Origin of the sequence: Mesorhizobium sp. C432A, from assembly GCF_030323145.1 — a bacterium.
In the GTDB taxonomy this organism is placed as follows: domain Bacteria; phylum Pseudomonadota; class Alphaproteobacteria; order Rhizobiales; family Rhizobiaceae; genus Mesorhizobium.
In genome coordinates, this window is sequence record NZ_CP100470.1 from 2251344 (window position 1) to 2364633 (window position 113290).

General features: G+C 63.2%; 109 protein-coding genes, 1 tRNA gene and 4 pseudogenes (2 of these 114 only partly in view). 63 read left to right on the forward strand and 51 right to left on the reverse strand.

Annotated elements, in window-relative coordinates; all coding sequences use genetic code 11:
* The 4 genes from NLY33_RS10810 to NLY33_RS10825 all read left to right on the forward strand — a co-directional run.
* A protein-coding gene (locus tag NLY33_RS10810) for a sugar ABC transporter substrate-binding protein (protein ID WP_023683136.1) crosses the window boundary here: on the forward strand, positions 1-173 show its end. It extends 898 nt beyond the left edge of the window; 173 of the gene's 1071 nt are visible here — the last part of the coding sequence; its start codon lies beyond the left edge, outside the window; its stop codon occupies positions 171-173.
* A gap of 102 nt (positions 174-275) precedes the next feature.
* Complete coding sequence (locus NLY33_RS10815) at positions 276-1316, forward strand: ABC transporter permease (RefSeq protein WP_245260942.1); 1041 nt, start codon at positions 276-278, stop codon at positions 1314-1316.
* Positions 1317-1321: 5 nt separating this feature from the next.
* Positions 1322-2824 carry a sugar ABC transporter ATP-binding protein gene (locus NLY33_RS10820; RefSeq protein WP_023704159.1) on the forward strand — a complete coding sequence of 501 codons (1503 nt, stop codon included), beginning with the start codon at positions 1322-1324 and terminating at the stop codon, positions 2822-2824.
* 4 nt (positions 2825-2828) lie between these two features.
* Positions 2829-3797 (forward strand): ABC transporter permease, encoded by a 969-nt coding sequence (locus NLY33_RS10825; RefSeq protein WP_023704158.1) that lies wholly within the window; start codon positions 2829-2831, stop codon positions 3795-3797.
* A 74-nt stretch (positions 3798-3871) separates the two neighbouring features.
* On the opposite strand, the gene gloA is transcribed toward NLY33_RS10825, so the two are convergent.
* The gene (gloA, locus tag NLY33_RS10830; protein WP_023704157.1) at positions 3872-4255 is read right to left on the reverse strand and encodes a lactoylglutathione lyase; all 384 of its coding nucleotides are present in this window, start codon (positions 4253-4255) and stop codon (positions 3872-3874) included.
* 182 nt (positions 4256-4437) lie between these two features.
* Here gloA and NLY33_RS10835 point away from each other — a divergent pair, with 182 nt between their 5' ends.
* Both NLY33_RS10835 and NLY33_RS10840 read left to right on the forward strand, forming a co-directional pair.
* Positions 4438-5880 (forward strand): FAD-binding oxidoreductase, encoded by a 1443-nt coding sequence (locus NLY33_RS10835; protein WP_023704156.1) that lies wholly within the window; start codon positions 4438-4440, stop codon positions 5878-5880.
* Positions 5881-5883: 3 nt separating this feature from the next.
* On the forward strand, positions 5884-6678 hold the full coding sequence (locus NLY33_RS10840; RefSeq protein WP_023683141.1) for a FadR/GntR family transcriptional regulator: 795 nt from the start codon (positions 5884-5886) through the stop codon (positions 6676-6678).
* A gap of 320 nt (positions 6679-6998) precedes the next feature.
* Here NLY33_RS10840 and NLY33_RS10845 read toward each other — a convergent pair.
* Positions 6999-7884: pseudogene (locus tag NLY33_RS10845) on the reverse strand (AraC family transcriptional regulator).
* A gap of 221 nt (positions 7885-8105) precedes the next feature.
* On the opposite strand from NLY33_RS10845, the gene NLY33_RS10850 reads away from it, so the two are divergent.
* Together NLY33_RS10850 and NLY33_RS10855 are read left to right on the forward strand one after the other, a co-directional pair.
* Positions 8106-8690, forward strand: coding sequence for a hypothetical protein (locus tag NLY33_RS10850; protein ID WP_023704155.1), 585 nt, complete (start codon positions 8106-8108; stop codon positions 8688-8690).
* A gap of 103 nt (positions 8691-8793) precedes the next feature.
* Positions 8794-9477, forward strand: a complete 684-nt coding sequence (locus NLY33_RS10855; RefSeq protein WP_286439851.1) for a DUF1828 domain-containing protein — start codon at positions 8794-8796, stop codon at positions 9475-9477.
* A 77-nt stretch (positions 9478-9554) separates the two neighbouring features.
* Here NLY33_RS10855 and NLY33_RS10860 read toward each other — a convergent pair whose 3' ends face one another.
* The gene (locus tag NLY33_RS10860) at positions 9555-10457 is read right to left on the reverse strand and encodes an NAD(P)-dependent oxidoreductase (RefSeq protein ID WP_023704153.1); all 903 of its coding nucleotides are present in this window, start codon (positions 10455-10457) and stop codon (positions 9555-9557) included.
* Between the two features lie 122 nt (positions 10458-10579).
* On the opposite strand from NLY33_RS10860, the gene NLY33_RS10865 reads away from it, so the two are divergent.
* The 3 genes from NLY33_RS10865 (at position 10580) to NLY33_RS10875 (ending at position 13890) form a co-directional block, all read left to right on the forward strand.
* On the forward strand, positions 10580-11320 hold the full coding sequence (locus tag NLY33_RS10865) for a FadR/GntR family transcriptional regulator (protein WP_023704152.1): 741 nt from the start codon (positions 10580-10582) through the stop codon (positions 11318-11320).
* 227 nt (positions 11321-11547) lie between these two features.
* A complete protein-coding gene (locus NLY33_RS10870; protein ID WP_023704151.1) occupies positions 11548-12534 on the forward strand; it encodes an aldo/keto reductase in 987 nt (328 codons plus the stop codon).
* A 207-nt stretch (positions 12535-12741) separates the two neighbouring features.
* Positions 12742-13890 carry an extracellular catalytic domain type 1 short-chain-length polyhydroxyalkanoate depolymerase gene (locus tag NLY33_RS10875; RefSeq protein WP_023704150.1) on the forward strand — a complete coding sequence of 383 codons (1149 nt, stop codon included), beginning with the start codon at positions 12742-12744 and terminating at the stop codon, positions 13888-13890.
* Positions 13891-13937: 47 nt separating this feature from the next.
* Here NLY33_RS10875 and NLY33_RS10880 read toward each other — a convergent pair whose 3' ends face one another.
* From NLY33_RS10880 to NLY33_RS10895, 4 genes are all read right to left on the reverse strand, one after another.
* The gene (locus NLY33_RS10880; protein WP_031195989.1) at positions 13938-14558 is read right to left on the reverse strand and encodes a hypothetical protein; all 621 of its coding nucleotides are present in this window, start codon (positions 14556-14558) and stop codon (positions 13938-13940) included.
* Between the two features lie 181 nt (positions 14559-14739).
* Positions 14740-15345, reverse strand: coding sequence for a general stress protein (locus tag NLY33_RS10885; protein WP_023704148.1), 606 nt, complete (start codon positions 15343-15345; stop codon positions 14740-14742).
* Between the two features lie 31 nt (positions 15346-15376).
* Positions 15377-16129, reverse strand: a complete 753-nt coding sequence (locus NLY33_RS10890) for a DUF4142 domain-containing protein (protein WP_023704147.1) — start codon at positions 16127-16129, stop codon at positions 15377-15379.
* Positions 16130-16384: 255 nt separating this feature from the next.
* Entirely contained in the window at positions 16385-16573 is a 189-nt protein-coding gene (locus NLY33_RS10895) for a hypothetical protein (RefSeq protein ID WP_023671089.1), read from the reverse strand.
* A 129-nt stretch (positions 16574-16702) separates the two neighbouring features.
* Here NLY33_RS10895 and NLY33_RS10900 point away from each other — a divergent pair, with 129 nt between their 5' ends.
* From NLY33_RS10900 to NLY33_RS10930, 7 genes are all read left to right on the forward strand, one after another.
* Entirely contained in the window at positions 16703-17077 is a 375-nt protein-coding gene (locus NLY33_RS10900) for a hypothetical protein (protein ID WP_023704146.1), read from the forward strand.
* Between the two features lie 147 nt (positions 17078-17224).
* Entirely contained in the window at positions 17225-17812 is a 588-nt protein-coding gene (locus NLY33_RS10905; RefSeq protein ID WP_023704145.1) for a TetR/AcrR family transcriptional regulator, read from the forward strand.
* A gap of 106 nt (positions 17813-17918) precedes the next feature.
* Positions 17919-18494, forward strand: a complete 576-nt coding sequence (locus NLY33_RS10910) for a DUF308 domain-containing protein (RefSeq protein WP_023707588.1) — start codon at positions 17919-17921, stop codon at positions 18492-18494.
* Between the two features lie 117 nt (positions 18495-18611).
* Positions 18612-18821, forward strand: coding sequence for a hypothetical protein (locus tag NLY33_RS10915; protein WP_023671091.1), 210 nt, complete (start codon positions 18612-18614; stop codon positions 18819-18821).
* 59 nt (positions 18822-18880) lie between these two features.
* Entirely contained in the window at positions 18881-19150 is a 270-nt protein-coding gene (locus tag NLY33_RS10920) for a PilZ domain-containing protein (RefSeq protein WP_081725353.1), read from the forward strand.
* A 185-nt stretch (positions 19151-19335) separates the two neighbouring features.
* Positions 19336-19884 carry a dihydrofolate reductase family protein gene (locus NLY33_RS10925; protein ID WP_023704142.1) on the forward strand — a complete coding sequence of 183 codons (549 nt, stop codon included), beginning with the start codon at positions 19336-19338 and terminating at the stop codon, positions 19882-19884.
* 692 nt (positions 19885-20576) lie between these two features.
* Positions 20577-21011 (forward strand): hypothetical protein, encoded by a 435-nt coding sequence (locus NLY33_RS10930; RefSeq protein ID WP_023671095.1) that lies wholly within the window; start codon positions 20577-20579, stop codon positions 21009-21011.
* A gap of 409 nt (positions 21012-21420) precedes the next feature.
* Here the strand turns inward: NLY33_RS10930 and NLY33_RS10935 are convergent, their stop codons facing one another.
* The 7 genes from NLY33_RS10935 to NLY33_RS10965 form a co-directional block, all read right to left on the reverse strand.
* Entirely contained in the window at positions 21421-22233 is an 813-nt protein-coding gene (locus NLY33_RS10935; protein WP_023704072.1) for an SDR family NAD(P)-dependent oxidoreductase, read from the reverse strand.
* Positions 22233-23225 carry a sugar phosphate isomerase/epimerase family protein gene (locus NLY33_RS10940; RefSeq protein WP_023704071.1) on the reverse strand — a complete coding sequence of 331 codons (993 nt, stop codon included), beginning with the start codon at positions 23223-23225 and terminating at the stop codon, positions 22233-22235. Before NLY33_RS10940 ends, NLY33_RS10935 begins: the two co-directional genes overlap by 1 nt.
* Before the next feature lie 26 nt (positions 23226-23251).
* A complete protein-coding gene (locus tag NLY33_RS10945; protein WP_023700956.1) occupies positions 23252-24019 on the reverse strand; it encodes an SDR family NAD(P)-dependent oxidoreductase in 768 nt (255 codons plus the stop codon).
* Positions 24020-24048: 29 nt separating this feature from the next.
* Entirely contained in the window at positions 24049-25155 is a 1107-nt protein-coding gene (locus NLY33_RS10950) for an ABC transporter ATP-binding protein (RefSeq protein WP_023704070.1), read from the reverse strand.
* An 82-nt stretch (positions 25156-25237) separates the two neighbouring features.
* Positions 25238-26143 (reverse strand): carbohydrate ABC transporter permease, encoded by a 906-nt coding sequence (locus NLY33_RS10955; protein WP_023704069.1) that lies wholly within the window; start codon positions 26141-26143, stop codon positions 25238-25240.
* A complete protein-coding gene (locus NLY33_RS10960; RefSeq protein WP_023704068.1) occupies positions 26136-27071 on the reverse strand; it encodes a carbohydrate ABC transporter permease in 936 nt (311 codons plus the stop codon). The genes NLY33_RS10955 and NLY33_RS10960 overlap by 8 nt, the downstream gene beginning before the upstream one ends.
* Before the next feature lie 80 nt (positions 27072-27151).
* Complete coding sequence (locus tag NLY33_RS10965) at positions 27152-28417, reverse strand: ABC transporter substrate-binding protein (protein WP_023700959.1); 1266 nt, start codon at positions 28415-28417, stop codon at positions 27152-27154.
* Between the two features lie 145 nt (positions 28418-28562).
* Here NLY33_RS10965 and NLY33_RS10970 point away from each other — a divergent pair, with 145 nt between their 5' ends.
* Positions 28563-29768 carry an ROK family transcriptional regulator gene (locus tag NLY33_RS10970; protein ID WP_023707591.1) on the forward strand — a complete coding sequence of 402 codons (1206 nt, stop codon included), beginning with the start codon at positions 28563-28565 and terminating at the stop codon, positions 29766-29768.
* A gap of 29 nt (positions 29769-29797) precedes the next feature.
* Here the strand turns inward: NLY33_RS10970 and NLY33_RS29470 are convergent.
* Both NLY33_RS29470 and NLY33_RS10985 read right to left on the reverse strand, forming a co-directional pair.
* Positions 29798-30984 (reverse strand): annotated as a pseudogene (locus NLY33_RS29470) (aminopeptidase).
* 91 nt (positions 30985-31075) lie between these two features.
* Positions 31076-31309, reverse strand: coding sequence for a hypothetical protein (locus NLY33_RS10985; protein ID WP_023671105.1), 234 nt, complete (start codon positions 31307-31309; stop codon positions 31076-31078).
* A 185-nt stretch (positions 31310-31494) separates the two neighbouring features.
* On the opposite strand from NLY33_RS10985, the gene NLY33_RS10990 reads away from it, so the two are divergent.
* The gene (locus tag NLY33_RS10990) at positions 31495-33495 is read left to right on the forward strand and encodes an AI-2E family transporter (RefSeq protein WP_023691875.1); all 2001 of its coding nucleotides are present in this window, start codon (positions 31495-31497) and stop codon (positions 33493-33495) included.
* Between the two features lie 129 nt (positions 33496-33624).
* Positions 33625-33783: a hypothetical protein gene (locus NLY33_RS10995; RefSeq protein ID WP_023704065.1), complete on the forward strand. Its 159-nt coding sequence runs from the start codon at positions 33625-33627 to the stop codon at positions 33781-33783.
* 427 nt (positions 33784-34210) lie between these two features.
* On the opposite strand, the gene NLY33_RS11000 is transcribed toward NLY33_RS10995, so the two are convergent.
* Complete coding sequence (locus NLY33_RS11000; protein WP_023671108.1) at positions 34211-34579, reverse strand: response regulator; 369 nt, start codon at positions 34577-34579, stop codon at positions 34211-34213.
* Positions 34580-34734: 155 nt separating this feature from the next.
* Between NLY33_RS11000 and NLY33_RS11005 the strand changes: the two genes are divergently transcribed.
* The 4 genes from NLY33_RS11005 to NLY33_RS11020 all read left to right on the forward strand — a co-directional run bounded on the left by NLY33_RS11005 (position 34735) and on the right by NLY33_RS11020 (position 42381).
* Positions 34735-36528 carry a PAS domain S-box protein gene (locus NLY33_RS11005; RefSeq protein WP_023683170.1) on the forward strand — a complete coding sequence of 598 codons (1794 nt, stop codon included), beginning with the start codon at positions 34735-34737 and terminating at the stop codon, positions 36526-36528.
* A 192-nt stretch (positions 36529-36720) separates the two neighbouring features.
* Positions 36721-37014, forward strand: a complete 294-nt coding sequence (locus NLY33_RS11010; RefSeq protein WP_023704064.1) for a hypothetical protein — start codon at positions 36721-36723, stop codon at positions 37012-37014.
* Between the two features lie 460 nt (positions 37015-37474).
* Positions 37475-37639, forward strand: coding sequence for a hypothetical protein (locus NLY33_RS11015; protein ID WP_156932558.1), 165 nt, complete (start codon positions 37475-37477; stop codon positions 37637-37639).
* Between the two features lie 215 nt (positions 37640-37854).
* Positions 37855-42381 (forward strand): autotransporter outer membrane beta-barrel domain-containing protein, encoded by a 4527-nt coding sequence (locus tag NLY33_RS11020; protein ID WP_156932557.1) that lies wholly within the window; start codon positions 37855-37857, stop codon positions 42379-42381.
* Positions 42382-42542: 161 nt separating this feature from the next.
* Here NLY33_RS11020 and NLY33_RS11025 read toward each other — a convergent pair whose 3' ends face one another.
* The 3 genes and pseudogenes from NLY33_RS11025 to NLY33_RS11035 form a co-directional block, all read right to left on the reverse strand.
* Positions 42543-43775, reverse strand: a complete 1233-nt coding sequence (locus NLY33_RS11025; protein WP_050587650.1) for a MalY/PatB family protein — start codon at positions 43773-43775, stop codon at positions 42543-42545.
* 49 nt (positions 43776-43824) lie between these two features.
* Positions 43825-44277 (reverse strand): annotated as a pseudogene (locus NLY33_RS11030) (amino acid ABC transporter permease); the annotation flags it as partial.
* Positions 44278-44347: 70 nt separating this feature from the next.
* Positions 44348-44437, reverse strand: a tRNA-Ser gene (locus NLY33_RS11035).
* Positions 44438-44797: 360 nt separating this feature from the next.
* On the opposite strand from NLY33_RS11035, the gene NLY33_RS11040 reads away from it, so the two are divergent.
* The 4 genes from NLY33_RS11040 (at position 44798) to NLY33_RS11055 (ending at position 47776) form a co-directional block, all read left to right on the forward strand.
* Complete coding sequence (locus tag NLY33_RS11040; protein ID WP_023707593.1) at positions 44798-45544, forward strand: hypothetical protein; 747 nt, start codon at positions 44798-44800, stop codon at positions 45542-45544.
* A 116-nt stretch (positions 45545-45660) separates the two neighbouring features.
* Positions 45661-45984: a hypothetical protein gene (locus NLY33_RS11045; protein WP_023683176.1), complete on the forward strand. Its 324-nt coding sequence runs from the start codon at positions 45661-45663 to the stop codon at positions 45982-45984.
* A 252-nt stretch (positions 45985-46236) separates the two neighbouring features.
* On the forward strand, positions 46237-47226 hold the full coding sequence (locus NLY33_RS11050) for a BMP family lipoprotein (protein WP_023704059.1): 990 nt from the start codon (positions 46237-46239) through the stop codon (positions 47224-47226).
* Between the two features lie 88 nt (positions 47227-47314).
* Positions 47315-47776 carry a GNAT family N-acetyltransferase gene (locus tag NLY33_RS11055; protein WP_023704058.1) on the forward strand — a complete coding sequence of 154 codons (462 nt, stop codon included), beginning with the start codon at positions 47315-47317 and terminating at the stop codon, positions 47774-47776.
* Here NLY33_RS11055 and NLY33_RS11060 read toward each other — a convergent pair.
* Both NLY33_RS11060 and NLY33_RS11065 read right to left on the reverse strand, forming a co-directional pair.
* Positions 47771-48160, reverse strand: a complete 390-nt coding sequence (locus NLY33_RS11060; RefSeq protein WP_023704057.1) for a hypothetical protein — start codon at positions 48158-48160, stop codon at positions 47771-47773. The two genes, NLY33_RS11055 and NLY33_RS11060, sit on opposite strands and share 6 nt — an antisense overlap.
* Before the next feature lie 13 nt (positions 48161-48173).
* Positions 48174-48380 carry a SlyX family protein gene (locus NLY33_RS11065; RefSeq protein WP_196813821.1) on the reverse strand — a complete coding sequence of 69 codons (207 nt, stop codon included), beginning with the start codon at positions 48378-48380 and terminating at the stop codon, positions 48174-48176.
* Between the two features lie 218 nt (positions 48381-48598).
* Here NLY33_RS11065 and NLY33_RS11070 point away from each other — a divergent pair, with 218 nt between their 5' ends.
* The 6 genes from NLY33_RS11070 to deoA all read left to right on the forward strand — a co-directional run bounded on the left by NLY33_RS11070 (position 48599) and on the right by deoA (position 54890).
* Complete coding sequence (locus NLY33_RS11070) at positions 48599-50131, forward strand: ABC transporter ATP-binding protein (protein ID WP_023704056.1); 1533 nt, start codon at positions 48599-48601, stop codon at positions 50129-50131.
* Positions 50128-51267, forward strand: a complete 1140-nt coding sequence (locus NLY33_RS11075; protein WP_023686470.1) for an ABC transporter permease — start codon at positions 50128-50130, stop codon at positions 51265-51267. The genes NLY33_RS11070 and NLY33_RS11075 overlap by 4 nt, the downstream gene beginning before the upstream one ends.
* 1 nt (position 51268) lies before the next feature.
* Positions 51269-52240: an ABC transporter permease gene (locus tag NLY33_RS11080; RefSeq protein WP_023683182.1), complete on the forward strand. Its 972-nt coding sequence runs from the start codon at positions 51269-51271 to the stop codon at positions 52238-52240.
* A 107-nt stretch (positions 52241-52347) separates the two neighbouring features.
* Complete coding sequence (gene cdd, locus NLY33_RS11085) at positions 52348-52740, forward strand: cytidine deaminase (protein WP_023683183.1); 393 nt, start codon at positions 52348-52350, stop codon at positions 52738-52740.
* A gap of 12 nt (positions 52741-52752) precedes the next feature.
* Positions 52753-53571, forward strand: coding sequence for a purine-nucleoside phosphorylase (locus tag NLY33_RS11090; RefSeq protein ID WP_023707594.1), 819 nt, complete (start codon positions 52753-52755; stop codon positions 53569-53571).
* A complete protein-coding gene (gene deoA, locus NLY33_RS11095) occupies positions 53571-54890 on the forward strand; it encodes a thymidine phosphorylase (RefSeq protein ID WP_023704053.1) in 1320 nt (439 codons plus the stop codon). Before NLY33_RS11090 ends, deoA begins: the two co-directional genes overlap by 1 nt.
* Positions 54891-54899: 9 nt before the next feature.
* Here deoA and NLY33_RS11100 read toward each other — a convergent pair whose 3' ends face one another.
* The 3 genes from NLY33_RS11100 to NLY33_RS11110 all read right to left on the reverse strand — a co-directional run bounded on the left by NLY33_RS11100 (position 54900) and on the right by NLY33_RS11110 (position 57321).
* Positions 54900-55463, reverse strand: coding sequence for a TIGR02281 family clan AA aspartic protease (locus tag NLY33_RS11100; protein ID WP_023695614.1), 564 nt, complete (start codon positions 55461-55463; stop codon positions 54900-54902).
* 128 nt (positions 55464-55591) lie between these two features.
* A complete protein-coding gene (upp, locus tag NLY33_RS11105; protein WP_023671129.1) occupies positions 55592-56221 on the reverse strand; it encodes a uracil phosphoribosyltransferase in 630 nt (209 codons plus the stop codon).
* 128 nt (positions 56222-56349) lie between these two features.
* Positions 56350-57321 carry an adenosine deaminase gene (locus tag NLY33_RS11110; RefSeq protein WP_023704052.1) on the reverse strand — a complete coding sequence of 324 codons (972 nt, stop codon included), beginning with the start codon at positions 57319-57321 and terminating at the stop codon, positions 56350-56352.
* Positions 57322-57455: 134 nt separating this feature from the next.
* Between NLY33_RS11110 and ubiE the strand changes: the two genes are divergently transcribed.
* The 3 genes from ubiE to coaBC all read left to right on the forward strand — a co-directional run bounded on the left by ubiE (position 57456) and on the right by coaBC (position 61372).
* A complete protein-coding gene (ubiE, locus tag NLY33_RS11115; RefSeq protein ID WP_023683188.1) occupies positions 57456-58232 on the forward strand; it encodes a bifunctional demethylmenaquinone methyltransferase/2-methoxy-6-polyprenyl-1,4-benzoquinol methylase UbiE in 777 nt (258 codons plus the stop codon).
* A gap of 31 nt (positions 58233-58263) precedes the next feature.
* On the forward strand, positions 58264-59838 hold the full coding sequence (ubiB, locus tag NLY33_RS11120) for a 2-polyprenylphenol 6-hydroxylase (protein WP_023671132.1): 1575 nt from the start codon (positions 58264-58266) through the stop codon (positions 59836-59838).
* A 67-nt stretch (positions 59839-59905) separates the two neighbouring features.
* Entirely contained in the window at positions 59906-61372 is a 1467-nt protein-coding gene (gene coaBC / locus NLY33_RS11125) for a bifunctional phosphopantothenoylcysteine decarboxylase/phosphopantothenate--cysteine ligase CoaBC (RefSeq protein ID WP_023704051.1), read from the forward strand.
* A 120-nt stretch (positions 61373-61492) separates the two neighbouring features.
* Here coaBC and NLY33_RS11130 read toward each other — a convergent pair whose 3' ends face one another.
* The 8 genes from NLY33_RS11130 to NLY33_RS11165 all read right to left on the reverse strand — a co-directional run bounded on the left by NLY33_RS11130 (position 61493) and on the right by NLY33_RS11165 (position 67691).
* On the reverse strand, positions 61493-62929 hold the full coding sequence (locus NLY33_RS11130; protein WP_023704050.1) for an MFS transporter: 1437 nt from the start codon (positions 62927-62929) through the stop codon (positions 61493-61495).
* 193 nt (positions 62930-63122) lie between these two features.
* A complete protein-coding gene (locus tag NLY33_RS11135; protein ID WP_023683192.1) occupies positions 63123-63602 on the reverse strand; it encodes a DUF992 domain-containing protein in 480 nt (159 codons plus the stop codon).
* 89 nt (positions 63603-63691) lie between these two features.
* The gene (locus NLY33_RS11140) at positions 63692-64165 is read right to left on the reverse strand and encodes a DUF992 domain-containing protein (protein ID WP_023671136.1); all 474 of its coding nucleotides are present in this window, start codon (positions 64163-64165) and stop codon (positions 63692-63694) included.
* A 259-nt stretch (positions 64166-64424) separates the two neighbouring features.
* On the reverse strand, positions 64425-65279 hold the full coding sequence (locus NLY33_RS11145; RefSeq protein ID WP_023704049.1) for a tetratricopeptide repeat protein: 855 nt from the start codon (positions 65277-65279) through the stop codon (positions 64425-64427).
* Between the two features lie 203 nt (positions 65280-65482).
* The gene (rpsU, locus tag NLY33_RS11150) at positions 65483-65761 is read right to left on the reverse strand and encodes a 30S ribosomal protein S21 (RefSeq protein ID WP_023671138.1); all 279 of its coding nucleotides are present in this window, start codon (positions 65759-65761) and stop codon (positions 65483-65485) included.
* 176 nt (positions 65762-65937) lie between these two features.
* A complete protein-coding gene (locus NLY33_RS11155; RefSeq protein ID WP_023671139.1) occupies positions 65938-66324 on the reverse strand; it encodes an SET domain-containing protein in 387 nt (128 codons plus the stop codon).
* Between the two features lie 105 nt (positions 66325-66429).
* Positions 66430-67188: an SDR family oxidoreductase gene (locus NLY33_RS11160; RefSeq protein WP_023704048.1), complete on the reverse strand. Its 759-nt coding sequence runs from the start codon at positions 67186-67188 to the stop codon at positions 66430-66432.
* Positions 67189-67322: 134 nt separating this feature from the next.
* Complete coding sequence (locus NLY33_RS11165; RefSeq protein WP_023683195.1) at positions 67323-67691, reverse strand: YrdB family protein; 369 nt, start codon at positions 67689-67691, stop codon at positions 67323-67325.
* A 202-nt stretch (positions 67692-67893) separates the two neighbouring features.
* Between NLY33_RS11165 and NLY33_RS11170 the strand changes: the two genes are divergently transcribed.
* The 6 genes from NLY33_RS11170 to NLY33_RS11195 are packed head-to-tail and all read left to right on the forward strand — an operon-like array spanning position 67894 to position 73740.
* A complete protein-coding gene (locus NLY33_RS11170) occupies positions 67894-69147 on the forward strand; it encodes a sarcosine oxidase subunit beta (protein WP_023704047.1) in 1254 nt (417 codons plus the stop codon).
* Positions 69147-69569 (forward strand): hypothetical protein, encoded by a 423-nt coding sequence (locus tag NLY33_RS11175; RefSeq protein ID WP_023686459.1) that lies wholly within the window; start codon positions 69147-69149, stop codon positions 69567-69569. The genes NLY33_RS11170 and NLY33_RS11175 overlap by 1 nt, the downstream gene beginning before the upstream one ends.
* A gap of 12 nt (positions 69570-69581) precedes the next feature.
* Positions 69582-69893 (forward strand): sarcosine oxidase subunit delta, encoded by a 312-nt coding sequence (locus NLY33_RS11180; RefSeq protein WP_023683197.1) that lies wholly within the window; start codon positions 69582-69584, stop codon positions 69891-69893.
* A complete protein-coding gene (locus NLY33_RS11185) occupies positions 69890-72883 on the forward strand; it encodes a sarcosine oxidase subunit alpha (RefSeq protein ID WP_023707595.1) in 2994 nt (997 codons plus the stop codon). The genes NLY33_RS11180 and NLY33_RS11185 overlap by 4 nt, the downstream gene beginning before the upstream one ends.
* On the forward strand, positions 72876-73460 hold the full coding sequence (locus NLY33_RS11190; RefSeq protein WP_023686457.1) for a sarcosine oxidase subunit gamma: 585 nt from the start codon (positions 72876-72878) through the stop codon (positions 73458-73460). The genes NLY33_RS11185 and NLY33_RS11190 overlap by 8 nt, the downstream gene beginning before the upstream one ends.
* A 52-nt stretch (positions 73461-73512) precedes the next feature.
* Entirely contained in the window at positions 73513-73740 is a 228-nt protein-coding gene (locus NLY33_RS11195; RefSeq protein ID WP_023671147.1) for a hypothetical protein, read from the forward strand.
* A 144-nt stretch (positions 73741-73884) separates the two neighbouring features.
* Here NLY33_RS11195 and NLY33_RS11200 read toward each other — a convergent pair whose 3' ends face one another.
* A complete protein-coding gene (locus NLY33_RS11200; protein ID WP_023686456.1) occupies positions 73885-74112 on the reverse strand; it encodes a hypothetical protein in 228 nt (75 codons plus the stop codon).
* Positions 74113-74298: 186 nt separating this feature from the next.
* A complete protein-coding gene (locus tag NLY33_RS11205) occupies positions 74299-74943 on the reverse strand; it encodes a TetR/AcrR family transcriptional regulator (RefSeq protein WP_023671149.1) in 645 nt (214 codons plus the stop codon).
* Between NLY33_RS11205 and NLY33_RS11210 the strand changes: the two genes are divergently transcribed.
* The gene (locus NLY33_RS11210) at positions 74937-75893 is read left to right on the forward strand and encodes a hypothetical protein (RefSeq protein WP_156932556.1); all 957 of its coding nucleotides are present in this window, start codon (positions 74937-74939) and stop codon (positions 75891-75893) included. The genes NLY33_RS11205 and NLY33_RS11210 overlap by 7 nt on opposite strands.
* A gap of 250 nt (positions 75894-76143) precedes the next feature.
* On the opposite strand, the gene NLY33_RS11215 is transcribed toward NLY33_RS11210, so the two are convergent.
* From NLY33_RS11215 to NLY33_RS11225, 3 genes are read right to left on the reverse strand one after another with little or no spacing between them, the layout of a single operon-like run.
* Positions 76144-77178, reverse strand: a complete 1035-nt coding sequence (locus tag NLY33_RS11215; protein WP_023700999.1) for a phosphotransferase family protein — start codon at positions 77176-77178, stop codon at positions 76144-76146.
* On the reverse strand, positions 77175-77690 hold the full coding sequence (locus NLY33_RS11220) for a MaoC family dehydratase (protein WP_280790648.1): 516 nt from the start codon (positions 77688-77690) through the stop codon (positions 77175-77177). The genes NLY33_RS11215 and NLY33_RS11220 overlap by 4 nt, the downstream gene beginning before the upstream one ends.
* Positions 77687-78502, reverse strand: a complete 816-nt coding sequence (locus tag NLY33_RS11225; RefSeq protein ID WP_023701001.1) for an SDR family oxidoreductase — start codon at positions 78500-78502, stop codon at positions 77687-77689. Before NLY33_RS11225 ends, NLY33_RS11220 begins: the two co-directional genes overlap by 4 nt.
* Positions 78503-78617: 115 nt before the next feature.
* Here NLY33_RS11225 and NLY33_RS11230 point away from each other — a divergent pair, with 115 nt between their 5' ends.
* From NLY33_RS11230 to NLY33_RS11240, 3 genes are read left to right on the forward strand one after another with little or no spacing between them, the layout of a single operon-like run.
* Entirely contained in the window at positions 78618-79856 is a 1239-nt protein-coding gene (locus NLY33_RS11230; protein WP_023704045.1) for an acyl-CoA dehydrogenase family protein, read from the forward strand.
* Positions 79777-80061 carry a zinc-binding dehydrogenase gene (locus NLY33_RS11235; protein WP_198020322.1) on the forward strand — a complete coding sequence of 95 codons (285 nt, stop codon included), beginning with the start codon at positions 79777-79779 and terminating at the stop codon, positions 80059-80061. The genes NLY33_RS11230 and NLY33_RS11235 overlap by 80 nt, the downstream gene beginning before the upstream one ends.
* A gap of 11 nt (positions 80062-80072) precedes the next feature.
* Positions 80073-81110 (forward strand): zinc-binding dehydrogenase, encoded by a 1038-nt coding sequence (locus NLY33_RS11240; protein WP_023704043.1) that lies wholly within the window; start codon positions 80073-80075, stop codon positions 81108-81110.
* Positions 81111-81291: 181 nt separating this feature from the next.
* Here the strand turns inward: NLY33_RS11240 and NLY33_RS11245 are convergent, their stop codons facing one another.
* The 3 genes from NLY33_RS11245 to NLY33_RS11255 all read right to left on the reverse strand — a co-directional run bounded on the left by NLY33_RS11245 (position 81292) and on the right by NLY33_RS11255 (position 86579).
* On the reverse strand, positions 81292-84423 hold the full coding sequence (locus NLY33_RS11245; RefSeq protein WP_023704042.1) for an efflux RND transporter permease subunit: 3132 nt from the start codon (positions 84421-84423) through the stop codon (positions 81292-81294).
* Positions 84420-85583 (reverse strand): efflux RND transporter periplasmic adaptor subunit, encoded by a 1164-nt coding sequence (locus tag NLY33_RS11250; RefSeq protein ID WP_023691844.1) that lies wholly within the window; start codon positions 85581-85583, stop codon positions 84420-84422. Before NLY33_RS11250 ends, NLY33_RS11245 begins: the two co-directional genes overlap by 4 nt.
* A 171-nt stretch (positions 85584-85754) precedes the next feature.
* Positions 85755-86579: a MurR/RpiR family transcriptional regulator gene (locus NLY33_RS11255; RefSeq protein ID WP_023671160.1), complete on the reverse strand. Its 825-nt coding sequence runs from the start codon at positions 86577-86579 to the stop codon at positions 85755-85757.
* Positions 86580-86726: 147 nt separating this feature from the next.
* On the opposite strand from NLY33_RS11255, the gene NLY33_RS11260 reads away from it, so the two are divergent.
* The 15 genes from NLY33_RS11260 (at position 86727) to NLY33_RS11330 (ending at position 103507) form a co-directional block, all read left to right on the forward strand.
* Positions 86727-87545, forward strand: a complete 819-nt coding sequence (locus NLY33_RS11260; RefSeq protein ID WP_023691843.1) for an N-formylglutamate amidohydrolase — start codon at positions 86727-86729, stop codon at positions 87543-87545.
* A gap of 17 nt (positions 87546-87562) precedes the next feature.
* The gene (locus NLY33_RS11265) at positions 87563-89107 is read left to right on the forward strand and encodes an amino acid permease (protein WP_023691842.1); all 1545 of its coding nucleotides are present in this window, start codon (positions 87563-87565) and stop codon (positions 89105-89107) included.
* 78 nt (positions 89108-89185) lie between these two features.
* Positions 89186-90742 carry an amino acid permease gene (locus NLY33_RS11270; RefSeq protein WP_023691841.1) on the forward strand — a complete coding sequence of 519 codons (1557 nt, stop codon included), beginning with the start codon at positions 89186-89188 and terminating at the stop codon, positions 90740-90742.
* Positions 90743-90822: 80 nt separating this feature from the next.
* Entirely contained in the window at positions 90823-92193 is a 1371-nt protein-coding gene (locus NLY33_RS11275; RefSeq protein ID WP_023707596.1) for a glutamine synthetase family protein, read from the forward strand.
* Between the two features lie 90 nt (positions 92194-92283).
* Complete coding sequence (locus NLY33_RS11280) at positions 92284-92739, forward strand: DUF7662 domain-containing protein (protein WP_023671165.1); 456 nt, start codon at positions 92284-92286, stop codon at positions 92737-92739.
* The gene (locus NLY33_RS11285) at positions 92736-93155 is read left to right on the forward strand and encodes a type II toxin-antitoxin system VapC family toxin (protein WP_027049802.1); all 420 of its coding nucleotides are present in this window, start codon (positions 92736-92738) and stop codon (positions 93153-93155) included. Before NLY33_RS11280 ends, NLY33_RS11285 begins: the two co-directional genes overlap by 4 nt.
* A gap of 13 nt (positions 93156-93168) precedes the next feature.
* Positions 93169-94554 carry an aldehyde dehydrogenase family protein gene (locus NLY33_RS11290; protein WP_023704040.1) on the forward strand — a complete coding sequence of 462 codons (1386 nt, stop codon included), beginning with the start codon at positions 93169-93171 and terminating at the stop codon, positions 94552-94554.
* 18 nt (positions 94555-94572) lie between these two features.
* Positions 94573-95745 (forward strand): iron-containing alcohol dehydrogenase, encoded by a 1173-nt coding sequence (locus NLY33_RS11295; RefSeq protein WP_023683212.1) that lies wholly within the window; start codon positions 94573-94575, stop codon positions 95743-95745.
* Positions 95746-95983: 238 nt separating this feature from the next.
* Positions 95984-97090 carry an ABC transporter substrate-binding protein gene (locus tag NLY33_RS11300; protein WP_023671169.1) on the forward strand — a complete coding sequence of 369 codons (1107 nt, stop codon included), beginning with the start codon at positions 95984-95986 and terminating at the stop codon, positions 97088-97090.
* Positions 97091-97153: 63 nt separating this feature from the next.
* A complete protein-coding gene (locus NLY33_RS11305) occupies positions 97154-98068 on the forward strand; it encodes an ABC transporter permease (protein WP_023671170.1) in 915 nt (304 codons plus the stop codon).
* Positions 98065-98856: an ABC transporter permease gene (locus NLY33_RS11310; RefSeq protein WP_023704039.1), complete on the forward strand. Its 792-nt coding sequence runs from the start codon at positions 98065-98067 to the stop codon at positions 98854-98856. Before NLY33_RS11305 ends, NLY33_RS11310 begins: the two co-directional genes overlap by 4 nt.
* A gap of 30 nt (positions 98857-98886) precedes the next feature.
* Entirely contained in the window at positions 98887-99951 is a 1065-nt protein-coding gene (locus NLY33_RS11315; RefSeq protein WP_023691836.1) for an ABC transporter ATP-binding protein, read from the forward strand.
* Between the two features lie 152 nt (positions 99952-100103).
* Positions 100104-101657, forward strand: coding sequence for a cation:proton antiporter (locus NLY33_RS11320; protein WP_023704038.1), 1554 nt, complete (start codon positions 100104-100106; stop codon positions 101655-101657).
* 88 nt (positions 101658-101745) lie between these two features.
* On the forward strand, positions 101746-102654 hold the full coding sequence (locus tag NLY33_RS11325; RefSeq protein WP_023691835.1) for an endonuclease/exonuclease/phosphatase family protein: 909 nt from the start codon (positions 101746-101748) through the stop codon (positions 102652-102654).
* Between the two features lie 7 nt (positions 102655-102661).
* A complete protein-coding gene (locus NLY33_RS11330; protein ID WP_023683217.1) occupies positions 102662-103507 on the forward strand; it encodes an EamA family transporter in 846 nt (281 codons plus the stop codon).
* 29 nt (positions 103508-103536) lie between these two features.
* Here the strand turns inward: NLY33_RS11330 and NLY33_RS11335 are convergent.
* From NLY33_RS11335 to NLY33_RS11380, 10 genes and pseudogenes are all read right to left on the reverse strand, one after another.
* Positions 103537-103860 (reverse strand): annotated as a pseudogene (locus NLY33_RS11335) (MFS transporter); the annotation flags it as partial.
* 145 nt (positions 103861-104005) lie between these two features.
* Positions 104006-104323 (reverse strand): Dabb family protein, encoded by a 318-nt coding sequence (locus NLY33_RS11340; RefSeq protein ID WP_023683219.1) that lies wholly within the window; start codon positions 104321-104323, stop codon positions 104006-104008.
* 20 nt (positions 104324-104343) lie between these two features.
* Positions 104344-105972: a GMC family oxidoreductase gene (locus NLY33_RS11345; protein ID WP_023704037.1), complete on the reverse strand. Its 1629-nt coding sequence runs from the start codon at positions 105970-105972 to the stop codon at positions 104344-104346.
* A 12-nt stretch (positions 105973-105984) separates the two neighbouring features.
* Positions 105985-106746, reverse strand: a complete 762-nt coding sequence (locus NLY33_RS11350; RefSeq protein ID WP_023704036.1) for a 3-ketoacyl-ACP reductase — start codon at positions 106744-106746, stop codon at positions 105985-105987.
* Complete coding sequence (locus tag NLY33_RS11355) at positions 106743-108245, reverse strand: GMC oxidoreductase (RefSeq protein ID WP_023704035.1); 1503 nt, start codon at positions 108243-108245, stop codon at positions 106743-106745. The genes NLY33_RS11350 and NLY33_RS11355 overlap by 4 nt, the downstream gene beginning before the upstream one ends.
* A 5-nt stretch (positions 108246-108250) precedes the next feature.
* A complete protein-coding gene (locus NLY33_RS11360; protein WP_023671180.1) occupies positions 108251-109366 on the reverse strand; it encodes an ABC transporter ATP-binding protein in 1116 nt (371 codons plus the stop codon).
* A gap of 4 nt (positions 109367-109370) precedes the next feature.
* Complete coding sequence (locus tag NLY33_RS11365) at positions 109371-110315, reverse strand: carbohydrate ABC transporter permease (RefSeq protein WP_023707597.1); 945 nt, start codon at positions 110313-110315, stop codon at positions 109371-109373.
* On the reverse strand, positions 110312-111262 hold the full coding sequence (locus NLY33_RS11370) for a carbohydrate ABC transporter permease (RefSeq protein ID WP_023704033.1): 951 nt from the start codon (positions 111260-111262) through the stop codon (positions 110312-110314). Before NLY33_RS11370 ends, NLY33_RS11365 begins: the two co-directional genes overlap by 4 nt.
* A gap of 256 nt (positions 111263-111518) precedes the next feature.
* Positions 111519-112772, reverse strand: a complete 1254-nt coding sequence (locus NLY33_RS11375; protein WP_027049809.1) for an ABC transporter substrate-binding protein — start codon at positions 112770-112772, stop codon at positions 111519-111521.
* Between the two features lie 58 nt (positions 112773-112830).
* Positions 112831-113290, reverse strand: partial view of an aldehyde dehydrogenase family protein gene (locus NLY33_RS11380; RefSeq protein ID WP_023704032.1) — the final stretch only. It continues 1052 nt past the right edge of the window; the window shows 460 of its 1512 coding nt (coding positions 1053-1512); the start codon falls outside the window, past its right edge — the gene reads right to left on this strand; its stop codon occupies positions 112831-112833.

Sequence of the window (113290 nt, forward strand, 5' to 3'; positions counted from 1 at the left end):
TCGGCAAGTTCGACCCGACCAAGGAGCCCCCGGAGCACCGCGAGTTCTACGGCAAGGCGGTGCTGATCTCGCACGACAATGTCGAGGAATATTACAAGACCAATGTCGATGCGAAGCCCGAGATCGACTGGAACGATCTGTGGGGCCGGGTCACCGGAGCAATCCGCACCTGATCCATCGGAGTGGGCTGCAACTCCCTGGCGGCCCGCTTCCTCCCGCAGCCGTCGCGATCCCCTTGTCGCGACGGCTGTCACCAGCAGACGGGAAGCGGTTTCTTGACAATCCATACAGAACCCCTGAAGTCCGTTTCGGACATCGAGCGGACGACGCCCATGACACCGTTCCCCGGCCGCATCGCGACATTCCTGGGCGGCAGGCGCTGGCGCAGCCTGGCGCCGCTGGCGGTGCTGATTGTACTCTGCGTACTCATCGCCATTGCCAACCCCAATTTCATCGAGCTGCGCAATCTGGTGCGGCTTGCGAATTCCGCCGCCGTGCCGCTGACGCTGGCGATGGGGCTGACCTTCATCATCCTGATGGGCAGCATCGACCTCGCAGTCGAAGGCACGCTTTCGGTGGCGGCGATGGTGCTTGTGCTGCTCGCCGCCAATGACGGCAACGGCAACGACTATGGCTGGTGGGCGGTGCTCGCTGCCATCGCCGCCGGCACCGCCATGGGCTTCGTCAGCGGTCTCATCCAGACCATGCTGCGCATCCCGTCCTTCATGGGCACGCTCGGCATGTGGTTCATCGGCCTCGGCCTGTCGGTCTATATGCTGGGCGGCACGGCCATCAAGCTGAACGACGCCTCGATCCGCGACCTGGCCTTGCACCGTTTCCTCGGCCTGCCGGTGGCGGTCTGGGTCGCGTTCGGCGCCTTCCTGCTCGCCACTGTCATCCAGTATCACACCAAGCTCGGCCGCCACATATTGGCGATCGGCGGTGATGAGGATGTCGCCAAGCTCTCCGGCGTCAATGTCGTGCGCGTGCGCATCACCGCTTTTGCGCTGGCCGGGTTCTTCTTCGGCATTGCCGGCGTGCTGGCCGCGGCACAGCTCGGCCAGTCGCACGCCGTCATCGGCGACGGCAGGCTGTTTGCAGCGGTCACCGCAGTGGTCGTCGGCGGCACCGCTTTGACCGGCGGCGAGGGCGGCGTCGTCAACACGCTGATCGGTGTGCTGATCGTCACCGTGCTTGCCAATGGCATGATCCTGCTCGGCATCTCGCCCTACATCCAGCAGACGGTGCAGGGTCTGATGATCATCGCCGCGGTGGCGCTGTCGCTCGACCGTGTCCGCCTGAAAATCGTCAAGTGAACGCCATGCTGCAGGCGTCCAGCATCATCAAGAATTTCCCCGGCGTCCAGGCGCTGCGCGACGTCTCAATCGAGGTGCGGCCCAATGAAGTTGTCGGGCTGATCGGCGAGAACGGCGCCGGCAAGTCGACGCTGATGCGGGTGCTGGCCGGCGGCTACCGGCCGGATAGCGGCTCGCTGACGCTGGATGGCGAACAGCTGCGCATGCGCAACGCCCGTGATGCGGCCAGGCATGGCATCGGCATGGTGTTCCAGGAGCAGTCGCTGGTGCTGAACCTGACGGTTGCCGAAAACATCTATCTCGGCGAAGAGGACCGCTTCACCCGCTTCGGCCTCGTCAATTGGCGCGCCATGAACGCGGCGGCGCGGCGGCAACTGGCCAAGATCGGCATCGACATCGACGTCACCGCGCGCACCTCCGAACTCACCTTCGCCGCACGCCAGATGGTCGAGCTCGCCAAGGCGCTGACCTTGGAGGAAGTGGTCGAGCGGCAGTTGCTGATCCTGCTCGACGAGCCGACCTCGGTGCTCAACGCCGCCGACATCGAGGTGCTGTTCGCGCGGGTGCGGTCGCTCAAATCCCGCGCCAGCTTCGTCTTCGTCTCGCACCGCCTCGAAGAGGTGCTCAATATCTCCGACCGCGTCTACACGATGAAGGATGGCGCCGTCGTTGCCGAACATCGTGCAGCCGAAGTCACCGCGCCTGAGCTGCACGAGATCATGGTCGGGCGCGGCCTGCAGGCCGAATATTACCGCGAGGCCCGCCAGCTCGCGCCGCGCGATATCGTGATGGTCGAGGCCAAGGGGCTTGGCGCCAACGGTTTCTATCACGGCGTCGATCTCTCGATCCGGGCCGGCGAGATTGTCGGCATTGCCGGCGTCGTCGGCTCCGGCCGCGAGGAGGTGACGCGCACCGTTGGCGGCTTCGTCCAGCATGATGCCGGCGAGATGAAAATCGCCGGCGATGCCGTGCGCTTCTCCTCGCCGGAGCCGGCTGTGCGCAAGGGCATCGGCTATGTCCCGCGCGAGCGCCGGCTCGAAGGGCTGGTGATGTTCCTGTCGATCGCGGAGAACATTTCGCTGGCCGATCTCTCCAGCGTCATGCGCCATGGCGCCATCGACTATGGCAAGGAGCGCCGGCTTGCCGCCGACTGGATCAAGCGGCTGCGCATCAAGGCGCCCGGTCCCGATGCCGCCTGCCGCAAGCTCAGCGGCGGCAACCAGCAGAAGGTGGTGCTGGCGCGCTGGATGACGGCGGGCTCGCGCATCCTGGTGCTCGACCATCCCACACGCGGGCTCGATGTCGGCGCCAAGGAAGAGGTCTACGAATTGGTGCGCGACCTCTCCGCGCAAGGCGTGGCGATCCTTTTGATTTCCGACACGCTGGAGGAAACGATCGGTCTGTCGCACCAGGTGCTGGTGATGCGCGACGGTGCAATCACCGCGCGCTTCGATGCCAGTCCGGGCAACAAGCCGAACCAGGTCGATCTTCTCAGGGCAATGGTGTGAACCGATGAATGAGGCGTTCTCCATCAGGCAGGTTTTCGAGGGCAAGTGGACGCAAGGCGCCATTCCGCTGATCCTGCTTGTGGGCCTGCTTTTGATCATTGAGATCGCCGCGCCCGGCTTCCTCACCGGCGAAACCGTGGCGCTTTTGTTTGCCAACACTGCCGTGCTGTTCATCCTGGCGACCGGCGTCACCTTCGCCATCCTGCTTGGCGGCATCGATTTGTCGATCCAGGCGGTGGCATCGCTGGCCAGCGTCATCCTGGCGCAATTGCTGCCTTCGCTCGGCCTTGCCGCCTTTCCGGTGGCGATCCTGTCGGGGCTCGCCTTCGGCGTGTTGAGCGGTGTCGTCCATGTCAAGCTGCGCGTGCCGTCCTTCGTCGCGACACTCGCCACCGGCGGCGTGGTCACCGGCCTGGCGCTCTGGGTCTCCAATGGCCGCGCCATCACCATCGAGGAAGGTGGCCGAGAAAACACGGCGTGGATCAACGCCACCATCATCGGCATTCCGGTGGTGGTGCTGATTTCGGCGGTCATCGGCATCGCCGCCTTTCTGGCGCTGCGCTACACACGCTTCGGCCGGCAAGCGATCGCGGTCGGCGCCGGCGAACCGGCGGCGTGGGCCGCGGGCATCAATGTCGACCGCACCAAGATCATCGCCTTTGCCGCGTCGGGTATGCTCGCGGCCATCGCCGGCATCGTGCTGGCAGCCAGGCTGTCGAGCGGTTCGCCGGTGCTGGCCAACCAGCTGCTGCTGCCGGCCATCGCCGCCGTCATCGTCGGCGGCACGGCGATCACCGGCGGGCTCGGCGGCGTTGCCCGCACGGCGGTCGGCGCGCTGATCATCTCGATCGTGCGCATCGGCATGACCTTCGTCGGCGTCAATATTTTCCTGGAAAACATGGTGTTCGGCGCGGTGCTCATTGCCGCCGTCGCCATTACCATCGACCGCAGCAAGATCGCGGTCATCAAGTGATCCCGCCTCCCAGGCAAGCGCGGACAGGACGGGACCGCATCGGCGCGAGGCCGATGCGGTCCGGCCCGATCGGATTACATCGTGTCGAGGCCGATCAGCTCGATCTTGTAGCCATCGGGGTCTTCGACGAAAGCGATGTGGGTGGTGCCGTGCTGCATCGGGCCGGGCTTGCGCGGGATCTTGGCGCCGCGCTTTTCCAGTTCGGCGCAGACCGCGTAGATGTCATTGACGCCGAGCGCCAGGTGGCCGAAGCCGGTGCCGATCTCATAGGGTTCCTCGCGGCCCCAGTTCAGCGTCAGCTCGACGACGGCTTCCTTGTCCTCGGGGCCGTAGCCGACAAAGGCGTTGGTGAACTTGCCGCCGGGGTAGTCGTCGCGGCGCAGCAGGGTCATGCCGAGCACCTCGGTGTAGAAGGCGATCGACTTGTCGAGGTCGAGCACCCTGATCATGGTGTGCATAGCGAAAGCCCGGGGCGTCGCTCATTGGGGAAGTCCTCCGAATTCTGTGATTTGCGGGTCCGATCATCCACATCGAACGCTTGGCGGCAAGCCTCGCTTGATGTTCTCAATCAGGGTTGTATGATAACACGACAACACCGGTATTTGTCCAGCCGTTTTGCCGAGGGGCCCAGAGCCAATCCATGAATGCCGTGCCGCCACCCTCCGGATCGCAGATCGCAGCCCTGGCCGGCCTGCTGCCGAATGGCGGGCTGCTGACCGAGGAAGCGGATCTGGCGCGCTACAGCCGCGATTGGTCGGGCGATCATTTCGGCCGGCCGCTGGCCGTGGCGCGGCCCTCTTCGGTGGAGGAGATGTCGGCGCTGATGCGGTTCTGCCATGCCGAGCGCATTCCGGTGGTGCCGCAAGGCGGCCTGACCGGGCTCGTGGGCGCCGCAGTGGCGGCGGATGGCGGCGAGGTCGTCATCTCGCTGGAGCGGATGACCAGGATTCGCTCGATCAGCCCGATCGATTTCGCCATGGTGGTCGAGGCCGGCTGCATCCTCGAGGACGCCAAGCGCGCCGCCGAAGCGAGCGACTGCCTGCTGCCGATCACCTTCGGCGCGCAAGGCAGCTGCCGCATCGGCGGCAATGTCGCCACCAATGCCGGCGGCTTCAACGTGCTGCGCTACGGCATGACGCGCGACCTGGTGCTTGGCCTCGAAGTGGTGCTGGCCGACGGCCGCATCTGGAACGGGCTGAAAGTGCTGCGCAAGGACAACCGCGGCTATGATCTGAAGCAGATCTTCATCGGCTCGGAGGGCACGCTAGGCGTCGTCACCGCGGCGGCGCTGAAGCTGTTCCCCAAGCCGACGCAGATCGAAACCGCGCTGGTCGGCTTGCGCTCCGTCGAGGATGCGATGGCACTCTATGCCCGCGCCCGGCGCGATTGTAGCGACCTGCTCACCGCCTTCGAACTGATCCTGCGCGTCGGCATCCAGATCACCATGCGCGAGGGCAAGGATTTTCCCGATCCGCTCAGCCAGCCTTACCCGGCCTATGTGCTGATCGAGGTGTCCTCCGGCGGGCTGATCGACCTCTCCAACATGCTGCTGGGGTTTCTCGGCAGCGTCGAGGACATCGTCGAGGACGGCGTCATCGCTTCGACCAGGGCTCAAGGTGAGCGGTTGTGGCTCTACCGCGAGATCATGGTCGAGCGGCAGGGCAGGGGCGGGCGCTACCTGCGCACCGATGTGTCGGTGCCGATCTCCAGGCTTGCCGATTTCGTCACCGATGCGCTGGCCGCCTTGGAGAAAGCCCGGCCCGACGCGCTGGCCGTCACCTACGGCCATGTCGGCGACGGCAACATCCACCTCAACGTCGTGCCGCCGGAAGGCATGGGCACCGAGGCGATGGAACATTTGTTCGAGCAGGCGGAAGCCGAGATCTTCACCGTCGTCGATCGCTATGGCGGCTCTATCAGCGCCGAGCACGGCATCGGCCGGGTCAAGCAGAAGGCGTTCCTCGAACGCATCGATCCGGTGACGCTCGACCTCGCCGCCGGCATCAAGGACGCATTCGACCCGCGCTACATTCTCAGCAACGGCCGCATTCTGGCGTCCGCATCCGCCGTCGACTATAGGTGAGCGATGACGCTGAAACTCGACAAGGTCAATCGCGGCCCACACCTCTCCACTCTGGTGGCCAGTTCCATCTCGCGCGAGATCGCGCAAGGCCGGCTGAAGCCGGGTGACCAGCTGCCGACCGAGGCGGCGCTGGCAACCACTTTCGGGGTCAGCCGCAACGTGGTGCGCGAGGCGATCGCGCGGCTGCGCTCGGAAGGCCGAATCTGGTCGCAGCAGGGGCGCGGCGCCTTCGTGGTCGAGAGCAACAACCCGACGGTGCTGACCATCGACCATGAGACGCTGCAGCGCGCCGACTCGTTTCGCAATCTGTTCGAACTGCGTGGCATCCTCGAAGTGCAGGCGGCGGCCCTTGCCGCAAAACGGCGCAGCGACGCCGATCTCAAAGCCATGGGCGATGCGCTGTCCGGCATGCGCCCCGCCCCCTATGGCAGCGTCGCCTGGCTGCGCAGCGACCTCGAATTCCACCGCACCGTCGCCGAGGCGACGCGCAATTCCTACATGGGCCAATTCCTGGTCTTCGTGTCCGAGCGGGTGCGCGAAAGCATTCTCGCCGCCGGCAACCAGCAAAAGTCGGACGACATGGCCCGCATCACGCTCGGCGAACATGAGCGCATCCTGAGAGCGATCCGTGCCGGCGACGCCGAAGGGGCGCAAGCCGCGATGCGCGACCATCTGGCGGGCGCGGCGCTGCGGGTGGGGTTGCATGAGGGGGAAGCTGCGGAGATAGCGCCGGGGCCCGAGGCAGCGTCTCCGGTACGGCATTCGCGGTTGCGGAAGGCTGTGCGCGGGCAGGCTTAGGGATAGCCTTGCCTTGTCCGCGCGCTGGGCCAATCGCCTATGGCGGCGCTGACCCCCACTCCGTCTCGGCTTCGCCGAGCCACCTTGCCGGGGCGAGCCACGGGTCTCGCCCGTCCTTCGGACCCCCCATTTCATGGGGATGAGGAATGCCATCTCCGAGATCGCAGCCCTTCAAAAGCTTGGGTTTCCTCTCCCCCACGAATGTGGGGGTAGAGGTGGCTCGGCGAAGCCGAGACGGAGTGGGGGAGCGCCATATCAGATTTCACACGGTCGTCGGCTCAACCAGCTCAGGGCCGGAGATAGGCCGCCACCCCACCGCGCTATTTCAGCGGCAGAAACAGCTCAAGCACCACCTCACGCACCGGTCCGTTCGACGAAAAGTGCCGTTGGCAATAGATCGGAAAGTCGCGCGCCTCCTCGCCGCTGGCCGGAAGCCATTCGCGGTACAGGTAAAGCGCTGCCGGCTCGAGATTGTTGGTGTTGCCGGGATAGCGCAGCACCGCGCATCGTCCGGCGGGGATCACGCCGGCCTTCATCTGCGCGTCCTCGATCGGCCCGCCTTCTACCGGCAGGTCGGTTCCGGCACAAATATCCATGCTGTAATCGGCCGGGTTCGCCGGCTCCCTTTCGGAACGGAAGATGTTGAAGGTCGGGCTTGTCTCGGGCGAGAGGCCGGCCGCCTTGCGCCAGGCGATGAAGCGCTGGATGGTGTCCTGGAGCGTCGCCCGGTCGCCGCGATGCTCCATGATCGCCACCGGCGTCGGCGGCACATCGCGGATCATCACGTCGGCGGGTTCGAAGATTATCTGCATGGAGCGTGGTCCTTGCTTTGTCGAGCGGCCCGAAGGCCATGAGCCACGCACCCCAGTCGGGAGACTTCCGGAACGACGAAGGCGATTGTCCGAACCGTTGCCGAAAGGCGCGGGCGAAGGCATCCGGTGCGTCGTAACCGGCATCCATCGCTACGTCGGTGACGCTTTGGGCGCCGCTCTCGGCAAGCCTGTAAGAAGCGCGCTTCAGGCGGGCGAGCTGGACATAGCGATGCACGGACAGCCCGAAGGTTGATGTGAACTGCCGGTGGAAATGGAATTTCGAGAACGCCGCGACGCCGCTTAGCGCCTCCAGGCCCAGATCGTCGTCCAGATGCTGGTCTATGTGGTCCAGCACCCTCTGCATCCGGGCATGGTAGTTTTCAAGTGGCGTCATCAAACGTCTCGTCCTGCGTGGCGACACCAGATAGGCGCTCCGGGGCATGTCGCGCTCGACCGATCTTGCGGTTTGACATGGCCAAAGAGGAGGTATGCGCAGCTAGGACGCGGGATAGTGGTTACCTAAGTCGATTTTAACGTGCCGGCTGCCTCTACTAGGCGCTGACAGATCGAAGTACTGGCCGGTCGCCATCTGGTTATGCGAATTTATCAATTTGTATGGCCGACGCCACAGGCGCACCATTGCGTGACCGGCTGAGAATCCGCATAGAATACAAAGTTATGAGGGTAGCAGGGGTAATTGGACCGAAAAAAGCAAACGTCGTATTCTCTCTATGGAGCGACGAGAAGCTGAAAACAAAGGACTTCCCTCTCAGCAAGAAGAGAGGGAAAGCCTATCCTCTTACGCGCCGCTATCGATGGCAAACCATAAGCTTTGCCACAAAGGGGCGTAACTACAGAGTGCTGGTTGCCTATCACACACTTGTTCCAGAGTTTATCGCCACCTTGGGCGAAGAAATCGGCGGGGATTTCCGAATTTTGGCGAGGTGGGAGTTTCACGCGACCCATGGTGGCTGGCATGTGCACACAGCTTGCGGGGACACTGATAACTTGTCAGTAGGCATCATAAAACCGTCAGGAACCAAGCGCATTCCTGATCCGAAGTCCTACCATCGCCACATGAAAATGCTTAACGATGGACATGCTATGAGTGATGGGGTCGCTACGGCGATCGCGTGCAGCCTTGTCGGCATAGACCACCAACACGATATGTTTGTGATAGACGCGATGCCATGGGCTTGAAGGAACAAATATGTAGGGCGTTCTGCGAGAACGTCCGAATAACTGCCTTCAGCGGTGGTGTGGCTATTTGCACGCCCTATAAAACTTCATTTCTGGAGACCTAATAGGCATATACGCGCTTGGTCCTAAGAGTGGCCTGTACCGTCTTGTCGACAACGCCCTCACGATTGCGTTCCTGGAAGCGGAGGGTGCCACTATGGATGCTGCCAGTCGCAGAGAGGCATTGTCCCAAATCTTGGTGCAACACGGTGCGGCCTATGACGAGGAAATGGGAGAAATATTCATAGACGGCATAACAGAAGCCGATCTACCCAAGGCTGTTCTCGAATTTTCAGCTTTGCTCCTACGTCTGAACGATTTGATTCTTTTGACTGTCGAACGTGTAAAGAATGCATTCGAGGACGATGTGAGGGCCGCGATTAGAGACGAGATGGATAAGCGCCATGTCCGCTATGTCGAGGGCCAACCAGTTTCTCCGGACTTGACAGATGTCACACCAGATATGGTTTTTTATCCGGAAGATCGCGATCCTGTGGCTTTGTTTATAGCGACGAATGATTCAAAGCTATGGCAAGCAATGTTATTGCGAGTGATCGCGGATAGCGAGCGACACCTACCATTGTCGGTAGTTGCAGTCTTGGAAACCGAAACGTCCGTGAGTCAGAAAGTACGTCTACAGGCGGACAACCGCCTTGACGCGGCACCGCGATATAAGAGCGGCCCTATTGACACGATCCAACGAATAGCCCGTGTCGTTGTTGGCAACGAAGCTGCAACTGTCCACTGACGCTGAGCGCTTCGGCCAAACGCTGAGGGCGAATGACTTGTGATGTGCAGAAGGCGAGGCCTGCCCATGCTTCGCTATCACTCCGCCGCCTCCAAAAGCGACACCCCATTCAACCCCGCCACAATATCCGACAGCGCCGGCACGAACTTCTCGCCATGGCCTGTTGTGACGGCCGTGGCGAACCCATTGCGCACAGCGGCGCCGATCGGGTTGGCGATGCCGGCGGCGTGGGCGAAGGAGGCGAGATAGGTCATGTCCTTCAGCGCATTGGCGATGGCGAAGCGCTGGGCGTTTTCGTTGCGGTTCAAGACGAAATCGAAGAAGGCCTGGTAGAAGCCGCAATCCATGCGGCTGCCGGAGATGACGCTGTTGAAGACCTGCGGCGTCAGGCCGGCCTTGGCGCCGAGGCTCAGCGCTTCCGAATAGATCGCGGAATAGCCCATCGAAACGAAATTGTTGAGCAGCTTCATGGTGTGGCCGCTGCCGGTCGGGCCGGTGTGGACGACACGCGCGGCGAAGGCTTCGAGCACCGGCCGCGCTCGGGCGACGATCTCGGCCGCATCGCCGACCATGACGTCGAGCTTGCCCTCGGCGGCTTCCTTGGGCGTGCGCGCCAGCGGCGCGTCGATCAGCGTCATGCCCTGCTCCGCGAGGTCGGCGGCAAGCGCTGTCGTCGATGAGGGGTTGGAGGTCGAGCAGTCGATGATCAGCAACGGCTTAGCTGCCGCAGCAAGGCCATCCTGGCCTTTGACCAGCGCTTCGACCTCGTGCGAGCCGGTGACGCACAGGATGACGATGTCGCTCGCGGTGGCGAGCGCGCGCGGGCTTGGCGCTTCGGTGGCGCCGGCGGCGATCAGCCGGTCGGCGGCCGTGCGGCTGCGGTGGACATGCACCGTCAGCGGCCAGCCCTTGCGCAGCAGATTGTCGGCCATGCCGGCGCCCATGCTGCCCAGGCCGATGAAACCGATGCGTTCTTTCATGCAATCCTCCCATGGCCCGTGCCGACGGGCCGAATTTTCGTCACCTTGCGGCGAGCACCTGTCGATGCAATTCTTTGAATAAGATTCGGCCTTCGAACAAGAATCGAACCGGAGTGCCACCGATGGCGGAGCCCATGACTTTCGACGCCATACCGCAGGCGCCCAACCTGCGGACGGGTCTGGTCAACACGCTGATTGCGCAGATCGAATCCGGTGACCTTGCGCCGGGGCAGCGGCTGCCGACCGAGCAGGAGATTGTTGCTGCCACGGGCGTCAGCCGCACCGTGGTGCGCGAGGCGCTGGCGGCGCTGCGTGCGCGCGGGCTGATTACCACGCGCCAGGGGCTCGGCGCCTTCGTCGCCAAGGATCCGCCGCCGAAGACGTTTTCCGTGCTGCCCGACGATCTCGAATCGATCGACGAGGTGCTGCGCGTGCTCGAACTGCGCATGGGCATCGAGGTCGAAGCGACAGGCCTCGCCGCCGAACGGCGCAGCGAGGCAGCGCTCCAGCAGATGAGCGCGCGGCTCGACGCGCTGGAGGCGGCGGTGCGCGCCGGCGGCTCCGGCTCGGAAGAGGATTTCGGCTTCCACCGCGCCATTCTGGCGGCGACGCAGAACCCGAATTTCACCCGGCTGTTCGATACGTTCGGCAGCGCCATGGTCCCGCGCCATTGGACGCGGCTCGACCGCATGACGGAGGCCGAGCGGGAAAAATATCTCGACCGCATGCAGCGCGAGCATCGCGCCATTCTCGGGGCAATCGAAGCCAGGGACGTCAACGCCGCGCGGCGCGCCATGCGCAGCCATCTGACCAAAAGCTATGCCCGCTTCGAGGACCTGCGCGACAAGGCTGTTCACGATTAGGGAGCCAACCACGGTTGACTGACTGCTCATCCGGCGACCCCGTCGGAGATCGAGTTCGCGAATCAGCGACATGTTCCTCCCGGCTCGAAATCGTTGCAATCTTACCGGGTTGTCATACAACCCTGTGATCTGGTAAATCCAGGGAAGAGGGATGTCAATCGCGTTGCCATGCGGTATGAGGCTCCCGAAATCAGAACCGTCATCAAAGCCGCAAGTCAGGAAGCAAAATGCAGTCACGGAAATTTGGCCGTACCGGCAGATCAGTCAGCGAGATCGGCTTCGGCGCCTGGGCGATCGGCGCCGCCTGGGGCGAGGTAAATGACGACGATGCGGTCGCCGCCCTGCATGCCGCGCTCGATGCCGGCGTCAGCTTCCTCGACACCGCCGACGTCTATGGCGACGGCCGTTCGGAAAAGCTGATCGCACGGGTGATGAAGGAACGCGGCGGCGGGCGCCCGTTCATCGCCACCAAGGCCGGACGGCGGCTGCCGAAGCAGACGGTCGAGGGCTACAGCGTCGAGAACCTCACCGGCTGGATCGACCGCAGCCTGAAATACCTCGAGACCGACACGCTGGACCTGGTGCAACTGCATTGCCCGCCGACCGATCTCTACTATCATCCGGAGGTGTTCGAGCGTCTCGACAAGCTCACCGAGCAGGGCAAGATCCGCAATTACGGCGTCAGCGTCGAGCGCGTCGAAGAGGCGCTGAAGGCGATGCAATATCCCGGTGTCGTCAGCGTGCAGATCATCTTCAACGCCTTCCGCCAGCGCCCGGCCGAGCTGTTCTTCGCTGAGGCGAAAAAGAACGATGTCGCCATCATCGCCCGGGTGCCGCTGGCCAGCGGCCTGCTGTCAGGCAAGTTCAAGGCGGACACCAAGTTCGAGAGCACCGATCATCGCCTGTTCAACAGGAATGGCGAAGTCTTCGATGTCGGCGAGACGTTTTCGGGCGTGCCCTATGAGGTCGGCCTGGCGGCCGTCGAGAAGGTGCGGCCGCTGGTGTCAGGCGACACCACGATGGCGAAATTCGCTCTGCGCTGGATCCTGATGTTCGACGCTGTGACGGTCGTCATTCCCGGCGCCCGCAATCCGGCGCAGGCGGTTTCCAATGCGGAAGCGGCGGAGCTTGCGCCGTTGTCCTCCGAGTTGATGGCCAAGGTGAAGGCGGTCTACGACGAGAACATCAAGCCCTACGTGCATCAGCGCTGGTGAGCCAGCGCCTGCCGCCCTCGACCGGCTGACTGACCAGAGGCCAGCCGGGCAAAATTGCGCTCGTCGTTACAAGCTGTGCAGCGGATCCTTTGATCCACCGGTCATTTAATCGGCCGTGCCGCTTGTTATTGTGCAGTGCAGCAACGATATTGCTGCGTGTGCGTTGTGTGCACGAGTCTGCCCATTCCGGCGCGCAAGGATAACGATTTGCGAGACATATCCGATACGATCGCCCGGCTGAGCGCGATGCGCGGCCGGCCAGCCGGTGCAGGACAGAGCAAGGACGATCACCTGTCCGAGATGACAGGGTTCGGGTCCAATCCCGGCGCCTTGCGCGCGCGGTTTTATCGTCCTGAAAACCTACCGAAGCAGGCGGCGCTGGTCGTGGTGCTGCATGGCTGTACCCAGACTGCCGCCGGCTACGACCATGGTTCCGGCTGGACCGAACTCGCCGACGAGCAGGGTTTTGCCGTGCTTTTCCCCGAGCAGCAGCGCGCCAACAACGCCAATCTTTGCTTCAACTGGTTCGTGCCAGGCGATATAAGCCGCGACAGCGGCGAGGCGCTGTCCATCCGCCAGATGATCGAGGCGGCGGTGGTCACCCACGGTCTCGACCGCAAGCGGATATTCGTCACCGGTCTTTCCGCCGGCGGCGCCATGGCGGCGGTGATGCTGGCGACCTACCCGGACGTGTTTGCCGGTGGCGCGATCATTGCCGGGCTTGCCTATGGCAGCGCCTCGACCATCCCCGAAGCCTTCGACCGCATGCGTGGTCATGGCGGACCGTCCAGAAGCGACCTGCAGCGTCTGTTGCGGGAAGCTTCGCCGCACAAGGGGCCGTGGCCGAGGATTTCGGTCTGGCAGGGCTCGGCCGATACGACCGTGGTGCCTTCCAATGCCGACGCGGTGCTGGCGCAATGGCAGGGCGTGCACGGCCTCGCTCAAGCGCCGACACGCACGGAAAAGGTCGACGGTCAGAGCCGAAAAGTCTGGTCCGATGGCAAAGGCCGCGACGTGGTCGAGGCATACAGCATTGCCGGCATGGGCCATGGCACACCATTGCAGGCGAGCGGCGACAATGCTCTCGGCAAAGCAGGGCCGTTCATGTTGGATGTCGGGATTTCCTCGACGCGCCACATCGCCCGTTTCTGGGGGCTGACGAAGCCAGAGGTACGACGCACGGCGAAAGCCGAGGCCGCTTCAGGCACTGCATTGCAGCCTTTCTCGCCGAAGGAAAAACCGCGAGCTGTCCGTGTCGATCCGGCCCCGGAGCCTGTCAATCCGCCAGGCGGTCCGGCGGGCGGGATTACCAAGGTCATCGAGGACGCGCTGCGGGCAGCGGGATTGATGCGCTGAGGCGGAGGCTCGCCCCGCACGAAGGACAAGGGCAAGCACCAGCATCATTATCGCAGCAGGCCTTCGTCCTCGAACGCATCCCAGCCCTTCAGTCCGGGCGGCGGGCCCTCCGTGTCCCGGGCGTTCCTCGCAGTGCGCGCTTGGCCGGTGCCCTTTCCCGCGCGCGTCAACGCGGCCTTGCCCGCGCCGCGCCGCCTGTTCTCGGCGACTTCCTGGACATCCTGCTCTCTCCAGACTGTTGCCAAATCGCGGTCCAGGACGTCTTCGATGTGGCGCGGGTCGAAAACGTGGAAGGTGACAGACTTTGATCGCCCACGCATCTTGACGGTACGTGTGCCGGTGCTTTGCAGCCGACCGTCCTTGAGCCATTTGTGGCGCTCGCGCGAAGAGATCGTAAGGATATCCTCGACCTCGCGCGGAAGCACAGGCAGCGCCTCCACTCCCTCCAGTGTTTTGGAGATGCTGGCAGAGGCGGCCTTGAACGCTTCCGCTTCGGATTTCGACATTCGCAATGCGATGCGGCCCGTCTCGGCCTTGACGTGCTTCCTGACTGCCCATGGCAGGCGGGCTCTGACTTCACGTTCGATCCCCTTGGAGCGCACGGCGGACCCGAGTGTCGCTGACGGCGACAACGGCCATTCGGCAATCAGTTGCGGGGACGGGCTCATGCTTTCCTGGGGCTGGTTCCGTTGGTTCGATGCTAACACGGCAAGAGCCGGTCAAGCCAAGGCAACAGCGAAAAGGGGCAGGTCCGAATAGACCCGCCCCTTATGGCCGAAATTGAATGTCGCTCGCAGCGCGCCGACAGCACCCTTGGCCCCGCCGCCGTATGGCGGCGGGGCTCGATGATCAAAGTGGGCTGGCGTTGCGCGTTCTGTCGCGCTCGGCCTCGATGTCGGTGTAGGGGTCGGCATTGGCATCGAAGCCGGTCCAGCCACCGGCTTCGTAGGCGCGTCGGCGGTCTTGCAGATCGACCGAGTTGGACTCGCCAAGAATACGCTCGGCCTCATCGGCGAGTTCGTCGCTGACCCTGGCGGTCACCATCGTGCCACCGCGGCGAACGCCCTCCGCATAGACATGCGCATCCCTTTCGGGGACGCCTGACTCGGTCAGCGCCCCGACGATGCCACCGGCAGCGCCACCGACGACCGCGCCGCCAACGGCGCCGACCGCGGTGGCGGCCAGCCATCCTGCGGCCACGACCGGACCGACGCCAGGAATGGCCATGATGCCGAGCCCTGTCAGAAGCCCGCCGGCGCCGCCAATGACGGCTCCAAGACCGGCGCCGCCGGCTGCATCCTCGGCGGCGTTGGAAGTGTCGCCGTCGTCGTACCAGTCATCCGAATTGTTGGCGACGATGCTGATGTCGGCCTGCGGCACTCCGATTGCCTCCAGTTCGCCGACGGCATCGGAGGCATCATCGTAGTTGTCGAAAAGTCCGGTTACGGTTTTCATGGTCTTGATCTCCTCGATCTGGTTCAGAGGTTCAGTTGGCGCCGGCAACGACGTTGCCCTGATAATCGAGCGCCACGGTCGTGGTCTTGCCATCCTTGGTGGCCTGACCGCGCCAGATGCCCTGGTCGTCTTTGGTCAGCTTGGACACGCCGGAGAAGCCGGCATCCTGAATGCGGCTCTTCGCCTGATCCTCGGTGAAGCTGTTGGCACCCGGGATCGGGGCGGCCGGATTGGTGGTGTCGGTCGTGCTCACGGCCGGGGTGGTGGAGCTGGTGGTCGACGATGCATTGTCGGCGGAAGCGATCTTCTCGACCATTTCCTGATGCATTTTGAGCGTCGGCAAGGTCTCGGAGGCGAAGGTCTTCAACTGCGCGTTGTCGCCGTCCTTGGCGTAGCTCTCGAACAGCGTGACCGCCTCCGAATGCGCATCGCGCTGCATCTGGACATAGGGCTTGTCGACGGCATCGTTGGCATTCTGCAGAGCCTCCAGATCGGCCTTGTGCTTGGCGTCCAGCTCCGTCGGCACTTTCAGCTTCTGTTCGCCGGCGATGGTCGCAAGCTTGGCGTTGGCGGCGCCGTGATCGTCGATCATCTTCTTGGCGAAATCCTTGACGCCTTGATCCTGGGCCTTGCCTTCTGCGATCTTGCTGGAGTCCACTTCGAACAGGCCGCCGATGGCAGCCTTGTCGACAAAGTCCTGAGCACTGTCGGCGGCGAAGGCGGGCAGGGCGAAGACCATGGCTGTGGCGGTGGCCAGCGAAGCTAGAAGAACACGTGTTTTCATGGACAGAGATCCTCGTTGGGGCACACATCGTGCTGTGAGCCTAACCAGTGCGGCCAAGCTTTGTTCCGCCGCCCAAGCGTTATAACCGGGAGGGTCGATGCCGCGATGATGGCCCCTCGTCAGCGGCTTTTTGCGCCTTTGCCATGCCGACGCTGAGGACGGCGACCCGCTCGATGGGCGCCTTGCAAGTCGATCAAAAAGGGAAACGAGGCCCTTCGCCGCCGGCAAGTGAACACCGCGGTGACCTATCGAAGTTCAGCGATCGTTGCGTTCGAGGCGGCGCGCAACCTCTGTTTGTGCGACCTGCAGCAGCGTGTCTATTTCGAACATCGCCGCCGCATGGCCGCCGTCGCGAATGACACGGCGGGCGCGGTGCAGCAGGTCGGAGACCGTCCGCAGCGTTTCAGCATGGCTCGATCGATTCGACAAATGCGTGCCCTCCATCAGCCACAACCGTTGGATCGGGAGAGTGTTCCCAAAGTTAGCGGCCGGCCGGGCGAATGACTGTGACGCAGGCAGCGGAACCATCCTTGTCCGTTGGCCGTTCCCCCTGCCTCAACGAAAGGAACAGCCATGGCCGACAACGACACCCCGAAGGACACCGCGAAGGACACCCCCAAGGACACCCCGAAGATTTCCGCCCGAGAGGCCCAGGAGGCCCTGGAGAAGCAGGTCGCATCGCTGAGGCGCGAGATCAGCAAGATCAACCGGACGCTTGCCGACCGCGCAGAAGATGCCGTCGGCGAAGCCGGCGGCTGGTACGGCAGCGCGACCGAGCGCGCGGCACGGGCAACGCAGCAGCTGAGATCGCAGGCGCAGACGGTGTCCGAAGCCGTCCAGCAAAATCCCGGCACCATCAGCAGCGCTTTCGTGCTTGGTGGCATTGCCGGGTTGTTGATCGGCATGCTGCTCGGGCAAAGCCAGGAACGCGACCGAGGCTGGTTCTAGCGAGGTATCTTACGACCTATTGCGCCCGCCGGCTTTGCCGGCGGGCCTTGTATTTATGGACGCCAGATCAGTATCGCTTGAGTGAAAAGCTCCCCGCTCCGAAATTCGGCGTTGACGGCTAGTCCTACTAGTAGGTAGGTAAACGCCATGAGCAACCTTGTGGCGACCTCCGATCAGATTCTGGCGTCCGCGCGAAACTTCATCGTGGCCGGCGGCTACAACGGATTCAGCTATGCCGATATCGCCGGCGAGGTGGGGATCCGCAAGGCGAGCATCCACCATCATTTCCCCAGCAAGGTCGATCTTGTCCGCACGCTTGTGGCGCGCCATCGCGAGCGTACCGAGGCCGGCATGGCAGATCTGGAAAGTAAACTCCCAGACCCGCTTGCACTGCTTCAGACCTATGCCGACTACTGGGCAAAATGCATCGAGGATGCGAGCGTTCCGTTTTGCGTCTGCGCGCTGCTTGCCAGCGAACTCCCGGCGCTCCCGGCTGAAATTGCCGTCGAAGTGCGGGCTTACTTCAGGTTTCTGTCGTCCTGGTTGACCAGGGTCATGGAGCGCGGCGCCGAGCAGGGGGTTCTCGGATTTGCAGGCTCGGCGGAGCTGGAGGCAGAGACCTTCATGGCGACCGTTCATGGCGCCATGCTGTCCGCGCGCGCCTATGGCAACCCCGCCATCTTCGGCGCCATTCTGACGCCGACCGTTCAGCGTCTGTCTCGGAAGGTTCACTAACAGGGAATTTGCGCGACAGGGGCGGCGAGCCCCTCCGCCGAATTCTCTTCGACGCATCCATCGTACCTACCTTCTAGTAGGTAAACACAAAAAGGAAAATCCGAAAATGCTTGTCAAGACGAATGAAGCCAACCAATCCTCGTGGCTCAAGAGCTACTATTTCATACGCTTTGCCGTGGCGGCGGCCTGGGTGCTGCTGGCCTTTACTGCCTCCAGGACAATGACGTCCCTGGCAGCCATCATGTTGGTCGCCTATCCCGCCTGGGATGCGCTGGCCAATTTCGTCGACGCCCAGCGCAGCGGCGGGCTAAGCCGCAACAAGACGCAGCTGCTGAATTTGGTCATCAGCATCATCACCACGGCGGCGGTCGCCATTGCTCTGGGCAAAAGCATGAATGCGGTGCTCGCGGTGTTCGGCGTCTGGGCGGTCCTGTCGGGCCTTTTTCAGTTGGCAACCGCAGTCCGGCGCTGGAAGTCCGGCGCGCAGTGGGCAATGGTGCTGAGTGGCGCCCAGTCGGCGCTGGCCGGCATCTTTTTTGTGAGGATGGCTGGCAGCGCTGCGACGGTCGGCATCACCGATGTCGCGCCCTATGCCGCGTTCGGCGCCTTTTACTTCCTGGTCTCGGCAGCCTGGCTGACGGTGAGCGACGCGCGGCGCAAGGCGGCTGAGGCCGCCGGCTGAGGCGCCGATCGTTCGAAACGGGATTTGTGGTCGGCGCCGCCCGCGCGGCGCCCTCGACAGGTGAGTTGAGTTTCCCTGCCGCGGTCGTATGTTGTTGACCGTAGTGGAGGATCACAAATGCCCATTCGACGCAAAGCCACCGAGGCCGGCGTTTTGCAGCCATCCGAACTCGAGCTGTTGGGCCGTGTATTCGAGCAGCTTAAGCGCGACGGTCAGTCGCCCGAAGCACGCGACGCCATCGCATCCCGGATTATCGCGAACTATATGGCCGGCGTGGTCGACGAAGCCGAGCTCGTCAGTCTTTCGAGGCAACCGCTGGGCCGGTAGTGCGCTTTCCATTCCGGGTTCAGAAGAGTTTCAGGTCGTCACATCAGAGGGATAAGGCAATGCCGACTGACCCACCGATAGAGCGACGGTCGCATATCCGTGATCTTGTTCTGAAGGAAGCGACAATCCGCGTTGGCGACGCCAGTATCAATTGTCTGGTTTGCAACCAGCACGCCCACGGTGCGGAGCTGCGGGTGAAGGCCGATATCGCAATCCCCGACCGTTTCGTGCTTCACGTGCCGGTCGATCATACCAGCTATCGCGCCGTGGTGCGGTGGAGACGGAACGAGCGACTTGGGGTGCAACTCGATTCGGGACGGCAGGCGTAGATGGCGGTAGCCGGGACGGATCACCCAGCTGTTCAAGTGCAGGGTTGATGGGACAAGGCAGGGCTCGTTTGCGGCACGAACGCTTCCTTCCATGCTGCTTGCGATTTGCAATCAGTTGCGATAGCCTCTGACCGCTTGCATTACAAGCGGTTGGTCCGTGGACCCACTAGGTGAAGGCGCTGCTTTTGGGCAAACTTATCTTGGGAATGAACGTTTCCATCGATGGCTATGTCGATGACCTTGCCGGAAATCTGGTCATGGGCGCACCAAGCCAGAAGCACTTCGAGTACTGGATCGAGACGATTCGCAACCATGCCGGCGCTGTGTATGGCCGCCGGATGTACGAGGTCATGCGCTATTGGGACGATGATCACGCGGAATGGGATGCTTCGCTTCGCCAGTTCGCGACACTCTGGCGCAAGCTGCCCAAATGGGTCGTTTCGCGCACACTTTCACGGGTCGGCCCGAACGCCACCCTCATCTCCGGCGATATTGAAACGCAGATTCGCGAGATCGCGGCCCGCAAGGAGGGTATCCTGAGCGTTTCCGGTCCGGAACTGGCCGGTCTTATGACCGGGCTGGGCCTGATTGAGGAATATCACCTGCACGTGAGGCCGTTCGTGCTCGGCAAGGGCAAGCCTTTCTTCCACGAGGCAAGGCCTCCGCTGCAACTGGTGTCGAGCACATTGATCGATGACGATACGGTTCATATGATCTATGTGCCGCGAGGCTGAACGATGAGGCGCTTCAGCGCCAACATGCGAACCAACACGTACGTTCGCAGTGGGCCTGGTCCCGGCCTTCGCACCGAGGTCTCACATGTCAGCTTGCGTGCTGGGTACCCAAGCAGCAGAGGGTCTGCTGTCGGCCGAAAATCTGCCGGTCAGCAATGCGCCCCACGCCGGTCAAAGAGGCCTTGCCGCCGTTCCTCCATAAGCAGACATTGCAGACCTACAAGGACATCGCTTTTACGCCCGAAGCGCCGCTTGGGTTGGTCCTTCAGTGACCTGGCGGCCCAAGGGCGTCGTCCTCCACCGCCCGCCCTGGTCCGCAACTCACCGTTGCCAGCGGCTCTGCTCCTGGCCTTCCCGCGATGACCGAGCGGGTAGTGAAACATCATGGTCAAGCCTGAAAAGCAAGGTCCAACCTAGCCGCCTTTCCAGGCCTGCGTCATCATCGTCCAGCAGTTCAGGATCCTGCGTGCGCCAGCCGGGTCCGTCGGGTCGGCCGGCCGCACAGTTTTTTTCATCCCGCTGGAACATTGGCGAAGGAATGCAGTTGGTGTCGCTGCAGATGCCGCCGCGTGGTGCCTGTGGCGATTGGTGGCAACACCTGATCGGCCGCCGCTCCTTTACGAGGCGGCTTAGCGTGTGAGCCAATCCTGCAGCAAAGGCCTAGGGATTGGAACGGCCAACAGGAGGCAGTCATGAAGCACCAGACACTCGATCAACTCCAGTCAGTCGCGGACATCAGTCCACTATCGCCGGCTCTGCTGGCTACAAGGACGCAACGGATAGAGCGGTGGGCGGAACTGCTCTATCGAAATCCGACGCGCTCCCTTGTGGCTCTCACCGGGACTGAGCATCTGCATCCCTCTGTCCGCGGAGAAGCGCGCGCGGTCGGATCGGCGATCAGTGTCGCCTTTGACGATCCACTGCTGCGTGCATCGGGCATGCAATCGGATACCTACGGGGAAGCCAGACGCTTCTTCGAACTCTCCGATTGGCAGTTGCATGAGATCGTCTGCAGTTGCCACACCGGCGCCACCATGCAGGCTGGCTGGGCCGCCGGGCGTGTCCGCAGGGTCCTCAATGGGAGCAAGATATTGGCTTGGCTGAGAAAAGGATTCATGCCGCACTGAGACACAGCGCTTGCGCCTGAAGAAGCATGCAGGCTCCAGCAGAGATTGCGTCGGCTCCGCGAAGGCATGGCTGACCTCAATGGAGTAGGGCGGCCGAGTTGCTTGCGACTTCAGAAATGACGTTCACCATTGCTTAGTGGACCTCGTCAGGGTGATCGGCAAGTTCGTGAATAGCGAGTACCAGCGCCAGTTTCGACCAACCGGTCGGCAGCGCCCTCGTGACCAAGCGGGGTTACTTATCCTCGGTGCGTCACATGTGCGCTTCGTCAGCGGTATAGCCTGCCAATCCCTCCACAGCCGTTTTGACGCTGCGAAAAGCTCGAGGCGTGAGGGGGCAATTTAACCGAGGAATCCCGAAAACGGACCTTCCGCTTTCGGCCCCGAAATTGAAATCCGAGGCACCCCGCCATCACCCCGGAAAGATCGTAAACCCGCCATCGACGCGGAGCACCTGCCCATTGATAAATCGTGCGCGGGGGCCGGCTAGAAAGGCCACCGCCTCGGCGATCTCCTCCGGCTCGGCATAGCGGTTCAGCGACTTCTTGCTCGAATCCATGCGCTCCGGATCGACCGTGCGGGTCGCCTGGAAGCGTGCCGTCTTCGTGGCGCCTGGGCTGACCGCGTTGATGCGCACGCCGTCGTCGATCAGTTCCTTGGCGAGACAGCGCGTGTAATGCACGACCGCGGCCTTCAAGGTGGAGTAAACGACCTCGGGCGAGCAGCCGAGATGTGCCGCCGCGGAGGCGATGTTGATGACGGAGCCGCCGCCGCGCTGCTTCATCGGCGGCAAGAAGGCCTGGCAGACCAGCATCGTGCCGATCAGATTGTTCTCGGTGAGCACGCGGATGTCGTCCAGTTCGATGTCGAGGGCGTTGTTCGGGTTCGGCTTGCCGCCCTTGGCGCCGATGTCGCCGCCGGCGCAATTGACCAGCACATGGACGTCGCCGAGATCGGCCTCGATCCTGCGCTTCATCTCGGCCACCGCCTTCTGGTCGCCAATGTTGCCGGTCACCGACGTGACCTTCGTGCCGTGCCGCTTCAGGCGCTCGACCACTTCGCCGAGATTGGCGAACTCGCCGTATTTGGCCGGCGCCGTTTCGTCCATGTCGTGGATCGCGACATTGGCGCCGAGTTCCGCCAGGCGCTCGGCCATCACGCGGCCGAGGCCACGGCCGGAGCCGGTTACGAAGGCGGTCAGTCCATCGAGTTCACGTGCCGTCATCAGATCTTCTCCATCAAACCAAATTTGCGCATGTTGGCCGCGCTGCGCCGGATCATGTCGAGCTCATAGGAAATCAGTGAGACGTCGTCTTCGCGCTCCCAGGGCGTGCGGGTGTCGGCATCGTCGGGCAGCCGGTTGCGCTGGGCTGCCGCCAGGCAGGCGGCAAACTCGCGCGCCGTCTTCGGGGGATAGCCTCGCCACCAGTCGTCGCTGAGATAGCGGACATGCCGGGCCTCCAAGGCGCCCGGTTCGAGAACGGCGGTCATGCGATCGTGGTGCTGGCCAAGAATGGCGAACAGCTCGGCAAACGGCACCGCACCGTCGCCGATGGCACAACGGATCAGCCGATAGCCTTCGGTCGTGAACTGCACGCGGTAGTCCTTGAGGTGGACATGGCGGACATAGGGGGCGATCACCTTCGTAAAATCGAGCGGCGCTTCGCCGACCGGGAACGTGTTGCCGGTGTCGAAGGTGACGCCCACACTGTCACCACCTAGCGCGCAGAATTCGACGAGTTCCCGGCTGGTGAAGTCCTGGTGGTTTTCGATCGCAAGGACATACCCTTCGGCATTCGCGCGGGGACCCCATTCCACCAATCGCTCTCGAATGATGCCGACGTACTCGCTCCATTTTTCGCCGGCGGCGTTGCGGTCTCCGCAGAGAATGGGCGTCAGCGCCGTCCGGATGATTTTGGCCTTGAGCAGGCGCGCGGCCCGAAACGCATCGTCGAGCGGTTCGCCCACCAGCAGGCCGCCGCTGACGACCGGCGTGATGCCAAGGCCGGCGAGCCGTTCGCGCAGCGCGATCACCGCGTCGTCGGAAAGCTCGCTCAGCCATGGCACCCAGATCTCCAGCACGCGCGCGCCGAGTTCGGTCGCGAGCGCGATGAAACCTTCGAGCCCCGCTGGCTGCGGATTGGCGCGTGGCGTGCCGCGGCCCTGGAGGCCGAGATGATAGGTCAGGCCGTAGGGGTTCAGGCCGACCTCGAGCATGAAGCGATCCTTTGAGTCAGGTGTCGTCATCTCAGGCCGGCATCCACGGTGATCGACTGCTTGGTGATCATGCGGCTGTCGTCGGCGGCGAGGAACAGCACCGTGCGCGCGATCTCCTCGCCGAGCAGAACCTTGCGGATCACCTGGCGCTGCACGACCTGATCGACCGAACCTTGGGTCTTGTACCAAAGCTCCCGCTGCCGGTCGGTGATGACGGCGCCCGGCTCGATGGCGTTGACGCGGATGTTGTCGGGGCCAAACGCCCGCGCCAGCGCGAAGGTCAGCCCGACCACCGCAGCCTTGGCCGCCGCATAGGGCGCCATCTCTGATGCGCCGAAACGCCAGGCGATCGAGGAAAAATTGACGATCGAACCAAAGCCCAATTCCTGCATGTGCGGATGCACGGCCTGGGCGGCAAAGAAGTGGTGCCTGAGGTTCACATCCTGGGCGTGGTCCCAGTATTCCTGCGTCACGTCGGCGACCGAGAGGCGATTGTCGTCGGCGGCGTTGTTGACCAGCACCGCGACAGGCCCGACACGGTCGCGCACCGTGCCGATCGCGGCCTGGAGGGCGGGGATATCGGTCACGTCGCAGCGCAGGAACAGGGGCGCGTGCGCTGCCGCGGCGGCGAGGTCGCGGGCAAGCTGCTCGCCGGCCTCCTGCTGCAGATCGAGAAACGCGACGCGCGCGCCATTGGCGCAGAAGGCGCGGACCGTGTCGGCGCCGATGCCCGACGCACCGCCGGTGATCAGCACGACACGCTCGGACAGGCTCGGATAGGTGGCGAAGGACAAGGCGGAACTCTTTTCAGATCAAGCTTCGGTCAGATCAGGCGTTGGGTCGTCGGGTCGAACAGGCACGCACGCGACATGTCGATGCCGAGCGTCACCGTCTCGCCCATAAGCGGCGTGCCGTCGGGGTCGAAACGGCCGGTGATTTCCTTGCCGCCCAGGCGCAGGACGGCCATGGTCTCCGCGCCTGTCGGCTCGACCAGTTCGACCACGGCATCGATCTGCGCGATGCCCGGCTTGCGGCGCGCAAGGTCGGGATCGAAGCGGTAGATATGCTCGGGACGGATGCCGAGCACAAGCTGTCGCGGCGTGTCGGATGGGAGCGCCTGGACGATCGGCAGGCTGGCCGTCTTGCCGTCGGCGGTCTGCAGGACGACAGTCGGGCGGCCGCCTTCCTGGCTCAGTTCCGCGGCCAAAAAATTCATCGCCGGCGACCCCATGAAGCCGGCGACGAACATGTTGGCCGGACGGTTGTAGATCGTGGCGGGATCGTCGAATTGCTGGACCTCGCCCTGGTGCATCACGGCGATGCGCGACGCCAGCGTCATCGCCTCGACCTGGTCGTGGGTGACGTAAACCGTGGTCTTGCCGACGCGGTGATGCAGCTTCTTGATTTCGGTGCGCATGTCGACCCGCAGCTTGGCATCGAGATTGGAAAGCGGCTCGTCGAACAGGAACAGTTTGGGATCGCGAACCAGCGCCCGGCCCATGGCGACGCGCTGGCGCTGGCCGCCCGAGAGCTGTCCGGGCTTGCGCCCAAGCAGCGGTTCGATCTGCAGGAAGGCAGCAACTCGACTGACGGCCTCGTCCTGCTGCGGCTTCGGGACGCGGCGGCTTTCCATGCCGAAGGTGATGTTCTCGCGCACCGTCATCGTCGGGTAGAGCGCGTAGGACTGGAACACCATGGCGATGTCGCGGTCCTTCGGCGGCACCGAATTGACCAGCCTTCCGTCGATGCGGATCTCGCCGGAGGTAACAGATTCGAGCCCGGCGATCATCGCCAGCAGAGTGGACTTGCCGCAGCCGGACGGTCCGACCAGCGCGATGAACTCGCCGTTCCGCGCTTCGAGATCGATGCCCTTCAGCACCTCGACCGCGCCGAAGTTCTTGCGCAGCGATCGGATGGTCAATGTCGACATGCGATGCCCTTCTTGGCGGACGGGACGATCGGCGACAGGAGACAGGCTCCGCTCACTGGATCGCGCCTCACTTGACGGCGCCTCACTTGATCGCCCCTTGGGTCAGGCCACGAACGAAATACTTGCCGCCGAAGAGATAGATCAGCAGCGGCGGCAGCGCGCCGATCAGCACGGCGGCGCTCATGACATCGTAGGCGCGCACATTGGTGCCGCTTGCCGTCAGCGCGACGAGCGCTGCCGTGATCGGCTGTTGCTGCCCGGAGGTGAAGACGACGCCGAACAGATATTCGTTCCAGATGCCGGTGAACTGCCAGATCACCGTGACGATCAGGATCGGCGAGGAGAGCGGCAGAATGATCTTGCGGAAGATGCGCCAGAAGCCGGCGCCGTCGATGCGCGCCGCCTTGATCAGGTCGTCGGGGATGCTGACGTAGTAGTTGCGGCAAAACAAAGTGGTGAACGAAATGCCCTGGATAACGTGGATGAGGACGAGCCCGTAGACCGAATTGCTGAGGCCGAGATTGCCGAGGATGAACGCCCACGGCATCAACGAAATCTGGCCCGGAATGAAGACGCCGAGCAGCATGCAGCTGAACAAAGCTTCCGAACCTCTGAAGCGCCATTTCGACAGGATGTAACCGTTCATCGCGCCGACCGCCGTCGAGATGATCGTGGCCGGGATCGTCATCTTCAGGGAGTTGTAGAAGTTGCGCTGCATGCCCTCGCAGGTGCCGCCGATGCAATAGGTGCTCCAGGCCTGGCCCCAGGCATCGAGGCGGAAGCTGCGCGGCAGCGAGATCAACCCGTTGCGCGCGATCTCCTGCTGGTCGCGGAATGAATTCAGCACCACCACCAGCAACGGGACCAGGTAGATCGCCGCGAAGACGACCAGCAGCCCATAGATGGCGAAGCGGGTGAGAAAATGCCGGCGCGACGCGACTGCGGCAGCGCGACGGTCGAGCGACTGGTCTAGGGAGACGTCAGCCATGGCCGGCTTCCTTGCGCCGGCGCCAGACCACCCAGAATGAATAGGGCACCAGCACCACGGCAACAGCGGCAAGCATCATGATGGCGGCGGCCGCACCTTCGCCGATCTGGCCGCGTTGGAACATCAGGTCATAGACGTAGATGGCGGGGAAGGTGGTCGAGATCCCCGGGCCGCCCTTGGTCAGGGCCGCCACGAGGTCGAAGGTCTTGATGGCGAACTGGATCTGGATGACGGCGACCGCCAGGAAGATCGGCGCAATGGTTGGCAGAAGCACCTTGCGATAGATGCGGAATGTCGATGCGCCGTCGATCTGCGCGGCCTTGACGAGGTCCTGATCCACCGAGCGTAGGCCGGCCAGGAACAGCGCCATGGCAAAGCCCGAGGCTTGCCAGACGCCGGTGATGATCACCGCGTAGATCGCATAGTGCCGGTCGCTGGCCAGTGCGAAACTGAAGCTCGTCCAGCCGAAACCGCGCACCATGGCCTGGATGCCGTCGGTCGGATTGTAGAGCCAGCTCCAGACCGTGCCGGTGACGATGAAGGAGACGGCCAGCGGATAGAGGAAGATCGTGCGCCATGCCGCTTCGCCGCGCACGCGCTGGTCGATCAGGATCGCCAGCAGTAGTCCCACGGCCATCGAGCCGACGATGTAGAAAGCGCTGAAGAAAAACAGGTTGTTGTAGGCGATGTTCCAGCGCCGGTTCGCCCACAGCGACGCGTAGTTGTCCAGGCCGACGAAGCCGTAGGTCGGCAGCAGCGAGGAGTTGGACAGCGAGATATAGAGCGTCCAGCCGGTGAACACGAAGACGTAGACGAAGCTCGCCACAAGTGAGGGGCCGAGCACGAGCAAGGGCATCGCGGAGCCCAGCCGCTCGCGCCAGGGGCGGGCGGGCGTCGGTACCGACAGGATCAGGTCGTGATTTGACATTCAGAGTACAGCATTGGCAGAGCACGGGACTGAAAGGGAGGACGGCCGGGCGGATAGGCATCGCGCCCGGCCATTCCCGTCTATTTCTGTGCTTCCGCCGCGTCGGCCATCGCATTGGCGCCATCCTCGGGCGACATGTCCGGCGTCGCCACGAACTCGGTAATGGAGTCCATGATCGCGCCGCGCATCTTCTGCGGGATGGTCATATTGTGCGCCATCGAGCGGACCAGCGTGCCCTCCTTGATCGAAGCCTGCAGATCCTTCTGCGAGAGCTGCTGGCACGGATTGAAGCCCTTCGACAGATCGATATCCAGGCGTGCGGGGATCGAGCCCTTGGCCTGGTTGAAGACCGTCTGGAAGTCGGGCGACAGGATCAGGCTGGCCAGCAGCTTCTGGCCGTCGATGTAATCCTGGTCCTTCTGCTTGAAGAACACGACCGAGTCCGAGTTGAGGATGAAGCCGGGTTTGCCCCAATCGGTCGGCGCCTGGGCGCAGACATAGTCGGTGCCTTCCTTGAAGCCGGCGGCGGTCAAAAGGCCGATCGTCCAGTCGCCCATGATGTGGAACGCCGCGTCGCCCTTGCCGACGAGCGCCGACATCGAATCCCAGTCGCGGCCGACCATGCCCGGATCCATGTACCTGCTCGTCATCAGGCGCATCTGCGTGAAGGCCTTGACCATCCCCGGGCTGCGCATGGACTCGACATCGCCTTCGACGAAGGCCTTGCGGTAGAGATCGATGTCCTGGCCGTAGAGCACGACCTCGAACACCGTCGAATCCGTCCAGTCGGCGGTCGAATGCGAGATGCAGATCTTGCCTGTGGCGACGATCTTGTCGCAGGCCGCATTGAACTCGGCCCAGGTCTTCGGCATTTCCGCCACGCCGGCCGCCTGCATGACCTTGGGCGAGGCCCAGAGCCAGTTGATGCGGTGGATGTTCATGGGCGCGGCGACCCATTTGCCGGTCGGCTTCATCACCGGAAGCAATTCCGGCGCCACCACTTTCTCCCACCCTTCCGAGGCCGCCAACTCGTCGAGATCGGCGGTCATGCCGGTCTCGTTCCATTCGGCGATCTCAGGGCCCTTGAGCTGCACGGCAGGCGGGGCATTGCCGGCGATCACGTCGGCGCGCAGCTTGGCCAGCGTATTGGCGGTGTGGCCGGCGATCGAGGTCTGTTCCCATTTGCCGCCCTTGGCGGTGAACATCTCGCCGAGCTTGGCGATCGCCTGGGCGTCCGATCCGGTCGCCCACTGGTGCAAAAGGTTCGTCTTGGGTTCGGCGAAGGCTGCCCCGGCGAAAAATGTGCACGCAGCAGCGGCCGCAAGCGCGGTCATGACGGACTTCATCGTTTCACTCCCATATCGTGTTGCACGGTTCGTCTCGACCGCTTATGGCCGCGGTTTGAAGCCGCCGCCGGCGAGATGCGTCAATCTCGAGTTCTTTCCAAGATGACATATTGGAGCTATCAGTCAACGATGTTTATGTTGAGCCATGACAAAACCTTCGCTTAGAACCTGGCTGATCGACAGACCCTCCGCGTCGCCGGAGAGCATGATCGTGCGCTGCCTGAGCGAGCGCGGCGCACTCTCCGCGTTGCAGATCGCACGCGCCACCGGTCTGGCGCGCTCGACGGTGTCAACCGCGCTTAACGGCTTGAAAAGGTCTGGAATGGTGATCGAAGCCCCGACCAGCCGCGACGGCATCAGAGGCATCGGCAGGCCAGCCGCGGCGGTGACGCTCAATCCGACAGCGGGCACCTGCGTCGGCATTCACCTGGCTCTTCAGCAGATACGGCTCATCGTCGCCGATGTCTCGCATTCCGTCATTGCCGAACAAAATATTCCAATGGCGCTGGACTACCAGCCGCAACAGGCGGCCCAGGCGGTCAAATCGGCGATTGCCCAATCCTACAGGGAAAATGGTCTGCCGATGGCGGGGCTCCTGGGGGTTGGTGTCTCCGTCTCCGGCCCTGTCAGCCGCGATGGAGTGGTGCTGCGCGCAAGCATGGTTCCAACATGGGCCGGCGTCAACATACGAGATGTGTTCGGACCCGTCCTGGAACAGCCGATCTTCGCCGACAATGAGAGCAACTGCGCGGCCATTGCCGAGCTGATGTGGGGTGCGGCCGTCGGCCAGGACGATTTCGTGCTGTTCAAGATCGATCTGGGTGTCGGCGGCGCCATTGTCCAGCATGGCCGGCTGGTGACGGGCGTCGCCGGCGGCGCCGGCGAATTCGGGCACATCAGCATCGATCCCGGCGGCGACCTTTGCCGCTGCGGCAATCGCGGATGCCTGGAGCTCTACGCGAGTTTTACCCGGCCGCTGGAACAGATTTCGCGTGTCGTTGGGCGGCAAGTCACCATGGACGATGTCATCGCCATGGCCGAGCAGGGCGACGTCAGGGCGTTGCGGATGATCGAGGATACCGCCGAGATCGCCGGCCGGGGTCTCGGCCTGATCGGCTCGGTGCTCAATCCGCCGCTTATCATCATCGGCGGCCACATGGCTTTGGCAGGGGACATTCTGTTGACGCCGCTGATCGCGTCCTATGAACGCCATACGCTGATCAAGTCCCGCGATATCGCTCCCGCCCTGCGCACGCGCATCATCGTTGGCAAGCACACCGAGAACGATGCCTTGCTGGGCGCGGTCGGCCTCGTTTTGAGACACCAGACGAAGGAACTGTCGCTGGGGTGATCGTCAGGACCTGCCTGTGCTTGTTCAAGTCAATTGCACGTGTCGGCAGCCTTGAGCGCTTCGGCGCGGGACGATTTGGGCAAATCCGCGATCCGCCGGACAGAAGCGTAAAACCTCGGATAGTCGCCGGAACACAGGTCGAACAAGCGAAGAAAGGCCGGAACCTGTTCACCGTAGACAGAAGTTGCGGCGAGCTTGGCGTTGTTGATCGGGGCAGCGAACCAGGCGTCGTATCCCCGGTGTCCCGCCCAGTGCCTGTCGCGCATCCGCCGATAGCGCGCCCGCATCCTCTCGATCGCGGCTGCCTTGGCAGTCGCCATCTGCTCCGGGGTACGGGGACTACCATAGACCTGCCTTAGCTCGTCGCGCGTCTTCGCCACCAGTCCAAGAAAATCGGCGCTGCGCTTGCGATCGGCTTCGTAGCGGCGCAATCCGGCCCGGTCGCCGGCGGCGCGGAGCCATTTCCTGACGCCGCTGGTTTCGACGGCAACGGCGAACGCCTCGTTGAATGCGGAATCGCCATCCACATAGAGGCGTTGATGCGCCAGCTCATGAAAAACAAGGCTGGCGAGATAGGTGTCGTCCTGACGCAGCATGGTGCTCAGTAGCGGGTCACTCGACCAGCCAAGCGTGGAATAGGCGGTGACGCCCGAGACATAGACGTCCAGCCCTGTCTTTGAAGTTCGACTGCGTTCTCAGTCGCGGATTTCCGGGAGAAATAACCCCTGTATGGAACGCAGCCGAAGACCGGAAAGCACCATGTTCGTGGCGCAAGCGAGAATTGCGGCGCGGCAAAAACGGCCCAAGTCACGGCATCGCGATGGATGTCGACATAGCTGCGGTAGCTGTTGTTTTCGGGCAGTGCCAGCTCATCTGTCGCAAACCTTCTTATGGCGCTGGCCGACGTCAATTTGGCGCGCAATGCTTCAGGCGTCGAAGGATCACGGATGAGTTTTGCAATATTTTTGCGGGCGGCCATGATCTGCGTGTGACCCTGCAACGACTGCGCGTAGTAGGAAATGCTCGTGCAGCCGGTCGCCCCGGACGCGATGATCGCCGCGGCAAGCATCTGAAGAACGCGCTTCACTGTTTGCCCACCTTGCCCATCTCCCCATGCAGCAAACGTCCTGGTCACCCTCAAACAGGAGGCACCGGTTTCCGTCAAGAGCTGCAGGGGTAGGGGGCGACACCGACCTGGGCAGGGCGATGCGGCCATTCGCCTACGATTGACGAAAGTCCGCCGCAGGGCGGGAGCGAGCGAGATACGGACCGTCCGTCGAGGCGCGGTTCCCCCAAGCTGCCGCGCGCTACTGGTCCGAAAACCTCACGCTCACGCCGCGCTGGCGAAAATAAGCCTGCATCAACTTACGGCCCGAGCGGTTGTTCTGCGCCAATTTTGCCGGATCGAACACCGCCTGTTTTGCGCCCTCTCGTGTCAGCGCTGCCTTGAGCGTCGCGATATGGGCGTCGATGTCGGCATTGTCCGCCCGCAGCGAGGCATAGATACTTTCGGTCGCTTCGGCCACAGTCGGTTCGCTCACAGATGTCGTCCTTTGGTTGGTTGGGCGGCGGCTTTACCACAGATTTGCGGCTCCGACGATATCGACTGAACCGTCGGAGCACAGCGCCCAGGGCGCAAAACCGCAAAACGTATGTATTCGGCCCTGCTAAACATTGCCCGGCAGGCGAATGGGTCTAACTATCGGTAGGAAACGGGGGGAATCACGTGGCTGCCAATCGTCGAAACGACATCTCATCGTCCGAGCGGGGGCTAGGACGGATTCTTGCGGCAGGCAATGCCCATCCGCGCACAGCTCTGCCTACCGTGGCAACCATCGTCACGACAGTAGCTGCGCTGTATTTCGGTCGTGAGGTGTTCCTTCCCATTGCCATCGCGCTGCTTTTGACCTTTGCGCTGGTGCCGATGGTCTCCGCACTGAAGCGTGTCGGCTTGCCTCGGCTGCCTGCAGTGCTTCTGAGCGTGATTGGCGCATTCGCGGCCCTGGGCCTGTTCAGCTTCATTGTTGCGACCCAGGTAAGCGAGCTTGCTCAGAACATTTCCGTCTACCAGACAAACATTCTGACCAAGGTGCGTTCCCTCAAGGAGACGGGCGTTGGTGGCGGCATAATTGCCAGGCTGAGCGGGGTGATCGAGCGCGTCGGTCAGGAGATCGACAAGCAGGATGTGGCGCCGCCTGCGGCCGACAAGCCCCGGCGCGAGCCTGTTCCCGTCGAGATCGTCGCCCGCGAGAGACCTCTGGAGGTATTGCAGAACATCATCGGACCGTTGATCAGCCCGCTGGCATCAGCTGGCCTGATCATCATCGTCGTCATCTTCATGTTGCTTGAGCGCGAGGATCTGCGCGACCGGTTTATCCGCCTCGTCGGCTATGGCGACCTCCATCGCACAACGCAGGCATTGCAGGATGCCGGCAAACGGGTTGGCCGTTATCTGATCATGCAATTGGTGGTGAACATCGTCTACGCGATACCAATCGCGATTGGCCTTTGGGTGCTCGGCATTCCCAACGCGCTGCTGTGGGGGTTGCTGGCACTGGCGCTGCGCTTCGTTCCCTATATCGGCCCTGTTATCGGCATGCTGCTGCCCTTGTTTCTGGCCTTGGCGGTTGCGCCCGGCTGGTCGCTGGTGCTGTGGACCGCCGCACTGTTTGTCGTGATGGAATTGGTAACCGGCAACGTCATCGAACCGTGGCTCTATGGCTCGCGCACGGGACTTTCTCCTTTGGCAATCATCGTTGCGGCAATTTTCTGGACATGGTTGTGGGGGCCACTCGGCCTGGTCCTTTCGACGCCGCTGACAGTTTGCCTCGTCGTCCTCGGGCGACATGTTCCGCAGTTCGAATTTCTCGACGTCCTGTTTGGCAACGAGCCCGTCCTTGAAGCTCACGCCCGACTCTATCAACGGCTCCTGGCCGGCGATCCCGACGAGGCAACTGACCATGCCGAGGAGATCCTCGAGGAGAAGTACCTGATCGATTTCTACGACACGGTCGCCATTCCTGCTCTCCTGTTGGGCGAGCAGGATCGCATGCGCGGCGTGATGGGCGATCAACAGCGAAGGCAGGTGGCGGCGAGCGCCCAAATTCTTGTGGCAAATCTTGCCGACGATGCACAGGAAGAGGCAAGCGAGGAAGACGCGCCGACCACCACCGCGGAAGGGAGCGCGAGCAAGGAAACAGATGGCATCGAAGAGGAAGAGATCGAACTGCCCGACGGCAAGGACATGTCGGTGCTTTGTGCCGGCGGTCGCGGCGAACTCGACGATGCCGCTGCCGCCATGCTCGCTCAGGTGCTGGAGGTGCAAGGTGCTACGGTGGCGAAGGCCAGTTTTGTCGATATGGAGCCGGCAGGTATTCGTCGTCTCGAACTAGAGGCGATCGACACCGTCGTGGTCGGTTTCCTGAACCGGGATTCGCTCAAGCATGCCCGCTTTCTGGTCCGCAGACTGAAGCGCGCCAAGGCAGGTTTGAGAATTGGGATTGTGTTCTGGTCAGACGCAGAGCAGGGCGATGTCGGGCAAGAAAGGCAAGCTTTGGCCGCCGACATCAGCGCCGATTTCGTAGCCCACGGCATGGTCAACGCTGTGCTTGGCGCACTTTCTCCAGCGCCGGCCGTTCCCCTCAAAGTCGTTTCGAAACGCCGCGATCGACGGCGTCCGGCCCCTCGAAAACGGATCCCGGCCCAGGCAACGGCCGCAACAGCCTAGCCGCACCGCATGTCTCAGATTGCCGCGCCGGCGCTGGAATGCCTGGTGAGACGGCAAGATCGTCCCCCACTCGCAAGCCATGGAACAATCTCGCGGCCTTGCGGTTCCTAACATCGAAGGAGACCCCCCATGCTTAGATTCCTTATCCGCCTTGGCGCGATCTATGCAGCGTTCCAGATCGGCAGAGAGTTCGGCCGCAAGGAGACCGAAATCATGCTCCTGCCGCCGCCCGTTGACTACGAGCGGCACCCGACGTCAAGAAATGAAACCGAGTTCGGAGAGACATAGGACTGCTCAATCTGTCTGGTCGATCTGGCCCATGCTGGCGCCGTCCCTGCGCGGGGCGCATTATCGTGCGAACGGACCGGCCTCTTGGCTGTGCCAGGATGGATCCGGGTAATGCAAATTGAGCCGCTATCTCCGCCGCTCAAACGCGGCACAAAGAGGTTGACCGTGCGTCGAGGAATGTCTCTCGCAGATCTTGGCGTTGAGCCGATGGAGAAGGCATGACCAGCACGGGCAAGGCACGACCCTAAGAAAGTGGAAGGGAAGAAGCACTGGTGTTGTCAATTGCCAGGGAGACCGGCATCACCGAGGATCAAGCGCGCGACCTTGTTCGCCTGATCGGCACCGGCCGCAATTCGCTGCTCCGTGAGGCACGGCAGCTGCTCCGGCAGCGCCTGGCTAGTTTAGACCGAAGGTGCTCAGAGCACGGCTATCCCGTCGCCTTCTGCTGCCCGGCGGTCATCGCTTTGAGAGCCCGGACCACCTCTGCAGGTCCGGCGGGTTTCATCACTCTTACGCCGGACGAGAACGCTTCGGGGGTTTCCTCGAGCCCCAGGCCGGAATAGACGATGAAAGGAACCGCCCGCCCTGCCAAGGTTTTTGCCGCGTCAACAGCCTCGCCGTCCGACAGCCTTACGTCCAGGATCGCTGCGGCGGGGGTATGGTCCGCAAGAAAACGTTTCGCCTGGGAACATGTCGCCGCCAATGCCACGGCAAAGCCCGCCTCCGAAAGAGTGGACTCCATATCCAGTGCTATCAAGGCTTCGTCGTCGACGACAAGGACCAAGGGTTTGCCCATGCGCGGATGATCGCACGTTTGTAGATGGAAGACGAGTCGAGGCTACGACCCTTTTAGGGTCCGGTTCCCGTACGCAGCGGGTCGAGACCGCGAGCAATGGGAACCAACTGATCCAAGCCGCATTATATTTGGTTGGACTGGACAAGGTGTTTGGGATGCATGAAGCAACACAGGCGAATGTTGTCGCCTTCGAAAACCCGGGGGTGTCCAGCAATGACGGTCTGGATTTCGATTACAAGGATTTCTTCGAAAACGGCGCCGTTGCCCTCCATCTGGTGAACGCAGACGGCGTAATCGTGCATGCCAACCAGGCTGAGCTCGACCTTCTCGGCTATCCCGCAGAGGACTACCTCGGTTGCCACATCGCCGAGTTCTATCCCGACCGGGACGTCATAGAGGACATTTTGGGTCGCCTTGCCAATGGCGAGAAGATCGTAAGATATCCGGCGCGATTGAGGGCCAGCGATGGATCGATCAAGCACGTCGAAGTCACCTCAAGCGGACATTTCCGGGACGGCAAGCTGATCAACACCCGGTGCTTCACGGTCGATGTAACCGACTTGGTGCACACCCGCTCGGAGCTCAGGCAGCATGACAGTACCTATCACCAGATACTCGACGGCCTACCCGTCGCCATCTACACGACCGATCAGGATGGGACGATCACCTACTACAACCGCGCCGCGGCCGATCTGGCAGGCAGGGAGCCTGAGGTCGGCAAGGATAAATGGTGTGTGACGTTCAAGCTGTTCAGTGCCGACGGCAAGGAATTGCCGCACGATGAATGCCCGATGGCCATCGCGCTCAAGGAGAACAGGCCGGTCCGCAATCAGCAAGCTGTTGCGCAGCGTCCCGATGGATCGTTTTTTCCGTTCCTGCCCTACCCGACACCGCTGCGGGACGAGCACGGCGCTCTGATTGGCGCCGTCAACATGCTGCTGGACCTGACGGACCGCCAGCGTGCCGAAGAAACCAGGCAGCACCTGTCAGCGATCGTGGAATCCTCATTTGACGCTATCGTCAGCAAGGATCTCAACACCATCATAAAAAGCTGGAACCACGGCGCCGAACGGCTTTTCGGCTATACCGCCGACGAAGCGATTGGCCGGTCGGTGACCATGCTGATCCCCGAAGACCATCAGGACGAGGAACCCCGCATCCTCCAACGCATTCGCCGCGGCGAGCGCGTCGAACCATTCGAAACGACCCGCCTGCGCAAGGATGGCAGCCTGGTTCCGGTTTCGCTGACGATATCGCCCGTGCGTAACGCAACCGGGCAGATCACCGGCGCATCGAAGATAGCGCGAGACATCACGTCGGCGAAGGAGAATGAATACCGCATCCGCATGCTGATGCGCGAGGTCAACCACCGGGTGAAAAACCAGTATTCGGTCATCCTGTCGATGATCCGGGAGACCAACAAGCGATCGGAGACGCCAAAACACTTTGAAACCCAGGTGCGCGAGCGCATCATGGCGTTGTCGCGATCTCACGACCTGCTTGTTTCGGCGGATTGGAAGGGTGCCACGATCAGCGACCTCTTGGCGGCCCAGGTCGAGCCTTTCCCGCGGGGGGATGTGATCGAAATGTCGGGCCCATCATTGGTGCTCAGTCCCAACGCAGTTCAGTATCTCGGGATTGCCTTCCACGAACTGGCGACCAACTCGGCCAAATACGGCGTGCTCTCAGGGGACAAGGGCCGGATTTCGGTCACATGGGGCATCACCGGTTCCGGTGCTTCGAGGCTCTTTCACCTCACCTGGGCCGAATCCGATGGTCCGCAGGTCCAGACTGTCGGACAAGGTGGCTTTGGAACCGTTGTGCTGAAGCGGGTTGCGCCCGCAGCGGTCAGTGGGCAGGGAATTCTCGAACACGGTCCGCATGGCATAACATGGAGCCTGGAAGCGCCTTTGGTTTCCGTGGCAGCTTCTGCCGACCATGAAGCTTAGAAGCAGGAAGCAGCCCTGCAACGAGCATTCGTCAATTGGAAGCCCTTGATGCGGCCTTTGCCGAGCGAAAACCCCGTTTCCGCTAAAGATCGCCAGAGCCATTGCTAAAGTCGGCAGAGCAAATCACCGGCAGAGGGCGCATTTCGTTGCACGGAACGGGACAGGACCGGCGTAGCCAGAGGCGAGGTAACTATGGACATCGACGAGTTCCGTGCGACCCTTCAGGGTGTAGAGCCCCCGGCGAATCTTGGGATGGCGCTCCACGCTCTATGGTGGGATAGACAGGGCGATTGGGAGCGGGCGCATGAGTGTGTGCAGGCCAACGAATCTGATCCGGCCTCTGTATGGGTTCATGCCTATCTGCACCGCAAAGAAGGCGACCTTTCTAATGCAGCCTACTGGTACCGCCGCGCCGGGCAGCCTGTGGCAACTGGCAAGCTAGACGCAGAGTGGGAGTCGATTACAGAATCACTTCTTGCAGGATAGTGAGGGTCGCCCAAGGGGCAGCCTAGCGCCTCATCGCCCCGTAGAGGCGAAACTCACCTCCGCCCGATGGGATCGGCTGGGCCCAGGAGGTCCGAACGTTTCCGCATAAATTCATGCAGCGAGATTGTTCTCGCGATTCCGTAAGGTCTCTGTTTAATAAGCTATATCTAATATTGACTATTTTCTGTCGCTCAAAAGTCGCAGACTTCATTTTACTGATCACCGTTAGCTTCTTGGTAGCTCTCACGACTATAAACTTCTTGCGGGCGAATAGCTTTCATGCTGCCTTCGCGCACTCAGGAATCAGGGAGCTTAGGCATGGCGGAGCGGATTGCGCGTGATGGGTTTTGGGTTTTGCATCTCGCGCGCTTGCCGCAAGTCGTGTCGCTTCGCTCCGGCACTTCCGCCTTGACGATCCTAACTGTTGCCCTTGCGCTGAGCGCCGCGCCGGCTCGGGCCGATGGCGGCAATGGTAGCAGCGCAGGCGCTGGACAAGGTGGCGTTGACGGCGCGCTCGCGAGTGCCACGGGTCAGAATGCCGCCAATGGCGCGACCGCTGGTGGCGGTGGTGGCGGCATTGACCTCACGACGGGTGACGGGGCGCCAGGAGGATCGGGAGCGGTAAGTGGGACAGCCAACAACCCAAATGGCGTTGCCGGTGCCACTGGTGCTACGGGTCTGGTCATCTCGACAGACGGGACCATTGCAACCAGCATCAGCGGCGGGGCCGGCGCTTTGGGCTCCCCTGGCACGAATGGTGTCGTCAGGAGCGGCGGCGGTGGCGGTGGCGGTGTGGGCGTCAGTGCCACGGCCGACGTTACAGTCAATGGCACAGGATCGGTGAGTGGTGGCACTGGCGGCCGAGGTGGGACCAATGGCAACAGCGGCAGCGGTGGTGGCGGCGTCGGCATATTCTCGTCCGCAAACGTGTTTGTAGAGGCGGGCGGCAGCGTTACCGGCGGCACGAGTCTCTCCACAATTGGGGTCCAAGCAGGTGGTGGCGGCGGCGCAGCTGCCATCGTCCTGATGGGCGGCGGGACAATCCAGAACCGCGGGAATCTGCTCGGGGGTGCCGGTGGAAGAACAGTTCTCGGCGGCGGTGGGGACGGTGGCGCCGCTGTTCTGCTGCTTTCAGGTGGAACCGTCATCAACAAGCTAGGTGCGACGATCGTTGGCGGCAGTGGCGGTCAGGGCTCCTTGGCAGGCGGCGATGGCGCCGCAGGGATCAAGGGCGCCAACATCGCGGTCATCAATGCGGGTACGATCAGCGGCGGTGCCGTCGGCACCGGTGGCGGAACGCCGGCGGCCGGCAAAGCCATCCAGTTCACCGGCGGCGTCAATTCGCTGGAGATTCAGGCCGGCTCCACCATCACAGGCAATGTGGTCGCTTTCAGCGCCGCGGATACATTCAAGCTGGGTGGCGATATCAGCGCCAGTTTCGGTGTGTCGCAGATCGGCGCTGGCGCCAAATATGACGGGTTTGGGTTCTACGAGAAAACCGGAAACAGCACCTGGACCCTAACGGGGACGACAACTGCCGTCACGCCTTGGACCTTGTCCGGCGGGACCCTGCAAATTTCGAGTGACAACAATCTGGGCGCCCTCTCGGGCGGCTTGACCTTCGACGGCGGCACGTTGCGCACGACCACCAGCTTCGCCACCAATCGCAATGTCCTGATCAATTCGACCGGCGGGTTCGACACGGTGGCAGGCACGCAGTTGGACGTGTCAGGCCAGGTGACCGGCACCGGCACACTGGTCAAGAGCGGCGCCGGCACGCTCAACGTCAGCAATTTGTCCAACAGCTATACGGGTGGCAACATCGTCAATGCAGGAACGCTTGCCGGCAACACCGTGGCGATCCGTGGCGACATCCTGGACAACGGCGCTGTCTCGTTTCTCGACCTCGGCCCCCACACCTTCGGCGGAAATATCTCCGGCTCGGGCAGCGTCGACATCGAAGGCTTCGGCACGCTGACGCTGACCGGTGCCAACACCCACAGCGGCGGCACCAAGGTCGGGACCGGCAAAAGCATCTCGGTCGCGTCGGACCAGAATCTGGGTGCCGCTACGGGCCTGCTGACACTCGACGGCGGCGAACTCGGCACGACAGCAAGCTTCGCCATGAGCCGCGATGTCAAGCTCACTTCCGCCTATGGCTACTTCCGCGCGGCGGCGGGTACGACGCTGACCGCTAATGGCGAGCTGAGCGGCGTGGGCGGCGTCTACAAGGAGGGCGCCGGCACCCTGGTGCTCAACGGCGACAGCACCTATTCCGGCCGCACCACGGTCGACGGGGGCAAGCTCGTCGTCGAAGGTTCGCTTGGGAATACCGAAACGACGGTCAACAGCGGCGGCACGCTGGGCGGCTCCGGCTCGATAGGCGGCGCGGTGATCGTCGCCGATGGCGGCGTGCTGGCCCCCGGCTCCAGTCCGGGTACGCTTACGGTCGGATCGCTCAGCCTGAGCTCCGGTTCTATGCTCGACTACGAGCTCGGCCAGGCAGGAATTGTCGGCGGCGGTGTCAACGACCTGATCGAGGTGACCGGAGCGCTGACGCTGGACGGCAGCCTCAACATCACCGATGTAGGCGGCTTTGGCCCTGGCGTCTACCGGCTCATCAATTATGGCGGCGCCCTCACCGACAATGGTCTCGAACTCGGCAATCTGCCGGCCGGCGTCACGGCGGCCGATTTGACGGTGCAGACTTCTGTCGCCAACCAGGTCAATCTTATCAGCAGTGTCGGTAACGACCTGTTGTTCTGGGACGGTGACGCGGCCGGGAATGCCAACAACGATCTGGTCGACGGCGGCAACGGCACGTGGACGGCGACAAGCCTGAACTGGACGACGAGCACCGGCCTGGTAACTGGCGCGATGAAGCCGCAGCCCGGCTTCGCCATCTTCCAGACGCTCGGCGGCACCGTCATCGCCGACGGCAGCGCCGGCGCGCTTGCGATTACGGGCATGCAATTCGCCGCCGATGGCTACCGCATCGAAGGCGAAGCCATCACGCTTGATGGCGCTGGCGGCGAGAGCATCATTCGGGTCGGCGACGGCACGGTGGCCGGAGCAGGTTACACCGCCACCATCGCCTCCGTGCTAACCGGGACCAGCAGCCTGACCAAGACCGATGCGGGCACGCTGGTGCTGTCCGGCGCCAACACCTACACGGGCGGCACCACCGTCCTGGGCGGCGTGCTATCTGTTTCAGCCGACAACAATCTCGGCGTTGCCGCTGGCGGCCTGACGCTCTCCGGCGGGACGCTGCGCAACACAGCGGCGTTCAGCTCGGCGCGCGACGTCACGCTTTCGTCGGCCGGCGGCACCTTCGACACTGTGGCCGACCTGACCTTGTCCGGTGCGATCTCTGGCGCTGGCAGCCTTGCCAAGACCGGCGCCGGCACGCTGACGCTTACGGGAACGAACAGCTATGGCGGCAACACGTTGGTCAGCGCTGGCACGCTGGTCGGCGATGCAACCTCGATTCGTGGCTACATCGGCAATTCCGGCACTGTCGTGTTCGACCAGGCGGCGGACGCCAGCTTCGCCGGCGATATCTCCGGCACCGGCGCAATGATGAAGGATGGCGCCGGCGTGCTGACGCTGTCAGGCACGTCGCTGCTGGACTGGACCGTCAATCAAGGCGGCCTCGTCTCGGCAGCCGAGCGCTTCGGTAGCGATGTCGCGATCGGCGCCGGCGCCTCCTTCACATTCGACCAAGTCGCCTCCGCCAGCTATGCCGGCGTGCTCTCGGGCGCCGGTACGTTCATCAAGGACGGCCAAGGCACGCTGCTGCTTGCGTTGGACAACTCAGGCTTTACCGGCGCCACTACGGTCAGCGGCGGCACGCTTGCCGCGGGCGCTGCGAACGCGTTCAGTTCCTCCTCGCAGTTTTCCGTCGCCTCGGGCGCCACGCTCGATCTTGCCGGCACGTCCCAGACGATTGCGGGGCTGAGCAACGCCGGAACGGTGCGCATCGCGGGTGGCGTCCCAGGCGACACACTTACCGTAAGCGGCGACTATGTCGGCAATAGCGGCGCCGTCGTTCTCAACGCTGCGCTCGGTGGTGACGGTTCGCCGACAGACATGCTGGTGATCGCCGGCAACACGTCAGGGACGGGTACCCTTCAGGTCGTCAATTTCGGCGGGTCGGGCGCCCAAACGGTCGGAGGCATCAAGGTCGTCGACGTCGGCGGCGTCTCGAACGGCAGCTTCTCGCTCGACGGCAATTATACCTTCGAAGGCGATGCAGCGGTCGTCGGCGGCGCCTACGCATACAGGCTCTACAAGAACGGCGTCAGCACGCCGGCCGACGGCGATTGGTATCTGCGTTCGGCCCTGGTCAACGGCGATCCCGATCCGCAGCCGCTCTATTCGCCCGGCGTGCCGCTGTACGAGGCCTATGAAGGGGTGCTGCAGGCCTTCAATGAACTGGGCACCATGCAGCAACGCATCGGCAATCGGTCGTGGGGCGAGGGTGCTACACCGCAAGGTGCGGACCTGCCAGGCCAGGGCTCGGTCGACGGCAAGGCGATATGGGCGCGCATCGAAGCTGCCCATGCCGAGATCAAGCCGGAGACGTCGACCTCCGGCACGAACTATGACGTGACCACCTGGAAGCTGCAGGCCGGCGTCGATGGCCTGCTGCACGAAAGCGACGCCGGTACCCTGATCGGAGGGATTACGGCCCACTACGGAACCGCGTCGTCGGACGTCTCCTCGATCTTCGGGGCAGGGTCGATCGCTGCCACCGGCTACGGCGTCGGCAGCACGCTCACCTGGTTCGGCAGCGGTGGCTTCTACGTCGACGCGCAGGCCGAGGCGACATGGTATGACAGTGACATCCGGTCGGCCACGCTGGGCACCACGCTTGCGGACGGCAACAACGGTTTCGGCTACGGGCTGAGCGTGGAGACCGGACAGAAGATCGCCCTCAAAGGCAACTGGTCGCTGACGCCGCAGGCCCAGCTTGCCTATTCCTCGGTCGACTTCGACGCGTTCACCGACCCGTTTGGCGCCGTCGTGTCGCCCGGCAGCAGCAACAGTCTCGTCGGCCGCCTCGGCCTCTCCGCGGACTATGAAGACCAGTGGGTGGACGATGCGGGGCAAGTCAGCCGCACGCACATTTACGGGCTCGGCAACCTTTACTACGACTTCCTCGACGGAAATGATGTCGATGTGTCTGGCACGAAACTGGTCAGCGAAAATCAGGCGCTGTGGGGCGGTGTCGGCCTCGGTGGCTCGCTGAGCTGGGCGGACGGTCGCTACGCCGTCTTCGGAGAAGGGACAGCGCGGACAAGCCTCAAGGATTTTGGCGATAGCCACGCCCTGGGCGCCAAGCTCGGGTTCGCTGTGAAATGGTAGCGGCGATCAAGCTGGACATGTCGACTTTGGCTTGAGGGTCGTGTCCGGCACGGCTATGGAATCCGGACTTGCGGGCCACCCGGCTCGTCGCCCTCGGACGTTTCCTTACCGGCTGCCGGCATCAAGTACCAGGCTCGCATCCGAAGCACCCTGGCGGTCGATCACAGGGATGCCAGCGCGCTGGACATGCGCTCCAGTCCTTGGCGCAACAGAGGACGCGGGCAGCCGACATTCAGGCGAATGAAGCCTTCGCCGCCAGGCCCATAGACGCGGCCGTCATAGAGATTAACCCCGGCCCGATCGACAAAGAATTTCTGAATTCCACCCACTCGGCGATCGAGCGCGCACGCATCCAACCACACCAGAAACGATGCGTCGGGCCGCATGGGCGTGATGCCTGGAAGGTGTTCACCGGCGAACTCGCAAACCAGATCGATGTTGCCGGCGATGTAGCGCGTGAGTTGGTCGAGCCACGGCGCGCCGCTGCTGTAAGCAACCTCCAGGGCCAGGCGGCCGAAAAAGTTCGCATTCACCATGAATGACGCCTGCATTGCGGCAAGAAGCGCCTCGCGGCGCTTTTTGCTGGCTACCGAAATGGTTGCCGAAGGAACCCCGGCAAGATTGAAAGTCTTCGTTGGAGCGGTGCAGATGAACGATTTCTCCGCAGCATCTTCCGAGATGGAGGAGAAGACGATGTGGGGGCGATCCGACAACCTTATGTCGCAGTGAATGTCGTCGGATATGACCAGGATGCCATGGCGCTCGCAGATGTCGTTGAACGCCGCCAATTCTTCGAGGGTCCAGGCCATTCCGGCAGGGTTGTGAGGATTGCACAGCAGGAATGCCTTGGCACCGCCGGCCGCCAGTTTCTCGAAATCCTCGAGATCGAGTTCATATCTGTTGTTCCGCAGCCTCAGCCGGTTCGTAAGCAGAACCCGCCCGTTTCCCTGAACAACTTCGAAATAGGGCGAGTACACGGGCGACTGCACAATGACGCCGTCACCGGGCTTGGTGAAGGTTCGCAGTATCGCAGCCACGGACGGCATGATCGCCGGCGCGGGAAGCAAGGTCTCCAGTTTCGGCGACCAGTTGTGCCGGTGCGCGAACCACGATTGCACGATCTCATAGTGGCGCGGATCGCGGCGTGTGTAGCCGTAAATGCCATGCTCCGCAGCCTCGCGCAGTCGCGCGATGACGGTTTCCGGAGCGCGGAAGTCCATATCCGCCGTCCACAGCGACAGCAGGTCCTGGCCCTCGACCTGGGGAGAGAACTCGTCCCACTGGTTGGCCCATTTGACGGATCCGAACTGCTGACGGTCGTGGATCTGGTCGAAATCTATTCCCGCGATATGTCGCTGCCCATGCGCCGATGCGGGCGTGTCTGCACAAGCCATTTGATAGTCACCTTGCCGCGGGCATTGCTTGCGGCATCATCATCGCCTCCTAGGATTTGTGGCCACGCGCCAATTGGCGCTCCATAGATTGCGAGTAACGCGACATGCCGAAGCAAAAGCTCCAGTAGACCAACCCCGCAAAGAGGTAGCCGGTTGATGAGATCGTCGGGCCTGCCCAGTTCGGATCGACGCGCGCCGTTTCGACGGCCTTCAGGAAATCCGCGATGCCGACGACGGCGACCAGAGTCGTGTCTTTGAACAGACCGATGAAGGTCGAGACGATGCTCGGTATGACGATCGTCAACGCCTGAGGGAGGACGATCAGGCGCGTCATGTCGAAGTAGCCGATCCCGAGCGCCTTGGCCGCTTCGTGTTGGCCCTTCGGGATCGCCTGAAGGCCGGCTCTCACGACCTCGGCCATATAGGCGGACGAGAACAACGCTATCGCGATGAGCGGGCGCAACAGTCGATCAGGCGTCAGATAATCCGGGACAACCCAGGGCGAGCATGTGAAGTAAAGTCAGCCGCACCCGCTGGGAAGGGAAATCGCAGCGGTTTCAATGGCTTGATAATGGCGGAGAGAGCGGGATTCGAACCCGCGTTACGGTCTCCCGTAAACACACTTTCCAGGCGTGCGCCTTCAACCACTCGGCCACCTCTCCGTCCTTGCATTCGCGCCGGCCGGTTTTGCCACGCGGGTTGGGGAGATGCATCCCTTTGGGATTTGCGGGAAGACCCGCTTGATGGACACCGCCAACCAGCGGATGCCCTTCCCGGCGCCCGTCAATTAAACAGGCGCGGGGCTCATCTAGTCGATCCGGCGCCGAATGCCAAGCCATAACGGCAGTCTATTCGCTTTGCCGGCCATGCATCGTTTCGCGGGGCGTTGAACGGCTCCGCTTCTAAGGCGCTTCGGTTCTGAATGGTGTTCCACGGGCAAGGCGGCAGGGCCGGCCGCGCTTGACTTCGCCCCTCGCCACCTGTCGAGTGCGGCGGAGGCTTTGCGAGGGCAACGTCCAGACATGACATCGAGCAATGAACAGCCGGCCAGCGGAACGCCGGCCGGAGGCATGCCAGGCGGGCTGACGCCCGCAGGGCGTTCGGACAGCGGGCTGTCCTTCGTGCCCGTGGTCTGGCTCCTCTTCGTCATGGCATGGTCGGTCTACTGGCTGGTCTCGGCGCGGTGGCTGTTCGAGAGTTCCGGCGTGCCGGACAGGATCTTCTATTTCGTGCTTGGCGGACTGGCCTTCGACATCGTCACCATCGTGTGGGGGCTTTATCTGCTCGGCCTCGCCTTCAGCCGTTCCGCGCGCTTTCCGCGTCATTTCACCATCTGGCAGATCACCACCATCGCCTGGCGGCTGGCCGAGCAGGTCTATGCGCTGACCGTGCCCGATTTCACCGTCTCCGCCAGGGAGCTTGCGATCGCCGCCACCGAAATCGTCATCGGCCTGTTTTGCATTTACCTGCTGCGCCGCCGCGACGAGGCCAAGGCCTTTTATGCAAGGCCGGAAGCGCAGGCACCGTCAGCCTTTGGTTCGATCGTCGCCGCGTTGGCCGGCATCATCCTCGGCGCCGTCGTCGGCACTGTCGCCGGCTTCGCGCTTGGCGCGGGGATCGCCGAAGCCACCGACATCAGCTGTTTCGAAGGCGGCTGCGGCTACTTCGCGGTGTTCATCGGCCTTGCCGGGCTGGTGGTCGGGGCCATTGGCGGCGGCGTCCTCGGCGTCTGGCTCGTCCATCGGCGGAGCCGAAAGGTGGCCATATAGGCGGGCGATAGGCTTCAAATTCGCGTATGGCGATTGCACGCCGGGCGTGCGCATTCTATTCCTCGCCTTTGACCGGAAGGTCCTCGGGAGGAACTTGAGGACCGGGGAAGATTTCGATGTTGCGTTTTTTGTTTCGCCTCGCGGCCATGATCGCACTCTCGGTCGCCGTCATCATGGCCGTGCTCGACGCGACGCGCTCGGTGGCGGCTTCCACTTTGGTCATGACGCCGCTGAATTCGAGCTGGCTGGCGGTTTCGCCCGACACCCGCGCGGCCTTCGAGACCTTTGTGCGCGCCAAGGTCAATCCGATGATATGGGATGGCGGCATCGCCTGGGTGCTTGCCCAGCCGGGGTTTGCCGTGTTCGCGGTGCTTGCCTTCATCCTCTATGCGATCGGCTATCGGCGCCGGCGGCGCGGCGGAGAATTCGCGCCGGGCTGATGGGTTGTCCCAGCGGACTTGCGACGACAATGTGGCAATCGCCCACAGCTGTCACCGTCTTGGGCATGTTTTTCCAACGGGGGGCATGCTTTTCCAAAAGGTCAAAATTCCGCGTGAATTTTGTTTCGGGCCGTGCCAGATTGCCTTGAGCGGGAGGGGAGTACACTCCTGGCTGATGCCGCATGCCTGCCGGAGAACCGGGCAGGCGGACGGCGCGTAACGGAAAAAAATAACCGACAGGGTGTGGATCACATGAAACGTATCGTTCTCGGCCTCCTGGCCGCAACCGCAATGGTTCTTCCGGCTTTCGCCGCGGATGTCCAGCCGGCCATCCTCTACGATCTCGGCGGCAAGTTCGACAAGTCCTTCAACGAGGCTGCCTATCACGGCGCCGAAAAGTTCAAGACCGAGACCGGCACCGCCTATGTCGAGTTCGAAGTGTCGAACGCCTCGCAACGCGAGCAGGCGCTGCGCCGCTTCGCCGAGGACGGCCGCAACCCGATCGTCATGGCCGGGTTTGCCTGGGAGGATGCGCTGAAGGTGGTCGCGAAGGAATATCCCGATCTCAACTTCGCCATCATCGACGATGCCGTCGACATGCCCAATGTCCGCTCGCTTGTGTTCAAGGAAAACGAAGGCTCCTATCTCGTCGGTATCCTGGCGGCGATGGCCTCGAAGTCCAAGAAGGTCTCCTTCATCGGCGGCATGGACATTCCGCTGATCCGCAAGTTCGCATGCGGCTATGTCGGCGGCGCCAAGGCGGCCGGTGCGACCGATGTCATCCAGAACATGACCGGTGACACGCCCGCGGCGTGGAACGATCCGGCCAAGGGCGGCGAGATCGCCAAGACGCAGATCGACCAGGGCTCCGACGTCGTCTATGCCGCGGCCGGCGGCACCGGCGTCGGCGTGCTGCAGGCGGCGGCGGATGCCGGCAAGCTCGGCATCGGCGTCGATTCCAACCAGAACGGCCTGCAGCCCGGCAAGGTGCTGACCTCAATGCTGAAGCGCGTCGACGTTGCGGTCTACACCGCCTTCATGGACGGCAAGAACGGCACCTTCAAGGGCGGCCTGCAAAATCTCGGCCTCAAGGAAGGCGGCGTCGACTACGCCATGGACGACAACAACAAGGCGCTGGTCACCGACGAGATGAAGGCTGCCGTCGAAAAGGCCAAGGCCGACATCATCGCCGGCACGATCCAGGTGCACGACTACACCGCCGACAACGCCTGCCCGTATTGATCTGTATCCATTAGAGTTGAAACCGCCGGGCGAGAGTCCGGCGGTTTTGTTTTTGGGTTTGACGGGGGCCGCAACTTGAGAGGCGAGAGTGAAGCCGACCATCGGACCGATGACCGAACGCGATGTTGATGCAGTGGCGCGACTGCGCATCGCCGCCTTTTTCGAGGGCAGCGCAAGAACGCTGAATGAGGACGTCGCCGGGCTTCGCGAGTTGCTCAACGGAGATGGCTTCGAGGCGGCGCTTGTGGCGCGGATAAGGGACGTCCCGGTCGGGACCTGCCTGCTGGTTCGCCACGAACTTGAACCCGCGCATGAGCTGACGCCTTGGCTGGCGGGATTGGTCGTCGATAGCGACCACCGCGGCAAAGGGATCGGCCGCGCGCTGGTTGCAGCCATCGAAGCGCATGCAACCGCGATCGGTGTGGAGAGGACCTACCTCTATACGTGGGTGGCGCGAGACTTCTATGCCGGGCTCGGTTGGGCAGTGGTCGAGTCGTTTGAGCAGGACGGCTACCCGATGCTGCTGATGTCGCGCGAACTCGGCCTATAGCTGTCCGACGAGATAACCCAGCGCGAATACCATGATCAGCGCGATGGCGATGACGGCGCCGCGTCGGCCACCGAGCGAATGCACGCCGACGACGCCATAGGGCTTCCGCTCCAGTCTGCCGATCACCGGCTTCGCTTCGTCCTGGCCAACCACACGCATCTGCGGCAGTTCGGCGATGCGTTGCGAGATCAGCCGCCAGCGATCGCTGCCGCCCGATGGCGCACCACGGTCGAGGACATGCATGCGCTCGGCCAGCCGCATCACCGTGTCGCGGAAGGCGGGATCGATCTCCAGGTCGCGCTCGGCACGTTCGCGGTCGCGATCGTTCATCAGGCCAAGCACATAATCGCCCGCCCGCGCAACGCGGTCGCTTTCACCGGCCATAGGCTTCTCCTTGCTACCAGTGCGGCGGTTTGGTTATCGGCACGTCGGGTGCCGATTGTTCCTCCAGAGCCATGAAGCGCCCGGTCAGGGCATCGAGCTTGCGCTGCATGCGTTCGATCGCCGTCCACTGTTCGGCGATCTGGCCCGACAGTTCCTCGATGGTCTTTTCCTGCTCGGCGGCGCGGATTTCCAGCGTCGTCAGCCGGTCGACAGGCATGATCATTCGAAACTCCCCAGGTCCTGGTGCACGCAGTTGCAGCATGATGCGACTGTTGAGCCTTGCATATTAGTGAATGTGAAGGTCTGCGGCCACGTTCGAAATTGACAAGCGCACCGGGATTTGTCGAGAGTGGCCACTGCGCCGCCAATTGGCACGGGTGGGGCATCATGCTAGGCGTTTTGACCAAGCGATAAAAAAATAAGAGTGGGACAGGCTGCATGGCGCAAGCCGCAATCGAACTGATCGGCATCAACAAGAGTTTTGGCGCCGTTCGCGCCAATCGCGACATCAATCTGGAGATCGCACGCGGCACCATCCACGGCATCGTCGGCGAGAACGGCGCCGGCAAGTCGACGCTGATGTCGATCCTCTACGGCTTCTACCAGGCCGACAGCGGCGAGATCCGCGTCGGCGGCAAGCCGGCGTCGATCAAGACTTCCAACGACGCCATCGCGCTCGGCATCGGCATGGTGCACCAGCACTTCATGCTGGTCGACAATTTCACCGTGCTGGAAAACATCATCCTCGGCGCCGAAAGCGATGCGCTGTTGAAAAAGAGCATCGCCAAGGCGCGCTCCGAACTGGAGCGGCTCGAGCGCGAATACGGGCTGGAAGTCGATCCCGACGCCATCATCGAGGAATTGCCGGTCGGCCTGCAGCAGCGTGTCGAAATCCTGAAGGCGCTTTATCGCGGCGCCGAAATCCTGATTCTCGACGAGCCGACGGGCGTGTTGACGCCGGCCGAGGCCGACCATCTGTTCCGCATCCTCAGGCAATTGAAGGACCAGGGGAAAACGGTGGTGCTGATCACCCACAAGCTGCGCGAGATCATGGCCATCACCGACAATGTCTCGGTCATGCGCCAGGGCACGATGGTGGCGACGCGCGAGACCAGCAAGACGACAGTCGGCGAACTGGCCGAACTGATGGTCGGGCGGCGCGTGCTGCTGCGGGTCGAAAAGGGCGAGACGGAGGCCGGCGCGGTCAAGCTGGCCGTCAAGAACCTGACGGTGAAAGACCAGCGCGGCGTCACCATGGTCGACGACATCTCCTTCGATATCCGCGCCGGCGAGATCGTCGGCATTGCCGGTGTCGCCGGCAACGGCCAGTCCGAACTGCTCGAGGCGATTTCCGGCATCAGGCGCGCGGTTTCCGGCTCGGTGATGCTCGATGGCAAGCCGATCGACCTGACCGGGGCCGCCGATCCCGGCGAGTTGCGCGACCGTGGGCTCGCCCATGTGCCGGAGGACCGCCATCATGTCGGCCTGGTGCTGGCCTTCGAGGAGAACGAGAATTCGATCCTCGGCTACCATGACGACCCGCGCTACCTGAAAGGGCCGTTCCTCAACATCGACGCCATCATGGCTGATGCCAAGGACAAGATCGAGAAATATGACATCCGGCCCGGCAATCCGCGTCTGAAAACGGCGAATTTCTCCGGCGGCAACCAGCAGAAGATCGTGCTGGCGCGAGAAATGGAGCAGGACCCCGGTGTTCTGATCGTCGGCCAGCCGACACGCGGCGTCGATGTCGGCGCCATAGAATTCATCCACAAGCGGCTGATTGCCATGCGCGACCAGGGCAAGGCGGTGCTGGTGGTGTCGGTCGAGCTCGACGAGATCCGTTCGCTGTCCGACCGCATCCTGGTGATGTTTGCCGGGCGCATCGTCGGCGAACGCGGCCCGGAGGCGACCGAAGGCGAGCTTGGTCTGCTGATGGCAGGCGTCGATCGCCAGGAGGCGGCAGAGTGAGCACGCCTTACGCCAAGCTGCCGGCCTGGGCCGATTATGGGCTGATCCCGCTGATCAATCTGTCAGTGGCCTTCATCGTTGCCGGTTTCGTCGTCATGCTGGTCGGCGAAAACCCGTTTCGTGCCGCCGTCATCCTGGTCGAGGGCGCTTTCGGCAAGGGAACCGGCATTGCCTTCACGCTGTTCTATGCCACCACCTTCATCTTCACCGGCCTGTCAGTGGCGGTGGCCGCGCATTGCGGCCTGTTCAACATCGGGACCGAGGGCCAGGCCTATATTGCCGGCCTTGGCGTGGGCGTGGTCTGCCTCGCCTTCGACACTGTGCTGCCGTGGTGGCTGACCTTTCCGCTGGCGATCGTCGCCGGAGCCGCCGTCGGTGCGCTGTGGGCGCTGATCCCGGCCTATCTGCAGGCCAAGCGCGGGTCGCACATCGTCATCACCACCATCATGTTCAACTTCATCGCGGCCTCGATCATGGTCTACCTCCTGGTTGGGCCGTTGAAGCCGGCGGCGTCGCAGGCGCCGCAGACGCGCAACTTCCTCGCCGGCGCCGAACTGCCCAAACTCAACTGGATCATCGAACTGTTCGGCGCCAAGATCCGCTCGGCGCCGTTCAACATCTGCTTCCTGCTGGCGCTGCTCATGGCATTCCTGGTCTGGCTGCTGATCTGGCGCACCAAGCTCGGCTACGAGATGCGCACCTATGGCCACAGCCCGAAAGCGGCGCGCTATGCCGGCATTTCGGAGACCCGCATCATCATTATCGCGATGATGATTTCGGGCGCGCTGGCCGGCATGATGACGCTGAACCCGGTGATGGGCGACCAGCACAATGTGGCGATCGATTTCGTCTCCGGCGCCGGCTTCGTCGGCATTGCCGTGGCGCTGATGGGCCGTCTGCATCCGGTCGGCATCGTGCTGGCGGCGATCCTGTTTGGCATGCTCTACCAGGGCGGCGCCGAACTTGCCTTCGAAATGCCGGCGATTTCCCGCGACATGATCGTCATCATCCAAGGCCTGGTCATCCTGTTTGCCGGTGCGCTGGAGCACATGTTCCGGCCCTACGTCCAGGCGCTGTTCGCCTCGTTCAGTCCAAGGTCGGTCGGCATCGAAGCGGTCAAAGGGAAGGGCGCCTGAGATGGACGTCTTCATCGCCATCGTGCAGATCCTGGACTCGACCATACGCCTGTCGGTGCCGCTGCTGCTCGCTTGCCTCGCCGGCCTCTATTCGGAACGCGCAGGCGTTTTCGACATCGGGCTGGAAGGCAAGATGCTGGTCGGCGCCTTTGCAGGTGCGGCCGCCGCTTCGGTCTTCCATTCGGCCTTCCTCGGTCTCGGCATGGCGATCGTGATGTCGGTCGCCTTTGCCCTGGTGCACGGCTTCGCCTCGATCACCCATCGCGGCAACCAGATCGTCTCCGGTGTGGCCATCAACTTCGTCGCCGCCGGCTCGACCATCATTCTGGGCCAGGCCTGGTTCCAGCAGGGCGGGCGCACGCCGGCGCTGCAGCCGGGCGAGCGTTTCGAGGCCATCACTCTGCCAGGTGCTGCCGCGATCCATGATGTGCCCATCATCGGGCCGATCTATTCCGAGCTGCTCTCGGGCCATTCGATTCTGGTGTATCTCGCTTTCGCCATGGTGCCGTTCACCTGGTGGGTGTTGTTTCGCACCCGCTTCGGCCTGCGCCTGCGCGCCGTCGGCGAGAACCCGGCCGCCGTCGACACCGCCGGCATTTCGGTCGCCTGGCTGCGCTACCGGGCCCTGATCTGCACCGGTGTGCTGACCGGCATTGCCGGCGCCTACCTCTCGATGGTGCAGAATGGCGGCTTCGTGAAGGACATGACCGCGGGCAAGGGGTACATCGCACTGGCGGCGCTGATCTTTGCCAAATGGCGACCGGTCAACGCTATGTTCGCCTGTCTTCTGTTCGGCTTCCTCGACGCGGCGGCGATCCGCCTGCAGGGTTCGCCGCTGCCGTTGATCGGCAAGGTGCCGGTGCAGTTCATGCAGGCGCTGCCCTATGTGCTGACCGTGATCCTGCTTGCCGGCTTCATCGGCAAGGCGATCCCGCCGCGCGCCGGCGGCGTGCCGTATGTCAAGGAACGTTGATCCGGGCGCCCAGGAGCACTGAGTCGAGCATGCGGCTGGTGCTCGAAAGGCGCCACGAAAACGCAAAGCGCCGGGTTTTGACCACGATCGTCGGAGAGAACACCTGAATGTCGCATGATCTGTTCGAAGCCGCGCAGGAGGCCATGGCCAAGGCCTACGCGCCCTATTCGAAGTTTCCGGTGGGTGCGGCGTTGCGCACCGAAGACGGCCGTGTCTTCACCGGCGCCAACATCGAGGTCGCGTCCTATCCGGAAGGCTGGTGCGCCGAGACCACGGCGCTCGGCCATTACATCATGGGCGGCGGCGGCAAGATCGTCGAGATCGCCGTCATTGCCTCGCGCATGGCCAAATGCTCGCCCTGTGGCGGCTGCCGGCAAAGGCTGGCGGAGTTCTGCCGGCCGGACACGAAGCTCTATCTTTGCGACAACACCGGCGTGGTCGAGACCGTGACGATGGGCGACATGCTGCCCTACGGGTTTCGTGGCGACATTTTGAAGTGAGAGTTGGCTGATATGAAGGAAGCTCTGGACCACCTCGTCGAAAGGCTGGACGGGTTAGCGCCGACAACGGCGATGGTGCTGGGGTCGGGCCTTGGCGGGCTTGTCGACCAGGTCGAGAATGCCGTGCGCATCTCTTATGCCGACCTGCCGGGTTTCCCCCGCAGCGGGGTGACTGGCCATGCCGGCGAGGTGGTCGCGGGGCTTTTCGCCGGCACGCCGGTGCTGATGCTGTCCGGCCGCGCCCATTACTACGAGCACGGCGTTGCTGCTGCAATGCGGCCGGCGCTGGAGGTGCTTGCCGGCATCGGCATCACCAAGCTGATCCTTACCAATGCCGCCGGCTCGGTCGATCCCGACATGCTGCCTGGATCGGTGATGCTGATCACCGATCACATCAATTTCTCCGGCTCCAACCCGCTGATCGGCGAGCCGAGCGACCGCCGCTTCGTCGGCCTGACCGAAGCCTATGATGCCGGCTTGCGCGCGGCGATCGAACGGGCGGCGAAGGCGACAGGGACGGCGCTGCACAAGGGCGTCTATATGTGGTTTTCCGGTCCGTGTTTCGAAACCCCTGCTGAAATCCGCATGGCCCGCGTCATGGGCGCCAAAGCGGTAGGGATGTCGACCGTACCGGAGGTCATTCTCGCCCGCTTCCTTGGGCTTCGCGTAGCCGCCTGTTCGGTGATCACCAATCTCGCCGCCGGGATGACCGGGGCGGAACTGTCGCACCAGGAGACCAAGGACATGGCGCCGATCGGCGGCGCACGGCTGGCGACGATCCTTGCGCATGTGTTCCAGGATGGGTTGCCGGAGCCGAAGGGCGCCGCCTGATGCTTCCGCAGGAAATCATCCGCCGCAAGCGCGACGGCCAGAAACTGTCCGCACAGGAGATTTCGGCTTTTGTCGCGGGCGTGACTTCGGGCAGCGTCTCGGACGGCCAGGTCGGCGCCTTTGCCATGGCGGTTTTCTTCAACGGCATGAACCGCGACGAGGCGGTGGCGCTGACGCTCGCCATGCGGGATTCAGGCGATGTGCTCGACTGGTCGGACCTGCCGGGTCCGGTCACCGACAAGCATTCGACCGGCGGCGTCGGCGACAATGTCTCGCTGATGCTGGCGCCGATCGTCGCCGCTTGCGGCGCCTATGTGCCGATGATCTCCGGCAGGGGCCTTGGGCATACCGGCGGCACGCTGGACAAGATGGATGCCATCCCAGGCTATATCAGCCAGCCGGATATCGCGCGCTTCCGCAAGACGGTGCTCGAGACCGGCTGTGCCATCATCGGCCAGACCGCCGATCTCGCGCCCGCCGACCGTCGCCTCTATGCGATCCGCGATGTGACCGGAACGGTGGAATCGGTGCCGCTGATCACTGCCTCTATCCTGTCGAAGAAACTCGCGGCCGGCCTGCGGTCGCTGGTGCTCGACGTCAAGGTCGGCAATGGCGCCTTCATGGAGAAGTCGCGCGACGCGACAGCACTGGCCAACAGCCTGGTCGAGATCGCCAACGGCGCCGGCGTGAAGGCCTCGGCGCTGGTCACCGGTATGAACGAGCCGCTGGCGTCGGCGGCCGGCAACGCGGTCGAGGTGCGCAACGCCGTCGATTTCCTCACCGGAAGGTTCCGCGACAAGCGACTGGAGGATGTGACGCTGGCGCTGGCCGCCGAGATGCTGCAATCGGCAGGGCTGGCGTCGTCCAATCAGGACGGTCTCAGGCGCGCGGCCGAGACGCTGGCCGGCGGCCGCGCGGCAGCCGCCTTCGCGCGTATGGTCGCAGCCCTTGGCGGTCCCGCCGATTTCGTCGAGAAGCCGGAAAAATACCTGCCGAAAGCGGCGGTGGAGTTTGCGGTCAAGGCGACAGGCAACGGTTTTGCCACCGCTATTGCCACCCGCGATATCGGCCTTGCTGTGGTCGGGCTCGGTGGCGGGCGTACGCGGCCGGACGACAGGATCGACCATGCGGTCGGCATCACCAGGCTGCTGCCGCTCGGCGCCGAGGTGCGGACCGGCGAGCCGCTGGCGCTCGTCCACGCCCGCACGCAAGCGGAGGCCGAAGCGGCCGCAGCCGCCGTGCTTTCGGCCTATACGATCGGGGCGTCGAAACCAGCCGCCGACAAGACTGTCATCCGGCGCGTGCGGCCGCGCGGGTAGCGGAACGCGCTACTGCACCAGTAACAGTGTGCCGTTTTCGACCTGGTATTTTGCCAGCCGCTGCAAAAAGCTCATGCCAATGAGGTTGGTGCGCAGAGCCTTGTCGTCGAGCACTACCGCCTGGACGTTGTCGACGCTGATCTTGCCGATCTGCAGGCGATCGATGTTGACCACGGCGGCCCTGATCGCGCCATTGGCGGTGTTGACCTGCTGGTTGAAGTCCGACGGGTTGAGCGAGATGCCGATGCGGCGCGCCGTCGAGGTGTTGATGGCGACCAAAGTGGCGCCGGTGTCGATCATGCCGTCGACCTGGCGGCCGTTGAGCTTGAAGGCGGAGGTGAAATGGCCGCGCTCGTCAGCCGCCACCAATACTTTGCGCCCAGTGGGCAGCGGTGCGGCCGGCTTGCCGGGAACCGAGGCCATGTTCAGTTCGGGCTGAGGCTGCGCGGACGGCTTGCCGGCGACGGTCGACTTCAACAGGTTGTCGAGAATCTGCGGATTCGACTGATAGACGATCGGGATCGATGCCGACGTTCCGGCGAACACGCCCAGAATGACAAGCTTGCGCAGCATGAATGGACCTTCGTGAAGGCCCATTCTTGCCACGTATGGTGTGTGCCGCTTTAACGCCAACCCGAAACCGCGGCTTTGCGTAAACGGGCGGTAAACGACTGGATGTCAGCTGGCCTTGCCAGCCGCCGTCATTTGGTTCCGTACATGCGGTCGCCGGCATCGCCGAGGCCGGGCATGATGTAGCCCTTCTCGTTGAGCTGGCGGTCGATGGAAGCGGTAAAGACCGGGACATCCGGATGCGCCTTGGTGAAGCGCTCGATGCCTTCTGGCGCCGCCAGCAGGCAAAGGAAACGGATGTTGGTGGCTCCGCGCTCCTTCAGCTTGTCGATGGCCGCGATGGCCGAGTTCGCGGTCGCCAGCATCGGATCGACGACGATCACCAGCCGGTCGGCGAGATCGCTCGGCGCCTTGAAGAAATATTCCACCGCCTCCAGCGTTTCGTGATCGCGGTAGAGGCCGACATGCGCGACGCGGGCCGCCGGGACCAGGTCGAGCAGGCCTTCGAGCAGGCCATTGCCGGCGCGCAGCACCGAGGCGAAGACCAGCTTCTTGCCTTCCAGCGTCGGCGCTTCCATGGTTTCCATCGGGGTTTCGATGGTCGTCGTCGTCAGTTCGAGGTTGCGGGTGACCTCGTAGCCGAGCAGCAGCGAGATCTCGCGCAGCAGCCGCCGGAAGCCGGCGGTCGACGTCTCCTTCTTGCGCATGATGGTCAGCTTGTGCTGGACAAGCGGGTGGTCGACGACGGTGACGCCCTGCATGGGTTGCTCCAGTGAATGGTGAATAGTGAATAGTGAATAGTGAGCAGGTTTGCGAGTCCCGATGGATCGATCATTGCCGTTGACAGGCCGAACCGCCGGCAAACCAATCACCAATCACCAATCACCAGTCACCTCTTCGCATCGAGCCGGGCAAGCAGCGCGCTTTTCGTCTTCCTGTCGACGAAAGCCGCTTCGATCGCCGTCCTGGTGACGGCGGTCAAAGCTTTTTCATTCATGGAGAAATGCTCGGCGGCGATGTCGTATTCGCGCTTCAGCGAGGTCCAGAAATAGGGTGGGTCGTCGGAGTTCAGCGTCACCTTGCAGCCGGCCGCCTGCAGGGCAGGCAAAGGGTGATCGGCGAAACTGTCGTAGACTTTGAGCGCGATGTTGGAGCCGGGGCAGCATTCGAGCACGATGCCCTCATCGGCGATGCGGCGCACCAGGTCGGGATTTTCGATGGCGCGCACGCCATGGCCGATGCGCGAGGGGCGGATGTGGTCGAGTGCGGCCTGCACCGTCTCCCACCCGGTCAACTCGCCGGCATGGATGGTGATGCCAAGGCCGGCTTCGCGGGCGATCTCGAAGGCCCTTACATAATCCTCCATCTCGCCCATGCGCTCGTCGCCGGCGACGCCGAAGCCGGTGACCAGCGGATTTCCGCAGCGCGCCGCAAAGCGCGCCGCCTGCTCGATCGACTCGACGCCGACATGGCGTACGCCGGTGACGATCATGCGGCCCTCGATGCCGGTCTTGGCTTTGGCGCGCAGCATGCCTTCGCCGAGCGCATCGGTATAGGCCTTGGGCGACAGGCCGGCCCTGACGGCATGGTCGGGCGAGGTGAAGACCTCGGAATAGATGGCGCCGTCGCGGGCAAGGCTGGTCAGATAATGGTCGGCGAGGCGGGCATAATCCTCCTCGGTGCGGAACAGGTCGGCGGAAAAATCATAAGCCGCCAGGAACGAGGTGAAATCATGCCAGACGAAGGAGCCGTTCTGGATATAAAGCGAGGTGTCCTTGCCGTATTTCTGCGCCTGACGGATGACGAGTTCGGGCGCCGCTGCCCCCTCGATGTGGCAGTGCAGTTCTGCTTTCAAAGGCATGCAGTTATCCCGTCTCATCAGTCCAGGCCGTAAAGCCCACCACCTGGAAGCGCGGCCGAACACCGCGCCTTAAACAATAGCGCCCGCACCATCGATCGGCTATGGTCCCGCCGGTTTTATGACGGATCAAAATAATGTCAGTTGAGAGAACCACGGCCGCGGGCGGCATGGAAACCTCCTATGGTTTCAAGAAGGTAGGGCCAGGCGACAAGCAGCCTCTGGTCAATGAGGTTTTCCACAAGGTGGCGAACCGCTACGACCTGATGAACGACCTGATGTCGGCCGGGCTGCACCGGCTGTGGAAGGATGCCATGGTGACATGGCTCAATCCGCCGAAACGTCCGGGCTGGAAAGTGCTTGACGTGGCGGGCGGCACCGGCGACATCGCCTTCCGCATTGTCGACGCCAGCCATGGCAACACGCATGCCACGGTGCTCGACATCAACGGCTCGATGCTCAGCGTCGGCCGTGACCGCGCGGAGAAAAAGGGCCTGTCCGGCAACACCGATTTCGTCGAGGCCAATGCCGAGGAACTGCCTTTCACCGATAGCACCTTTGACGCCTACACCATCGCATTCGGCATCCGCAACGTGCCGCGCATCGATGTCGCGCTGACGGAAGCCTTTCGCGTGCTGAAGCCCGGCGGACGGTTCCTGTGCCTGGAGTTTTCCGAGGTCGAGATGCCGCTGCTGGACAAGGTCTACGAAGCCTGGTCGTTCAACGTCATTCCGCAGATCGGCAAGATGGTGACGGGCGAGGGCGAACCCTATTCCTACCTGGTCGAATCGATCCGCAAATTTCCCAATCAGCAGAACTTTGTTGCCATGATCACCCGCGCGGGCTTCGAGCGCGTGTCGTTCCGCAACTATTCCGGCGGCATTGCCGCCCTGCATTCGGGCTGGAAGCTTTGAGGCACCACAGTTTGCAGCAGCAGGGTAGGCGATGAGCAGCGTCGGCGCCGCCTTTCGGCTCGCACGGGCCGGCTGGGTGCTGGTTCGCGAAGGCGTGATCGCAGCATTGCCGGGCGACGAACTCGGCGGCCTGCCGAAATTCGGCTGGCGCATGGCCCGGCTCTTCACCCGCCGCCGCGCACTCGCTTATGAGCGCAGCGACCGGCTGGCCAAGGCGGTGGTCCGGCTCGGACCCTCCTACGTCAAGCTCGGCCAGTTCCTGGCGACGCGGCCTGATGTCGTCGGCAACGACATGGCGCTCGACCTCGCCATGCTGCAGGACAAGATGCACACTTTTTCGCAGGCGGAAGCGGTGGCGGCGATCGAGGGCTCGCTCGGGCGCAAGATCGGCGAACTCTATACGCAGTTCGGCGGGCCGGTCGCGGCGGCCTCCATCGCCCAGGTCCATCCCGCGCAGGCCATGCATGACGGTGTCGATACCAAGGTGGCGGTGAAGGTGATCCGGCCTGGCGTGCGCCGCCGCTTCTTCCAGGATCTCGAAAGCTATTTCCTCGCCGCCCGGCTGCAGGAGAAATACATCCCGTCGTCGCGCCGGCTGCGGCCGGTCGAGGTGACCGAGACGCTGGCGCAGACCACCAAGATCGAGATGGATCTTCGCCTCGAGGCGGCCGCACTTTCGGAACTGGGCGAAAACACCAAGGACGATCCGGGCTTCCGCGTGCCGTCGGTCGACTGGGAGCGCACCGGGCGCGATGTGCTGACCATGGAATGGGTCGACGGCGTCAAGATGAACGACATCGCCGGCCTCGCTGCGGCGGGGCACGATCTGAAGGCGATCGCCACCAACCTGATCCAGTCGTTCCTGCGTCACACGCTGCGGGACGGCTTCTTCCATGCCGACATGCATCCAGGCAATCTGTTCGTCGAGGCCAATGGCAATATCGTCGCCGTCGATCTCGGCATTGCCGGACGGCTGGGCAAGAAGGAGCGCCGGTTCCTCGCCGAAATCCTCTACGGCTTCATCACGCGCGACTATCTGCGCGTCGCCGAGGTGCATTTCGAGGCCGGCTACGTGCCGCGCCAGCACAATGTCGCGGCTTTTGCGCAGGCGATCCGGGCCATCGGCGAGCCGATCCATGGCCAGCCGGCTGAAACCATCTCGATGGCGAAGCTTCTGACGCTGCTGTTCGAGGTCACCGAACTGTTCGATATGGCCACGCGGTCGGAACTGATCCTGTTGCAGAAGACCATGGTGGTGGTCGAAGGCGTCGCACGCACGCTCGACCCGGCCTTCAACATGTGGAAGACGGCCGAGCCGGTGGTCGGCCAGTGGATCGCCGGCAATCTCGGGCCGAGCGGCCTGCTGATGGACGCGCGCGACGGCGCCAAGGCGCTGCTGGCGCTGGCCCGCCAGGCGCCCGATCTTGCCGCCCGCACCGAGCGGCTGTCGCGCGAGATCGATTTTATGGCGGAGCACGGCCTCCGCTTCGACGAGGCGACATCGCGCGCCATCGGCAAGGCCGAAGCCCGTTACACCCGCTCGGGCCGGCTGGCGCTGTGGGTGATCGCGCTGACGCTGGTTTACATCGCGTGGAAGCTGCTCTGATCGCTTGCAACGCTAGCAACGGTGGTGCTAGCGTTGCAGTCGCGCTATTGATGTCGCGGAGCAAGTCATGGGCACCATTACTGTCCGCAATCTAGCTGACGACGTGAAGCAGAAATTGCGTGAGCGCGCTGCGGCGCGCGGGGTGTCGATGGAGGAAGAGGCGCGTGATGCGCTTGCCAAAAGCGTGCTGTCGGCGGAAGCCGGCATGCCCGAGAGCGAAACCCTCTATGCAACAATCCGCCGCTTGGTTGAGCCTCATGGAGGTTTTGACATCGATCTGCCCGAGCGAGGTCAATCCACAAAAACGCACAAAACCCTCGACCGCAAGCGCATCCTGCTGATCATCGGCGGCGGCATCGCCGCCTACAAGGCGCTGGACCTGATCCGCCGGCTGCGCGAGCGCGGTGCGGCGGTGCGCGTCGTGATGACATCGGCGGCGCAGGAGTTCGTCACCACGCTTTCGGTCGGCGCGCTTTCGGCCGACCATGTCTTCAGCGAATTGTTCGACCGCAATGACGAGCACGATGTCGGCCATATCCGCCTGTCGCGCGAGGCCGACCTTCTGGTAGTGGCGCCGGCCACTGCCGATCTGATGGCCAAGCTCGCCAACGGCCATGCCAACGATCTGGCCTCGACGGTGCTGCTCGCCACCGACAAGAAGGTGCTGATGGCGCCGGCGATGAACCCGAAAATGTGGTCGCATGCCGCGACGCGCCGCAACCGGGCGACGCTCGCCAAGGATGGCATCGCCTTCGTCGGCCCGGCCAAGGGCGAGATGGCGGAAAGCAACGAGGCGGGCGAGGGCCGCATGGCCGAGCCGCTGGAGATCGTGGCAGTGATCGAGGCACTGCTCGACAGCAGGCCGAAGCCGCTGGCCGGCCGCAGGATCATCGTCACCTCGGGGCCGACGCATGAGCCGATCGACCCGGTGCGCTACATCGCCAACCGCTCTTCGGGCAAGCAGGGCCATGCGATTGCGGCAGCGCTGGCAAGACTGGGCGCGGATGTACGCCTGGTCTCCGGTCCGGTCAGCATTGCCGATCCGGCCGGCGTTGTGACGACGCATGTGGAGACCGCGGCCGAGATGAAAGCGGCCGTCGAGCAATTGTTGCCGGCGGACGCTGCGGTCTTCGTAGCTGCCGTCGCCGACTGGCGCACCGCTGGCACGGCCGGCGAGAAGATCAAGAAGGTGGCGGGCCAAGGCCCACCGGCGCTGCAGATGATCGAAAACCCCGACATTCTCGCCAGTGTTGGTCATCACGGGCAACGGCCGGGGCTGGTTGTCGGCTTCGCCGCCGAGACGCAGGACCTGATTGCCAACGCCGAGGCCAAGCTGAAGAAGAAGGGCGCCGATTTCATTGTCGCCAACGATGTCTCGCGTGAAAGCGGCGTCGGCCCCACCGGCGTCATGGGCGGCGACCGCAACAAGGTGCGCATCGTCTCGAAGGACGGTGTCGAGGAATGGCCTGAGATGGGCAAGGACGAGGTGGCGGCGCGGCTCGCCGCGTTCATCGCCGAGCGTTTGCAAGCCTGAGCGGCCGCCGGTTCCGCAATCGGGCAGGCCATGGTCTTGCAGGCAGCCTTGTGGCCGAGGGCATTTGACGCCGACAGCGCCGGCGGAATGCTGTCGCCAAATTCTCGATCGGCCGTGCCCTCAGCCTGGCGCCAGTTGCGGCCGGCGTGCCTCCAAAGCCATCTTCAACGCCGCCAGGCAACCGACAATGCCGAGCGGCACGAAGGCCAGGTACAGCCAGCCGGCGACGTGCGCTGCTGCCTCGCGGTTCAGTCCGTCCGAAAAGCCGCTGGCATTGGCGATGATGCCGGCCATGGCGGCGCCCACGGCGTAGCCGATGCGCTGCATGGTCGGCACGGCGGCCGAGGCGATCGTCTGCTCGCCGCCGCGGGCCGAGGCGACGATGATGCGGGTCAGGAAGGGCCATGACACGCCGAAGCCACCGCCTTGCAACAAAGCGCAGAGCAGGATCAGCGGGATCGAGCCGGCGGGGATGGCATAGGCGAAACCCGCGAGGCCGGCTGCAATCATCAGCGCGCCGATGACGAGGATCTGCCGTTCGCGCTGCAGCGGCGCATTGGCGACGGCGATCGACAGGATCGACCAGGCGATCGATTCGGCGGCGATGATGTAGCCTGTGGTCAGGATCGGGATGCCGTGCAGCGTGGTAAGCAGAAGCGGCCCGTAGATGGAAAAAGAGACTGTCGCCACCGAGAAGGCGGCAACCATGCTCATGCCGCTGCCGACCGGCGAGCGCCATGAGAACAGGCCCGACGGGAACAGTCGCGATTGCGGCTTCATGGCGTCGACGAAAACGAACAGCGCCAGGCCGGCGAGGCCGAGGGCCAGCAGCAGCGACGAGCGCAGCAAGGCGACGTCGACGCCTGCGGTGGCGATCAGCACGACGGCGATGGCGAGGCAGCCAAGTGCTGCATAGGGGAAGGGCGGCGATGTGCCGGCGGCGGCCTGCGGCTTCGCCGCTTCCGGCGTGTTCAGGACGATGAAGCTTGCCGATGCCATGGCAATGCCACCCAGCACGAAGACGCCGAAGGCCCAGCGCCAGGACAGGAGCTCGACCATGATCGCGCCGAGCATCGGGCCGCTGAAGGCGGCGACGCCCCAGATCGCCGACATTATGCCGAACAGCTGTGGCCAGATGTTGCGGTTAAACAGCCGCTCGACCGAGACGAAGGCCAGCGACACCAGCGCACCGCCGCCGAGCCCCTCGACCAGACGGCCGCCAAGAAACACCGGCATGGACGGCGCGGTGGCGCAGATCAGGGCGCCTACGGCATAGAGCAGGGCGGCGACCGTGACGTTGGAGCGTAGAGCGACATAGCTGACCAGCCGCCCGGCCGCAGCGCCGGCGACAATGGCGCCGAGCTCGTAGACGGCCAGCGACCAGCCGACGAACTGCACACCGGCGAGGTCCCCGACCATGGCCGGCATGACCGTCGCCACCATCGTCTCGTTGGTGGCGTGCAGCAGGATGCCGAGGCTGATGAAGCAGAAGCGCGCGAGGTCGCCGCTTGCCCACAATGCCCGCCAGTCGACCTTGTTGCTGGTGATTTCAGTCATTCTTTTACCCTGCCTTTGCATATCTCGATGCCGGCGCAGGGCGCCAGAAGCCAGTCGGGCTTTCCGGCGGGGCCATGCGCGCTGTTTCAGTCAGGCGAGTTGTAAAACCTCAAGCGCAGTTGAGCTCAAGTGGCTTTTTATCGAAGTGCAGACGGTCAAGATTGGCCGGAAACCTCTCCGCTTGATGCGCCGGTCAGTTCTCAATGCTGCGCAGCTGAAACTGGCTGACGCCGATGGCAATGTTGATACCGGTCTGCGTCTGCAGGCTGAGCGGCTGCAGGGTGAAGGCCTGCGAGGAGCCGCCGACCAGGAGATTGGCGCCGGCGCCGACCGCCGCCGTCACTTCGGCGCTGGCCCCGATATAGTCGCCGGCCAACGCGCCGGGCGCATAGATGTTCCTCAGCGGCGTCAGCACCAGCCATTGCATGACGGTCTGCTTGGTGGTGCCGATGTCGAGCCCGTATTTGTTGACGGCGCCGAAATAGGCTTCCGGCGAAAAGCTCTTGTCGGCCGGCGTGAAGGTGCAGCTCAGATCCTTGCTGGAGCCGAAGATGAAGCCGGTGCCGCCGCCGATGGCGCAATCGAGCACGCCGAGTTCGATGCCCTGGTCTTGCGCTTGGGCCTGGGCGGTACAGATGATGGTGATAGCGGCGGCGATGGCTGGTTTCAGCACGGCGGATCCCCCAAAAAGCATACGGCGCGAAACAGTAACCTGTTCCGCGCCGCGCGTAGAGGGATCAGTCGATCCTTATTTGCCGATGCTTACTTGAACGAGTGGATCAGCTCCAGGGAGGTCACGGCGACCGCTACATTGACGCCGGTCTGCGCCTGGACGCTGAGCGGCTCCAGCACAAAGGCGCCGTCGAGCCCGCCGACCAGCAGATTGGCGCCGCCGCCGGTTACCACGCTCGCCTCGGCGTTGACGCCGTAATAATGGCCGGCAAGGTCGCCCTCGTCATGGCCGCGGGTGGCGGCCAGAACCGCCCACACCAGCTGGCCCTGATGCGTCTGGCCGAGATCGACGCCGAGCTTGGAGATCATCCCCGTGTATTTCTCGGACGGCCCATGGTGATAAGGACGGAACGTGCAGTCGACGCCCTTGTTCGACGTGATGACGTAACCGACGCCGCCGTCGATGGTGCAATCGAGCGTGCCGAGCTGAAGCTTGCCGGCGCTGGCGGGAACGGCAAGCAGCGTCGTGGCAAGTGCCGCGGCACAGATGATTTTCTTGATCATGGGTCAGTCCTTTCGAAAAATGCCTTCAACAACGGTTGAATGGCCCGGAGCGTTCCGCTGAAAACTTGGCGCGATCAAGGCAGGGGTTAACGCTTTGCCCCCGGTGGTTAAGATTGGGTGATAGTGGGGTTTTCTGGATACGCAATCCCTAGGGGACGGGCTCTGCGCTTTCCCGGGGAGAAACCGCTCACGCGGCGCACTGCATCAGGAATGGAACGTTGTTATAAAAGGCCGCCGATGGCGGCGCGCCGGCCGCATCTCAGCCGGCGGTGGCGCCCGATGTGCGCGACAGGCCGTCCTTGGCCGGCTGGTAGGCCGGGTCGAGATGGACGGCTTCGCGGTAGGCTTTCGAGGCCTTGACCTTGTCGCCGCGGCGCTCGTAGATCAGCGCCTGGTTGGACCAGGCTTCGGCGTTCTTGCCGTCGAGTTTGATGGCCATGTTGAAGTCGGAGAAGGCGTTGTCCTCGTCATTCATGGCGAGATAGGAGAGGCCGCGGCCGTTGTAGGGTTCGGCGGCGTCCGGCGCCAGCGAGATGGCGGTCGAGAAATCCTCGATGGCAAACTTGTGCTGGCCCTGGCTCTGATAGATCAGGCCGCGATTGTGGTACGCGCGCGCATCCGTCGTATCAAGCTGGATCGCCTTCTGGAAATCGTTGAAGGCCTGCTGGGTCTGGCCTGCCTTGCGATAAAGGTTGCCGCGGCCGATATAGGCGGCGTCATAATTTGCATTGATCTGGATTGAGCGGTTGTAGTCGGCAAGGGCGGCCGCCTGGTTGCCGAGGAAGCGCTGGATCAGCGCCCGGTTCGAATAGGCCTGGTAGAAATTCGGGTTGAGCTGGATGGCGGTGTCGAAATCCTTCAGCGCCGCCTGATACTGGCCGCCACGGCCATAGGCCGAGCCGCGCACATTGTAGCCTTCCGGATCCTGCGGATTGCGCTGGATCACCGCCGACAGCGAGGAGATGTTCTCGCTCGAGCCTTGCGCCTTGTCAATGTTGTTGAATTCGCCGGTCGGAACGCTCTGGCAACTGGCAAGCACCAGGCCGGACATCAGGGCTGCCGCCAGGGCCAAACCGCGCATTGTGGTTCTGCGCTCTACGCCGATTGCGTTCATGTCTGCCCTGTCCTCACTTCAGCCTCGCCGTCCAGGTCCCCCTCCGGGCCGGGTCACAGATTCTCGTAACAAAATCTAGAACGCCGTTTGCGCGTTCAAGGGAACGGCCTCCAACAGAATGGCGGCGCTCCAAACAAAAAGGTGGCGGCGATTCCGCATCGCGCCACCTCAGAGTATCCTTCGAAAAGGACGAAAAATTGGCGTCAGAACCGCGGCGGACGCGGAGCACCACCAGGACCACCGGCGGCGCCGGCAGCAACCGGGCGCGGCGTCATCGGCAGCAGGCCTTCGCGCTGGGCGCGCTTGCGGGCCAGCTTGCGGGCGCGGCGAACGGCTTCGGCCTTTTCACGGGCGCGCTTCTCGGAAGGCTTCTCGTAATGGCCGCGCATCTTCATTTCGCGGAAAATGCCTTCGCGCTGCATCTTCTTCTTGAGAGCGCGAAGCGCCTGATCAACGTTATTGTCGCGGACGAGTACCTGCACGGGCAATCCTGTCTTTCGGGTTTGATATCAACAGGCAAGTGACCATAGCCACATGCCTCCGCGGCGCTTTACACCACGAATTGTGGCGGCTGATAGCAGAATCAGGCCGCGCTGTCCACACTGGAAATGAAGGACAACCGCCAATTTGCCACGGCAGCCCCGAGATAGGGCGCCAACTAGGCGCTGGCCAGATGGAGCCGTGCGAAATCCTCGAAGAATTCGCCGTAATCGCAGGTAATTTCCTCGCCGGCTGATATATCTCGAGTGGCGGTGGCGCCGCCATATTGCGAAAAATCCGTGTTCGGCCGCTCGGCGTGGTTCATGAAGCGGCCATTATCGACTTCATAGACCATGAAGCCGGGACGGTCGGGGCTCGGATAGGCATAGCGGTCGAGCAATTCCTTGAGGTGCGGCGGCGCCGCCTCGTATTTGTCCATCGGGATCAGCCGGTCGAAATCCGGATCGAGCCGCCAGATCGAGGCGCCCTTCCTGATCGGCTCGGCGGCGAACACGCCGACGCCTTCGATTGCGCTCTGGGCGACATAGGTCCTGATCAGCAGCATGTCCGTCCTCCTCACCCGAAAGCGAATCGCCAAATCGCGTGGAAAAAGCAAGTCCGGTTTCGGGTTCTATGGCTGATCGGCGCGGGCGATGACCCGCGAAATGCTTCACGTCCGGGTGATCGAGACGCCGCCATCGGCAAACAGCGCCGATCCTGTGGTGAAGCTCGACGCATCCGATGCCAGGAAGAGCGCAGCGCGGGCGATCTCTTCAGGCACAGCGACACGTTTCAAGGCATGCAGGTTTTCCACGAAAGCGCGTGATTCCGGCGTCTTGAATGTTGCCGACGGCGTGTCGGTGCCACCCGGCATCAGCGCGTTGACCCGCACGCCCCTGGGGCCGTATTCGGCGGCCAGCACCTGCGTCAGGCCGATCAGTCCGGCCTTGCTCGCGGCATAGCTGGTCATGCCCGGCATGCCGACTGTGTGACCGACGAAGGTCGAGGTGAAGATCAGCGATCCGCCGCCGCGTTCGACCATCGCCGGCACCTGGTATTTCGCGCCGAGAAAGGCGCTGGTCAGATTGGCGTCGAGCGTCTCGCGCCATCCGTCCAGCGACAGTTCCGAAATCGGACCCATCGTTCCGACGGAGCCGACATTGTTGAAGGCGATATCGAGCCCGCCGAATTTTTCGACGGCGAGATCGACGAGGGCTTTTGCATAGGCTTCGTCGCGGACATCGCCGGCAAGCGCGACTGCCGTGCCGTCGGCGTCCTCGATTTCGACGACCAGCGCATCGAGTTCGGCCTGGCGGCGGGCGGCGATGACGACCCTGGCGCCTTCTTCGGCGAAGAGTTTTGCGGTGGCGCGGCCGATGCCGGAACTGGCGCCGGTGACGATGGCGGCTTTATTGGCGAGTGCGAACATTTTCTTACATCCTTTCATCGCGCCGGCTGTGCCGGCAACCGGGATGTTGATCGCAGTTCGAGACGGTGCTAGCCACCCGATACGTGCTCGACTTGCTGAATGGCTTCGCAGCGGCACAAGCGCCGCGCGCCGGACTATTGCTTCAGCAGCCAGCCGAGGCGATCGAGCGAAAATGCGTAGCTGATGGCGATGAGCAGCGTGATGACAACGCCCGTAGTCGTGTGACCGGCGGCATAGAATCCGGCTGCACCGCCAAACAGGATGGCCAGTTCAAGCACCAGCCTGACTGCGCCTGGTACAGGAACCGGCGCGCGTCCGGACCGGCTCGGATCGCCGCGCACCGCGAAGGTTCCCCACAGCGCAGCTGCAATGAACGGCAAGGCCAAGGCGAGGACCCAGCGCCACCATCCGCCGGAGAGGCTCCAGCCGGCAAAGCCGAGGCCAAGCAAGGCGGCAAGTTCCAGCAGGAAACGCAAGGTCAGATTCCACCAGGCGTTGCCCATATACGTCCTCCAGAGTCTCGCGATCGCCAGTGTGTCCGAACGCAGCCATGCCTGCCAGCCCGGGCAGGTCTTTTCCACCGCGGCGCAAAACGGCAAGCGCCGTCGCAAACAGCGCAAGGGTGGAAGCGCCGTTTCGCTAGTGATACACCTCGCGCGCCGGGGCTGCGTAAAATACCCCACCGCCATTTGCGAGGCTGGAACGTTGAAAAAATATTCGGTATTCGCCATCGCCCGCGAGGCCATGCGCGGCCACAAGGGCTGGGAGGAACAATGGTCCTCGCCGGAACCGAAGAAGGAATATGACGTCATCATCGTCGGCGCCGGCGGTCATGGCCTGGCCACCGCTTACTATCTCGCCACCGTGCACGGCATCACCAATGTCGCGGTGCTGGAAAAGGGCTGGCTAGGCGGCGGCAACACCGGGCGCAACACCACCATCATCCGCTCCAACTATCTCTATGACGAGAGCGCCGGCATTTACGACCATGCGCTGAAGCTGTGGGATGGGCTCTCCCAGGAACTCAACTACAACGTCATGTATTCGGCGCGCGGCGTCATGATGCTGGCGCACAATGTGCACGACATCCAGGTGCTGAAGCGCCATGTCCATGCCAACCGTCTCAACGGCATCGACAATGAATGGCTGACGCCCGAGCAGGCGAAGGAATTCTGCCCGCCGCTCAACATTTCCAGGCAGGCGCGCTATCCCGTTGTCGGCGCCGCCTTGCAGCGGCGAGGCGGCACGGCGCGTCACGATGCGGTGGCCTGGGGCTATGCGCGCGGCGCTTCGGCGCGCGGCGTGCACATCATCCAGAATTGCGAGGTCACCGGCGTCAAGCGGGCGGCCAATGGCGCGGCCATGGGCGTCGACACGACGCGCGGCTTCATCGGCGCCAAGAAGGTCGGTGTGGTGGCTGCAGGCCATTCCTCGGTGATCATGAACATGGCCGGCGTGCGCATGCCGCTGGAAAGCTATCCGCTGCAGGCGCTGGTGTCGGAGCCGGTTAAGCCGGTGGTGCCTTGCGTGGTGATGTCGAACACGGTGCACGCCTACATCTCGCAGTCCGACAAGGGCGAACTGGTGATCGGCGCCGGTACCGACCAGTATGTCTCCTATTCGCAGACCGGCGGCCTGCACATTTTGCAGCATACGCTGGACGCCATCTGCGAGATGTTCCCGATCTTCACCCGCATGAAGATGCTGCGCTCGTGGGGCGGCATCGTCGACGTGACGCCCGACCGTTCGCCGATCCTGGCCAAGACGCCGGTATCAGGCCTCTATGTCAATTGCGGCTGGGGCACGGGCGGCTTCAAGGCAACGCCCGGCTCAGGCCATGTCTTTGCCCACACGATTGCCAAGGACGATCCGCATCCGATCAACGCGCCCTTCACCATCGAGCGCTTCCGCACCGGGCGCCTCATCGACGAGGCAGCAGCGGCGGCGGTGGCGCACTGATGATGGTGGAACTGGCTGTAGCGGTGCCGCTGGTGCTGGCGGGGGAGCAGGACCTGTTCCATTTTCCGTCACCGGACGAGGTGCGGACGCAGCCGATCAGCCGCGCCGGCAACGAAGCCAATTGGCCGTTTTCGATCGACGCCGGCATTCTGGCATGCGTGTGGAGCGGTGGCCAGAAGGTGGTCATCTTCATGGAGAACAGGCCCTCCGATCTCGGCGAGGACGACACATTCGATGCGCGCAGCGTCATCGTAACGACCGATCCGTTTCAGCTCACGATCGGCAACATGGCGTATCGCGAGCTGTTTCGCCCCGCCGCAAGTGTAGAGGAGCGCATTCGGCTCGTCGCGCCTTTTGCGGCGATGGGCCAGAGGCTTTGCAACCAACCGGCCGGCGCGCATGTCGGCCACGGCGAATTGTAGGAACGAACGATAATGCTTCTCATCCGCTGCCCCTATTGCGAGGAAGAGCGCCCGGAGCTCGAGTTCCGTAACGCCGGCGAGGCGCATATTGCGCGTTCGGCCAACATGGCGGGCGAGAGCGACGACGACTTCGAAAAGTTCTTCTTCATCCGCTCGAACCCCAAGGGCATCATCTATGAGCGCTGGCGCCACATCCATGGCTGCGCGCGTTTCTTCAACGCGGTGCGCGACACCGTCACCGACAAGTTCGTCATGACTTACAAAGCCGGCGAGCCGAAACCGTCCAAGCTGCCCAAAAACTCCAACGAAATGGCTTCCAAATGAGCGGCGCGTTCCGCATTCCGAGCGCCGGCCGTCTCAGCCAGGCCAAGACCGCGCGGTTCTCTTTCGACGGCCAGTCTTACACCGGCATCGAAGGCGACACGCTGGCCTCGGCGCTGCTTGCCAATGGCGTGCATCTGGTGGGACGTTCGTTCAAGTATCACCGTCCGCGCGGCTTCCTGTCGGCCGGAGCGGAAGAGCCCAACGCGCTGGTCGAGGTCAAGCGCGACGCGGCACGCAAGGCGCCCAACATCCGCGCCACGGTGCAGGAGCTCTATGACGGGCTCGTCGCCAACTCGCAAAACCGCTGGCCGTCGCTCGCCTTCGACGTCGGCGCGGTCAACGACATTGCATCGCCGCTGTTTTCGGCCGGTTTCTACTACAAGACCTTCATGTGGCCGAAGGCGGCCTGGAAGAGCCTCTACGAGCCGAAGATCCGCGCCGCGGCCGGCCTCGGCGTTTCGCCTGACAAGCCAGATCCCGACCATTATTCGTCGCGCTATGCGCATTGCGACGTACTGGTGCTAGGCGGCGGTGCGGCCGGCATTGCGGCAGCGCTCGCCGCTGCCGAAACCGGCTCGCGTGTCATCCTCGCCGATGAACAGGCCAGCTTCGGCGGCAGCCTGCGCTTCGAGAGCGGGGCGAAGATCGACGGCCAGGACGGTTATGCCTGGGCGCAAGGCGCGGTGGCCAAGCTCACCGCCATGGACAATGTCCGAGTTTTGTCGCGGACGACGGCGTTCGGCTACTACGCGCAGAACTTCGTCGGCCTGGTCGAGCGGGTCAGCGACCATCTGCAAAACCCCGGCCACGATTTGCCGCGCGAGCGCCTATGGCAGGTACGCGCCAAGCGCGTGGTGCTGGCGACCGGCGCCATCGAACGCCATATGGTGTTTGCCGACAATGACCGGCCCGGCATCATGCTGGCCTCGGCGGCGCGGACTTATCTCAACCAGTACGGTGTCGCGGTCGGCAAAAATGTCGGCGTCTACACCGCAAATGACTCGGCCTACTCCACCGCTATCGACCTGAAGAAGGCCGGCGTCAACGTGGCGGCGATCGTCGACCTGCGCGACCATCCGACCGGACCTGTGATCGACGAGGCGAGGGCGCTCGGGATCGAGGTCAATTTCGGCCGCGCGGTGATCCGCGCCGGCGGCAAGTTGCGCGTGACCTCGATGACGGTGCAGCCGAAGAATGGGGGCGGCGAGCGCACCATTCCGGTCGACGCCATCCTGATGTCGGCCGGCTGGACGCCGTCGGTGCATCTGTTCTCGCAGTCGCGCGGCAAGGTCGCCTTCAATGACGAGACCAAGCGCTTCGTGCCGGGCATCTATGCGCAGGACTGCGTTTCGGTCGGCGCCTGCAACGGTACGGATGGGCTCTCGGCGTCGATCGATGAGGCCTATGCGGCCGGCGCCAAGGCGGCGAAGGATGCGGGCGGCAAAGTGGCCAAGGGCGTAAAGCCGAAGGTCGACGCGTCGGAAAGCTGGTCGCGCGGCATGCTGGGCGCGGCGCCCGGCGCCGGGCCGGACAAGACGGTCAAGGCCTTCGTCGATTTCCAGAACGACGTCACCGCCAAGGACATCCGCCAGGCGGTGCATGAAGGCATGCGCTCGATCGAGCACGTCAAGCGCTTCACCACCAACGGCATGGCGACCGACCAGGGCAAGACGTCCAACATGCACGGCCTGGCGATTGCCGCCGAGACGCTTGGCAAGCCGATCCCCGAGGTCGGGCTGACCACATTCCGCGCGCCCTATACGCCTGTTACTTTCGGCGCGATCGTCAGCCATTCGCGCGGTCCGCTGTTCGACCCGACACGCAAGACCGCGATCCATCCCTGGGCCGAAGCGCAAGGCGCCGTGTTCGAAGATGTCGGCCAGTGGAAGCGCGCCTGGTATTTCCCCAAACCCGGCGAGGACATGCACAAGGCGGTCGACCGCGAATGCGTCGCTGTGCGCAGCAATGCCGGCCTGTTCGATGCCTCGACGCTGGGCAAGATCGAAGTGGTCGGACCGGATGCGGCCAGGTTCATGGAACTGCTCTACACCAATCCATGGGAGAAGCTTGAGCCCGGCCGCTGCCGCTATGGCATCATGCTGCGCGAGGACGGCTTCATCTATGATGACGGCGTCGTCGGCCGACTGGCGCCGGATCGTTTCCATGTGACGACGACAACCGGCGGCGCGCCGCGCGTCATGAACCACATGGAGGATTATCTCCAGACCGAGTTCCCGCATCTGAACGTCTGGCTGACCTCGATCACCGAACAGTGGGCGGTCATCGCCGTGCAGGGGCCGAAGTCGCGCGACATCATCGCGCCGCTGGTCGAAGGCATCGACATGTCGGACGAGGCGCTGCCGCATATGTCGGTGCGCGAAGGCAAGATCTGCGGCGTGCCGACCAGGCTGTTTCGCATGTCGTTCACCGGCGAGCGCGGTTTTGAAGTCAACGTGCCGGCCGATCACGGCCAGGCCGTCTGGGAAGCGCTGTGGGCCGAAGGCCAAAAGCATGGCGCCGCCGCTTACGGCACCGAGGCGATGCACGTGCTGCGCGCCGAAAAGGGCTACATCATCGTCGGCCAGGACACGGACGGCACGGTGACGCCGAACGATGCCGGGCTCGACTGGGCGGTCGGCAAGAAGAAGACCGACTTCGTCGGCATCCGCGGCCTGACGCGGCCCGATCTGGTCGCCAAGGGCCGCAAGCAACTGGTCGGCTTGAAGACCAAGGACCCGAAAGTGGTGCTTGAGGAAGGCGCGCAGATCGTCGCCGACCCGAAGCAGGCGATCCCGATGAAGATGATCGGTCACGTCACATCCAGCTACTGGTCGGAAAATTGCGGTCGCTCGATCGCGCTGGCGCTGGTTGCCGGCGGCCGCGACCGGATGGGCGACACGCTCTATGTGCCGATGCCGAACGGGGTGATCGAAGTCGAGGTTACCGGCATGGTGTTCTTCGACGAGACGGGAGGGCGCCTCAATGGCTAAGGCTGCTGCAAAGAAGACGGCCCCAGCTGCAGCGCCGTCGGTCGAGCGCCGCCCGGCCCTGGCTGGACGCGTCGTTTCCGCAACGGATGTCAAGGTCGAGGTGCTGCCGCCGGCGGAGCGCATGTCGCTGCGCGCGCCGGAGGCTTCCGTCGCGGCGCTGTCGAAGGCGCTCGGCCTGACCTTGCCGAAGCAGCCGAAGACCTCGGCGGCCAAGGGTGGCCGCACGGCGCTGTGGCTCGGACCGGACGAATGGTTTGTGATCGACGAAGCCGGCAAGGATCCGCTTGCCGACTGCGCCAAGGTGACCGCATTGCATTCGGCGGTCGGCATCTCGCACCGCAACGTCGCCTTCGCCGTCACCGGCCCGGCGGCTGCCGCCGCGATCAATGCAGGCTGCCCGCAGGATTTGTCGCTCGAGGCTTTTCCGGTGGGCGCGGCGTCGCGCACCATTCTCGGCAAGTGCGAAATCCTGCTGTTGCGCACGGCAGCCGACGCTTTCCGGGTCGAGTGCTGGCGTTCCTTCTCGGACTATGTCTTTACTTTCCTGTCGGAAGCAGCCAGCGACGCGGCGGCGTAGGAACGTTTGACGGGTCAAGCCGTTCTGCTTCCCTCGTCAGGGAGAACATACGATGCCGTCGAAAGCGCCGCCGAAGTCAGCTGGCAAGACGTCCGCCGTGCGCTCACTCGAACATGAGCAGCATCACGAGGTGACTGCCGAAGAGGAACTCGAGGAAGGCCTCGAGGACACGTTTCCGGCCAGCGATCCGGTGTCGATCACCTCGACCGCCATCCCAGGCGCGCCGGCAAGACCCGGCAAGGCCAAGACGGTGCCGGGTCGCAAACCGCGCAAGAAATAGCCGTTCGGCTACGCCAGGTTTGAACTCGGAGAAGCCCAGCTTGCGCTGAGAAAATGGGGGCGCTGAGGAAAAAACGGGCGGCCGGGATTATCCTGCCGCCCTTAAATTAGTCGTTGTGCTGTTCGGTGGTCGAGCTCGATCAACTTAGAACGTGCTCGGCACGATCCATGGGTTGATCTCGATGCCGAGACGCGGGCTCTTGGCCTTGACGTCGGACTTTTCGACCGAGCCGGTCACGGCGCAATCGAGCTTGGCATTGGTCGTGGTGTCGACGCAGGTGGCGGCCTGCTTGGTCGAGTGTGTGTTGTTGGCGGCGAAAGCCGAGCCGGAGAGAGCCAGCACGGTGGCGAGGGCGAGAAGGGTCTTGTTCATGTCAGTCTCCATCGGTTAAATTCTTTTCGTACATGTACGATACAACGTACACATACGTCCACCGAGATGGGTTTTCAAGTCGGAAAACGTACGCGTACGACAAATTTTTTTGAATGCCGAAAATTGCGTCGCACTGACACAGCCGAAGCTGTCAGGCCGGACGTTGAATTGGAGGGGCGGGGATGCTCAGCAGTCGACCGGGGTCTCGGTCAGCGGCGGCACATTCTGGGTGCTGAGCGTGGCGAGTGTGAAATCGCACATCCGCGTCACGAAAGCCTGTGGATCGCCGAAGGGGTAGAACGGGAACGTGATCAAAAGCGAGATGGTGCCGTGGCCGACTGCCCAAAGCATGGTGGCGATGGCGCGCGGATCGCCCTGCAGCTTGCCTGCAGCAACGCAGGCCTCGACCCTGGATATCAGCGCTTTCATCGCCGGGTTGGCCTCTTCCATGTCCTCATAGCTTCTGCCTTCCGGCAGCTTGGTCTTTTCGGTCATGAACACGGTGCGGTATTCGTTGGGGTTGCCGAGCCCGAAGGCGGCATATTCGGTCATCACCGCACGCAAGGCCTCGATCGGATCGTCGGAAGGATGCTCCTCGATGCGGCGGGCAAGTGTTTCGAAGGCATCCTCGGCCAGCGCAAACAGGATGTCCTGCTTGTCGGCGAAGTAGGAATAGACCGACATCGGAGCATAGCCGACCCGCTTGGCCAACTTGCGGATGGTCAGCCCTTCATAGCCTTCTTCCTTGACGAGCTTGTGGGCTGCGTCGAGCAATTCGGAACGCAGTTCGGCTTTTTGTTTTTCGCGGCGTTTCTGGACGCTCAGTGGCAAGACCCGGTGCCTTTGGTTGGTTGTGCATGGCTAAATATATACGCTGTACGGAAACGGGCAAGGGCGCTGCCAGGGACATCAAAAAGCGACCTCAAGCTTTCTCTCGAATAGTCGTGTCCGTTCTGGTCTATTTCGCCAGCATCTATGTCACAGCATGTGTAACATGGGCGCTCGCAGGCAACATCGGACCGTTACAAACAAAGCCTATCTGGCGGCTCTGCAAGAAATTTCGGTTTTGGGGGGCCTCTATGGCTGCGATAGAGCTTTCGTCCGGGCTGCCGGGCGCACATCCACTTTCTCATGGCGCCAGGCTGGCGCTCAGGCGAGTCGTGATAGTCGCATGGCTGGCGATCGCAATCGGCTTCGCCATGGAAGCGCTTATTCTGACTGCCGGATTTGCGGCAGGTTCGCACCCGGCGCCAACCCAGGTTCTGATCGACTTGGCGCAAGGCGTGACCTGGTCATTCTTCGTCTGCGCCGGCGTCAGCCTCGGCACGGCGATCACCAAGGTGCGAGCCTCGCTTGGCGGCCTGATCGCCATGATCTCGGGGCCGCTGGCCATGGGCATCGCCAAAGGTACGCAAAAGGTGATGGTGAGCGCGCTTGATGTATCGGCAAAGCCCGTGATCCTGTCGCTCACTACGCTCGGTATGTTGCGGGCGATCGAGTATGGCTTGCTGGGCTGGATGCTGGCTTCGCTGGCATCCAAGGAAGAACCTCGCTCGCTGCATTTCATGCTGGCGGGTGCCTTGGCCGGCGCGGTGTTCGGCGGCGGGATCACGGCGCTGACGATCGAGACCGCCGCAGCCAAGGACATTGCGCTGGCATTGCCGCAGGCTGTCGCCACCGGCCTCATTGAGATCGTGTTTCCGATCGGATGCTCGCTGGTCGTCTACATCGCCCTGCAAGTCAGCCGGCACATGAAGTTCATTTCCAGCGATGCGCGCTAGAGCCGGATGATTTCAGGTCGAATTGACCTGAATCTGAATCCGGCTCTAAATCAAATAGATAGAGCATGATGTCGTCCGAAAACCGCTTCACACTTTTCGGCATCATGCTCTGTCTACAGACGGTGATCGGTTTGCGTCCTGTTTCCAGGCCGGTTGCCACCGCCTCCGTGTGGGCTTGCTCCCCGGTCGGGGAACGGAACTGATCCGATCTGTCATCAAATCGCGCCGACCACACTATCTCATTGTCTACTCAGGTTCGGTCGATCAGCTTGGCGGCAAGGTGCGACAGCAGCTTCACCGCTTCGCCATAGGTCCTGGCCTTTTCGGGATTGGAGGCGTTGCCGTCGAGCGCCCGTTTGTAGACGCCCTGACAGATGGCCGCCAAGCGGAAGAAGGAGAAGGCGAGGAAGAAGCTCCAATTGTCGATGCCGCCCAGCCCGCGCCGCCGGCAATAGGCGGCGACGTACGCGTCCTCGGAAGGAAGGCCGAGGGCGGCGCGGTCGACGCCGCCAAGACCGCGAAAGCCCGAGGCGTGCGGCAGGCGCCATTGCATGCATTGATAGGCGATGTCGGCGAAGGGATCGCCGAGTGTCGACAGTTCCCAGTCGAGCACGGCCAGCACTTTCGACTCATTGTGCGCGAAGATCATGTTGTCCAGCCGGTAGTCGCCATGCACGAGAGATTTTCGGCCGTCATCGGCCGGCATATGCGTCTCCAGCCACGCGATCAGCAGGTCCATGTCGGCGACCGTGCCGGTCTCCGAGGCGCGGTACTGGCTGGTCCAGCGTGCCAGCTGGCGTTCGAAGTAATTGCCGGGTTTGCCGAAATCGCCGAGCCCGACCGCCTCGACATCGACGTCGTGCAGGGCGGCCAGGGTGGCGTTCATGGCATCGTAGAGGGCGGCGCGCTCATCGTTGCCAGCGGCCTCCGGCACTGCCGGATCCCAGAAGATGCGGCCGTCGAGAAAATCCATGACGTAGAACATGCGGCCGATCGGCGTCGCCTCCGCCGACAGATGCAGCATCGCCGGCACCGGCACGGCGGTGCCGGCCAGCGCCTTCATGACCGTGAATTCGCGGTCGACCTGATGCGCCGATTTCAGCAACTGGCCCGGCGGCTTGGCGCGCAGGACATAGCGGCCGCTGGCCGCGGTCAGCAGATAGGTCGGGTTCGACTGGCCGGATTTGAATTTTTCGATGGAATGAAGCCCGGCAAAACCCGGGATGTGCGCCTCGAGATAGGGCGCTAGTGCCGTCTGGTCCAGCGCGTTGGCGTCGCCGCTCATGCGGTCTCCGGCTCACGCTCGATCAGCGTCAGCGTCAGCCAGCGCGCCGTCAGCGCCGGCTTCTTCGAGCCTTCGATCTCGATGGTCACGTCATGCGCCGTCTGCACCCAGCCCGACGGCCTGACCTTGACGTCGGCCAGCACGAAGCGGGTGCGGATGCGCGCGCCGGTCTTCACCGGCGCCAGGAAGCGCAGCGAATCGAAACCGTGGTTGACGCCCATCTTGCCCTTTTCCAGCGGCGGCATGGTCTCGAAGGTCATCGCCGAGAGCAGCGACAACGACAGGAAGCCATGCGCGATGGTGCCGCCGAACGGCGTCTCGTTTTTGGCCCGCTCGGGGTCGCAATGGATGAACTGGTGGTCGTCGGTGGCGTCGGCGAACTGGTCGATCATGGTCTGTGTGACCTCGCGCCATGGCGAGACGCCGACTTCCTTGCCGACGCTGGCCAGAAGCACATCGAGACTGATCGGTTCCACTGCGGTGTCCTCCCCTCGCCGCGGACCGCGGCTCATTCCTTGAACAGTGTCAGCCCATGCTGCACCGACTGCCCGCCGTCGATCGGCAGGATGGCGCCGGTGACATAGGAACCGGCACGGCTGCACAAATAGAGCGTTGCGCCGCCGATGTCATCCGCCACGCCGATACGGCCGATGGGGACATGGCTGCCGACATGTCTGGCCTTTTCGTCGGTGCCCGTGGCAAAGGCGGTCATCCGGCTCTGGAAGGGACCGGGCGCGAAGGCGTTGACGGTGATGCGCCGCGCCGCGAGTTCGATCGCCAGCGTGCGCGTCAGGTGGTGAACGGCGCCCTTGGACGCGGTATAGGAATAGGCGTCGTCGGCCAGCGGCTGCGTGCCCATCACCGAGCCCAGATTGATGACGCGGGCCGGATCGGCATCGCTGGCCGCGGCTTCCAGCAGCGGCAGCAATTCGCGCGTCAGATGAAAGACGGCGGTGACGTTGACGGCGAACACCTTGGCCCAGCCGCTATAGGGAAAATCCTCCAGCGAGGCGCCCCAGGATATGCCGGCATTGTTGACGAGGATGTGCAGCTTCTCGGTGCGCGCCTTGACCTCGCTGACCAGCGCGGCAATGCCTGCTTCGCTCGAGACGTCACCGGCGAAGCCTTCGGCACTGCCGGAGCCGCCGAGCCCGTTCAACTCAGCGGCGACCTTGATGCAATCCTCGCCCTTGCGCGAAGCGATCATCACGGTGGCGCCGGCTTGGACCAAAGCGGTCGCCACCATGCGGCCGATGCCGGTCGCGGCTCCCGTCACGAGCGCGGTCTTGCCGACCACTGAGAACAGCTCGTCGAGATAGCTCATCGATCCTCCGCCTCTTCCTTGCCGCCCGGCAACAGTTCGCGTTGACAAGGCTATCCGAAGTACGGTCATCCTTGCCACGGATAAATGTCCGGGCAGCGTGAAGGGTTAGCGAGCGATGAGCGACATGAATCTCGGCATGACCGAGCGGCTGAAGCCGATCCACGCCCGTGTCGCCGCCATGGTGTGCGACGAGATCATGCCGCTCGATCATGAGTTTTTGAGCGAGGTCGGCAAGGGCGGCGACCGCTGGGTCTACACCGCGCGGCAGACCGAGATCCTCGAAGGGTTGAAGAAAACGGCCAAGGATCGCGGCCTGTGGAATTTCTGGCTGACCGGCTCCGAGCGCGGCTATGGGCTGTCAACCGTCGAATATGCCTATCTCGCCGAGGAGATGGGCAAGGCGCATCTCGGCGCGGAGACCTTCAATTGCTCGGCGCCCGACACCGGCAATATGGAGGTGCTGGAGCGCTATGGCTCGGAGGACCACAAGCAGGCATGGCTGGCGCCGCTGCTCGAGGGGAAAATCCGCTCGGCCTATCTGATGACGGAGCCGGATGTCGCCTCCTCCGACGCCACCAACATCGCCATGCGCTGCGAAAAGCAAGGCGGCGACTATGTACTCAACGGCGAGAAATGGTGGGCGTCGGGGGCCGGGGACCCCCGCTGCGCCATCTACATTGTCATGGTTCGCACCGGCGAAGCCGAGACGCAGCACCGCCGCCATTCGATGATCCTGGTGCCGTCCGGTACCAAGGGCGTGACCAAGCTGCGGCCGATGCAGGTCTATGGCGATGACGACGCGCCACACGGCCACATGCATCTTCGCTTCGACAATGTCAGGGTGCCGGCGGGAAACCTGATCCTCGGCGAGGGCAGGGGGTTCGAGATCGCGCAGGGGCGGCTCGGCCCCGGCCGCATCCACCATTGCATGCGCGCCATCGGCCAGGCCGAAATGGCGCTGGAGCTGCTGTGCCAGCGCTCGGTGCGCCGCGAGGCCTTCGGCCAGCCGTTGGCCAAGCTCGGCGCCAATTTCGACATCATCGCCGAGTGCCGCATGGAGATCGAGATGGCGCGGCTGCTCTGCCTCAAGGCGGCGTGGATGATCGACCAGGGCGATGCGCGCGCAGCCGCGCCCTGGATCAGCCAGATCAAGGTCATCGCACCGCGCGTCGCGCTCAAGGTCACCGACGAGGCGGTGCAGATGTTCGGGGCGCAAGGCATCAGCCAGGACACGCCGCTGGCGCGCTCGTGGACGCATTTGCGAACCCTGCGCCTTGCCGACGGGCCGGACGCGGTGCACCGCCGGCAGGTGGCGCGTACGGAGCTCAGGAAATACACGCAGGAAAAGGTCTGAGCTGATGAAGGCCATTATCGCCCGCGATTTCGCGCCGCTCGGCCAGCTCGTCCATGCCGACAATCTGAAGGAACTGGTCGGCTGGCATCTCGCCGGCAAGGTTCGGCCGGTCATCGAAGGCACTTATCCGCTGGCCGATGCCGCCACCGTGGTGACGCGCGTGCTTGGCCGTGGCGCATCCGGCAAGCTCATACTCAAACTGTAAGGAGCCCCGCCATGGCGATCCCCTCAGACATGAGAGCACTGCTGCTGATCGGCGACGGCTACACCAGGACGCCCTCCGGCAGCGTGCTGGAGGCGATGGAGCCGTATCTCACGCTGGGCAGCATTGGCGTGCCGACGCCCGGACCGAGCCAGGTGCTGATCAAGGTCAGCCTCGCCTCGATCAACCCGTCCGACGTCATGTTCATCAAGGGCCAGTACGGTCAGCCGCGCGCCAAGGGCCAGCCGGCCGGCTTCGAGGGTGTCGGCACGGTCGTTGCCAGCGGCGACGAGCCCTATGCGAAAAGCCTGATCGGCAAGCGCATCGCCTTCACCACAGGCGTCACCAATTGGGGCGCGTGGGCGGACTATGCAGTTGCCGAAGCCGCCGGCTGCATTCCGCTGCTCGACACGGTCCGCGACGAGGATGGCGCGGCGATGATCGTCAACCCGCTCACGGCGCTCGCCATGTTCGACATCGTCAAGGAGACGGGCGAAAAAGCCTTCATCATGACCGCCGGCGCCAGCCAGCTTTGCAAGCTGATCGCGGGTCTCGCCAAGGAGGCTGGGTTCCGGCCGATCGTCACCGTGCGCCGCGACGAGCAGATTCCGCTGTTGAAGGAGATCGGGGCTGCCCATGTGCTCAACGAGAAGGCGCCGGATTTCAAGGCAGCACTACGCGATGTGGTCAAGGCCGAGCAGCCGCGCATCTTCCTCGATGCCGTGACCGGGCCGCTGGCCTCGGCGATCTTCGACGCCATGCCGAAGCGCTCGCGCTGGATCATCTATGGACGGCTCGATCTGGACACCACTGTCATCCGTGAGCCCGGCCAGATGATCTTCCAACACAAGCACATTGAAGGCTTCTGGCTGGTCGAATGGATGCGCCAGTTCCGCGACAAGCGCGGCCCGGCGATCATGGAAGCACAGAAGCGCTTTTCGGATGGGCGCTGGTCAACCGACGTGACGGCGGTGCTGCCGCTGGATGAGGCGATGGCGAAGGCCCCGGCGGAGCTGGCCAAGCCGAACGGGAAGGTGTTTATTAGGCCGTGACTTTCTACCCTCCCCCTTGTGGGGAGGGTCGACGAAAGAGCAATTTTGCTCTTTCGTCGGGGTGGGGGTCTTGGCTCCTACCTCTGTTATCGCGGGAGCGCTGGACCGACGGTAGTTGGCGCTGCACCCCCACCCCGGACCTGCGGTCCGACCCTCCCCACAAGGGGGATGGTAAGCGGAGCTACTCCGCCGGCTCGACATTGGCGTACGCCGCTTCCTCAAGCTCCCGCTTCAGCCTCGCTTCCTCATGCGTCTTCGGCGTGACGAAGCGGCCGAGCAGGAGGTAGGCGACCGGGGTCAGGAACAGCGTCGAGACGGTGGCGAGACCCAGCCCGCCGACAATGACCCAGCCGAGCGCGATGCGCGCTTCGGCACCGGCGCCGGCGGCCAGCACCAGCGGGACCCCGCCGAGAATGGTGCAGATCATCGTCATCATCACCGGCCGCAGGCGGATGATCGAGGCCTGCTCGATCGCCTCGCGCACGCCGAGGCCGCGGTCGCGCAGCTGGTTGGCGAATTCGACGATGAGGATGCCGTTCTTGGCCATGACGCCGACCAGAAGCACGAGGCCAATCTGGCTGTAGGCATTGAGGCTGGTGCCTGACAAAAGCAGCGCAAAGATTGCGCAGGCAAGGCCGAGGGGGACCGTCGCCATGATGATGACGGCGCTGACGAAGCTTTCGAACTGGGCGGCGAGCACCAGGAGGATGATGACCAGCGCGAAGCCGAAAATGGTGATCATGGCGCTGTTGGTCTCGCCGAGCGTCGCGGCTTCGGCCAGCGGCAGGACGCGGCTGCCCGGCGGCAGCAGCGGGGCGGCGATCTGCTCGGCAACGCCGAGCGCGTCACCCAGTGCGAAATTGCCGTTCAGGTTCGAGGTGATCGCCACCGAAGGCTGCTGCTGTTCGCGGGTCAGCGACGGCGGCACGGCGCGCTCGGTCAGCGTGGCGATGGTCGACATTGGCACGAAGCGGCCGTCGGCGGTCTTCAGGAAGATGTTTTCCAGATCGGTCGGATCATTGATCGGGTTGGTGGTCGAGACCAGCTTCACGCCATAGCTGCGGTCGGCGATGTAGACATCGACGACATCGTTGCCGTCGAGCATCGCCTGCAAGGTGTTGGCGAGACCCGATATGTCGATGCCGAGATCGGAGGCGCGCTCGCGGTCGATCGCCACCGCCAGCTGCGGCTGCGTCGGGTCGATGGAAAGCCGCGGCGTCTGGAAGCGCGGATCGGCCTGCATCCGGGCGATGATCTTCACCGCCGCGTCGCCGAGCGCCTTGCGGTCGTTGCCGACCAGCGCGAATTGCAGGCCGTTGCCGGCGCCGCGAATGCCGAGGCTATTGGCCTGCACCGGGAAGATGCGCACGGATGGCACCTGCCGGGTCAGCTGGCTTATCTGCGCCATGATCTCCTGCTGGCTGCGCGTGCGCTCGTCCCACGGCGCCAGCGTCATCACCATGAAGCCGGAATTGTAGGCGCCGTTCTGGCCGGCGTTTTCGAAGGTCGAGACGATCTCGCCGGAATCGCGCAGCGGCTGGATCAGCCGCTCGATCTTCTGCATCTGCTGCGTGGTGTAATCGAGGCTGACGCCTTGCGGCGCGTTGATGCGCAACAGCACGACGGCGCGGTCCTCGCTCGGCGTCAGTTCCTGGCGGATGGTGCCGAACAGGCTGAAGGCGACGCCCGCAAACAGCACCGCAACCAGCAGCACGATCCACGGCGCGCCGAGGCAGGCATGCAGGGCGCGCTTGTAGGCCGCGTTCAGCGCGCCACCGACGCGCGCGCCAATGCCGTGACCGCCTTCATGGTGGAGCGATGCGCCGGTCAACATGCGCGAGGCCAGCATCGGGCACAGCGTCAGCGCCACCACGCAGGAGAGCAGCACCGACATGGCGAGGACGAAGCCGAATTCGCGAAACAGGCCGCCGGTCTGTCCCGGCAGGAAGGAGATCGGCACGAAAACGGCAACGAGCGTCAGCGTCGTGGCGATGACTGCGAAGAACACTTCTTGGGCGCCGAGCACGGCGGCGGCACGAGGCCCCATGCCTTCGTTGCGCCGTCGCACGATGTTTTCCAGAACGACGATGGCGTCGTCGACGACAAGGCCGGTTGCCAGCACCAGCGCCAGAAGCGTCAGGATGTTGATGGAGAAGCCGGCGAGATAGATGGCGGCGATGGTGCCAATCATGGCGACCGGCATTGACAGACCAGGGATCAGCGTCGCGCGCCAGTCGAGCAGGAAGATGTAGATGACGATCAGCACCATGGAGATCGACAGGCCGAGCGCGATCTCGACCTCGTGCACGGCGCCGTTGACGAAGACTGCGTCGTCGCTGGTGATCTTGATCGACATGCCCTTGGGCAGGTTTTCCTGCAGCTTGGCGACGGCTGCCTTCACTCCGGTGGAAATATCCAGCGTGTTCGATTCCGCCTGGCGGATGATGCCAAGGCCAATGCCGGTCTTGCCGTCGGAGCGCAACGAGGTCTGGCCGATGTCGGGACCGAGCGTGACGGTGGCGACGTCGCGGATGCGCGTCGTGCCGCCGATGATGATGTTTTCGAATTCTTCCGGCGTCGTCACATCGGCCGTGGTGCGGACGATGAGATCCTGGTTGGTGGTGGTGATCGAACCGGCTGGTGAATCGAAAGCGACCGAGGCAAGCGCTGCCCTCAGATCGGCCACAGTGAAGCCGAGGCTGGCGAGCTTGTTCTGGTCGACATCGATGCGGAAGATCTTGTCGCGGTCGCCATAGACCTGAACGTCGGCGACGCCAGGCACGGCAGCCAGTTCGTCCTCGATCTGGTCCTGGACGATCACCGTCATGTCCTGCACCGACATGGTGTCGGAGGTGACGGCCAGTCGCATCACGGCATCGGAATTGGCATCGGCCTTGACGATGCGCGGCGGGTCGGCGGTCTCCGGTATCATGTTGGCGACACGGCCGACCGCGTCGCGCACGTCGGAGGCGGCGACGTTCAAATCGACGCCGTCGTTGAACTCGATGGTGACGCGGCTCTGGCCGAAGGAAGAGGTCGACGAGATCGACTTGACGCCGGAGACGCGGGCGACCGCGCCCTCGATGGTGTCGGTCAGTTCACGGTCGACGGTTTCGGCGGCGGCACCCTCGAAGGCCGTCGACACGGTGACCACGGCGCGGTCGACATCGGGCAGTTCGCGGATTTCGACGCCATAGAAAGCGGCAAGGCCGGCCACTGCGATCAGCGTGTTCAGCACGAAGGCCATAACCGGCCTGCGGATGAAGAGTGCGGTGAAGCCGGTTTCGCTGGCGGTGCTGACGGGTGCAGTCATGAGCCTTCGGCAGCTTCCGCGGCGCGCTGATCCTGGCCGGCGATGCGGACCGCGCCGCCTTCGCTGACGCTCTGGGTGCCTTCGGTGACGACCATGTCGCCATCCTCGATCTCAGCGTCGATCAGCACCGTCTCAGTGTTGCGCTGGATGATGCGCACGGGAACGCGCCTGGCCTTGCCGTCCTCGACCTGCCAGACATAGGCGCCGTCGGAACCCCACAGGATTGCCAGCGGGCTGACGGCCGGATAGGTGTCGCCGGGGAAGCGCATGGTGATGCCGAACGACATGCCGGCGCGCAGCGAATCCGCCGGATTGGCGATTGCAGCCTTGACCAGCAGGGTGCGGCTCTTTTCGTCGATGTGGTTGTCGATGGCCGACACAGTGCCGGTATAGGCCTTGCTCGGATTGGCGATCGGCGTCGCCGACAGTTGCGCGCCGACCTTGACGGCGGCGGCGAAGCGCTCGGGCACCAGGAAATCGACCAGGATGGAGGAGCGGTCGTCAAGCGTGGCGATCGCCGACTGGCTGGTGACGTAATTGCCGGCCGATATCGGCAGGATGCCGACCGTGCCGGCGATAGGGGCGACGATCGAACGACGCTGCAAGGCGAGTTCGGCATCCTGCAGCGCCAGTTTGGCGCCGGCCAGCACCACTTGGGCATCGGCGACGGCGACCGGGGTCGCGGCGTTGGAGGCCCTCAATGATTTCACCCGCTCGAGCTTGTCCTGGGCATCCTGCAAGGCAAGCTTGGCACGATCTTGCGAGATCACCTCGGTCTCGGAATCGAGAACAGCGATGATCTGCCCCTTGTCGACGCGGGTGCCGGATTGGACGAGAAATTCAACGAGGCGCCCAGAGCTGTATGGGTTGACCGTCACCGAGGCGTTGGCGCGGCCGGTGCCGATCGCCTGCAGGCGATCGTTGATGGTGGCGGTGGTCGCCGGCAAGGCGACGACATTTGCCGGGCGGCCGGCAGCGTTGCGGCCGCCTGCCTGTTTTGTCGTGTCGACCGCACCGGTTGTGGCGGGCGCCGAAGCATAGGTCCAGTCGATGCCCCAGCGTGCTAGAACCTCCGGCGCGCCCGGGAAGAATCGCGCCCAGGCGAGGACAGCCGCGACCAGGATCACAAGCGCAAAAACGATCTGTTTCCAGGCGGCCATCGACACTCCGGTTGGCAAAACGTCTACCGGTTTCGCCAAGCAAAAAAACGCGCAGCGACGCACCCGGTATGTGCGAAGCCGCCGCAATATCATGGCTTTATGGCAATTCTGCCGCTTCCATGCACATTAAATCTGCGTAATTTTGCGCACCTGCGGCGGGGATTGAACGTGTCAGCGCAGGCTTTCGAGGTCGCGGATGCGCCTGGCGCTGTCGGCCTCGAGCTGCCTCGTGACGGCGCCGATCAGCGTCTCGGCGACAACGAACAGAGCGGCCGAAGAGTCCCACGCCGAAGGCACGGCGGTGCGTCCGGCAATGACATGGCGGGCAAAGCGGGCGATCGGCGATAGCCACTGGTCGGTGAACAGCACGATCTGAACGCCGCGCTGATGCGCGGTCTGGGCAAAGCGGACCAGACTGTCCTGGTAGCGCCTGATGTCGAAGATCACCAGCACGTCGCGCTTGCCCATGTCGATCAGCCGGTCGCGCCAGATGCTCTCCTGGCCGGCAAGGTGATAGACATCGGGCTGGATGATGGCGAGGTGGGCGGCCATGTAGCGTGCCAACGGATCGGTGAAGCGGCCGCCGATCAGGAATGTCTTGCCGCGCCGGTCGGCAAGCCTTGCGGCGATGTCGGCAAGCTGTCTGTCGGAGAGATGCCTGAAGGTCTCGCGCATATTGTCCAGCGTCGCCTCCAGCATTGGCGATACTGCACCGCTTGGGGAGGCCGGGTTGAGCGTGCGCGATGCCGGCGACTGCAATTGCGCCGCCAGTTCGTCCTGCAGCGCCGACTGGAATTCGGGATAGTTCTGGAACCCCAGCCTGGAGACAAAGCGCAGGATGGTCGGCGACGATACGCCGGCGGCGGTCGAGAACTCGGCGACCGTCTTCAGCCCGATCAGCGGATAGTTCGCAATCAGTGTCTGCGCGGCGCGGCGCTCGCCGGCCGGCATCGTGCCGATGCGGTCCGAAATCAGTTCGGCAATGCTGGAAATCATCGTTTTCCCCACCCCTGAGCCCGTCCAGACCGCTTCCCCGAAATCGCGTTTGACAAAGCCGGACAAACTGTATGAAATCATCCACAGGGACGCAATGAGGCAAAATACGTAACATAAGATACAGCGCTCCCCAGGGGACGGCAGACTATGGAGAGAGCACGGCCCGCCAGCCTTGCATCGTCTGATACCGTAGGGGTGACGAACCCCGGCGGGTCCAGCCCTTTCGTGCTGACCTGCGACCACGCTTCCAACTTCCTGCCGTCCGAATTCGGCACGCTTGGCCTGCCGGCCGAGGACCTCTCCCGCCACATCGCCTGGGACCCCGGCGCGCTGCCGGTGGCGCGCCGCATCGCGACCGCCCTCGATGCGACGCTCATCGAAACCCGCATCTCGCGCCTGATAATCGACTGCAACCGTCCGCTCGAGGCACCGGACCTGGTGCCGCCGGTAAGCGAGACGACGGCCATTCCGGGCAATGCCGGCCTGTCGGACAGTGAGCGCGCCGAGCGCATCGCTTTGTCGTGGCGGCCGTTCCACGACACGATCGCATCGATCATCGACGACCGGCAGGCGCGTGGGCAGGACACCCGGCTGGTGTCGGTGCATTCCTTCACGCCGGTCTACAAGGGCAAGAACCGGCCCTGGCATATCGGCATCATCCATGATGACGACCGCCGGCTGGCGTCGCCGCTGATAGCGGCGCTGCAGCGGCTCTCCGGCGTCACTGTCGGCATCAACGAGCCCTATTCGCCGGCCGACCGCGTCTATTTCACTTTGGAGCGCCATGCACGCTCGCGCGGCCTTGCCTGCGCAATGATCGAAATCCGCAACGACGAGATCTCCGGCGAGACCGGGCAGCGGAAATGGGCGGATCTGCTCACGGGCATTTTTTCTGACCTGGAACCCGAGGAGGCCAAGGGTTCCCGGCGACACGCAATGGGAAAGTCAGTTCAATCGGCCAGCTAGAAAAACAGGGGACGAAAATGGCAGGACCGGACAAATCAGACGCTGAAAGATCGGAGGATGTAAAAACCCTCCATAGCATGGGCTATGCCCAGGAGTTGGCTCGCCGCATGAGCGGCTTCTCGAATTTCGCAATTTCCTTTTCGATCATTTGTATTCTGGCGGGCGGCATCACGTCCTTCCCGCTGGCCATGGCGACCGGCAGCGGCTTCGAGGCGACTGTCGGCTGGGTCATCGGCGGCGTCTTTGCACTTGTCGTTGCCGCGTCCCTTGGCCAGATCGGCTCGGCCTACCCAACGGCCGGCGGTCTCTACCACTGGTCGTCAATTCTCGGCGGGCGCGGCTGGGGCTGGGCCACGGCCTGGATCAACTTGCTCGGCCTGGTCTTCGTCGTCGCCTCGGTCAATGTCGGCGTCTACGCGCTGTTCAAGGACCTTGTCTGGTCCGGCGTGTTCGGCAACGACGTCTCCGCGTGGGGCTATCAGGAGCAGGTGATCGGCGTTGTGATCATCACGGTCGCACAGGCGCTGATCAACCATTTCGGTATCAGGCTCACCACCATGCTGACGGATTTCTCGGGCTACCTCATTCTGGTCGTCGCCGTCGTGTTGACCGCGATGTTCCTGATCTGGGGCGCAAGCTGGGATTTCTCGCGGCTCACCACCTTCGTCAACAACACCGGTGATCCAGGCGCAGGCTACGTTCCGACCGCACGGACGGCACTCGTCGCCTTCCTGATCGGCCTGCTCTACCCACTCTACACCATCACCGGCTTCGACGCTTCGGCCCACACGTCCGAAGAGACCCACAATGCCCGCGTGGCGGTGCCGCGCGGCATGATCCATTCGGTCCTGTGGTCGCTGGTGTTCGGCTTCGTCATGGCCGTTTCGTTCGTACTGGCCAGCCCCGATCTGGCAGCGACGGCCAAGGATGGCGCTAATGCCTGGTTCAATCTCTTCAACAACCTGCCGGCACCATTCCTGCTGAAGAGCATCATTGCCATCGCAATCGTGCTGGCGAACTTCATCTGCGCTCTCGCCGGACTGACGTCGACCTCGCGCATGATCTTTGCCTTCGCGCGTGACGGCGGCCTGCCCGGTTCGTCGGTGTGGAAAACCGTCAGCCCGACATGGCGCACGCCGGTGGCGGCAATCTGGCTCGGAGCGGTGCTCGCGGTCGCAGCGACATTGTACTCGCCGGCTTTTGCCGCACTGGCGGCCGGCTGTGCATTGTTCCTCTACGTGTCCTACGCCATGCCCGTGGCCGCCGGCCTGCTTGCCGAGGGCAAGAGCTGGACCGAATTCGGCCCGTTCCGCCTCGGCATCTGGTCCAAGCCGTTCGCCGTCATCACGGTGCTTGGCGTTCTGGTGCTGATGTATGCCGGCATCCAGCCGCCCTTCGACATCCTGATCAACTATGCCATCGGCCTGATCGTTCTGCTCGTGGTGCTGTGGTTCGGCATCGAATCGCGCCGCTTCAAGGGCCCGCCGATCGGCGCCGACATTGCTCGCCGCGCTTCCGAGATCGCGGCCGCGGAAGCAGCCGTCGGCCAGACGGCAGGCTAACAGCAAAGACTAGATGCTCCGGCCGGCGCAAGCCGACCGGGGCAGGGCCGGCCAGTTAAGAATGCAAAGGGGACTACAATGGCAGCACCGGGTTATTCAGACACAGACAAGGCGGAAGACGTAAAGCACCTCCATTCCATGGGCTACGCCCAGGAACTTGAGCGGCGGCTAAGCCGCTTCTCCAACTTCGCCGTTTCCTTCTCCATCATCTGCATCCTGTCGGGCGGCATCAATTCGCTGGCGCAGGCAACGTCGGGCGCCGGTGGCATCGGCATCGGCATCGGCTGGCTGGTCGGCTGCTTCGTCTCGCTCACCTTCGCGGTCGCCATGTCGCAGATCAGCTCGGCCTATCCGACGGCCGGCGGCCTCTATCACTGGGGTTCGATCCTCGGCAATCGCGGCACCGGCTGGGTGACGGCCTGGCTCAACCTGCTCGGCCTGATCACCGTGCTCGGCGCCATCAATGTCGGCACCTGGACGTTCTTCATCGGCGCCTTCGGGCCGACGCTCGGCATCGAGGGTACGCTGACCAATCAGATGATCTTCCTGGTCATCATCACCGGCGCCCAGGCCCTGATCAACCATCTCGGCATCAAGCTGACTGCGAAGTTGACCGACTTTTCGGGCTACCTGATCTTCTTCGGCTCGATCCTGATTGCTGTCGTCTGCCTGTTCTCCGCCGAGACCTGGGATTTCAGCCGGCTCTTCACCTTCCACAACTACTCGGGTGAGGCCGGCGCCAGCGTCTGGCCGTCCGTCTCGAACGCCTGGGTGTTCGCTCTCGGCCTTCTGCTGCCGATCTACACCATCACCGGCTACGATGCTTCGGCACACACTTCCGAGGAAACCATCAAGGCGGCCTCATCGGTGCCGCGTGCGATGGTGATGTCGGTTATCTGGTCGGCGGTCTTCGGCTATTTGTTCCTGGCCGCCTTCGTACTGATGATCCCCAACATGGACGACGCCGCCAAGCAGGGTTGGAACGTGTTCTTCTGGGCCTTCGACCAGCGCGTCAGTCCCGGCCTCAAGGAGTTCGTCTACCTCGTCGTGTTCATCGCCCAGCTGTTGTGCGGCCTCGCAACCGTCACCTCGGCTTCGCGCATGATCTTTGCCTTCTCGCGTGACGGCGGCCTGCCGGGCTCGTCTGCACTGGCCAAGGTCAGCCCGACCTATCGCACGCCGGTGGCGGCGATCTGGACGGCGTCGGTCCTGTCGGTGCTGTTCGTCTGGGGTTCGACGCTGGTTTCGGTCGCCGGCACCTCGGCCTACACCATCGTCGTGTCCTGCACCGTCATCTTCCTGTTCCTGTCCTTCACCGTGCCGATCGTGCTCGGCATGGTGGCTTGGGGAACGCCGAAGTGGGACAAGATGGGACCGTGGAACCTGGGCCGTGGCATCTTCATGCTGTTCGGCGTTCTCTCGATCGTGTCGATGATCCTGATCTTCATCATCGGCATCCAGCCGCCGAACGACTGGGCGCTGTACATCACCGTCGGCTTCTTCATCCTGACGGCGATTGTCTGGTTCGCCTTCGAGCGCAATCGCTTCCAGGGCCCGCCGCTGGGGGACATCATCGCGGCACGTCAGGCAGCGATCAAGGCCGCCGAACAGGCGGTCGGCGAAACCGGCCACTGACGTCACCATCATGGCCATGGCCGGCGTGCAGCCGGCTATGGTTTCGTCCTCAACGACCAAGCACTGGAGTGCCAAAGGAAATGGCCGGAAATTTCTCGTTCGATCAGTTGAAGAAAGCGGTCTCCAGTGGCGAGATCGACACGGTGCTGGCCTGCATCGTCGACATGCAGGGGCGGCTCGCGGGAAAGCGTTTCCTGGCGCAGTACTTTGTGGATTCTGCTCATGACGAGACGCATGGCTGCAACTATCTGCTCGCCGCCGACATCGATATGGAGCCGGTGCCGGGCTACAAGGCGGCAAGCTGGTCGAAGGGCTATGGCGACTTCCTCATGAAGCCGGACCTTGCGACGCTGCGGCGGATTCCGTGGCTGGAAAAGACCGCGCTGGTGATCTGCGACGTGCTCGACCACCACACCCATGACGACCTTCCGCATTCGCCGCGCGCGATGCTGAAAAAGCAGGTCAAGCGGCTCACCGAACGCGGCTATATCGGCTACTTCGCCTCCGAGCTCGAATTCTACCTGTTCAACGAGACCTACGATTCCGCCCGCAAGAAGCACTGGCAGGGGCTCGACACCGCGTCGCCTTATATCGGCGACTACCAGATCGGCATCACCACCAAGGAAGAAGGCGTCATGCGCCGGCTTCGCAACGAGATGGAAGCGGCGGGCATCCCGATCGAAAACTCCAAGGGCGAATGGGGCCCGGGCCAGGAAGAGATCAATGTGCGCTATGCCGAGGCGCTCGACATGGCGGACCGCCACGTCATCCTGAAGAACGGCGCCAAGGAGATTGCCGAGTCCGAAGGCAAGTCGATTTCCTTCATGTCGAAATACAATTACGGGCTCGCGGGCAACTCCAGCCACATCCACAATTCGCTGTGGAGCGCCGATGGCAAGACGCCATTGTTCTTCGACAAGAAGGCGGACTGGACTTTGTCCACGCTTGGCCAGCAATGGGCGGCTGGGCAGCTCAAATACGCCAGGGAGTTTACCTGGTTCCTGGCGCCCTACATCAACTCCTACAAGCGCTTCCAGGCCGGCACCTTCGCACCGACCAAGATCATGTGGAGCGAGGACAACCGCACCGCCGGCTTCCGCCTGTGCGGTGAGGGCACCAAGGGCATCCGCATGGAATGCCGCATCGGCGGCGCCGACCTAAACCCCTATCTCGCTTTCGCGGCGCTGATCGCCGCCGGCCTTGCCGGCATCGACGAGAAGCTCGAACTGCAGAAGCCGTTCGTCGGCGATGCCTACCAGGCCTCGCGCCTGCCGGAGATCCCGAAAACGCTGCGTGACGCCACCGAGACGCTGGCCAAGTCGAAGATGCTGAAGCAGGCGCTCGGCGACGATGTGCTCGAACATTATGTCCACACCGCAAAGTGGGAGCAGTTCGAATACGACCGCCGCATTACGGATTGGGAACTGCACAGAGGGTTCGAGCGGTACTAAAACTTTATACAGCTTTAATGTTGACAATGTGGTGAAGTTAGTACCATATGGTACCTGTAAACTGCAGTGCGCTACATTGAGGAGTTTGCAATGTCCAAATATGCGCCGCTCAAGGACTTTCTCATTGCCCAGAATGTCGATCGCGTTCCGATGTCGTTCGCCGAAATCGAGAGAGTGCTCAATCTGCCGCTGCCCGCATCGAAGCAATACCCTGCATGGTGGAGCAACAATCCGAGCAACAATCCCATGACAAGGGAGTGGCTTGAGGCTGGGTTCGAGACCGAATCCGTCAATATAGGGAGTGGGAAACTGGTATTTCGCCGCGTTCGCAAAGAGCCCATTTCGGCGCCGCCCAGTGGTAGCGTGCCTGCCGCGCCAAAGGAGGCGCGCGCGGATCGCCACCCCGGTTTTGGTTTCATGAAGGGCCTAATAACGATCGAAGCCGGATTTGATATCACCAAACCTTTCGATGACGAGCCATGGGACCGGGGCTATCTGGGCGGTGAGGCTGACGCGCGTGACGGCAAACTTGCGGTGCGTAAATGAGCGAAGGGCCAAACCTGCTTCTGGATACATGTGCGGTGATCTTTGTCGCCAACGATAGTCTGATCGATCCGCACGCAAGCCGGGAGATTTCGGAAGCGGCCTATGACGGCCGTCTGTATCTTTCACCGATGTCGGCATGGGAGATCGGAATCGGCGTAGCCAAGGGTCGGCTCAATCTGCCATTGGCACCACTCGACTTCGTGGAGCGATTCATCGAGCGAATGTCGGCAAAGCTCAGCGCTATCTCACCAGCCATTCTGATTGCGTCATCCAACCTGCCCGGTCCGCCTCATGGTGATCCCATCGATCGGATACTGATGGCAAGTGCGAGAGCGTTGGACATGGTTCTGGTGACGCGTGACGAGCCCATCCTTCGCTATGGCCGCAATGGCCATCTGCGCACCCTAGCCTGCTAACTTGGAGTATCCTTTGGAAACCGTAAAACTCAAATCGCCCATCGATGGTTCGATTTACGCCGAGCGGCCGATCGCGACCGACCAGGCGATCAATGCCGCGGTCGAGCGCGCCAAGGCGGCGCAGGAGAAGTGGGCGCTGACACCGATCGTCGAGCGCGGCAAATTTATGCTGGCGATGCTCGAAGCGCTGGTCGCGATGACCGACGAGATCGTGCCGGAGATCGCCTGGCAGATGGGGCGACCGGTGCGCTATGGCGGCGAGTTCGGCGGCGTCAGGGAACGCACCAATTACATGGTCGAGATCGCTGAAGCCGCGCTGAAATCCGTGCCGGCATCCAACCCGAAGGACGGCTTCCGACGCTATGTGAAGAAGGATCCGCTCGGCGTCGTCATGGTGATCGCGCCGTGGAACTATCCCTATCTGACCGCCGTCAACACCATCGTGCCGGCACTGATGGCCGGCAATACCGTTATCCTCAAACATGCGGCGCAGACGCTGCTGGTTGGCGAACGGTTCCAGCAGGCGTTCGACAAGGTTGGGCTGCCCAAGGGCGTGTTCCAGAATGTCGTGCTGAACCATGCCCAGACCGAGAAGCTGCTCGGCTCGGGCAAGATCGACCATGTCAATTTCACCGGTTCGGTCGGCGGCGGCCGCGCCATCGAGAGGGCGGCGGCCGGCACCTTCATGACGCTCGGGCTCGAACTCGGCGGCAAGGATCCGGCCTATGTGCTGCCCGACGCCAAGCTCGACCATGCGGTGGCCAATCTGGTCGACGGCGCCTTCTACAATTCCGGCCAGTGCTGCTGCGGCATCGAGCGCGTCTATGTGCATGAGAAGGTCTACGACCAGTTCGTCGAAGGTTTCATCGCCGAGACGAAGAATTATGTCGTCGGCAATCCGCTGGAACAGGCGACGACAATGGGGCCGATGGCGCAGGCGCGCTTTGCCGACCTGATCCGCGAGCAGAAGGCCGAGGCGCTGCGCAAGGGTGCAATCGCACACATCAATATGAAGGTGGCTAACGACAAGGCCGGCTCGCCCTATCTGGCGCCGGAAGTGCTGACCGGCGTCGACCACCAGATGAGCGTCATGCGCGAGGAAAGTTTTGGCCCGATCGTCGGCATCATGAAGGTGCGTAACGACGAGGAGGCGATCGCGCTGATGAACGACAGCCCCTACGGGCTGACCGCTTCGATCTGGACCGGCGATATCGAGCATGCGGTGGCGATCGGCGACCGCGTCGAGACCGGCACCGTGTTCATGAACCGCTGCGACTACCTCGATCCGGCGCTGGTCTGGACCGGCGTCAAGGACACCGGCAAAGGCGTTGCCCTTTCGGCGCTCGGCTACGACAATCTGACCCGGCCGAAATCCTTCCATCTGCGCGAAGCCATCTGATTTTTTGAAAGACAAGACATGTCCAAGCTGATCTCCAAATGGAACTACCCGACCACCGTCCGCTTCGGTGCCGGGCGCATCAAGGAACTGCCTGAGGTGCTCGCGGCCACCGGCATTAAGCGGCCGCTTTTCGTCACCGATCCGGGGTTGGCGAAACTGCCGGTCGTCGCTTCGACGCTGAAAATCCTCGACGACGCCAAGGTATCCTATGGCGTGTTCTCCGAGGTGAAGCCGAACCCGGTCGATTCCAACCTCACCGCCGGGATCGCCGTGTTCAAGAAGGGCAAGCATGACGGCGTCATCGCCTTCGGCGGCGGTTCAGCGCTCGATCTCGGCAAGCTGATCGCGTTCCAGGCTGGCCAGACGCGGCCGATCTGGGACTTCGAGGATGTCGGCGACTGGTGGACGCGCGCCAATTCGGATGCCATCGCGCCGATCATAGCCGTGCCGACCACTGCCGGCACAGGCTCGGAAGTCGGGCGTGCCGGCGTCATCACCAATGAGGCGACGCACACTAAGAAGGTGATCTTCCATCCGAAGCTTTTGCCGGCAATCGTCATTGCCGATCCGGAACTGTCGGTCGGCATGCCCGGCTTCATCACCGCCGGCACCGGCATGGATGCGCTGGCGCACTGCCTCGAAGCCTATTGCGCGCCGGGCTATCACCCGATGGCCGACGGCATTGCGGTGGAAGGTGTGCGCCTGGTGTTCGAGAACCTGCCCAAGGCCTACGCCAACGGCAAGGACCTTGTCGCGCGCGCCCACATGATGAGTGCGGCCGCCATGGGTGCTGCCGCCTTCCAGAAGGGTCTTGGCGCCATCCACTCGCTGTCGCATCCGATCGGCGCGCTCTACGACACCCATCACGGCATGACGAATGCGGTGTTCATGCCCTATGTCTTGGCCTTCAATCGCGACTCCATCGAGGAGCGGATTGCCCGGCTCGCTGCCTATTGCGGCATCAAGGGTGGCTTCGACGGCTTTGCCAAAGCGATCATCAAGCTGCGCAAGGAATTGAAGGTGCCGCATGCGCTGCCCGATCTGATCAAGGGGCTCGACATGGACAAGAAGCGCAAAGGGCTGATCGCCGACATGGCGGTGGTCGATCCGACCGCCGGCGGCAACCCGGTCAGGCTGACCAAAAAGGCGGCGCTGACGCTGCTCGAGAACACTATCGCCGGCACTGTCTGAGGCGGTTTCTGCGCCGGACGTGATCTAAAAACGAAGGGAAAGGAAGGGCAAGGGGGCAAAAAGCAAGGCAATAAACCATTAGCCGGGAATTAAGTCGAGGCTAATTGCTACAGCCGGTTAAAAAGAGTTAACTTTTCGTACCGCCGGGGGCCAGTTTCAAAAAGCTTTCATCTGGCTGTCATATGAAACCGATACCGCATCGCAGGCGTCCAGGACGCCAGTTCAACGGAGAGAACACATGTTCAAGTTCACAGGGAAAGTGCTTTCCCTTTCGGCCGTCGCCCTCATGGCGACCTCTGCTATCTCGTCGGCCCAGTCCATGGATGAACTGGTTGCCGCTGCGAAGAAGGAAGGCCAGCTCACGACCATCGCGCTGCCGCATGACTGGTGCGGCTACGGCGCCGTCATCGACGGCTTCAAGGCAAAGTATCCTGAGATCACCATCAACGAACTCAACCCCGATGCCGGCTCCGGCGACGAGGTCGAGGCGATCAAGGCCAACAAGGACAACAAGGGCCCGCAGGCGCCCGACGTCATCGACGTTGGCCTGTCCTTCGGCCCGACCGCCAAGGCTGACGGCCTGATCCAGCCCTACAAAGTGTCGACCTGGGACTCGATCCCCGACAGCGCCAAGGATGCCGATGGTTACTGGACCGGCGACTACTATGGCGTGCTATCCTTCCTGGTGAACAAGGACCTCGTCAAGGAAGCGCCGGCTGACTGGGCTGACCTGCTGAAGCCGGAATTCGCCAACACCGTGGCGCTTGCCGGCGACCCGCGCGCCTCGAACCAGGCCATCCAGGCCGTCTACGCGGCCGGCATTTCCGGTGGTGCGGCTGCCGGCGAAGCTGCTGGCACTGCTGGTCTCGACTTCTTCAAGAAGCTTAACGCCGCCGGCAATTTCGTGCCGGTCATCGGCAAACCGGCGACCCTGGCACAAGGCCAAACGCCGATCCTGGTGACCTGGGATTACAATGCACTTGCCGGTCGCGACACGCTGAAGGGCAATCCGCCCGTCGACGTCGTCGTGCCGAAGACCGGTGTCGTTGCCGGCGTCTATGTGCAGGCGATCAGTGCTTTCGCACCGCATCCGAACGCTGCCAAGCTCTGGCTGGAGTATCTCTACTCCGACGAAGGCCAGATCGGCTGGCTGAAGGGCTATTGCCACCCGATCCGCTTCAACGATCTTGCCAAGAACGGCAAGCTCCCGGCGGACGTGATGGCCAAGCTGCCGCCGGCCGAGGCTTACGCTGCCGCGGTGTTCCCGACGCTGGACGAGCAGGGCAAGGCAAAGGAAGCCGTCACCAAGAACTGGGATGCCGTCGTCGGCGCCAACGTCAAGTAAGGCTTGAAACCAACCGGGCGGCCTCGCGGCCGCCCGGTGTTCCTCGGAGACGGTAGCCGGCGCATGACAGATATCTCGCTTTCCGATCACGCAGTTGCCGGGAAGACCGCGCCCCCCAGCGAGGCGCGTGCAATGCGACTGCCGACGCAATGGCTCGGCGTTGCGCCATTCTTCATCTTCGCCATCATGTTCCTGATCCTACCCACGCTCTATCTGATGCTGGGTGCATTCCAGAACGATGCCGGCGAATTCACGTTCGAAAACATAGCAGCACTGGCGCAGCCATCGATTGTCGCCGCCTACTGGATCTCGCTCAAGGTCAGCCTTTCCTCGTCGCTGATCGGCGCCTTCGCAGGTCTCGGCATCGCCATCGCCATCGTGCGCGGCGGCCTGCCGGAGTGGATACGTTCGGCGACGCTGACATTCTCCGGCGTGGCTTCCAATTTCGCCGGCGTACCGCTGGCCTTCGCCTTCATCGCCACGCTCGGACGCCTCGGTCTCGCCACGGTGCTGCTCAACACCGTGTTCGGCCTCAACATTTATGCGCACGGCTTCAACATCCTATCGTTCTGGGGTCTGACGCTGACCTATGTCTATTTCCAGATTCCCCTAATGGTGGTCATCATCACGCCGGCGATCGACGGCTTGAAGAAGGAGTGGGGCGAGGCTGCGGCGACGCTTGGCGCCACCCAGACGCAATACTGGCGCATGGTGGTCATCCCGGTGATCTGGCCGAGTTTCCTCGGCACGGTCATCCTGCTCTTCGCCAATGCCTTCGGCGCCATCGCCACCGCCTATGCGCTGACCGGCTCTTCACTCAACATCGTGCCGATCCTGCTCTATGCGCAGATACGCGGTGACGTGCTGCACAATGCCCATCTCGGCTATGCGATCGCCTTCGGCATGATCGTCATCACCGGGCTGGCCAATGTCTTCTACATCTGGTTCCGGACGCGCTCGGAGAGGTGGCTGAAATGAAGTCCGGAAAATTCTGGGCCTGGGTCGTCTTCGGGCTGGGTGGGGCCTATTTCTTCATTCCGCTGATCGCGACGGTGGAATTTTCCTTGCGCATGCGGCGCGGCGCTTATTCCTTCGACGCCTATCAGATCGTGCTTGGCGACCCTCGTTTTCAGGCGACCTTTGGCTACTCAGTGCTTGCCGCCATCTTCACCATCATTCTGGGCGTGTTGATCGTGGTGCCCGCCGCCTACTGGATTCGACTGCGCCTGCCGCAACTGCGGCCGATCGTAGAGTTCATCACGCTGCTGCCGCTAGTCATTCCCGCCATCGTCATCGTCTTCGGCTATATCAGGATGTACGGTTCGAATTCGCCGCTGCCGTTCCTGGCGACCGACATGGGCACAAATGCCTTGCTGGTCATCGGCTATGCAATGCTGGCGCTGCCCTACATGTATCGCGCGGTCGATACCGGACTGCGCACCATCGACGTCAGGACGCTGACCGAAGCGGCGCAGATCCTTGGCGCCGGTTGGGGCACGATCATTGGTCGTGTGATCCTGCCCAATGTGCTGATCGCCGTGCTGTCGGGCGCCTTCCTTACCTTCGCCATCGTCATTGGCGAATTCACCATGGCCAGCTTGCTCAACCGGCCCGCCTTCGGCCCCTATCTTCAAAACGTTGGCGCCAACCGCGCCTATGAGCCGGCGGCGCTTGCCATCATCGCCTTCGCCATCACCTGGGGCTGTATGTCGCTGATCCAGATCCTGTCCCGTTTCGCGCCGAGATCGGCGAACCGCCCGAACTGATCGACAAAGTACTGATCGAAAGAAAAAGCCATGGCCGAACCATTCCTCTCCATCCAGCATGTGCGAAAATCCTTCGGCGCCACCACCGTGGTCGAAGATTTCAATCTTGATGTCGAGCCGGGCGAGTTCGTTTCCTTCCTTGGGCCATCGGGTTGCGGCAAGACCACCGTGCTGCGCATGGTCGCCGGTTTCGAAGAGCCGTCGGCGGGCAAGATCGTCGTCGCAGGCAAGGACATTACGCGGCTGAAGCCCAACCAGCGCAATGTCGGTATGGTGTTCCAGGCTTACGCGCTGTTCCCGAACCTGACCGTGGCGCAAAATATCGGCTTCGGCCTGAAGGTCGCCGGCATGGCAAGGGCAGAGATCGATTCCCGGGTCGCCGAGATGCTCGACATCATCAAGTTGCCGCAGATGGCAGACCGCTATCCCTATCAGCTCTCAGGCGGCCAGCAGCAGCGTATCGCGCTGGCGCGTGCCATCGCGCCGAAGCCGAAGCTGCTTTTGCTCGACGAGCCGCTGTCGGCGCTCGACGCCAAGGTGCGCGTCTCGCTGCGCGAGGAAATCCGCTCGATCCAGAAGAAGCTCGGCATCACCACCATCTTCGTCACACATGACCAGGAAGAGGCGCTGTCGATCTCGGACCGCATCGCGGTGATGTATGGCGGCAAGGCCGAGCAGGTCGGCACGCCGTTCGAGATCTACAACCGGCCGGCGACCAAGTTCGTCGCCAATTTCGTCGGCACGCTGAACGTGCTCGAAGGCAAGGTCACTGACGCCGCGGCCGGCACGGTGCAAGTCAACACGCAGGAAGTCTCGCTCAAGGGCAAGCTCAACGGCTCGAAGTCCGGTGACACCCTGTCGCTGGCGCTGCGTCCCGAGGCGATTTCGCTAGGGCGCCAGCCCGGTCGCGATTCAAGCCTGTCGGGCGAAATCTCCGAAGTGCACTTCCTCGGCTCGGTGATCCGCGTTCGCGTCGGCATCGGCGGCAACACGGTGTCGCTCGACACCTTCAACAGCCCGGCCACACCACCGCCGGCTGTTGGCGAGAAGGCGGAGATATCGTTTTCATCGAGCGACATGCTGGTGCTGCACTAGTAAAAGCAGCATCCCAAGGGAACCGAGACGGTCGAATCAGGCCAGCGCGATGAACGGCCGTATCCTGCCAAGGTCGGGCGTTTGCTGGACAATCAACAGCATCTTGCCATCCAGCCACTGCCCATGATGCCGCTTCGCCGCTACGATGGGCCATGGCGCTATTCGAACTTACCCTCATCCTGCTTCTGGCTGCCGTCGCGCTGACGGCGCTGTCGCGGCGGCTGGAAATTCCCTATCCGTCCCTGCTGGCTCTGGCCGGCGTCGCGATTGCCTTCGTACCCGGTGCGCCGACGATCGAGATCGATCCGGAGCTGGCGCTTGCCCTGTTCATCGCGCCGGTGCTTCTCGACGCCGCCTATGACACGTCGCTGCGCGACCTCAAGCGCTACCGGCTGTCGCTCGCGTTGCTCGCGCTGGGCGCCGTGGTCTTCACCACCGTGGTGGTTGCCTTGGTCGGCTGGAAGATGGCCGGCCTGCCGATCGCGGCGGCAATCGCGCTTGGCGCCATCGTCGCGCCACCGGATGCGGTGGCCGCATCCGCCGTGCTCAGCCAGTTCAAGGTACCGCACCGCATCACCGCCATCCTGCAGGGCGAGAGCCTGCTCAACGATGCCACGGCGCTGCTGATCTACCGGCTGGCGGTTTCGGCCGCGCTTGGCACGATCATGCTCAGCAACGCCGTTCCGGTGATCCTGCTGGCAACGATCGGCAGTGTGATCGCGGGCTATCTGTTTGGCCGCGTCTCGCTGCTGGCGCTCGGCCGCATCGAGGATGCGGCGAGCAGCACGGTGGTGCAGTTTGCCGGAACCTTCGCCGTGTGGATCATCGCCGACAGGCTCGGCCTTTCCGCCATCATCACCATCGTCGTCTATGCCATGACCATTGCGCGCAGGGCGCCGCGCCAGTCGTCGGCGAGACGCCGCGTCAGCACCTATTCGGTCTGGGAGTCGGCGGTGTTCGTGCTCAACGTGCTGGCTTTCGTGCTGATGGGCCTGCAGGCACGCACGATCGTTGGCAGGCTGGCCGGCGACGGGCAAGGCGAAGCATTCCTTTTCGCCGCAACGGTGCTGGTCGTCGTTATCGTCGCGCGCCTTGTCTGGGTGGCGAGTTACGTCGCGATCATCCGGTGGCTTGCCCGCTTCGGCAGCCAAGAGGCAAGGCGGGAATTGCCGACGTTCGGCGGCGCCGTCATTGTCGGCTGGTGCGGCATGCGTGGGTTGGTGACGCTGGTGGTGGCCATTGCGCTGCCGGCCGATTTTCCCGGCCGCGACCCGATCGTGCTTGCCGCCTTCGCGGTGGTGCTGGGCACGCTGGTGCTGCAAGGCATGACGCTGAAGCCGCTGCTGCGCTGGATCAACTTCGACCCCGATAGAACCGTCGACAATGAGGTGGCGCAGGCGCGCGTCGCCATCATGCAGGCAGCACTGGACGTGCTGAGCCGCAAGACATCTGCGGCCGCCGCCGTCGTGCGCGAACAGTATGAAGCGCAGCGCCTGATTGCGGAAAACCCGGAGGACGCTCAGGCCGCGACCGAATACGACCGGCTGCGCCTCTATGCCATCAACCGCCAGCGCGACACGCTCGAGGAGTTGCGCAGCAACGGCACGATCGGCGACGAAGCCTACCACCGGCTGGAGGAAGAGATCGACTGGGCCGAACTGGCGGCATCGCCGGCGGGCCGGTTCCAGCCGCTGACCACATCATAGACGCTGGCCCAGTTCCGCCGTCGTGCCGGTACATTGCAACCCGTCTGCCGAACCGCTACTGCCAAAGCGAAATTGAGCCGGATAAGCAATGAAGCTGGTCAGCTACAACATCCAGTACGGGTTCGGCGGCGATGGCCGTTACGATCTTTCGCGCTGCACCAAGCTGGTCGACGGCGCCGATATCATCGCGCTGCAGGAGGTCGAGCGGCATTGGCAGCGCACCAATGAGGACGACCAGCCGGAGGTCCTGTCCAAGCTGCTGCCTAGCTATTACTGGGTCTATGGCCCGGCCTTCGACATGGACGCCAGTGAGCAGCGCGACGGCCGGGTGGTCAACCGCCGCCGCCAGTTCGGCACCATGCTGCTGTCGAAGCTGCCGATCGCCTGGTCGCGGCTGCACGCGCTGCCCATGCGCCGCACGCTGCGGCCGCTCAACACGCGCAACGCCGCGCTCGAATGCATGATCCGCACGCCGGCCGGACCGGTAAGGGTCCTGTCGCTGCATCTCGCCCATATCGCGGCGGAGGAGCGTCTGGAGCAGATCGACTATCTCTTGGCCGAGCATCGCCGCGCGCCGTTCGAGGGAGGCCCGTGGAGCGGCGCGGACGATGAGCCTTCGCGCAACTGGACCAGTGGCGAGGCCGAGCCGGAGAACCCGACGGCGGCGATCTGGATGGGCGATTTCAACATGGAGCCTGGCAGCGCCGAATACAGCCGCATCGTCGGCAGCACGCCCTATCATCGCGGGGCAGCTTATCTCGACGGCTTTGTTGATGCCGCTGCCGTCGCTAGCGAGCCGGCTGCCGATTTCCACACCCATGTGAAAACGATCGACGGGAAAGTGGCAAAACGCCGGCTCGACCATTGCTTCGTCGGCGGTATGTTCGCGGACCGTGTGCGCTCGGTCAGTGCCGATATAGGCGAGATCGCTTCAGACCATTTTCCGGTCCGGATCGATATCGATCTCGAAACGCCTTTGAGCTCAGGAGATCGGTGAGCCCTCAATGACGCTTTTCGTCTTTTTCGCGGTGCTTGCCGCCGCCGCCATGCACGCGATCTGGAACGCGCTGGTCAAGGTGCATCTCGATCGCTTCCTGTCGATCACGCTGATGACGCTGGGCATGGGTTTTGCCGCACTGTTCGTGCTGCCCTTCGTCGAGTTTCCAAAGGCCGCGGTATGGCCCTTTATAATCGCCTCGGTGCTCTTTCACATGGGCTACCGGACCTTCCTCATCGGCGCCTACAAGGCAGGCGACTTTGCCCAAACCTATCCGCTGGCGCGCGGTACGGCGCCGCTTTTGACCGCCCTCGGCGGCGTTGTCGTGGTGCAGGAGATGCCGGCGCCTTTCGCCATCCTCGGCATCCTGCTGCTGTCGGCCGGCACGCTGGTGATGTCGTTTCGCGGCGGCGCGCATCTGGAGCGGATCAATGTGCGGGCGGTCGGCTTTGCGCTCGGCACTTCGATCTTTATATCCAGCTACACGCTCTCCGACGGCAGCGGCGCGCGGCTGGCCGCAACGGCAACGAGCTATGCCGCATGGCTGTTCATCTGCGATGCCACGTGGGCGCTGGTGCTGTGCCTCATCTTTCGCGGGCCCAAGGCGCTGCCCGTGCTGGCGCGTGACTGGAAAGCAGGCCTGTTCACCGGCGTGCTCAGCGGCGCGGCCTACTGGATCGTCATGTGGGCGATGACCAAGGCGCCGATCGCCTCGGTGGCGTCGTTGCGGGAGACGTCGATTCTGTTTGCCATGATGATCTCGGTTTTCGCGCTCGGCGAGAAAATGACAGGCTGGCGCGGCGCCGCCGCGCTCAGCATCGTCGCCGGTGTCGTGGCCCTCAGACTGGGCTGAGAGCCTGATACTTCAGCCGAGCACCGTCATCACCTGTCCGCGCCGTTCCGGACTGAAGCGGATGACGACGATGATGCAGACGGCGACCACGCCGGCAAACAGCGCCAGCGCGTAGCCACGAGATTGGGCGAGAAGGCAGCCAGCGCGCCGATCACCGAATAGCTTACGATGTTGAGCATCAGAATGGGCTTGCGGCCATATTTGTCGGCCAGCCTGCCGAAGAAGAAGGCGCCGATGAAGCGTGTCGCCAGCGTCAGGAACAACGCTTTGGAGACTGCCGGGACGTCAGTGTTGAATTCGGTTGCGATATCGGTGAGCAGGAACGTCAGAAGGAAGAAATCAAAAGCGTCGAGCGTCCAGCCGAGGAAGGAGGCAAGGACGGTTTCTTCTTCTGCGCGGTGAGAGCCACGACGTTCCTCCTAAACGCCCCCGGGGAACGATATGTTCCTTGGGGCGCAAAAGAGAACAGGCGTCAGCCGGCTTTCGAAAGAAGCGCGGTCACTTTTTCGTAATGTCGAGATCGAACACCATCAGCCCGTCGGTGCCGCCTTCGAGCGCTGCGACCAATCGGGCGCCGGCGCGCTGATGCGCTTCATGCACGAGATAGGCGTCGCGGGCGGCGGCATCGCGGAAGTCGATGGTGAAGGCATGGCTGAAGCCGCGCGCGAACGGCTCCGGGCTGACATTGGTGCTGAAATGGACCGTGTCCATGCCGTCGACAACAGAGCGCAGTGCTTCGAGATCGGCGTGGATTGCCGTGCGCTCGGTGGCGGGCACATCGCTGCGGAAGCGTACGAAGACGCAGTGTCTGATCATTGGTTCGTTCTCCTAAGTGGCTATGCGGCCCGATTGCCGGAGAACACCGCCGGCGGAAGCGGCTCGCGGCCGAGGATGATGTCGGCGCCTTTTTCGCCGACCATGATGGTCGGCGCATTGGTGTTGGAGGAAGGCACGCGCGGCATCACCGAGGCATCGCAGACGCGCAGGCCCTCGATGCCGCGCAGGCGCAGGTCCGGTGTGACCACCGCCATATCGTCATGGCCCATGCGGCAGGTGCCCACGGGGTGATGGTCGGTCTTGGCGGTGCGGCAGGCATAGTCGATCAGCTCGTCGTCGCTGGCGAGCGATGGTCCGGGCAGCACCTCGCGCAACACGTAAGGTGCAAGCGCCTTCTGCCGCATGATCTCGCGCGCAAGCCTGAGGCCCTTGATCGACATGGCGCGGTCATAAGGGTCCGACCAATAGTTGGGATCGATCAGCGGGTGGTCGGCCGGGTCGGCGCTGCTCAGCCGCACCGTGCCGCGCGAGCGCGGGCGCAGGAAGGCCGAGTTCAAGGTCACGCCGGGGTTCTTCAACCTCTCGACGCCGGCCTCGATGCCGGAGCCGAGTCCCAGATGGAACTGGATGTCGGGCGAGGCGGCGGTCGGATCGGCGTACCAGAAGCCGCCGGTCTCGAACAGGCTGGAGGCGACCGGCCCTTTCTTCAGCAGCAGATACTGCAAGCCGGCCCACGCGGTGCGGTGCAGCTTGGCGTAGTTGTCATAGGTGTGGTCGCCGGTGCATTCGGCGATGACGAACAAATCGAGATGGTCCTGCATGTTGGAGCCGACACCGGGCAGATCATGCACCGGCGTCACGCCGACGGATTTCAGGTGATCAGCCGGGCCGATGCCCGACTGCATCAACAGCTTCGGCGAACCGATGGCGCCGGACGACACGATCACTTCGCGCTCGGCGCGCATGATGGTCTTCTCGCCGCCGGGTTTGTCGACGATCTCGACGCCAATGGCGCGGCCTTTCTCGACGACGATGCGGGTGACCAGCACATCGGTTCGGACCGTCAGGTTCTTGCGGGCGCGGATAGGCTTCAAATAGGCGACCGAAGCGGATGAGCGCCGGGCGTCCTTCTGGGTCAGCTGGTAGTAGCCGACGCCTTCCTGGCTAGCGCCGTTGAAATCCGGGTTGAAGGGGATGCCCATCTCTTGGCCGGCGCGGAAATAGGCCTCGCAAATCGGCAGCGGCGAAATCGGGTTCGACACGCCGAGCGGCCCCTGGTCGCCGTGAAAATCGTTGGCGAAGCGCTGGTTGTTCTCGGCGCGCTTGAAATAGGGCAGCACGTCGCGATAGCCCCAGCCCGCGAGGCCCTCTTCCTTCTCCCATGCGTCGTAGTCGCGAGCGTTGCCGCGCGTGTATATCTGGGCATTGATGGACGAGCCGCCGCCGACCACCTTCGCCTGCGTATACCAGAAGACGCGGTCCTGCATGTGCCTCTGCGGCACGGTCGACCAGCCCCAGGAAGCGATGCCCTTGGTCATCTTGGCAAAGCCCGCCGGCATGTGGATGTAGGGGTGCCAGTCCTTGCCGCCGGCCTCGAGCAGCAGCACGGAATTCGCTGGATCGTCGCTCAGCCGGTTGGCCAGAACGCAGCCGGCCGGGCCGGCACCTACGATGATGTAGTCGGTCATAACCCTATCCACCTACAGTCGAGGCACGGAGAGCGCGCCGTCGATATTGATAATCGAGCCTGTGGAAAAGCCGAGCTTGCCGGCGGCAAGCGTCGCCACCACGGCGCCGATGTCCGATGCTTCGCCCCAGCGTTTTGCCGGCACCAGGCCGCTGTCGATAAGCGCGTCGTATTTGGCTGATACGCTCGCGGTCATGTCGGTGCGAATGATGCCCGGCCGCAGTTCGAACACGCCGATGTTTTCCGGCGCAAGCCGTAGCGCCAGGTTCTTCACCCACATCGAAAGGCCGGCTTTCGAGATGCAGTAGTCGGCGCGTTCCGGCGAGGCCATATCGGCGCTGACCGAGGTGATGGTGATGATCGAGCGCGGATGATTGCTGGGAGCCGCCAGCATCGCCTTGGCGACGGCCTGGCTAAGGAAGACTGTGCCGCGCAGATTGACGTCCAGCGCACGGTCGAAATTCTCGGGCTTCAGCTCCAGCAGATCGCCGCGCACCACGGCGCCGATGCCGGCATTGTTGACGAGGCAGTCGATGCGGCTGAAGGCACGTATGGCGGCGTCGACGAGGGCCGTGTGATCCTCGAGGTTGGCGATATCACAACGGACATAGGCGAACTCCGCACCCCGTGCGGTGATGTTGGCGGCCAGTTCGTCCGGCGCTTGTTCGGCAAGGTCGGCGATCAAAATGTCGAAGCCGTCCCCGGCCAGCGCCTCGGCGCAGGCGAGCCCAATGCCGCGCGCACCGCCGGTGACGATTGCTGCGGGGCGGGTCATGCCGCGAGGTCCGTTCGGCGAATATGCTCGGCCACGCGCAGCGCCTGTGCCGCAATCGACAGCGCCGGATTCACGGCGGCCGAGTTCGGCAAAAAACTGGCGTCGACAACGAACAGGTTCGGGTGGTCGAAGGCGCGGCAGAAAGGGTCGAGCGGCGACGTCGCCGGATGGTCGCCCATTTTCACCGTGCCGCACTGGTGCGAGGGCGTGCGCTTGTCGAAGGCACGCGACAGCACGATGGGATAACCGCAGGCGCGGAAGTTCTCACGCATCACCCTGGTCAGCCCGTCCAGCGACTGCATGTTGGAGCGCCGCCATTGCATGACGATGTCCTTGCCGTCGACCATGATGCGGCTTTCCGGATCGGGTAGATCCTCGCACATCAGATACCAGTCGACGGCGTGACCGGCCATGTAATCGAGCGCGAATTTCGGCACGCGTTTGACGTTGGCCTTCAACATGTTGCCGTCGATCTTGCCGAGCAGCTGGACGTTGCCGAGCGGCTTGCCGCCTTTGCCGTCGGAGAGATAGTAGTCATTCAGCATCAGCGTCTTCTGGTAGACGCTGTCGTTCCTGCGGCGCGGATCGATCGCCAGCATGGCGCTCGAATTATGGTTCATGAAATTGCGGCCGACCTGGTCGGAGCGGTTGGCGAGGCCTTTGCCATCTGGTGAAGGCGAGCGCAGCAGGATGACGGCGGAATTGACCGCGCCGGCGGACAGGATGACCAGCTTCGGCGCGACTTTCTTCAGCTCGCCATTCTGACGGTAGTGAACGGCAGCGATGCTTTTGCCGTCGGACGACGCTTCGAGATATTCGACATGGCAGCCGGTTTCGAGTCGGATATTGCTGTCCTTGAGTGCAGCCGTCAGCGGTCCGGTCTGCGCATCAACCTTGCCCTGGGCGGTGTTGGGGAATGCGTCCCAGCCGGTCTTGCCCTCTTTCAGCCAGGTGTCGATGTCGACGCCGAGCGGCAGCGAGGCGGGGTGCAGGCCCAGTCCCTTCAGCTCGGCGCGGGCGCGCGCAATCGGCGCTTCGTCGGGCACCGGCTTGAAAGCATAGGGGATCGAGTGGAACGGTTCGGTCGGGTCCTCGCCGAGCGAGCCGCGGACGCGAAACAGCTGCTCGGCTTTGGAATACCAAGGCTCGAATTCATCGTAGGAAAACGGCCATGCCGGCGAGACGCCACCGAAGTGCTCCATGGCGGCGAAATCCTCTTTGCGGTAGCGGATCAGCACCGCGCCGTAGAATTTCGAATTGCCGCCGACATAGTAGTAATTGCCGGGGTTGAAGGCGCCGCCGCCGGGCTCGCGCCACATCTCCTTCGGACGGTAGTGGCCATCGACGAAGATCGAGCGCGTGTCGCGGGCATGCGGCGTTGCCGGCAAGGGCTCGCCGCGCTCCAGCATCAGGACCGAGGCGCCGCTGCCGGCCAGGCCGGAAGCGATCGTAGCGCCGCCGATGCCGGAGCCGATGATGACGATATCGGGGCTGACCATCTCGATCAGCGGATGCGGTGTTCGGTCGCCGGATCGAAGAACACGGCCTTGGTTAGGTTGAAGGCGAGCGGCGTGCTGGTGCCTGGCTGGATGTTGGCGTCGGCCCGCAACCGCGCCACCACGCCCTTGCCGCCGAGGTTGGTCACCGCGAACGTGTCGGACCCTGCCGGCTCGACCACTTCGATGTGCAGGTCGGCAGTGGCAATGTTGGAGGCGTTGCGTTCCGCACCTTCCGGATCGGTCAGCGCTTCCGGGCGCACGCCGAAGATGATCGGCTTGCCCTGGAATGCCGAAAGACCCGCCGGCGCGTTGGCCATCGGCAGCGTGATCGGCTCGCGCGCCTCGCGCTCCAACACGACGGACAGCGCATTGCCCGACGTGGCAATGGTCGCCGGGATCAGGTTCATCGCTGGCGAACCCATGAAGTCGGCGACGAACAAATTGGTCGGGTTGTTGTAGATCTCGGCCGGGGTGCCGAACTGCTGCACCTCGCCGTCGCGCATGACGGCGATCTTGGTAGCCAGCGTCATCGCCTCGATCTGGTCGTGGGTGACGTAGACGATGGTTGTGCCGGTGGTGGCATGCAGGCGCTTGATCTCGATGCGCATGTCAACGCGCAATTTGGCGTCGAGGTTGGACAAAGGCTCGTCGAACAGGAACAGCTTGGGGTCGCGCACCAGCGCCCGGCCCATGGCGACGCGCTGGCGCTGGCCGCCGGAAAGCTGGCTCGGCTTGCGCTGCAGGAGGTGGCCGATCTGCAGGACCTTGGCCACCTTGTCGATCGCCTTTTGGCGTTCGTCGGCCGGCACGCCGCGCATCTCCATGCCGAAGGAGATGTTTCCGGCCACCGTCATGTTCGGATAGAGCGCATAGCTCTGGAACACCATGGCGATGTCGCGCTTGGATGGGTGCAGATCGTTGATGGCGCGGCCGTCGACGCGGATTTCGCCCTCGGTGATCTGCTCTAGGCCGGCAATCGTGTTGAGCAAGGTGGACTTGCCGCAGCCGGACGGGCCGACCAGCACCAGGAAGCCGCCCTTTTCGAGCTCGACATCGATGCCCTTCAGGATCTCGACATTCCCGAAGCGCTTCTTCAGCCCATCAATTTCCAGAAAAGCCATCAGATTATCCTTTGACCGCGCCCGCCATCAGGCCACGCACGAAGTAGCGGCCGGCGACCACATAGACGAGAAGGGTGGGCAGGGCTGCGATCATCGCCGCAGCCATGTTGACGTTGTATTCGACGACGCCTGTCGAGGTGTTGACGACGTTGTTGAGCGCCACCGTCATCGGCATCACGTCGCCGGAGCCGGCATAGGCGGAGGCGAACAGGAAGTCGTTCCAGATGTTGGTGAACTGGTAGATCACCGTCACCACGATGATCGGCAGCGAGTTGGGCAGCATGATGCGCCGGAAGATCTGGAAGAAGCTTGCCCCGTCGATCTGCGCCGCCTTCACCAGCTCGTTCGGAAACGCTTCGTAGTAATTGCGGAAGAAGAGGGTGGTGAAACCGATGCCGTAGACGACGTGAACGAACACCAGGTTCACGGTCGGATTGCCAAAGCCGAAGGTGAAACCGGTCGCGTTCTGCAGCTTGACGCCGAACCGGCCCAAGCTGCCGAGGATCGTTGCCATCGGCAGCAGTACCGACTGGAACGGGATGAAACAGGCAAACAGCATCAGCCCGAACACCAGCGTCGCCCCGCGAAAGCGCCAATTGGTCAGCACATAGCCGTTGAGCGCGCCGAGCAGGGTCGAGATGATGACTGCCGGAACCACCATCTTGATCGAGTTCCAGAAATAGCCCTTCATGCCGACGCAGGTCAGGCCCGAGCAAACTTCGCTCCACGCCTTTATCCATGGGTCGAAGGTCGGCGCCTGGGGCAGCGCCAGCATGTTGCCGTTCTGGATCTCCTCCATGGTCTTGAACGAGGTCACCAGCATGACGAACAGCGGCATCAGGTAGAACAACGCAAACAGCGCCAGCAGTCCGTAGATGACGATGCGGTTCAGGGTCTTGGTGCTCATGCCGCTAGAGGCCTGGCGGGCAGGGGTGGCAACGGCGCTCATTGCGGCCTCTCCCGCAGTTCCGAATAGAGATAGGGCACGATGATGGCGACGATGGTCATCAGCATGATCACGGCACTCGCCGAGCCGACAGCCATTTCGTTGCGCTTGAACGTGTACTCATACATGAAGTTGGACGGCAGCCAGGCCGAGCCACCGGGGCCGCCGCTGGTCAGCGCCACCACCAGATCGTACGACTTGATGGCGAGGTGGGCGAGCACGATGAAGGCCGACAGGAAGATCGGCCGCAGCAGCGGAATGACGATGCGGCGGTAGAGCTGGAAAGTAGTGGCGCCATCGATCTGCGCCGCTTTCATGATCTCACCGTCGATGCCGCGCAGGCCGGCCAGGAACATCGCCATGATGAAGCCGGAGGCTTGCCAGACGCCGGCGATGACCACCGTGTAGATGACGAAATCCTTGTTCTTGATCCAGTCAAAATGGAAGCTCGTCCAGCCCCATTGATGCAGGGTCTGCTCAAGGCCGAGGCCGGGATCGAGAAACCATTTCCAGGCGACGCCGGTAACGATGAAGGACAGCGCCATCGGGTAGAGATAGATCGGCCGCAACACGCCTTCGCCGCGGATCTTCTGGTCGAGCAGGATGGCCAGGAACAGGCCGAGCGCCAGGCACATGGCGATGTAGAGAAAGCCGAAAATGCCCATATTGACGATCGACGTGTACCAGCTCGATGGCGGGTCGGAGTCGAACGTCCAGCCCCATAGCCGTAGGTAGGCGCGCGGTCCGGTGATGACATAGGACGGAAAAGTCTTGGAATTGGTGAAGGACAGATAGACCGTCCACAGGATGAAGCCATAGACGAAGACGATGGTGATGGCGAAGCTCGGCGCCAGCACGATCTTCGGCAGCGCGTCCTGCAGTCGCGCGCGCACCGAGGGGCGCGACCGCTCCGGCGTCAGCTTGATCTGGGTTGTCGCTACACTGCTCATGAGGCTCCTCCCGTTTCGGGTTGTCCGTGCTCTGCCGTCAGGCGGCAAGGCGACCCCGTGCATACGGGTCTCTGGTCGGCATGGTGTTCAAGAGCGTTTTCACCGTTTCACGGAAACGGCGAACCTCTCTAACTCTTTCTTTTACGCAATTCCGGCCGGAAAACCGCTCACACTTTTCCTGGAATTGCGCCAGCTGGCCAATCCTTAGGTGAAACCTTCCCCGCCGAAGCGGGGAAGGTGTGTTTCTGGCTAGCGCTTACTTGGCGTCGTCGATCGCCTTTACCAGTTCGGTCACGGCTTCGTCCGAGGTCTTGATCTGACCATGGACGAACTTCGAAACGACGTCCTTGTAGGCATTGGCGACTGCCGGAGGCGCGCCATAGCCCTGGGCAAGCGAGCCGAACAGTGTGCCGCCTTCGTTGGCAGCCTTCAGGTCGGCGATGCCCTTCTTGCCGCACGCGTCGAAGTCGGTGTCCGGAACGTCGGTACGGGCGGGAACCGAACCCTTGACGACGTTGAAGGCCGACTGGAAGCTCTTCGACAGGGTGGCGGTGGCCAACGCGACCTGGGCGGCCTTGCGGTCGTCCGGAACGTTGAACATGCCGAACATGTCGGAGTTGTAGACCACCGAGCCTTCCGTGCCCGGGAAGCGATAGCACAGGAAGTCGGTGCCCGGCGTTTTCTTGGCGGCGTTGAACTCGCCCTTGGCCCAGTCACCCATCACCTGCACCAGGGCATCGCCCTTGATGACCATGGCGGTGGCAAGGTTCCAGTCGCGGCCCGAGAAGTTCGGGTCGACATAGGTGACGAGCTTGGCGAGGTTATCGAACGACTTCTTCATCGTGTCCGACTTGAGGGACTCGTCGTCGAGGTCGTTGAAGGCCTTCTTGTAGAACTCAGGTCCGCCGGTCGACAGCACAACCGAGTCGAACATGGTGGCTTCCTGCCAGTTCTGGCCGCCAAGGGCGAGCGGAATGACGCCAGCCGCCTTGGCTTTGTCGAGCAGGGCGACGAAGTCGTCGAAGGTCTTTGGCTCGGTGCCGCCGATCTTGTCCATCACCGCCTTGTTGATCCACAGCCAGTTGACGGAGTGGACGTTGACTGGAGCAGCGACCCACTTGCCGTCATAGACGGAGAACTTCTGCAGGGCTGCCGGAACCGACTTATCCCAGCCCTCCTTCTTCGCCGTCTCGGTCAGGTCGCCCATGACGCCGGCCGCCGCATAGTCGAGCACGGTGTAGCCGAGCATCTGCGACGCGGTCGGGTAATTGCCGGCCGCGACCATCGCCTTCAGCGCAGTCATGGCGGCGTCGCCGCCACCACCGGCCACCGGCACGTCCTTCCAGGCATAGCCTTCCTTGGCAAGGTCGCCCTTGAGGACGTTGAGAGCAGCCGCTTCGCCGCCCGACGTCCACCAATGCAGCATCTGCACTTCCTTGACGTCCTCGGCATGGGCCGAGAAAGCAAAGGCCGTCGCCAGAGCCGTTCCGATAAGCAGTTTGCGCAACATGTTCTACCTCCCTTGTTGCATTACACGACCGGTGGAAGCCCACCGGGTTCTTCCAAACTCAGCCGACCCACCAACCGGTGCGCTGGCCGCGATGAAATTGGATTGTCTTTTCCTCGGTATAATCCTCGACAGCGCGTTTGCCGAGTTCGCGTCCGATGCCGGACTGCTTGTAGCCCCCGAATGGCAACTCGGGAAAGCCTTCCATGAATGTGTTCACCCAAACGGTCCCCGAACGCACACCACGCGCCACCGACATACAAGTGTCGATGCTGGCGCTCCACACCCCTGCCGAAAGACCATAGGGCGTGTTGTTGGCGATGTGCAACGCCTTTTCAATCGATCCAAAAGTCAGCACGGAGAGCACCGGGCCGAACACTTCCTCGCGCGCAATAGCCATGTCTTCGGTAACGCCGCGGATGATGGTCGGATCGAGGTACTGGCCGGCATTGGACGCCAGCTGGCCGCCACCGCAATAGACATTGCTGCCGTCTTTTGCTGCTACCGCGACGTAACCCGCG

Bases quoted from the DNA above. Each gene is read 5' to 3' on its own strand.
- NLY33_RS11045 (WP_023683176.1), top strand. From the start codon at position 45,661: ATGTTGCGTTTTTTGTTTCGCCTCGCGGCCATGATCGCACTCTCGGTC.
- NLY33_RS11285 (WP_027049802.1), top strand. From the start codon at position 92,736: ATGAGCGAAGGGCCAAACCTGCTTCTGGATACATGTGCGGTGATCTTT.
- NLY33_RS11190 (WP_023686457.1), top strand. From the start codon at position 72,876: ATGGCTAAGGCTGCTGCAAAGAAGACGGCCCCAGCTGCAGCGCCGTCG.
- NLY33_RS11245 (WP_023704042.1), bottom strand. From the start codon at position 84,423: ATGACTGCACCCGTCAGCACCGCCAGCGAAACCGGCTTCACCGCACTC.
- NLY33_RS11250 (WP_023691844.1), bottom strand. From the start codon at position 85,583: ATGGCCGCCTGGAAACAGATCGTTTTTGCGCTTGTGATCCTGGTCGCG.
- NLY33_RS11270 (WP_023691841.1), top strand. From the start codon at position 89,186: ATGGCAGCACCGGGTTATTCAGACACAGACAAGGCGGAAGACGTAAAG.
- NLY33_RS10940 (WP_023704071.1), bottom strand. From the start codon at position 23,225: ATGCTCGAGGTCGGCCTGAACCCCTACGGCCTGACCTATCATCTCGGC.
- NLY33_RS10930 (WP_023671095.1), top strand. From the start codon at position 20,577: ATGAAGCACCAGACACTCGATCAACTCCAGTCAGTCGCGGACATCAGT.
- NLY33_RS11155 (WP_023671139.1), bottom strand. From the start codon at position 66,324: ATGCTGCTGATCAGGACCTATGTCGCCCAGAGCGCAATCGAAGGCGTC.
- NLY33_RS11070 (WP_023704056.1), top strand. From the start codon at position 48,599: ATGGCGCAAGCCGCAATCGAACTGATCGGCATCAACAAGAGTTTTGGC.
- NLY33_RS10890 (WP_023704147.1), bottom strand. From the start codon at position 16,129: ATGAAAACACGTGTTCTTCTAGCTTCGCTGGCCACCGCCACAGCCATG.
- NLY33_RS10915 (WP_023671091.1), top strand. From the start codon at position 18,612: ATGCCCATTCGACGCAAAGCCACCGAGGCCGGCGTTTTGCAGCCATCC.
- NLY33_RS10935 (WP_023704072.1), bottom strand. From the start codon at position 22,233: ATGACGGCACGTGAACTCGATGGACTGACCGCCTTCGTAACCGGCTCC.
- NLY33_RS11325 (WP_023691835.1), top strand. From the start codon at position 101,746: ATGAAGCTGGTCAGCTACAACATCCAGTACGGGTTCGGCGGCGATGGC.
- NLY33_RS11090 (WP_023707594.1), top strand. From the start codon at position 52,753: ATGAAGGAAGCTCTGGACCACCTCGTCGAAAGGCTGGACGGGTTAGCG.
- NLY33_RS11230 (WP_023704045.1), top strand. From the start codon at position 78,618: ATGAGCGACATGAATCTCGGCATGACCGAGCGGCTGAAGCCGATCCAC.
- NLY33_RS11140 (WP_023671136.1), bottom strand. From the start codon at position 64,165: ATGATCAAGAAAATCATCTGTGCCGCGGCACTTGCCACGACGCTGCTT.
- NLY33_RS11165 (WP_023683195.1), bottom strand. From the start codon at position 67,691: ATGGGCAACGCCTGGTGGAATCTGACCTTGCGTTTCCTGCTGGAACTT.
- NLY33_RS11175 (WP_023686459.1), top strand. From the start codon at position 69,147: ATGATGGTGGAACTGGCTGTAGCGGTGCCGCTGGTGCTGGCGGGGGAG.
- NLY33_RS11375 (WP_027049809.1), bottom strand. From the start codon at position 112,772: ATGTTGCGCAAACTGCTTATCGGAACGGCTCTGGCGACGGCCTTTGCT.
- NLY33_RS10960 (WP_023704068.1), bottom strand. From the start codon at position 27,071: ATGTCAAATCACGACCTGATCCTGTCGGTACCGACGCCCGCCCGCCCC.
- NLY33_RS11300 (WP_023671169.1), top strand. From the start codon at position 95,984: ATGTTCAAGTTCACAGGGAAAGTGCTTTCCCTTTCGGCCGTCGCCCTC.
- NLY33_RS11355 (WP_023704035.1), bottom strand. From the start codon at position 108,245: ATGGTCAGCCCCGATATCGTCATCATCGGCTCCGGCATCGGCGGCGCT.
- NLY33_RS11145 (WP_023704049.1), bottom strand. From the start codon at position 65,279: ATGAACGCAATCGGCGTAGAGCGCAGAACCACAATGCGCGGTTTGGCC.
- NLY33_RS11195 (WP_023671147.1), top strand. From the start codon at position 73,513: ATGCCGTCGAAAGCGCCGCCGAAGTCAGCTGGCAAGACGTCCGCCGTG.
- NLY33_RS11010 (WP_023704064.1), top strand. From the start codon at position 36,721: ATGGACATCGACGAGTTCCGTGCGACCCTTCAGGGTGTAGAGCCCCCG.
- NLY33_RS11370 (WP_023704033.1), bottom strand. From the start codon at position 111,262: ATGAGCAGTGTAGCGACAACCCAGATCAAGCTGACGCCGGAGCGGTCG.
- NLY33_RS10880 (WP_031195989.1), bottom strand. From the start codon at position 14,558: ATGAGCCCGTCCCCGCAACTGATTGCCGAATGGCCGTTGTCGCCGTCA.
- NLY33_RS11185 (WP_023707595.1), top strand. From the start codon at position 69,890: ATGAGCGGCGCGTTCCGCATTCCGAGCGCCGGCCGTCTCAGCCAGGCC.
- NLY33_RS10860 (WP_023704153.1), bottom strand. From the start codon at position 10,457: ATGAAAGAACGCATCGGTTTCATCGGCCTGGGCAGCATGGGCGCCGGC.
- NLY33_RS10965 (WP_023700959.1), bottom strand. From the start codon at position 28,417: ATGAAGTCCGTCATGACCGCGCTTGCGGCCGCTGCTGCGTGCACATTT.
- NLY33_RS11180 (WP_023683197.1), top strand. From the start codon at position 69,582: ATGCTTCTCATCCGCTGCCCCTATTGCGAGGAAGAGCGCCCGGAGCTC.
- NLY33_RS10885 (WP_023704148.1), bottom strand. From the start codon at position 15,345: ATGAAAACCGTAACCGGACTTTTCGACAACTACGATGATGCCTCCGAT.
- NLY33_RS11100 (WP_023695614.1), bottom strand. From the start codon at position 55,463: ATGCTGCGCAAGCTTGTCATTCTGGGCGTGTTCGCCGGAACGTCGGCA.
- NLY33_RS10920 (WP_081725353.1), top strand. From the start codon at position 18,881: ATGCCGACTGACCCACCGATAGAGCGACGGTCGCATATCCGTGATCTT.
- deoA (WP_023704053.1), top strand. From the start codon at position 53,571: ATGCTTCCGCAGGAAATCATCCGCCGCAAGCGCGACGGCCAGAAACTG.
- cdd (WP_023683183.1), top strand. From the start codon at position 52,348: ATGTCGCATGATCTGTTCGAAGCCGCGCAGGAGGCCATGGCCAAGGCC.
- NLY33_RS10910 (WP_023707588.1), top strand. From the start codon at position 17,919: ATGCTTGTCAAGACGAATGAAGCCAACCAATCCTCGTGGCTCAAGAGC.
- gloA (WP_023704157.1), bottom strand. From the start codon at position 4,255: ATGCACACCATGATCAGGGTGCTCGACCTCGACAAGTCGATCGCCTTC.
- NLY33_RS10820 (WP_023704159.1), top strand. From the start codon at position 1,322: ATGCTGCAGGCGTCCAGCATCATCAAGAATTTCCCCGGCGTCCAGGCG.
- NLY33_RS10835 (WP_023704156.1), top strand. From the start codon at position 4,438: ATGAATGCCGTGCCGCCACCCTCCGGATCGCAGATCGCAGCCCTGGCC.
- NLY33_RS10950 (WP_023704070.1), bottom strand. From the start codon at position 25,155: ATGTCGACATTGACCATCCGATCGCTGCGCAAGAACTTCGGCGCGGTC.
- NLY33_RS10995 (WP_023704065.1), top strand. From the start codon at position 33,625: ATGCTTAGATTCCTTATCCGCCTTGGCGCGATCTATGCAGCGTTCCAG.
- NLY33_RS10955 (WP_023704069.1), bottom strand. From the start codon at position 26,143: ATGGCTGACGTCTCCCTAGACCAGTCGCTCGACCGTCGCGCTGCCGCA.
- NLY33_RS10850 (WP_023704155.1), top strand. From the start codon at position 8,106: ATGGCCGACGCCACAGGCGCACCATTGCGTGACCGGCTGAGAATCCGC.
- NLY33_RS10865 (WP_023704152.1), top strand. From the start codon at position 10,580: ATGGCGGAGCCCATGACTTTCGACGCCATACCGCAGGCGCCCAACCTG.
- NLY33_RS10905 (WP_023704145.1), top strand. From the start codon at position 17,225: ATGAGCAACCTTGTGGCGACCTCCGATCAGATTCTGGCGTCCGCGCGA.
- NLY33_RS11295 (WP_023683212.1), top strand. From the start codon at position 94,573: ATGTCCAAGCTGATCTCCAAATGGAACTACCCGACCACCGTCCGCTTC.
- NLY33_RS11240 (WP_023704043.1), top strand. From the start codon at position 80,073: ATGGCGATCCCCTCAGACATGAGAGCACTGCTGCTGATCGGCGACGGC.
- NLY33_RS11265 (WP_023691842.1), top strand. From the start codon at position 87,563: ATGGCAGGACCGGACAAATCAGACGCTGAAAGATCGGAGGATGTAAAA.
- NLY33_RS11350 (WP_023704036.1), bottom strand. From the start codon at position 106,746: ATGACCCGCCCCGCAGCAATCGTCACCGGCGGTGCGCGCGGCATTGGG.
- NLY33_RS10825 (WP_023704158.1), top strand. From the start codon at position 2,829: ATGAATGAGGCGTTCTCCATCAGGCAGGTTTTCGAGGGCAAGTGGACG.
- NLY33_RS11080 (WP_023683182.1), top strand. From the start codon at position 51,269: ATGGACGTCTTCATCGCCATCGTGCAGATCCTGGACTCGACCATACGC.
- NLY33_RS11160 (WP_023704048.1), bottom strand. From the start codon at position 67,188: ATGTTCGCACTCGCCAATAAAGCCGCCATCGTCACCGGCGCCAGTTCC.
- NLY33_RS11015 (WP_156932558.1), top strand. From the start codon at position 37,475: ATGGCGGCAATGGTAGCAGCGCAGGCGCTGGACAAGGTGGCGTTGACG.
- NLY33_RS11005 (WP_023683170.1), top strand. From the start codon at position 34,735: ATGCATGAAGCAACACAGGCGAATGTTGTCGCCTTCGAAAACCCGGGG.
- NLY33_RS11280 (WP_023671165.1), top strand. From the start codon at position 92,284: ATGTCCAAATATGCGCCGCTCAAGGACTTTCTCATTGCCCAGAATGTC.
- NLY33_RS11305 (WP_023671170.1), top strand. From the start codon at position 97,154: ATGACAGATATCTCGCTTTCCGATCACGCAGTTGCCGGGAAGACCGCG.
- upp (WP_023671129.1), bottom strand. From the start codon at position 56,221: ATGCAGGGCGTCACCGTCGTCGACCACCCGCTTGTCCAGCACAAGCTG.
- NLY33_RS11275 (WP_023707596.1), top strand. From the start codon at position 90,823: ATGGCCGGAAATTTCTCGTTCGATCAGTTGAAGAAAGCGGTCTCCAGT.
- NLY33_RS10895 (WP_023671089.1), bottom strand. From the start codon at position 16,573: ATGGAGGGCACGCATTTGTCGAATCGATCGAGCCATGCTGAAACGCTG.
- NLY33_RS11260 (WP_023691843.1), top strand. From the start codon at position 86,727: ATGGAGAGAGCACGGCCCGCCAGCCTTGCATCGTCTGATACCGTAGGG.
- coaBC (WP_023704051.1), top strand. From the start codon at position 59,906: ATGGGCACCATTACTGTCCGCAATCTAGCTGACGACGTGAAGCAGAAA.
- NLY33_RS11310 (WP_023704039.1), top strand. From the start codon at position 98,065: ATGAAGTCCGGAAAATTCTGGGCCTGGGTCGTCTTCGGGCTGGGTGGG.
- NLY33_RS11340 (WP_023683219.1), bottom strand. From the start codon at position 104,323: ATGATCAGACACTGCGTCTTCGTACGCTTCCGCAGCGATGTGCCCGCC.
- NLY33_RS11365 (WP_023707597.1), bottom strand. From the start codon at position 110,315: ATGAGCGCCGTTGCCACCCCTGCCCGCCAGGCCTCTAGCGGCATGAGC.
- NLY33_RS10840 (WP_023683141.1), top strand. From the start codon at position 5,884: ATGACGCTGAAACTCGACAAGGTCAATCGCGGCCCACACCTCTCCACT.
- NLY33_RS11345 (WP_023704037.1), bottom strand. From the start codon at position 105,972: ATGACCGACTACATCATCGTAGGTGCCGGCCCGGCCGGCTGCGTTCTG.
- NLY33_RS11215 (WP_023700999.1), bottom strand. From the start codon at position 77,178: ATGAGCGGCGACGCCAACGCGCTGGACCAGACGGCACTAGCGCCCTAT.
- NLY33_RS11025 (WP_050587650.1), bottom strand. From the start codon at position 43,775: ATGGCTTGTGCAGACACGCCCGCATCGGCGCATGGGCAGCGACATATC.
- ubiB (WP_023671132.1), top strand. From the start codon at position 58,264: ATGAGCAGCGTCGGCGCCGCCTTTCGGCTCGCACGGGCCGGCTGGGTG.
- ubiE (WP_023683188.1), top strand. From the start codon at position 57,456: ATGTCAGTTGAGAGAACCACGGCCGCGGGCGGCATGGAAACCTCCTAT.
- NLY33_RS11315 (WP_023691836.1), top strand. From the start codon at position 98,887: ATGGCCGAACCATTCCTCTCCATCCAGCATGTGCGAAAATCCTTCGGC.
- NLY33_RS10870 (WP_023704151.1), top strand. From the start codon at position 11,548: ATGCAGTCACGGAAATTTGGCCGTACCGGCAGATCAGTCAGCGAGATC.
- NLY33_RS11225 (WP_023701001.1), bottom strand. From the start codon at position 78,502: ATGAGCTATCTCGACGAGCTGTTCTCAGTGGTCGGCAAGACCGCGCTC.
- NLY33_RS11060 (WP_023704057.1), bottom strand. From the start codon at position 48,160: ATGGCCGGTGAAAGCGACCGCGTTGCGCGGGCGGGCGATTATGTGCTT.
- NLY33_RS11255 (WP_023671160.1), bottom strand. From the start codon at position 86,579: ATGATTTCCAGCATTGCCGAACTGATTTCGGACCGCATCGGCACGATG.
- NLY33_RS10900 (WP_023704146.1), top strand. From the start codon at position 16,703: ATGGCCGACAACGACACCCCGAAGGACACCGCGAAGGACACCCCCAAG.
- NLY33_RS11050 (WP_023704059.1), top strand. From the start codon at position 46,237: ATGAAACGTATCGTTCTCGGCCTCCTGGCCGCAACCGCAATGGTTCTT.
- NLY33_RS10970 (WP_023707591.1), top strand. From the start codon at position 28,563: ATGACAAAACCTTCGCTTAGAACCTGGCTGATCGACAGACCCTCCGCG.
- NLY33_RS11220 (WP_280790648.1), bottom strand. From the start codon at position 77,690: ATGAGCCGCGGTCCGCGGCGAGGGGAGGACACCGCAGTGGAACCGATC.
- NLY33_RS11000 (WP_023671108.1), bottom strand. From the start codon at position 34,579: ATGGGCAAACCCTTGGTCCTTGTCGTCGACGACGAAGCCTTGATAGCA.
- NLY33_RS11320 (WP_023704038.1), top strand. From the start codon at position 100,104: ATGGCGCTATTCGAACTTACCCTCATCCTGCTTCTGGCTGCCGTCGCG.
- NLY33_RS11040 (WP_023707593.1), top strand. From the start codon at position 44,798: ATGACATCGAGCAATGAACAGCCGGCCAGCGGAACGCCGGCCGGAGGC.
- NLY33_RS11110 (WP_023704052.1), bottom strand. From the start codon at position 57,321: ATGCCTTTGAAAGCAGAACTGCACTGCCACATCGAGGGGGCAGCGGCG.
- NLY33_RS11130 (WP_023704050.1), bottom strand. From the start codon at position 62,929: ATGACTGAAATCACCAGCAACAAGGTCGACTGGCGGGCATTGTGGGCA.
- NLY33_RS11200 (WP_023686456.1), bottom strand. From the start codon at position 74,112: ATGAACAAGACCCTTCTCGCCCTCGCCACCGTGCTGGCTCTCTCCGGC.
- NLY33_RS11330 (WP_023683217.1), top strand. From the start codon at position 102,662: ATGACGCTTTTCGTCTTTTTCGCGGTGCTTGCCGCCGCCGCCATGCAC.
- NLY33_RS11360 (WP_023671180.1), bottom strand. From the start codon at position 109,366: ATGGCTTTTCTGGAAATTGATGGGCTGAAGAAGCGCTTCGGGAATGTC.